We start from the raw sequence: 112012 nt of genomic DNA on the forward strand, positions 1-112012 counted from the left end.
GCGCCAGCGTGCCGAAGGTCGACGGGAAGGTCGATGTCGAGGCGGTGCTCAACGACCTCGCCGCGAAGGCCGGGCAGCCGCTCAACTGGCGCACCTCAATCGTCGATCTGATGAAGCTGCTCCATCTCGACAGCAGCCTGTCGGCCCGCAAGGAGCTCGCCAAGGAGCTGAACTACACCGGCGACACCGACGACTCGGCCACGATGAACGTGTGGCTGCACAAGCAGGTCATCAAGAAGCTGGAGGAGAACGGCGGCAAGGTGCCGGACGACCTCAAGGATTGATGAGTCCCGGCCCTCTCTCGCCAAGAGGGGGCCCCATCCTCACGACAGGCCGTCGTCCGGCCCGCCCTTCCTGGGGAGACGCCGGACCTCGGCGAGGAGACGCTGCGCATCGGCGACGGCATGTCCGAGCCCGAGGCGCGCCTGCCGCACTCGCGCAGCGAAACCGGTGGCCATCCAGTGCAGCCTCTCGGCCTCGGCGCGCATCTCCGCGGCCGCCAGCATCAGGTCGTCCAGGCGCTCGCAAATCTCGGACAGGCTCATGTCCCGGGACAGGGCGGGCAGGCCGGGGACGGCAGCGGCCTCGGGCAGGCAGACCAGCGGCAGGCGGGGCCAGGCCACCCGCAGGCGCGCGGCGATGCCCGGCAGCTCCGGCGAGGCCGACAGGCCCGGGCTCACCAGCGCCAGATCGACCACCCACCCTCCGGCGATGGCGGCCGGCACCGGATCCAGTTCCGTCCCCACGGCATCGACGATGCCGTAGCCCTTGGCGGCGAGCTGCCCGGCGAGGGGCGGCACCGCCTCGCCGGCATCGCGGAGCATCATCAGGACGGGTTCGCACGGATCACCCATCCCTCCCGGTTAGCATGCCGTCCGTGCCGGCAGTACCGGCCGTTTGGTCCAAACGCGGCTCGAACTTGCCCGGGACTTGGCCGGAGCTTGGCCGGACCTTGGGCCTCACCGCCCGGTACGGACGCGGGTCCAGAGCCGCGTCACCACCCGCTGGGTGCGGTCGTCGTAGGCGGTGTTGGTGAACAGCCGCCGGAAGGTCGCCTCGTCCGGGTAGATGCCGGGATCGGACAGGATCTCGGGGCGGATCAGGGTCTTCGCCGCCAGGTTGCCGCTCGCGTAGGAGACGAAGTTGGTGTTGGCCGCCGCCACCTCGGGCCGCATCATGAAGTCGATGAAGGCGTGGGCCTCCGCCGCGTGGGCCGCGTCCTTGGGGATCGCGAAGGCATCGAACCACATCAGGGCGCCCTGCTGCGGGATGTAATAGGCGATGTCGACGTCGTTCTTGGCCTCGCGGGCGCGACGGCGGGCCTGCAGGATGTCGCCCGAATAGCCGACCGAGAGGCAGACGTCGCCATTGGCGAGCTGGTTGATGTACTCGGAGGAGTGGAACTTCTGCACCGCGCCGCGGATGCGGAACAGCGCGTCGCCCGCCTTGTCGAGGTCGTCGACCCGGCGCGAATCGGGCTTCAGCCCGAGCGCCTGGAGCACGCTCGGAATGATATCGTCGGGAGAATCCAGCATCGTGACGCCGCAATCCTTGAGCTTGGCGATCAGCTCCGGGCGCAGGACGATGTCCCAGGTGTTGAGCGGCTGGTTGGGCCCCAAGCGCTCGCGCACGAGCGCGGTGTTCACCCCGATGCCGGTGGTGCCCCACATGTAGTCGACGGCGTAGGCGTTGCCCGGATCGTAGGCCGCGAGCCGCGCCGTCACCTCGGGCCAGGCGTGCTTGAGGTTCGGCAGCTTGGCCTTGTCGAGGGGCTGGAAGGCGCCGGCCTTGATCAGGCGCTGCAGGAAGGGCCCCGTCGGCACCACGAGGTCGTAGCCCGAGCGGCCGGCGAGCAGCTTGGTCTCGAGGATCTCGTTGGTGTCGTAGGTGTCGTAGACGACCTTGATGCCGGTCTCGCGCGTGAAGGCGTCGAGCATCTTGGGGTCGATATAATCCGACCAGTTGTAGATGTTGACGACCCGCTCCGGCGCGGCCGCGACTGCTGGCCCCGTCGGGAACCCAGCCGCCAGAGCGAGAAGGCAGGCGGTGGTCGCCCGCAGGAAGCCGCGCCGGAGGAGCCGCATGTCAGGCCTTGACCGCGGCGATGATCGAGATCTCGACCTTGTATTGCGGGCCGGCGAGCTTCGCCTCGACGGTGGCGCGGGCCGGGGTGTGGCCTTCGGCGACCCAGCCGTCCCAGGCACGGTTCATCTCGGCGAAGGTCGACATGTCGGCGAGGTAGATCGTGGCCGAGAGCAGACGGGTCTTGTCGCTGCCGACGGTCGCGAGCAGCGCGTCGATCTGGGCCAGGATGTCCTTGGTCTGCGCCTCGACGCCCTCGTTGTTCGAGACGTTGTCCGCGACCTGGCCGGCGAGGTAGGCGGTGCCGTTATGGACCACCGCCTGGCTCATCCGGGGGCCGGTGTCGAAACGGGTGATGGTCATCGAAACACTCCTCGAGGCGCTGGAATGGCGCTCCGGCGCCTTGTGCCGCCGAACCGAGGGCCACGTAAAGGCCTCGCGCCATCCACAGCGTTCCGAAGCGCGAAGTTCGGCGCAACCATGGCCGGACCTCGTGCGTTTGCCCTGCATCGAAGCGGAGCCGAAGGGCAGACCCCAATGCTTGCGATCCTGTGGACCATCATCATCGGCTTCGTCGCCGGTGTCATCGCCAAGTTCATCATGCCCGGCTCGGCCAACGAGCCGAGCGGCTTCATCATGACCACGCTGCTGGGCATCGTCGGCGCCTTCGTGGCGACGTTCCTGGGTCAGCTCACCGGCTGGTACCCGCCCAACGAGGGCGCGGGCCTGATCGCCTCGGTCGTCGGCGCCGTGATCGTCCTGGCGATCTACGGCTTCATCCAGGGCCGCCGCCGCACCACGGTCCTCTGATATCCGGGAAGCCGGCGGGACACCGCCGGCCATCCTGTACGAGACAAGGCCCGCGCCGGCAGCCCGGTGCGGGCCTTTTTTCGTTCGCACAAAGGCACAAAGGAAAGGGGCGCCGAATCGGCGCCCCCCGGGATCAAATCCGCGCCGGCTCGTGGGAGCCGCTGTTCATCAGCGACTTGGCGGCGCAATGGCCGGTGGCGCCGCGGATCGCCAGGAGCGAGCCGGCGACCAGGGCCGCGAGGCTCAGGAACTTGTTCGGCCGGGGCTGCGCCGCCGCCGCGGCCAGCCCGAGGCCGAGCACGACCGAGATGGCGCGCTCCTTGGTGGTCAGGTTGCGCTCGCCGCCGAACACGTCGTGCATCAGGTCGTTGGCCATGGGGTCTCCGTCAGGGTCGGTCGCGGAAGAATTCCGCTGCGTCGCGGTGCGAACGCGGCCGGAGGCCGGACGTTCCCTGGCGAAAGCTCCGCTCGGCCCTTGCGGCGTATCGCTCAAGCCTGCGGCGCTTCTCTCAGGCCTGCGGCGCTTGTGCGATCAGCCGGTCGTCGATCTCCCGGGCGCGCACGGCCGCCGGCCGGCCGGCGAGGCGGGCGACATAGGCTTCGTAGGCAGGGCGTCGCTCGATGCCGCCGAACTGCATCCCCCACATCAGGTGCGACCCGAGATAGAGATCGGCGGCCGAGAAGCGCCCGCCGGCGAGGTAGTCTCTGCCCGAAACCGCGCCTTCGAGGGCGTCGAGCACCTCCGCCATGCTGCCGTACCCGACCATGCGGCGCCTGTCCTCCGGCACCTCGACGCCGAGCGCCTTGTCGGTCACCGCCGCCTCGACCGGGCCGGCGGCGAAGAACAGCCAGCGGTAATAGGCGCCGCGCTCCGGATCATCGATGGCCGGGGCGAGGCCGGCCTGCGGGAAGGCATCGGCCAGGTAGGCGCAGATCGCCGCCGTCTCGGTCACGGTCACGCCGCGATGCACGAGCGCAGGCACCTTGGCGAGCGGATTGATGGTGCGGTAGGCGGCATCCTTCATCGTCTGCCCGTAGCCGAGGATTTCGGTCCGGTAGGGCGCCCCGACCTCCTCCAGCATCCAACGGACGATGCGCCCGCGGGACATCGGGTGGGTGTAGAAGACGAGATCGTCGCTCATGCGCTGCCTCCCCGGCGGGCGAATCGGCTGCGGCCCGCGGCAGACCTTTAAGCAGGGGCGGAGGCGGACGGGAAGAATGATGGCGGCAGGCGGCTCACAGTCCCAGGAACAGCGCGGCCGGAAAGCCGAACCGATCTGCAAGCGCTCGCGCCTGACGCAGGTTGATCTGGCGCTTCCCGGCCGGGATCTCTGACACGACCGACGGCCCCCCGACCTCCGGCAGATCGGATTGCCCCAACCCGCGCTCCACCATGATCACGCGCAGCACCTCGGCTCCCGTGGCCACCGGAAGCGGGCGATGCTCCTCGTCGTAGGCTTCGATCAGGTCGCCCATACGGGACGCCAGAAGGGCGAGGGGATGATCCTCATCCTCGCCAGCGAAGGGGCCGAGCACCTCGTCCAGTTGCTCGACGAGCCGCTGGTACGCGTCATCCGTCGTCAAATCAGTTGCCCGCCGACCGGGATGCAAGGCACGTCGCAGTATCAACGTGCCTGACGCAGCCTTTCGCAGCGGGCACAAAAAAGCGCGGCCCCGCAGGGCCGCGCTTCCAGGGCATGGCGGCGGAAACCGTCCGGCCCCCGCCGACCGCCTCAGCGATCACTCGCCGCGGGGCTGCCGCTCGCGCGAGCGGTCGGCGTCGCGCTGGGCCTTCAGCTTCTCCGTCAGGTCCTCGCCGGTCTCCTGGTCGACGACCTTCATCGACAGGCGGATCTTGCCGCGATCGTCCTGGCCGAGGAACTTCACCTTCACCTTGTCGCCCTCCTTCACCACGTCGGTGACCTTGGCGACGCGCTGGGCGGCGAGCTCGGAGATGTGGACGAGACCGTCCTTGGCGCCGAAGAAGTTGACGAAGGCGCCGAACTCCATCGTCTTCACGACGGTGCCCTCGTAGATCATGCCGACCTCGGCCTCGGCCACGATCGAGCGGATCCAGTTGTAGGCCGCCTTGATCGCCTTGCCGTCGGCCGAGGCGATCTTGATGATGCCGGTATCCTGGATGTCGATCTTGGCGCCGGTCTTCTCGACGATCTCGCGGATCACCTTGCCGCCGGTGCCGATCACTTCCCGGATCTTGTCGGTCGGAATCTGCATCGTCTCGATGCGCGGCGCATGCTCGCCGAGCTCGGGACGGGCGGCGGTCAGCGCCTTGGACATCTCGCCGAGGATGGTCGCGCGACCGTCCTTGGCCTGGGCGAGCGCCACCCGCATGATCTCCTCGGTGATGCCGGCGATCTTGATGTCCATCTGGAGCGAGGTGATGCCCTCCTCCGTGCCGGCCACCTTGAAGTCCATGTCGCCGAGATGATCCTCGTCGCCGAGGATGTCGGACAGCACCGCGTAGCGCTCACCCTCGAGGATGAGGCCCATGGCGATGCCGGCCACCGGACGGCGCAGGGGCACGCCGGCATCCATCAGCGACAGCGAGGCGCCGCAGACCGAGGCCATCGAGGACGAGCCGTTCGACTCGGTAATCTCCGACACGACGCGGATCGTGTAGGGGAACTCGTGGGCGGCCGGCAGGACCGGGTGCACGGCGCGCCAGGCGAGCTTGCCGTGGCCGATCTCGCGGCGGCCGGGCGAGCCCATGCGGCCGGTCTCGCCCACCGAATAGGGCGGGAAGTTGTAGTGGAGGAGGAACGTCTCCTTGTAGGTGCCCGAGAGCGCGTCGATGAACTGCTCGTCGTCGCCGGTGCCCAGCGTCGCCACCACCAGCGCCTGGGTCTCGCCGCGGGTGAACAGGGCCGAGCCGTGGGTGCGGGGCAGCACGCCGACCTCGGAGACGATCGGGCGGACGGTCTTCACGTCGCGGCCGTCGATCCGGGAGCCGGTGTCGAGGATGTTCCAGCGGACCACCTTCGACTGGGCCTCCTTGAAGGCGGCCTTGATCTTCTCGGCCTCGAAGCGGGCCTCGCCCTCAGGCGGCGCGAGGGCTGCCATCACCTTCGCCTTCACGGCGTCGACGGCGGCGTAGCGCTCCTGCTTGACGGTGTTCTTGTAGGCCTCGCGCAGATCGGCCTCGCCGACCTCGAGCACGGCCTTCTCGACCTCGGAATTATCCGCGGGCTGGAAGTTGCGCGGCTCCTTGGCGGCCTTCTCGGCGAGGCGGATGATCGCCTCGATGACCGGCTGGAAGTGCTTGTGGCCGAACATCACGGCCCCGAGCATCACGTCCTCGGACAGCTCCTTCGCCTCCGACTCCACCATCAGCACGGCGTCCTGGGTGCCGGCGACGACGAGGTCGAGGGTCGAGCCCTCCATTTCCTGGATGGGCGGGTTGAGCTTGTACTGACCGCCGACATAGCCGACGCGGGCAGCCCCGATCGGGCCCATGAACGGCACGCCCGACAGGGTCAGCGCCGCGGAGGCCGCCACCATGGCGAGGATGTCGGGATCGGTCTCGAGGTCGTGCGAGAGCACCGTGACGACGAGCTGGGTGTCGTTGCGCCAGCCCTCGACGAAGAGGGGGCGGATCGGCCGGTCGATCAGGCGGGAGACCAGGGTCTCCTTCTCGGAGGGACGGCCCTCGCGCTTGAAGTAGCCGCCCGGGATGCGGCCGGCGGCGTAGGTGCGCTCCTGGTAGTTCACCGTGAGCGGCAGGAAATCGATGCCGGGCTTCGGCTCCTTCATCGACACCACGGTGGCGAGCACCGAGGTCTCGCCGTAGGTGGCGACCACGGCGCCGTCGGCCTGGCGGGCGACCTTGCCGGTCTCGAGCACGAGCTTGCGCCCGCCCCACAGCAGCTCTTCGCGTTGAACGTCGAACATGTTCGTCATGCCTTCCTGCGGTCCGGGAGGGCGGCGCCAGCGCAAGACGGCGAGGGGCTCATTGAGAGCCACCGGCGATCCTGCCCTGGCGGTCGCGGCCCGCATTCTTCAGTGCGGGTCCCGGATTAAGGGCGGCCGGACCCATTCCGGCCCACCCGGGACGGGGGAGCCTCGAGGCTCACCCGCGAAAACGCGGCCCGGACCGGTGCCCGAACCGCGTGAGGTCCACCTTAGCGGCGGATGCCGAGGCGCTCGATGAGGGCGCGGTAGCGGGCCTCGTCCTTGCGCTTCAGGTAGTCGAGGAGCGACCGGCGCTGCGACACCAGCTTGAGCAGGCCGCGGCGCGAGTGGTTGTCCTTGGTGTGGGTCTTGAAGTGCCCGGTGAGGTTCTGGATCCGCTCGGTGAGGATCGCGACCTGCACTTCCGGCGAGCCGGTGTCGGTCCCGCCGCGGGCATGTTCCTTGATGAGCGCGGTCTTGCGCTCCGCCGTGATCGACATCGCGTGTCCTTTCAGTGCTACGGGTTCACGAGGTGCGCGGGCTCTTGAGGGAGGCCGCCTTCCGCAAGGGCTCGGCCGGGCCGGGATGTCGTCCAGCGCGGTCTGCCAAGGCGAAAAACCTCGCCGTGTGCGGGCGAGGGTGGCGCAGCCTATACACGATCCGTCGCCCCTTGCCACTCCCCTGTGGCCTGCGTGCCATTCTGACCGCGCGCGGTTTCGTCACGCCCATGCCGGCTGCATCCGGGAACGGCCGAGGTCGAACCCGAGATACCCCCACGTAGTTTGCCCGCCATTCTCCACCCCACGAGAGGATGTGCGATGACCACGACCGCGACCGCGGCCAAGAGCGACGAGACCGTGCAGGCGATCTACGTCACGGCCCTGCGCAACACCCACGCCCTGGAGAAGCAGGCGGCGCAGATGATCCAGCGCCAGATCGAGCGCTACGAGCACTATCCCGACCTGACCCAGGCGCTGCGGCTGCACAGGAGCGAGACCGACCAGCAGGTCACCCGCCTCGCCGACCTGCTGCACCGCCACGGCGAGGACCGCTCGCTCCTCAAGGACGTGGTGACCCAGACGGTGGGCAATGTCGCGGCGCTCGTCCACAGCGTGACCGGCGACGAGGTCTTGAAGAACCTCTATACCGACTACTCGGTCGAGACCTACGAGATCGCCGCCTATACCTCGCTGATCACGCTGGCCGAGGAGGCCGGGCACGCCCGCGACATCGAGACCCTGCGCCTGTCTCTCAAGGAGGAGGAGCGGATGGCCGAGGCGGTGTTTGCTCAGATCGTGCCGGTGACGAAGGGGTTCGTCGCCAGGGAAGCCGCGGGCGAGAAGGCGGATCGGTAGGGCGGACGGGGAGGGGTGGCGCGTAGCGCTCCGCCCCTTCGCCCGTCAGTCCCGCTCGAAGGCGCACTCGATCCGGCGGCGGGCTCCCGTCGCCTCAGCGAAACGGCGCAGAGAGGTCGTGGTCGGCGCTGCCTTGCCTGTCTCCCACCGTGCCACCATCGCCTGCGAGGCACCGATGCGCCGGGCGACCTCCGCCTGAGAGAGCGTCGAGGCCTGCCGAGCCCCTCCGCCATGGCGAAGGCCAGTGCCATGGCCGGAGAGACCTCCTCGTAGGAAGCCCGATACCACGGGTCCGCGTGCCAACGCTCGCGGATGCTCTGGAATGGGATTGGCGTCACGGCGTCGGCGCGGGAACTCACGGGATCTCGTCACCGGGGTCGGGCGCACGTCCGGCGCCCGATCGAGGATTGCCAGGGCGGCAGCGACATCGGCCCGCGCTACGCGCTCGCGCATGGTCCGGAACCTGCGCTGCTGATCGACGCCGTCGGTGATGAGGCCGAGGAGCGTCTGATCCAGGGGGTGCCCTCTTCCGTCGCAGCATCCTGTGCCTGCTGCATGACCGTGTCCGGAATCTGGAGGGCGACCGATGCCATGACCGGAGTAGAGACTCGATCGCGGGCGAGCGCAAGTTGAATGACGGACGGCCCCATGGGAACGACGGTCGCCTCATCTTGCACCGTCAGCGGCTATGGACCCCAGATTCTCGTCTTCGACGAGCCCCGTGATGACGTGGAGAGCTGTCGACTTCGGCGCCAGATCGATCGATCCGGTCGTTGCCGAACCTCTACAGCTCCAATTCGACCGTCACCGGCACATGGTCCGACGGCTTCTCCCAGGCCCGGGCATGCCGCGCCACCGTCACCGACTTCACCGTATCGGCGAGGTCCGGCGTGACCCAGATATGGTCGAGTCGCCGTCCCTTGTCGGCCGCCGCCCAGTCGGGGGAACGGTAGCTCCACCACGTATAGATCTTCTCCGGCGGCGGGCGCAGGTGGCGCATCGTGTCGATCCAGCCGGCCTCGCCCCTTAGGGATTCCAGGCGCTCGGTCTCGATCGGGGTGTGGCTGACCACGTCGAGCAGTTGCTTGTGCGACCAGACATCGTGCTCGAGCGGCGCCACGTTGAGGTCGCCGACGAGGATTGCCGGACCCGAGGGGCGCCGGCCGCCCCAGGCGCGCAGCTCGTCCATGAAGGAGAGCTTGTGGGCGAATTTGTCGTTCAGCTTCGCGTCCGGCACGTCGCCGCCGGCCGGGACGTAGAAGTCGTGGATCGCGATGCCGGCCGCAAGGCCCGCCTCCGGTCCGAGCACCGCCGAGATGTGGCGCGCGTCCTGGCGCTCGCAGAAGCTCATCACCTCGCGGGTGACGAGCGGCAGGCGCGAGAGGATCGCGACGCCGTTATACCCTTTTTGCCCGGCGAAGACGACGTGCGGATAGCCGAAGCTCTGCAGCTCCTTCAACGGGAAACGGTCGTCCGGGCATTTGGTCTCCTGGAGGCAGAGCACGTCGGGCTTCGCCTCGTCGAGGAAGCGACGCACGAGGTCGATGCGCAGGCGGACCGAGTTGATGTTCCAGGTGCTGACGGTGAGGCGCAACGGTCGAGGTCTCGAAAGCAGGAGTAAAACCGCAGCGCGTTCAAACGCGCCGGCTGAGCCCGACTGGGCGTCGGCGCTCATGCGCCGGACGCTTCGCCATCGGCCTGTCGATGGCGAAGCGCACTGGGATGGATCAGTTGGGACGGGCCTGCTGCATCTTGGCTTCCAGCTCCTTGTCGACCGCCCGGCCGTAATTGATGACGAACAGCATGCCGTCGACGGCGCGGCCGCGCTGGAGGTTGGAGAGCAGCACGGTGGTCTGGTAGCCCTGCGGGTCGGTGATCCGCCACTGGCTCAAGGTCTTCATCGCGTCGTCGAAGTAGAGCGCGATGCGGGAGGTGCCCCCCAGCGTCGAGCGATCGTCGAGCACGATGCGGATGCCGCCGGGCTCGGCCGCGACGTCGGTGACGGTGAGGTCGCGGGCGAGGTCGATCTTGTCGCGGAGCAGGAATTTCAGCGGTGTCTGCGAGATGAAGTAGAGGTCCTGGGTCGCCAGCTTGCGGTCGCGCACGGCCACCGAGGTGCCGTCGGCGATCACCTCGAGTGTCGAGGGCTGGTCGTAGTCGAAGCGCAGGCGTCCGGGCTTGGCGAGGTAGAGCTTGCCGCCGATCTTGCGCCCGTCGGCGCCGATCTGGATGAAGTTGCCGGTCAGCGTCGAGACGTTGTTGAAATAGGCGTTGGCGCGCTCGATCACCGCGGCCGGATTGGCGGGATCGACAGCGGCCGCGGTGGTGGCGGCGGCGACCTGCTGTGCCGGGCGGCCGGCCTCGGGGGCGGCCGGGACGGCGGCGGTCTCGACCGGCTCGGGCGCAGTGCCCCTGGCCCCGCCGAGGGAAGTCGGCCGGCGCGGCGGAAGCGGCGCCCGGGCGGCGGAGGGTCCGGCCGGTGCCGCCTGGCTCGGGGCGGCGGGCGCCACGTCCGGCTGCACCTCGGGCGCCGGGTCCTTGCGGCCGAACAGACCGTCGAGGAACGACGACACCTGCGCCTGGGCAGGCGCCGCGCTCACCAGGGCGGCGACCGAGAGAGCGGCGCCGAGGGACACCGCGCGGAGCGGGCCGGAGCGGGGACGGCCGGTCATCGGCAGGGTTCTCCGTATGGGCGAAGGCGGGGCAGGCCGGCACGCCGGCCCGGAAGGCTGGCGTGCCGCAGGGGCCGGTCCGGCCATAGAGCCGCCCCCTGTGGCGAATATGCGACGGCGGGGCGGCTCACGCCTCGTCGGCCCCGGGCTGGGACCCCGGCTGCGGCGCGGGCTCGATCAGGATCTCGCGCTTGCCGGCATGGTTGGCGGGGCCGACGATGCCCTCGCGCTCCATCCGCTCCATCAGCGAGGCCGCCCGGTTGTAGCCGATCTGCAATCGACGCTGGATGTAGCTGGTCGACGCCTTCTTGTCGCGCAGCACCACCGCCACCGCTTGGTCGTAGAGGTCGGCGGTCGGGTCGCCGAAGCTGCCCTGGTCCATGACCGGCGTGTCCTGCGCGGCGGCCGCGGCCTCCTCGGCCTCCTCGTCCGCCGTGACGGCGTCGAGGTAGGACGGGCGGCCCTGGCGCTTGAGATGCGCCACGACCTGCTCGACCTCGTCGTCCGAGCAGAACGGGCCGTGGACCCGGGTCGTCCGGCCGCCGCCGGCCATGAACAGCATGTCGCCCTGGCCCAGCAACTGCTCGGCGCCCATCTCGCCCAGGATCGTCCGCGAGTCGATCTTCGAGGTCACCTGGAACGAGATCCGGGTCGGGAAATTCGCCTTGATCGTGCCGGTGATGACATCCACCGACGGGCGCTGCGTCGCCATGATCAGATGCAGGCCGGCGGCGCGGGCCATCTGGGCGAGACGCTGGATCGCGCCCTCGATGTCCTTGCCCGCCACCATCATCAGGTCGGCCATCTCGTCGACCACGATCACGATGTAGGGCAGGGCGGTGAGGTCCATCACCTCGTCCTCGTAGATCGCCTCGCCGGTCTCGCGGTCGAAGCCGGTCTGGACGGTGCGGGTGATCACCTCGCCGCGCGCGCGCGCCTCCGCCACCCGGGCGTTGAAGCCGTCGATGTTGCGAACGCCGAGGCGCGCCATCTTCTTGTAGCGCTCCTCCATCTCGCGCACCGCCCATTTGAGGGCGACGACCGCCTTCTTGGGATCGGTGACGACCGGCGAGAGCAGGTGCGGGATGCCGTCATAGACCGACAGTTCCAGCATCTTGGGATCGACCATGATCAGGCGGCACTCCTCCGGCTTCAGCCGGTAGAGCAGCGACAGGATCATGGTGTTGATCGCGACCGACTTGCCCGAGCCGGTGGTGCCGGCGACCAGCAGGTGGGGCATGCGGGCGAGATCGGCGATGATCGCCTCGCCGCCGATATTCTTGCCGAGGCAGAGCGCGAGCTTCTGCTTGGTCTCGACGAAGGCCGGCGAGGTCAGGAGTTCGCGTAAGTACACCGTCTCGCGCTTGAGGTTCGGCAACTCGATGCCGATCGCGTTGCGGCCCTGCACGACGGCGACGCGGGCGGAGATGGCCGACATCGAGCGGGCGATGTCGTCGGCGAGCGAGATGACGCGGCTCGACTTGGTGCCGGGCGCCGGCTCCATCTCGTAGAGCGTCACCACCGGGCCCGGCCGCACGGCGAGGATCTCGCCGCGCACCCCGAAATCCTGGATCACCTGCTGCAGCTGGATGGCGTTGTCCTCCAGCATCTCGGGATCGAGGTTGCTGCCGTCCGATTCCCGCGGCTCGGCCAGGAGGTCGACCGAGGGCAGTTCGTAGGGCACCTCGACCAGCCGCGAGACCTGGCGCAGCGGGATGGTGGCGACCGGCGCCAGGATGTCGTCCTCGTCGTCCCCGTCATCGTCGGCATCGAGGCCGAGGTCGCAATCGAGGCCGGCCGTGCCGATGACCAGCCCGTGCGGCTCCGCCGGCGACATCTCCGGCAGGGCAGGCGCCCAGGACGGTGCCGGCGCGACCGTCCCCGGCTCGGGGGCCGGGGTGACGGCCTGCTCGGAGACCGGCACCGGCTGCTGCGGGTCGAACGTCGTCGGCTGCGCAGCGACCGGCGCTGATTGCGATGCAACCGGCCCCGGTTGCGCAGCAACCGGCAGGATGATGCGCGGCGGACGCGGCGGGGAGGGCAGGGTCGGCGCGGGCGGCAGCGCGTTGAGGCGACCGGTCGGCACGTAGACGAAGGGCTGCGCCCCCCGCGGCGCGGCGGGAGCGGTGGGTTCTGCTGCAGGCCGATCCCCGACGGGCGCCTGAGGGAGTTCGTACGCCGCCCCGGGCTGCGCGACGGGCTGCGCGTCCGCAGCGATGAACGACCACGGCACCGGCGTGAAGGCCAAGGGCGCGGCGGGAAGAGCGGGCTCCGACGCGACGGCCGGCGCCACCTCCATCGCGGTCTCGACCTTCGCCTCGGCCTCGACGGCGACGGAGGGCGGCATCGGCGCGGCCGGAGGCTCGGGCGCCACCGGAACGGGCAGGAAGGCCGTCTCCGTGAAGGGCACGTAGGTGAGCGCCAGCAGCGGGGCGGGCGCCGGCAGCAGGATCGTCTCGGGCGGCAGGTCGCGAGCAGAGTTCCGCTCCCCGGCGACACCGGCTTCGGCCACCCCGTCCATGGGCGCGATCACCGCCGCGACGGCATCCATCCCAGGCTCGACGGCCGTCTCGGCGACAGGCTCGGGCGGCAAGTCCGCAGAAGGCAAGTCCGCATAAGGCAAGTCCGCATAAGGCAAGTCCGCGAGAGCCAAGCCCATGGCCTGGAAATCCAAGGAAAAATGGAAATCCAGGGAATAGAAGTCCGCGGGAGGCATGCCCACGGGCTGGAAGCCCATGAGCGCCGGGTCGATGGCGGACACGTCGCTGGAGGGCAAATCCGCCGAGGACGTCCCGCCCCGCGGCATCCCGGCCGACAGCGGCGGCCCGGCAGCCTCGGCCGATTCGCCGGCGACGGGCTCGGCCCGTGAAGCGACCGCCTCCGCAGCGACGGCCCCGGCGGGCGAGACTTCGGCGGGCGAGACTTCGGCGGGAGGGACCTCGGCGGCCGGCTCCTCGGCAACAGCCTCCTCCGGGTCCGGAACCGGCCGGTTGTCCTGCTCGGCGGCCGTCGAGAGCGGGTGCGTCCAGTCGTGCTGGAGCAGGCGGTCGAGGGTATAGACCGGGCGCGGCGGCAATGAGCGCAGATGCGAGACGTCGACCGGCACCAGGATGGCGCTGTTCGGCACGTCGAAGATTTGCGGCACCTCGAAGACTTGCGGCACATCGAAGGGTTGCGGCACGTCGACGATCTGGGCCGGCAGGGCCGGCGCCTCGGCGACCGCGACCATCTGCGGAACCGTCACGTCCGGCGTGAGCGGCACCGGTTCGGCCGATGCGGCCTCGGGCGCGACGGCGTCGGGAGCGGCGATCCCGGATTCGGCGGGCGATTCCGTCGCGCAGGCGACCGCGACCGGCGCCTCTTCGGCCGGGGAGTTCGCAGGCTCGGCGAGGTCCGGGACGGTCTCTTGGACGATCGGCGGAACGGTCTCCTGAGCGATGTCCAGGACGACGGCCTCCGCGACCGCCTCCGCCGTCATGGCGGTGGTCTCGGCGGGCCCCGCCATCGCAACGGGCTCGGCGGAGGAGGCCGCCGACTCGACGAGCGAACCGGTCTCGGGCGCGCCATCGCCGGCCACGGCCTCCGCGGGCTCCGGCATGGCGGGCTCCGGCACGGCCTCGGACCTCGCGATCTCCTCCTGCGAATGGCGCAGCAGGTGGTCCGGCGTGCGGGTGAAGCGCACGCCCGGCGGCAGCACGTAGGGCTGGCGCCACAGGGGCACGGCGGCGGCCGCCGCGGCGGCCTCGGCTTCGGCGCGGGCCGCTTCGGCCTCGACCCGGGCGGCCTCGGCGGCCGCGAGCTCGGCTTGCGCACGGGCGGCAGCCTCGGCCTCGGCGGCGCGCAGGGCCTCTTCCTTCTCCCGCAGGACCTGCTCGCGCCGGCGGTGGCGCGCCTGCAGCACGTGGTCGGGCGTGCGGGTGAAGCGCACGCCGGTCTCGGTGGGACGCTGAGGCGAAAGATCCTGCAGCGAGGCTTGCGGCGCCGGACGGGACCGCGGTTCCGGGACCGCGGCGGACGGCTCCGCGTCGCGGCGGCGGGCGCGGGTCAGCACAGCCCGGGCCGGACCGGCCGGGGGAATCGGCATGGTCCAGCCGCCCTCGGGGGTGAGGGCCGGGTCCGGTGCCCAGGTCGAAGCGCGGCGCGGCGCCGAGGCCTCCGGGGCGACCATGACGGCCGGGGGCGCGAAGAGATCGGGCTCGGCCGTGAGGACGGGTTCGATGAGGACGGGGTCGGACGCGCGCGCCCGGGCCGGCTCGACCGGCGGCACGACCGCTTCGGGCCGGAGGGACACGAATTCCTGCTGCAGAGGATCCTGCAGCCGTGGATCCTGCAGTTGGGGCTCTTGCAGCCGGGGATCTTGCAACCTGGGATCTTGCAACCTGGGATCTTGCAGCCTGAGGCCTCGGGAATCCTGCGGCCAGGCCTGCTGGTGCGGCGCCTCTGCAGCACCGGCGAACTCTCCCTCGTGGCGGGCCCGCGGACCGCCATGGACCGCGGCCACCGAAGGGGCCGGGCGGACGGGGGGCGCTTGCCAGGACGACGAGGCCGCATTCGGCATCGGAGCCTGCATCAGCGCCGGATCGGGCGCCCAGCCTTCCGGGACAGCCGTCCGCGCCGGGCGCGGGGCGGGGTGGGCCGCCGGGGCGAACGGGCTCTGGCTCCACGGCTCAGGGAGCGCCGGGGGCATGCCGCCGGGCTCCGGCGCGTCGGGGCGCACCAGGGCGTCGGCCATCCAGCTCGGCGTGGCGCGCCGGCTCAAGGTGTAGTCCCGCTGGGCGGGCGGGGGCGCGGGAGGCGCGAAGCGGCGGGCCAGGAGGGCCCGCAGGCTCATCACCGTCTGGGCGAGGACGCCGAGGGGGCGCTCCCGGCGCTCCGGCGTGCGGAGATGGTCGCGCACCCGCTGGGGCGCACGCGGCGAGGAGTCGGAGAAGGGTGGCCGTCCCGATTGTCTCATGATGCCGAATGACTGTGTGGGCGGCCCGCGGCCGCGTACGTCGCACCAGTTAGGCATGTCATCGTTAACGCCCGATTAGGCACGGGCACCGGTACCGGGCGGCGCGCGGGCGCGTTAAGGAGCAGGGGCAATTCCGGCGAGAAGGGGCTGCCCGCGCGATGTTTCGATCCCTCTACCGGCACGGTTTCGCCCGGGTCGCGGCCTGCGTCGGCCGCAGCCACATCGCCGATCCGGAGGCCAACGCGGCCGAGATCCGGCGCTTGGCCGAACGGTGCGACGCGGACGGCGTCGCGGTGGCGGTGTTTCCGGAACTCTGCCTGTCGGCCTACGCCCTCGAGGACCTGCTGTTGCAGGAGACGCTGCTCGAGCGGGTCGAGGCGGCGCTCCTCTCCCTCGTCGAGGCCAGCCGCGCGCTGATGCCGGTCCTCGTGATCGGCGCGCCGCTTCGCCATCGCAACCGGATCTACAACACCGCCGCGATCGTCCATCGCGGCCGGCTGCTCGGGGTGGTGCCGAAGAGCTACCTGCCGAACTACCGCGAGTTCTACGAGAAGCGCCACTTCGCCTCCGGCGCCGGGGTGACGGGCGAGACGATCCGCCTCGGCGAGACGGAAGCCCCGTTCGGCACCGACCTGCTGTTCCCGGCCGAGGACCTGCCGGGCCTCGTCCTCGGGGTCGAGATCTGCGAGGACATGTGGATCCCGGTGCCGCCCTCTTCGCTCGCGGCACTCGCCGGCGCGACGGTGCTCGCCAACCTCTCGGGCAGCCCGATCACCATCGGGCGGGCCGAGAGCCGCACGCTCCTGTGCCGGTCGGCCTCGGCGCGCTGCCTTGCGGCCTACATCTACGCCGCGGCGGGCCCGGGCGAATCGACCACCGATCTCTCCTGGGACGGCCAGACCGCGATCTACGAGGACGGCGAGGTGCTGGCCGAGGGCGCGCGCTTCCCCGCCGAACCGCAGGTGACGCTCGCCGATATCGACCTCGACCGGCTGCGCCAGGAGCGGGCCCAGATGGGCAGCTTCGAGGACAATGCCAGGGAGGCGCTGCGGACCGCGCCGGCCTATCGCAGGGTGCCGTTCCGGGTGGCACCGCCCGAGGCGGATCTCGGCTTCCACCGCACGGTCGAGCGCTTCCCGTTCGTGCCGGCCGATCCCGCCCGCCTCGCGCAGGATTGCTACGAGGGCTACAACATCCAGGTCGCCGGCCTCGCCCAGCGCCTCCAGGCGATCGGCACGAAGCGGGTGGTGATCGGGATCTCGGGCGGGCTCGACTCGACCCACGCGCTGATCGTGGCGGCCCGTGCCTTCGACCAGCTCGGCCTGCCGCGCTCGGACATCCTTACCTACACGATGCCGGGCTTCGCCACCTCGGACGAGACCAAGGCCAACGCCCACCGGCTGATGGCCTCGCTGGGCACCCGGGCGGCCGAACTCGACATCAGGCCGGCCGCCCGGCAGATGCTCGCCGATATGGGCCACCCGTTCGGGCGCGGCGAGGAGGTCTACGACGTGACCTTCGAGAACGTGCAGGCGGGCTTGCGCACCGATTACTTGTTCCGGCTCGCCAACCAGCACGACGCGATCGTGATCGGCACCGGCGACCTCTCGGAACTGGCGCTCGGCTGGTGCACCTACGGCGTCGGGGACCAGATGTCCCATTACGCGGTCAATGCCGGGGTGCCCAAGACCCTGATCCAGCACCTGATCCGCTGGGTGATCGCCTCGGGGCAGTTCTCCGACGAGGTCGGCCGTACCCTGGAGGCGATCCTGGAGACCGAGATCTCGCCCGAGCTGGTGCCGGCACGGGAGGGCGAGACGATCCAGAGCACCGAATCGAAGATCGGCCCCTACGCGCTCCAGGACTTCAACCTGTTCTACACGCTGCGCTATGGCTATCGGCCCTCGAAGATCGCCTTCCTGTCGCTGATGGCCTGGGAGGATGCCGGGCGCGGGCCCTGGCCGCCCGGATTCCCGGAGGCGAAGCGGGGAGCTTACGCCCTGCCGGAGATCCGGGCCTGGCTGACGGTGTTCCTGCGCCGCTTCTTCGGCTTCAGCCAGTTCAAGCGCTCGGCCCTGCCGAACGGGCCGAAGGTGGCGGCGGGCGGCGCCCTCTCGCCCCGGGGCGACTGGCGCGCACCCTCGGACGGCAATGCCCGGATCTGGCTCGACGAACTGGAGCGCAACGTCCCGAAGGGGTGAGCCAAGAAACCCCAATGAGGTGTAAGCGTCGGTCGGGCCCCGGGGCCACGAAGAGCCCCGCACCGGGAGCCCGACCCCGCATGGCTGCCACACCCACCGAGATCGACGCCCTGCCGAACGGTCCGCCCGACGGGCGCGCGGTGCATGTCTGCGTCGACATGCAGAACCTCTTCGCGCAGGCGACCGCCTGGCACATGCCCTGGATGGATCGGGTGCTGCCGCGGGTCCTGCACCTCGCGAGCGCCGTGCCGGAGCGCACGCTGTTCACCCGCTTCGTCCCGGCGCGCCATCCGGGCGAGGGGCGGGACTGCTGGAAGCGCGACTGGGAGCGCTGGGCCGAGATGACGGTGGAGCGGCTCGGGGAGGAGATGGTCGGGCTGGTGCCGGACCTCGCCGCGATGACGCCCCCGGCCGAGGTCGTCGACAGAGACCGTCTACTCGCCCTGGATGGAGCCGGGCCTCGAGGCCTGCCTGCGGGGGCGACGGGCCGAGACCCTGGTGATCACCGGCGGCGAGACCGATGTCTGCGTGCTCGCCACCGTGCTCGGCGCGGTCGATCGCGGCGACTGCATCGTGCTCGCCACCGATGCTGTCTGCTCCTCCTCCGACGAGACCCACGACGCGATTGATGACGCTCTACCGGCAACGCTTCGGCCAGCAGCTCGAAGTGGCGACGATCGACCAGATCCGGCACAATTGGAATCGATCGCAGTTGCCGGCAGGATGATGCAGCGCAGCATCCGGTGTCCCGCGCGTGTCGGCATTCATTCTCATGTCTTTCCGTGGTTCCCCGTGCGCACGATCTCGTGATCATATCGCTTTCCGGCGGTCAGGACCTAGCGTCATGGCCGAGATTGCGGTGGCACCCGGCGCCACGGGCTGACATAGTCTCGGCCCAATCAGCCGTTAGCGAATGGACGCCATGGCAGCACCTGTGAGCGGAGGCGATCCGATGCGAAGCTACAACCTGTTCTGCCTGAAAGGTCTCGACGGCCTCGTTTGCGCGGTGCCGGAGGATTACGCCGTGCCGGCCTTCGTCACCGAGGCGCGCTGGGCCTTCGGCGGCAAGCTCGACGGCAGCACGCCGGAGCCCACCGGCTTCGACGGCACGGCGGCCGCGACCGCGGTGCGCTTCAACGGCTTCTACCTCTTCCAGAGCATGGCCTCGGCCCAGGGTTGAAGCATCATGTTCCGCGCGACTCGGCGATCACGGCGAACCTTCCTTAAAGGTCTGTGAGGCAGTCTCGCGGGCATCCGAAACCCGCGAGGCCGAACGGGGCTGGCCGCCATGTCCGACATGTCCGAGCTGCGCAGGGAAACCCGCCTGCGGACGTTCCTGAAGGGACGCATCGTCTTCAACAACGGCAATTCCAGCATGGATTGCCTGGTCCGCGACATCTCGGCCTCGGGCGCCCGGCTGATGCTCAGCGAGACCGCGACCCTGCCGAATGGTTTCGACCTCATCATCCCGGCCAAGGACCGCACCCACAAGGCGACCCTGCGCTGGCGCAAGGCCGACAGCATCGGGGTGACCTTCGCGGAAGAACCGGCCCGGCCGACGCCTGCCGGGGCCGAGGTCACCCCGGCGGCGCTGCTCGCCCGCATCCACGAACTGGAGGCCGAGAACGCCACCCTGCGCCGCCTGCTGAAGGAGGCGGAGGTGATGGCGCTGGAGCGCAGCCTCTGACGTACTGCCGCTGTCCCGAACATGACGAAGGGCCGCCCCGTTGCCAGGGCAGCCCTTCCATTGCCGAACCGCGGTCCGACGTGTCGATCTGTCAGGATCTCACCGATCCTGGAGTGTTCGTCGTACGCTCAGGCCGTGAAGCCGGAGGCGACGATCCAGGTCCGGCGCGCAGACGACCGCGGCTGATGACAATGAGACACTGGATCACCTCCTTCCTGTTGTTGCCGATGATCCGAACATAACCATCGCTGAGGATTGTGCAATGCGATCAGGGCGCGGCGAAGGGTCCGCGCCTCCCCACCTTGACTTCGGCCATCATTCGCTCATCTCCCCGGCATGAAGAATCGTGGCTTCCTCAAGCTCGCCAGCGCCATGACCGTGATGACGCTCGGCGGCGTCGGCTACGCGGCGCACAAGCGCAGCCGCAACCCGTATTACCGGGGCCCGGTCAGCGACCATTTCGACGGCGTGCGGTTCTTCTCGCCGGGGCAGCCGCAGGACAAGGGCTTCGGCGAGGTGGCGCGCTGGCAGCTCGGCGGCGGCCGGGAGGCCTGGCCGGCGAGCGTGCCGAGCCCGTTCCCGCAGGACGCGCCGCCTGAGCGGGTCGATGGATTGCGGGTCGTCCATATCGGCCATGCCAGCCTGCTGATCCAGGTCGCGGGCCGCAACATCCTGGTCGATCCGGTCTACGCCAAGCGCGCGAGCCCGGTCGGCTTCACCGGGCCGAAGCGCGCCAACCCGCCGGGCATCGCCTTCACCGCGCTGCCGCCGATCGACGCGGTGCTGATCACCCACAACCACTACGACCATCTCGACGGGCCGATCCTCGCCCGGCTCTGGGCCGAGCACGCCCCGACCTTCGTGGCGCCGCTCGGCAACGACGCGATCCTCCGCACCTACGACGCGACGATTCCCGTCGAGACCCGGGACTGGGGCGGCTCGGTCGATCTCGGCGGGGGACTCGTGGTTCACCTGGTGCCGGCCACACATTGGTCGGCCCGGGGCGTGAACGACCGGCGCATGGCGCTCTGGTGCGCCTTCGTGCTCACCACCCCGCAGGGGGTGCTCTACCATGTCGGCGATACCGGCTACGGCGACGGGGCGATCTTCCGGGACGTGCGCGCGCGCTTCGGCGCGCCGCGGCTCGCCACCCTGCCGATCGGCGCCTACGAGCCGCGCTGGTTCATGCAGCCGCAACACATGAACCCGGAGGAGGCGGTGCGGGTCTTCCAGGAGGTCGGGGCCGAGCAGGCGCTGGGCCACCATTGGGGCACGTTCCGGCTCACCAACGAGGGCCCGGGCGAACCGGCGGAGGCTTTGGGGCGGGCGCTGGCGGCGGCCGAGGTGCCGACGGAGCGGTTCTTGCCACTCAGGCCGGGGCAGGTCTGGGGCGGATAGGATCCGCCCCGGCAGGCTTCAGAGGATGAACCGGCTCAGATCGGCATTCTGCGCCAGGCTCTCGACCCGGTCGCGGACGTAACCCGCATCGATCGTCACCGTCTCGCCGGAGCGGTCGGGGGCCGTGAACGACACGTCGTCGAGCACCCGCTCCAGCACGGTCTGGAGCCGGCGCGCCCCGATATTCTCGACCGAGGAATTCACGTCGACGGCGACCTTGGCGAGCGCGTCGATGGCGTCGTCGGTGAAGTCGATCGTCACGCCCTCCGTCGCCATGAGCGCCACCGCCTGCTTGGTCAGGCTCGCCTCGGTCTCGGTCAGGATGCGGCGGAAATCGTCGACGGTGAGCGGGCTCAGCTCGACGCGGATCGGCAGGCGGCCCTGCAACTCCGGCAGCAGGTCGGAGGGTTTCGAGACGTGGAAGGCGCCGCTGGCGATGAACAGGATGTGGTCGGTCTTCACCGGCCCGTGCTTCGTCGCCACCGTGGTGCCCTCGATGAGCGGCAGGAGGTCGCGCTGCACGCCCTCGCGCGACACGTCGGCACCGGAGCGGCCCTCCCGGGCGCAGATCTTGTCGATCTCGTCGAGGAAGACGATGCCGTTGTCCTGCACGTCGCGAAGCGCCTCCTGCACCACGCTGTCCTGGTCGAGGAGCTTGTCGGATTCCTCGCTGATCAGCGGTGCGTAGGCGTCGCGCACGGTCATCCGCCGCGGCTTGCCTTTCTGGTTGCCGAGCGCCTTGCCGAGCATGTCGCCGAGATTGATCGCCCCCATGGCCGCACCCGGCATGCCCGGGATCTCGAACATCGGCATGCCCTGGGGAGCGCCGGCTGCCAGCTCCAGCTCGACCTCCTTGTCGTCGAGCTCGCCGGCCCTCAGGCGCTTGCGGAAGGCGTCGCGTGTCGCCTGGCTGGCGGTCGGGCCGACCAGCGCGTCGAGCACGCGGTTCTCGGCCGCGGCCTCCGCCTTGGCCTGGACGCCCCGGCGCTTCTCGTCGCGCTTGAGGCCGATGCCGATCTCGACGAGGTCGCGCACGATCTGCTCGACGTCGCGGCCGACATAGCCCACTTCGGTGAACTTCGTCGCCTCGACCTTCAGGAACGGCGCCCCGGCGAGCCGCGCCAGGCGGCGCGAGATCTCGGTCTTGCCGCAGCCGGTCGGGCCGATCATCAGGATGTTCTTCGGCGCCACCTCCTCGCGGAGCGGGCCCTGGAGCTGCTGGCGGCGCCAGCGGTTGCGCAGCGCGATCGCGACCGCGCGTTTCGCGTCGCCCTGGCCGACGATGTAGCGGTCGAGCTCGGAGACGATTTCGCGGGGGGAGAAGGTGGTCATGGGGTACTTCGCGGGGTTCTTCGCGGGAACTCGCAGGCGGGTGAGAGAGGAAGCGGGCCGCGCTCAGGCGGCGTCCAGGCTCTCGATCACCAGGCTGCCATTCGTATAGACGCAGATCTCGGCGGCGATCCGCATGGCGCGGCGCACGATCGCCTCGGCGTCGAGGTCCTGCTCCTCCAGCGCCCGGGCGGCGGCGAGCGCGTAGTTGCCGCCAGACCCGATCGCCATCACGCCGCCCTCGGGCTCCAGCACGTCGCCAGCACCGGAGAGCAGCAGGCTCACATCCTTGTCGGCGACCAGCATCATCGCCTCGAGGCGGCGCAGGTAGCGGTCGGTGCGCCAGTCCTTGGTGAGTTCCACGCAGGCCCGGGTGAGCTGGCCCGGATACTGCTCGAGCTTCGCCTCCAGCCGTTCGAAGAGCGTGAAGGCATCGGCGGTGGCGCCGGCAAAGCCCCCGATCACCGAGCCCTTGGCGAGGCGGCGCACCTTGCGGGCATTGCCCTTGACGATGGTCTGGCCGAGGCTGACCTGCCCGTCACCCCCGATCACCACCCGGCCGCCCTTGCGCACCATCAGGATCGTCGTCGCATGCATGCGGGGGGCGCCCCCCGCGTCGTCGTTGGCCAAGGATGTCTCTCCGGGGCAGGCTGTCGTCGTCGTGCTGCGGCGTAGGTGGGGGCTCGGGGGGCGTTCGTCCAGCGGGGTGGGATGCGGAGCGGAAATTCGGGCGCGGGAGCATCCATGACGCGGGGGCATGCGGGAGAATGAAGCGAACCGATACCCGATCGCTCCCGCCGGACATCCGATGCCTCACGGCGACCCGAAGCACCGCGCGAAACGGTTCAAAGGAGGATTCAAGCTGCTCGCCTCCCTGTTCAACTCATCAGCCATCGCCGTCTTCGGCGCGGCTTTCGTGATTCCGATCACGCAGGGCCGGTACGATGTCTTCGCCGATAGCGGGGGACTTCTCCTCGGCGCGGGCGTATGCCTCCATCTCGCCGGTCAGGCGGCTTTTCGACTCCTCGGGGCAGAGGACTGACAAAAGATGACCACCGCTTACGCATGGCAGATCCTCGGCGTGAGCGCCGCGCTGATCGCCAGCGGTCTGCTCGCCCTCAAGGTCGCGTCGGATCGCTACGACCGCAAGACGCGGGAGATCGAGCAGCGGCAGGCCGCCGGGAAATGAGCATGCTGATCGTGTTCGCCGGCTTGCCCGGGACCGGGAAGACCACCATTTCCCGCGCCGTCGCCAAAGTCCTCGCGGCGACCCATCTGCGCGTCGACGTCATCGAGCAGGCGATCCGGGATGCGGGCGTCCTGGCGGGCCCTGTCGGCGCGTCCGGCTACGCGGTGGCGCAGGCGCTCGCGGGCGCGAATCTCGGCGATGGTCGGGTGGTCGTGGCCGATTGCGTCAATCCGGTCACGGCCAGCCGCGGGGGCTGGCGGGCGGTGGCCGCCCGGGCCGCCGTGCGGTTGATCGAGGTCGAGGTCGTGTGCTCGGATGCGGAGGAGCATCGCCGCCGGGTCGAGGGGCGGCTCTCCGACATTCCCGGCCTCGTCCTGCCCTCGTGGGAGGCAATCCAGCGCCTCGACTACGAGCCGTGGGACCGGTCGCGTCTGGTCATCGACAGCGCAGCCTTATCACCTTCGGAGGCCGTCTCCGCCGTGCTGGGGATCGAGGCGTAGAATCGGCAGGGTCGATCGTTGGACCGGCGCATATCCAGGCACTGCGATTGATCAGCGAGGCGTCGATCATCCTTCAAACATCGACCGATCGAGCTTGCGCCGGCCGTGGAGCACGCGGACGATTTCGATAGCCTCCGCCTCGACACGATAGAGGATCAGATACTGTCCGACCACAAGATGCCGGAGGCCGGGAGCGATCTCCTCGCGCGATACACCCGAATAAGGATGTATCGTGAGTTGATGCTGACGTTGCTCGATCGCGTCGAGCAATCGGTCGGCAGCGCTCGGATCGTCTCCCGCGACGGTCGACCAGATGTCGATCAGATCCTCGGCGGCCCGGCGGGTGCGCCGGACCGTCCTCACCGATCGACCTTCGCAGCCGCCGCCTCCCAGCGCCGTCGTGCCTCGGCCTTGATCTCGGCCATGGTGTCCCACGGACTCGGTCCGCTCTCCAGACCTTCGCGGACCAGTTCGCGCAACTCCTCGGTCGAGTAGCCTTGCGTGTCGTCGCTGCAATCTCGATGCTGCTTCCACAAGCGCACCGCATCCCCGATCGCCTCGCTCGTCGAGGTGTACTCGCCCGCCTCGACGGCCTGGTGCACGGACTCGGCGATCTCGGACGGAAGATCGACGGTGATGGTCTCGATAGCAGCCACCAGAAACCTCGCTGGGAGAGACAGCGCGTCCGCAACGGAACCCGCACGATACGTCACATCACGATTATTATAAGCACCGTTCAGCGGTCCCAGCGAGAGGACGGAACGACGCCAGCTCGCTACACCACCACGGTGATCGCCTCCGCCGCCCGGGTCAGCGCCGTGTAGAGCCAGCGCGCCCGGTGCTCGCGAAACGCGTAGGATTCGTCGAACAGCACCACCTTGTCCCACTGCGATCCCTGCGCCTTGTGGACGGTCAAGGCGTAGCCGTAGGTGAATTCCTCGGTCTCGCGCCGCAGGATCGCCGGCACCTCCTCCTCGCTGCCGGCGATGACCGAGCGCAGGACCCGGATGTCCTGGGGCTTGCGCCGGAGCGCCGGATCGTCCTCCGGCACCACGTCGAGCCGCACGAGGTCGGGGCGGGGGGCGGCGCGCAGGGCCTGGACGGTCCAGGTCGAGCCGTTGAGCAGGCCCTTGGTGCGGTCGTTGCGCAGGCAGACCAGCTTCTCGCCCACCGCCGGCATCGGGTCGACGTGGCCGATCAGCTCGCGGATGCGGCCATTGTAGAGCCGCCGGGTGCGGTTCATGCCGACCAGGACCTGATCGGCGGCGAGCACCGTCGCGGGGTCGATCTCGCGGCGCGGGATCACCCGGCTCTCGCCATAGGCGCCGAAATCGAGCCGTCCGCCCTCCCGCACCGTCATGGCGAGGCGCACGATCGGGTTGTCGGCGGCCTGGCGGTGGACCTCCGTGAGCATCACGTCGGGCTCGGCCTCGGTGAAGAAGCCGCCGCCCTTCACCGGCGGCAGCTGCGCCGGATCGCCCAGCACCAGCACCGGCGTGCCGAAGGAGAGAAGGTCGTTGCCGAGGTCGCCGTCGACCATCGAGCATTCGTCGATGACGACGAGAGCCGCCTTGCTCACCGGCCCGGTGCGGTTGAGGGTGAAGGCCGGCCCGCCCTCGGTATCCTCTCGGGTGCGGTAGATCAGGCTGTGGATGGTGGACGCATCCGGGCAGCCGCGGACGCGCATCACCGAGGCCGCCTTGCCGGTATAGGCGCAGAACAGCACCCCGCCCTCGACATCCTCGGCGAGGCGCTTGGCCAGTGTGGTCTTGCCGGTGCCGGCAAAGCCGAACAGGCGGAAGACCTGCGGGCTGCCGCGCTTCAGCCAGTCCGACACCGCCTTGAGCGCCGCTTCCTGCTGCGAACCGAGACCCGTCACGGCGCCTTCCCCACGGTGCGGCGGGCCTGGAAGGCAGGGGCCGGCGGCGCCTCCTTGCGGCGCAGGATCGCCCGGAACTCGTCGCGGCGCTCGTGAATCGAGGCGATGACGAGGCCCATCGGCACCCCGACATCGACCAGAACGGCCTCCGAGAGCTGGAGCGAAGCCTCGATCGTCTCCGGCACGGCATCGTCGACGCCCATCTCGTAGAGAGCCGTGGCGTGGCGGGCGTCGCGGGCTCGCGCCACGATGGTGAGGTCCGGCCGCTCGGCGCGGGCGGCGGCCACCACCGCCTCGACGGCGCGGGGCTGGTCGAGGGTCACCACGAGCGCGCGGGCGGTGTCGATGCCGCAGCGCCGCAGGAGGTCGGGATTGGCCGAATCGCCGAAATAGACCGGGTTGCCGAGGCGGCGCTGGTCGGAGACCCGGGCGGCATCCATGTCGAGGGCGATGTAGGGCACCTTGTGGCGGGCCAGCATCTCGGCGACGAGCCGGCCGACCCGGCCGTAGCCCGCCACGATCACCCGGCCGGGCTGGCGCTCCGCCGGGGGCGGCTCGGCCCGGGCCCGGCCGAGCGCGGTCCGGTCGATCCGCCTGCCGAGGCGGCGGGCCAAGGCCGCGAGGCCCGGAATCATCACCATCGTGGCGGTGGTGACGACGAGGGCCGCCTGGCCGAGATCCTCGGGCACCAGCCCGGCGGCGAGCGCGCTGCCGACGAGCACGAAGGCGAATTCGCCGCCCGGCCCGAGCAGGAGGGCGGATTCGAGCGCCACGGCGCGAGGCAGGCGCAACGCGGTCCCGATCGCGACGATCACTCCGCCTTTGAGGACGAGGAGCCCGAGGGCGAGGCCGAGGATGGTGAGCGGCGTCTTCATCAGCACCGCCGGGTCGATCCCCATGCCGACCGAGACGAAGAACACCCCGAGAAGCAGGCCCTTGAACGGGTCGATCGTCGCCTCGATCGCCCGGCGATACTCGGTCTCGGCGAGGAGCAAGCCCGCCACGAAGGCGCCGAGCGTCATCGACAGCCCGCTCGCCGCCGCCACGAGCGCGGTGGCCGCGATGACGAGGAGGCAGGCCGCCATGAACAATTCGGGGCTGCGGGTGCGGGCGACGAGCTGGAACAGCGGCCGCAACCCCAGGCGTCCGGCGACCACCAGCAGCCCGAGCGCTACCGCCGCCTGGCCGAGCGCGAGCGCGAGCCCCGTCACCGCGTCGCCGTCCTTGCGGCCGAGCACCGCGATGGCGAACAGGACGGGCGCGACGGCGAGATCCTGGAACAGCAGCACCGCGAAGCTCGCCCGGCCGGCGGGCGTATTGAGCCGCTTCTGCTCGGCGAGCACCGGCAGCACGATGGCGGTGGAGGAGAGCGCCAGCGCCAGCCCGACCAGGATCGCGGCGATCGGCGAGACCTCGAGCGCCATCAGCACCGCTCCGACGAGGAGGCTCGACACCACCACCTGCAGCGAACCAAGGCCGAAGACGAGGCGGCGCAGGATGCGCAGCCGCTCCCAGGACAGCTCGACCCCGATCATGAACATCAGGAACACCACGCCGAGCTCGGCGAGATGCGCGATCTCGGTGCGGTTCGAGATCGTCACGGCGCCGAGCCACGGCACCGTCTCGGTCAGCCGCCCGAGGCCCGACGGCCCGAGGAGCGCGCCCGCCCCGATGAAACCGAGGACCGGGCTGACGCGCAGGCGATGGAACAGCGGCACCACGATCCCGGCGGTGACCAGGAAGAGGATGACCTCCTTGTAGGAGCCGGAGACGGCATGCTCGGTCATCGGGAGCGGCGGGGCCTCGATCTTCGCGGATGAGGGAGCCCCGCCGCGAGAATCGGGCGGGGCTCGGGGCGGCCATCATGCGGAGGGGGCCCGCCGGGGCAAGCCGAAACGGGCCCGAAATGCCGCTTTGGGGCCGCTTTTCAGCCCAGGGTCGCGAGCGCCGCCTCCAGGTCCGCCGCCAGATCCTCCGGATGCTCGATACCGATCGAGACCCGGATCGTCGCGTCGGTGACCCCGAGCCGGTCGCGCACCTCCTTCGGTACCCCCGAATGGGTGGTCGACGCCGGGTGGCTGGCGAGCGATTCGGTGCCGCCTAAGCTCACCGCGAGCTTGAACAGCTGGAGCGCGTTGAGGACCCGGAACGCCTCCGGCTCACCGCCGGCCACGTCGAACGAGAAGGTCGAGCCCGGCGCCGCGCATTGCGCGGCATAGACCCGGGCCGCGCCGGAGCCGGGTTCGAGATGGCCGAGATGATGCAGCCGCGTCACCTTCGGGTGGTCGCGCAAGCGTTCGGCGATGATCTCGCCGTTGCGGTTGGCCTTCTCCATCCGGAGCGTCAGGGTCTCGAGCGAGCGCCCGAGCATCCAGCACGAATGCGGATCAAGCTGGGTGCCGATCGCCGAGCGCAGGAGCCGCACCGGCTTCATCCGGGCCGCCGCGCCGAGCGCCGCCCCGGCGATGAGGTCGGAATGGCCGCCGACATATTTCGTCAGCGAGTAGACCGAGATGTCGGCACCAAGGCGCAGCGGGTGCTGGAAGAGGGGGCCAAGCAGGGTGTTGTCGCAGACCACCACCGGCGCCGACCCACCCTGATTGGTGCCGATCCGGTCGGCGGCCCGGCGCACCAGTTCGAGATCGACCAGGGTGTTCAAGGGGTTCGACGGCGTCTCGACCATCACGACGCTGACGCGCCCACCGCTCTTGCGCGCCATCGCCTCCGCGGCCTCGGCCGCCGCCGTGATGCTGCCCTCGTCGGTGCCGTCCTGGAAACCGACCGCACCGATCTGGAAGCCGGAGAGCGTCTTGGCGATCAGCGTCTCGGTGCCGCCATAGAGCGGCTGGGAATGCAGCACCACGTCGCCGGGCCGGGCATGGGCCAGGATCACCGTGGCGATGGCCGACATGCCGGAGGAAAAGAGAAGCGCGGCCTCCGCCTCCTCGAACACCGCCAGGCGGTCCTCGACGATCTCGCTGTTGGGGTGGTTGAACCGCGAATAGACCAGGCCCGCCGCCTCGCCGGCCGGCGGTTCGCGCCTGCCCGAGACGTAATCGAAGAACGCCTTGCCGTGCTCGGCGGAGGTGAACACGAAGGTCGAAGTGAGGAAGACCGGCGGCTTCACCGCCCCCTCCGACAGGGCGGGATCGTAGCCGTAGCCGAGCATCAGGGTCTCAGGCGCCAGGCGGCGGTTGCCCAAACGGTCCTTGTGGTAGCGGTCGTCCGACATGCGGGGCCTCGCTCCGGTCTGGCGACGCCGTCGCGGCGTCGAATCGGCGCGACGACCGCGCCGCAAGCGAGTTCTAACGCCACTCACGGCGTTTTGCGGTGCGTAAACCGCATCTCGGACGCTGCGCCGCGGCAAGCTCCGCTCGCCCAGGGCGCATTTTCGGCGCAAAACCCGCATAGCGTGAAGGATTGAGATTCCGTGTACGCGGCCGCTCCCGGGCGGCCGGACGAGGAGCCGAGATGGGCCGACAGCCTCCCGATCGGGTGGTGGTGCGCGAGAAGCGCGCCTGGACCGACGAGACCGACGCCTGGAAGCAGGAGCGGGCGATCCGCAAGGGTTACCGCATCCGCTGGGGCTACGTGGCCATCGCCTACCTGGTCGAGGCGCTGGTGATCTGCACCTCGCTCGCGGGGGCATTCTTCTTCGCCGAGACCTATGCCAACCCCAACGACCAGAGCTTCTGGTTCATGCTGCTGGCGCCGATCGTCTACGCGGCGATCGAGCTGTGCCGGGTGCCGCTCGGCATCCTGATCCGGGTCCAGCGCGACTGGCTGATCAAGTCTCTCGCGATCGTCGGCATCGTGATGGCGGCGGGCGTGACCACCAAGTCGGTGTCGCAGCTCGGCGAGATGATGTTCCATCCCCGCCTCGCCGAGGCCTCGAAGGCCCGCACGATCCTGAAGGAAGCCGAGGCCGACCGCGGCACGATCGACAACCGCATCGCCCAGGCCGATGCGAGGGTGGCGCAGTACACGGCGGAAGCCGCTTCGCTCGAGAAGCGCGCCACCGAGGCCTCGGCCCAGCTCGCCGGCCTGCCGGGCCAGCGCTGCGAGCGCCTGTCGGGCACCAACAGCCGCGGCAAGCGCTACAATTACCTTCGCTGCGTCACCGATCCGCGCACCGCCACCATCGCGGGCAGCCTGAAGGGTGCCGCCGACGAGCGGGCGGTGGTGGCCAAGAACCTGGCCGAGGCCCGCGCCGCCCGGGCCCAGCTCGACCGCGCCGCCGCCGACCGCCGGGTGACGGAGGCCGAGGGCGCCTACCGCGACGCAGTGCGGCGCTCGCAGCTGCACTCCTTCACCGCGATGGTCTACGGCGCCGATCCGATCGACGTCACCGACCAGCAGGTCCACGCCTTCCTGCGCATCTTCGTCTTCGCGCCGGCGCTCTGCGCCGCCTTCGCCTCGACGCTCTTGGCGCTCTGCGCCGTGCAGGTGCGCAAGACCTATCGCGACGAGGACGACCTCGACGCGATGATGCACGCGGAGGGCGTGCCGCTGCTCCTCAACCAGATGGCCGAGAGCGCGACCCAGATCCAGGACGCGCAACGGGCGATGCGCGAGGCCGCGGTGGCCTCGGGCGCCGCGATCCCCCTCGACCAGCGCCGCTCGCCGACCGTGCCGCAGGCCGGCACGCCGCCGGCACCGCCGACCCGCGACGACGACCGCATCGAGAGGCCGAGACCGTGAGCTACCTCGCACCGGGCACGCCGGAGAACGTGGCGCTCGCCCAGCACGTCAACGGGCGCCTGCGGGCCGAGGCGCGGATCTCCAATGCCCGCGCCTTCCTGTTCCGGGCGATCGGGCTCGGGGCCTTCCTGGGGCTCGCCGGCGCCGGGCTGGGGGCCGCCTTCTACGGCTACGCGACGATGAACGAGGTCGGCAACGCCTCCGACACGCTCGCCAAGGCGCTGACCCAGGCCCTCGAGACCACGACGCTCAAGACGAGCGGCGAGGTCCGGCTGACCGACAACACCCTCAAGATCGAGGGCGGATTGCCGGCGGCGAAGGGGCGCCCGGACGTGGCCTCGCTCACCGGCAACCAGGGCAAGTCCGAGGCACCCGCCAATGCCGCGGTGCGCACGAGCTTCACGGTGTTCAAGACCGTGCCCTATCTCGACGGCACGATCGTCACCGGCTGGAACTTCAAGGGCGACGAGCAGAAGCCCGAGAAGCAATATTGCTACGTGACTCGGCCCCAGACCTTCGGCGACGGCGCCACCTCGAACCAGACCACCGTGGCGATCGACGGCGAGTTGCTGCCGCAACCGGCGCGCTCCGAGGTGAATTTCGCGGTGATCGCCCGCAGCTGCGTGTGGTTCGATCCGTCGAAGCTGTGAGACCGGCGGGGCTCGCCAGCGCGGCCTGCGCCGCATAGGTTCCGGTCAACAACCCCATAGGACGCGACGCGAGCCCGATGCGATTCACCGGAACCGAGAACTACGTCGCCACCGGCGACCTCACCGTCGCGGTCAACGCCGCCATCACCCTGGAGCGGCCGCTCCTCGTCAAGGGCGAGCCGGGCACCGGCAAGACCGTGCTGGCGGAGGAGATCGCCCGCGGGCTCGGGGCGCCCCTGCTCACCTGGCACATCAAGTCGACCACCAAGGCGCAGCAGGGCCTCTACGAGTACGACGCGGTCTCGCGCCTGCGCGACTCGCAGCTCGGCGACAAGCGGGTGTCGGACATCGCCAACTACATCCGCCGCGGCAAGCTGTGGGAGGCCTTCACCGCGCCCGAGCGGCCGGTGCTCCTGATCGACGAGATCGACAAGGCCGATATCGAGTTCCCGAACGACCTCCTGCTCGAACTCGACCGGATGGAGTTCCACGTCTACGAGACCGGCGAGACCGTGCGGGCGGCGCGCCGCCCGATCGTCATCATCACCTCGAACAACGAGAAGGAACTGCCGGACGCCTTCCTGCGCCGCTGCTTCTTCCACTACATCAAGTTCCCGGACGCCGACACGCTGAAGGCCATCGTCGACGTGCATTATCCGGGCATCAAGCAGCGCCTGGTCGAGGAGGCCCTGCGGGTGTTCTTCGAGGTGCGCGAGGCCCCGGGCCTGAAGAAGAAGCCCTCGACCTCGGAACTGCTCGACTGGCTGAAGTTGCTGATGGCCGAGGATATCGGCCCCGAGCAGTTGCGCGAGCGCGATCCCCGCAAGCTGATCCCACCGCTGCACGGGGCGCTCCTGAAGAACGAGCAGGATGTCGGGCTGTTCGAGAAGCTCGCTTTCCTGAGCCGCCGCGAGGGACGCTAGAGCCATGCGCCGCCTGATCCTCTTCCGCCACGCCAAGTCCGACTGGCCCGAGGGCATGGCCGATGCCGACCGGCCGCTCGCTCCCCGCGGCCGGGAGGCCGCGCCCAAGATGGCGGCCTACCTGGCGGCGGAGGGACTGATCCCGGACCGGGTGCTGGTCTCGCCGGCCCGGCGCACGAGAGAAACCTGGGACCTCGTCAGGCCGGCCCTCGGCGCGGTGCCGGACGAGACCGTGCCGCAGATCTACGAGGCGCCGGTGTCGCGCCTCCTCGACGTCGTGCATTCCATCCCGGACGAGGCCGCGACAGCCCTGATGATCGGCCACAATCCGGGCTTCCAGGACCTCGCCCGGCTGCTCTCCCGGCCGAGCGAGGCACGGCGGGCCCTGACCAAGAAGTACCCCACGGCAGCGGTCACGGTGATCGACCTGGCGGTGGACTCGTGGACCAAGGTCGAGGCCGGGGAGGGGGATGTCGAGCGGTTCGTGACGCCCAAAAGCCTCGGGCACGGCGAGGACGAGTAGGCGAAGGGGCGGTGCCGTCGTCGGTGTGATCGAAACGGGGCCGTTCGGGAAAGGCGCGGGTTTCCCCCTCTCCCCGCGGGCGGGGAGAGGGCCGTGTCACCGTGCAGGTGACGCGGCGAGCGCAGGCGAAGCCGGAGCGAGGGTGAGGGGGTCTCGACGGATGAGGCTCCTCCGGAAACGCCCCCTCACCCTCGCCCTTCGGGCTCCCTGAGCCCCTTCGGAGCTCAGGCCTCTCCCCCGCCCGCGGGGAGAGGAGGAAACCCGCACCACCCGCGTCGGAACGCATCGGCCGACCCATCGCTTGAGACAGGCTTCGCCTCAGCAACGCAAACCGGCCCCCGTGATCCTCACCACCTTCCTCGCCTTGACCCTCGCGGCCGGCCCCGCGACCGATGCGGGCGCCGCCCTGGTCCGGGACGGTGCCGCGCATCTGCGTGACGGGCTCGCCGCCGCCCTGGCGACGCCGGCACGCGAGATGCCGGTCTACCGGTCCGAGGCGCGGGCGGTGTCGAACTGGCGCAGCGAGACGAAGGATGGGCTCCTGCCGCTCTCCCTCGCCTGGACCGCCTGGGCAGCGCCGAACGACCCCGCCTTCGTCGCCCGCTGCGTCAAGCTCAACAATTACTGGTGCATCAAGCGGGCGCGCTGGGACGGCGAGATCGGCGGCGACCAGGAGGGCCATACCGGCTTTGCCACCGCCGGGCAGGGCGCCGATGCGGCGGTGTCGCTGCTGCGGCGCTATTACGGCGAATACGGGCGCCGCTCGGCCCTGGCGATCGTCCGCCGCTGGGCGCCGGCCGAGTGCGGCGCTCCCGTCGCCGCGCGGGCGCTCGCCCCGGCGGGCCGGGCCTCGCCCGCGCGGGCGGCCACGCCGGCGCTCGCAGCCCTGGCGCCTCAGGGCATCGGCCGCACCTTGAGGGCGCGTTTCCTCGCCAGCCACGGCCGCGGCGGTGCCCCGCGGCGGATCGCGCGGGCGCCGCGCCCCGTCGCCGGCAACGCCCTGCGGGTCCAGCCCTGGTCGGCGCTTGCCCGGATGCAGGGGCGGCCGCGCCAGCCGGTCCGCATCGTCAGGGCGGCGCCGCTCCCCACCATCGCCGCCGGCATCGGTGAGACGGCGCGCCCGAGTGCTGCGATCGAGCCGGGACGGGTCCTCGACGGTGGCCGCCTCGCGGCCGAAGCCGCCGCCCTGCCGACGCTCGCCGCGGCCCCGGTCTCTGCCCTGCCACCGGCCTTGCGCCCGCCGGCACCCTTTTGCGGCTCGGACGAGATCCGCATCCAGAACTACGCCGCCCGCATCGCCGGCAGCGTCGGCGTGAAGCCCGGGGACGATCTCGGCCTGTTCACCCCCGACGGCCACGCCACCGAACGGCTCGCCCCGGTGCTGCTGGCGATGTCCTCGGTCGAGCTCGGGGCGTTGCGGGCGAGCCCGGCCCTCGTCGCCGCGGCGATCGCCCGGGCCGAGGCCGAGCGCGCGGCGAGCCGGCAGGCGCAAGCCGCGCCCTAAACCCTTGCGGAAGCCCCGGCGCCGCGCCACCTCCCCGGACGACATGAAGCGAGAGCGTATCGCGTGCCGCCCCTGACCGACCTCGCCGCGCGTGCCGGCTCCCTCGCCAAGTCCGTCACCGAGGCCACGCGCTCGCTCGCCGAGGCCTCGAACGACCTCCTGGTCCAGCCGACCGTGCGGCTCGGCGTCACCGGGCTCGCCCGCTCGGGCAAGACGGTGTTCACCACCGCTCTGGTGCATCAGCTCACCGGCCTGCACCCGCTGCCGGCGCTCCGCGCCTCGCAGGAGGGCCGCCTGCGCCGGGCCCGCCTGGTGCCGCAGCCCGACGACGCGGTGACGCGCTTCCCCTACGAGGACCATTTCGCGGCGCTGACCGAGACGCGGCACTGGCCGCGCTCGACCGACCGGATCAGCCAGCTGCGCCTCGAGATCGATTACGAGCGCAAGAGCGGCTGGCGCACCGGACCGGCGAGCCTGATGGTCGACATCGTCGATTACCCGGGCGAGTGGCTGCTCGACCTCGCGTTGATCGAGCAGACCTACGAGGGCTGGTCGCGCGAGACGATCGCCGCCGCCGAGCGCCCCGGCCGGACCGCAATGGCGGCGCCCTGGCTCGCCTCCCTGCGGACTCTCGACCCGAACCAGCCCCTCGACGAGATCGTGGCCGAGCGGGCGAGCGAGGCGTTCACGCTCTACCTCGCCGCCGTGCGCGCCGGGCCCGAGGCGGTGGCGACGACGCCGCCGGGCCGCTTCCTGATGCCGGGCGACCTCGCCGGCTCACCGGCCCTGACCTTCGCGCCCCTGATCCTGAACGGCCCGGTCGCGCCCGATAGCTTGGGCGGCCTGATGCAGCGCCGCTTCGAGGCCTACAAGCACCGGGTGGTGACACCGTTCTTCCGCGATCATTTCCAGCGCATCGACCGCCAGATCGTGCTGGTCGACGTGCTGGCGGCGGTCGATGCCGGGGCGGCGGCGCTCGCCGAGCTGGAAGAGGCCCTGGACCGGGTTCTGATGAGCCTGCGGGTCGGGCGCAACACCCTGCTGTCGCGCTTCTTCGCGCCGCGGGCCGACAGGATCCTGTTCGCCGCCACCAAGGCCGACCACCTCCACCATACCAGTCACGACCGGCTCGACGCGCTGCTCCGCCTCCTCGTCGCCCGCTCGCTCAGGCGCACGGAGGCCGCGGGCGCCCATGTCAGCACCCAGGCGCTCGCCTCGGTGCGCTCGACCCGCGAGACGGTGGTGCATGACGGGCCGCACGCCTTCCGGGCGGTGGCCGGCACGCCGGAGGCGGGCGAGACCATCGACGGCGAGACCTTCGACGGCGAGACGGAGGCCGCGATCTTCCCCGGCGAGCTGCCCGAGCGGCCCGAGGCCGTGCTCGAAGGCGCGGTGACGCCGGGCTCGCTGCGCTTCCCGCGTTTCCGGCCGCCGCAGGTCTCCCGCGATGCGCTCGGCCGCCCGGGCCGCCTGCCGCAGATCCGCCTCGACCGCGCCCTGAACTTCCTGATCGGCGACCGCCTCGCCTGAGGGTCCTGATGACCAATCCCCCGACCCACAAGCCCCGCGCCTTCCGCCTGCCGCCGGCCGGCACCACCGAGACGCCGGCTGCGCCCCCGCCGCCCGGCACCGAGACGGCGCTCGCCGACGGGGTGCGGGTGGTGGAGGAGCCGTTCGAGATCGTCGAGGCCGCCGACGGCGTCGCCGTGCCGGTGGCGCCGCGCTCGCGTGCACCGTGGGCGACCTTGCTGCTCTCGGCGCTGGGGGGCCTCGCCTCGCTCGGGATCGGGCTTGCGATCGAGCGGCTGATCGCCGACCTGTTTTCCGCCGCGCCCTGGCTCGGCATCCTGGCGCTCGTGCTGCTGGCGGTGGCGGTGGTGGCGCTGGCGGCCATCGTCTGGCGCGAGGTGGCGGGCGTGCTGCGCGAGCGCCGCATCGAGACGTTGCGCGAAGAAGCCCTCGACGCGCTCCGCTCCCGCGACCACAGCGCCGCCAAGGCGGTGGTGCGCCAGCTCTCCGGCCTCTATGCCGAGCGCCCGGCGATGAGCGCGGCCCGCGCCCGGCTCGCCGCCCTCGACGACCAGATCCTCGACGTAGAGGACCGGATCGGCATCGCCGAGGCCGAGTTATTGGCTTCCCTCGACCGCTCGGCCAAGGCCGCCGTGGCGGAGGCGGCCAAGCAGGTTTCGGCGGTGACGGCGCTGAGCCCGCGGGCGATCGTCGATGTCGGGTTCGTGATCTTCGCAGCCGTGCGGCTGCTTCGCCGCATCGCCACCATCTATGGCGGCCGGCCCGGCCTGTTCGGCTTCCTGCGCCTCGCCCGGGCGGCCCTCGCCCATCTCGCCGTCACCGGCAGCGTCGCGGTCGGCGACAGCCTGGTGCAATCGGTGCTGGGTCTCGGCGTCGCCGCGCGGATCTCGGCGAAGCTCGGGGAGGGGGTGCTGAACGGGCTGATGACGGCGCGGTTCGGGCTGGCGGCCCTGGCGGTGTGCCGGCCGCTGCCGTTCACCCGGGAACCGGTGCCGCGGTTGGGGGATGTGGCGGGGGAGTTGCTGCGGGGGAACGGCGAGGAGCGGGACGGCTCACGGTAAAGCGCCGCCCGCACCGCCGCCGATCCGCTCCGCCGCAAACCGCTCCCGCAACCACGCCGCAGCCGGCCCGCACGGCCGCTGCTTGTGCCAGACCAATTCCAGCGCGATCGGCCAATCCCCCTGGTCGAACTGCAGATCTGGCGTGACGAGGTACGGCGCGGTCAGGGAAGCCGCGATGACGTGGTCGGTGACGAAGGCCCAGCCGATCCCGTGCTTGACCATCTCCAGGATCACCCAGTGGCTCTCCACCCACCACACCTCGGCGGCGACCCGCAGGCGGCGTTTCTCGGGGCCGTCGCTGCGGGCGGCCACCAAAATTTGGCGGTGGCGCTTCAATTCCTCCCACTCCACCCGCTCCTTGGCGAGCGGGTGGTCGCGGCCGCAGACGAGCTTGAGCGGCACCCAGCCGATGGTCTGGAAGCCAAGTTCCGTCGGCAGGACCTCCTGGCGCCACATCACGCCGAGATCGGCCGCGCTTGATTGCACCATGCGGCTGACATCCTCCATCAGCGGGAAGAGCAGTTCCAGTTCCACATAAGGGAAGGCCCGGGCAAAGTCGGCGAACAGGGCGCCGAGCGCGTGCTCGGGGTAGAGCTCGTCGATGGCGACGACCAGCCGGCTCTCCACCCGCTGCTCCAGGCTCGTCGCCACGCCGATCAGGTGCTCGCGCCGGTCGAGCACCACCCGCGCCTCCAGGAGCAGCCGTTCCCCCGCCGGCGTCAGGACCGGGTTGCGGCCCGCCCGGCTGAACAGTTCCAGCCCCAGATCCGCCTCGAGATTCGCCACCTGGGTGCTGACGGCCGATTGCGCCTTCCGTAAGACCCGCGCCGCCCCGGAGAACGACCCGGCCTCGGCCGCCGCCACGAAGGCCTGAAGCTGGTCGAAGGAGACAGCCATCCATCTGTTTCCGCGATACGTTCCAACTTGATGCGCGGAGTATCGCAGATAGAACGCGGCGGACCAATCGAAGCGTTCAGAGCCAGACCATGCGCAGCACACGCGACCGGATCCGCCACGCCCTCCTGTTCGAGGCCATCGGCCTCGCGCTCATCATCCCGCTCGGAACCGTGCTGTTCGGGCTGCACGCCTCCCAGATGGGCGTGATCGGCGTCGGCAGCGCCATGGTCGCGACGGGGTGGAACTACGTCTACAATCTCGGCTTCGACCACGCGATGCAGCGACTCGCCGGGCACACGCGCAAGAGCCTTCCCCTGCGGGTGGCCCATGCCGTGCTGTTCGAGGCGGGTCTGCTGGTGATCCTGCTGCCGCCGATCGCCTGGTATCTCGGCATCGGCCTCGTCGAGGCCTTCGTGATGGATATCGCGATCGCGCTGTTCTACGTCGCCTACGCCTTCCTCTTTAATCTGGCCTATGATCGGGCCTTCCCGCTGAAGAGCTGGGGCGAGGTCGCGGCCGAGCCGTCCCGCTGAAGGCCTGTAGGGTCACGCGCCCATGGGCGCGTTACCGGCGGCCATCGGCAGCCCGACGTAATTCTCCGCGAGCGCCGTCTGGGCGGCCTGCGAGCCGCGGATATAGGCGAGTTCCGCCACCTGCATCCGGCGGGCGAACGCGTCCATGTCGGGGAAGCGGTGGGTGAGGCCGGTGAACCACCAGCTGAAGCGCTCGGCCTTCCACACCCGGGCGAGCGCCCGGGCCGAGTAGCCGTCGAGGCCGGACGCATCGCGCTCGCCGTAGCGGAGCGTCAGCGCCTCGGCGAGCATCGCGACGTCGGAGACCGCGAGGTTCATGCCCTTGGCCCCCGTCGGCGGCACGATATGGGCGGCATCGCCCGCCAGGAACAGGCGGCCATAGCGCATTGGCTCGGCGACGAAGCTGCGCAACGGCGCGATGCTCTTCTCGAAGGAGGGACCGCGCACCAGCCCGGCCGACGCCGTGGGGCCCAAGCGGGTCTCGATCTCGTCCCAGAACCGCTCGTCCGACCAATCCTCGATCCGCTCGTCGAGCCCGACCTGGACGTAGTAGCGGCTGCGGGTGGCGGAGCGCATGCTGGCCAGCGCGAAGCCGTTGGCGTGGTTGGCGTAGATCAGTTCGTGATTGACCGGCGGCACCTCGGCCAGGATGCCGAGCCAGCCGAACGGATAGACCCGCTCGTAGACCTTGAGCACGTCGGCCGGGATCGCCGCCCGCCCGACGCCGTGAAAGCCGTCGCAGGCCGCGACGTAGTCGCAGGCGAGGGTCCGAGTCTCGCCGTCCTTCGTGAAGGTGACGCTCGGCCGGTCGCCGGTGAGGCCGTCGAGCCGTAGATCCCCGGCCTCGAACACGATCCGCACGCCGCGGGGCTCGGCGGCGTCGAACAGGTCGCGCATCACCTCCTGCTGGCCGTAGACCGTCACCGCCGAGCCGCGGGTCAGAGCTGCCATGTCGATGCGAAAGATCTCGCCGTCATAGGCGAGGTTGGTGCCGGTATGGACCAGGCCCTCGGCCTTGAGCCGGGCATCGAGGCCGAGCTTTTCCATCAGCGCGACGGTGCCCTGTTCCAGCACGCCGGCCCGCACCCGTCCCTCGACATAGTCGCGGGTGCGCCGCTCCAGCACCACGGCGTCGATCCCGGCGCGGGCCAGCAGATGGGCGAGGAAGAGACCGGCCGGGCCGGCGCCGATGATGGCGACCTGCGTGCGCATTTGGATGTTTCCTTCCATGGCGCCACCGTCTCGGCAGTGGCTGCTCTCTGGCGAAAAGGTGAACCGCGCCAGGCCGGTTGACGATGGACGGGGCGAGGAAAAAGTTGGACTTTTCGTCGACCCCGCCTGTCCCGCCAAGTCATGCCCGCAATGCGTCTCGAACCCGTCCAACCCCCTGCGGTGCCGCATTTCTTCCTCTACGGCGAGGCGCCGCGGGATGCGGATGACCGCTTCCTGCACCTCGAGGCCTTGGACGATCGCAGCCGCCCGAACCGCTGGACCATCCGCCCGCACGTCCATTCGAGCCTTCACCAGCTGCTCCTCATCGCCGAAGGAGCGGGAGAGATGCGGGCCGAGGCCGAGCGGCTGACCTTCACGGCGCCCTGCCTGCTGGTGGTGCCCGCCGGCACCGCCCACGGCTTCCGCTTCGCCGACGGCACGGTGGGAGCGGTGCTGACCCTCTCGGCGCGCTATTTGCGCGACCTGTGCGGGCGCGAGCCGGACTTGGCGGCGCTCTTTACCGGGCCCGCGGGCCTCGCGCTGCCGGAGCCGGCCCCGGTCGAGGAGGCGGTGGCGGAGCTTGCCCGGGAACTGGCCTGGGCGGCGCCGGGCCGGCGCGGCGCCATCGAGGCCCACCTGATGCTGATCCTGGTTGCCGGCCTGCGCCGGCTTGCCGCGACGCGCGAGCCGGCGGCCCCGCCGGGGCCCCAGGCGCTGCTGACCGCGCGCTTCCGCGAAGCGGTCGAGGCGCATCACCGCCGCGAGCGCCCGCTTATCGCTTACGCCGACGATCTCGGGGTGACCGAGGCGCGGCTGCGCGCCGCCTGCCGGGCGGTGACGGGCACGAGCCCCGGCCGGATCATCCGCGAGCGCCGCCTCTTGGAGGCCAAGCGCAGCCTGCTCTATTCCGACCTCGGCATCGCCGAGATCGCCTACGGCCTCGGCTTCACCGACCCGGCCTATTTCTCGCGCTTCTTCGCCAAGGGCACCGGCGAGTGCCCGCGGGCGTTTCGCGACAGGCGCGGCGCGGACAGGGGAGAGACGCGATGACGAGCGGGCACGGACTCACCCGGCAAGGTTTTCTCGGCGCCGCGCTGGCGGCCTCCCTCGGCGGCGGGGCGACCGCGCAAAGCGCCGAGCTGCATCGGCGGCCGATCCCGGCGAGCGGCGAGACCCTGCCGGTGATCGGGCTCGGCACCTGGCGCGGCTTCGATGTCGGGCCGAAACCCGCCGAGCGGGCGCCTTTGCGCGAGGTGGTGGCGACGCTGCTCGCCAGGGGCGGACGGGTGATCGATTCCTCGCCGATGTACGGCCACGCCGAAGGCGTCACCGGCGATCTGGTGGTGCAGGTCGCCCCCCGCGAGCGTCCGTTCCTCGCCACCAAGGTCTGGACCAGCGGCCACGAGGCGGGCATCGCCCAGATGCAGCGCTCGCTCCGGCTCCTGCGCACCGAGCGCCTCGACCTGATGCAGATCCACAACCTGCTCGACTGGCGCACTCACCTGCCGACCCTGCGCGAGTGGAAGGATCGAGGACGGATCCGCTATCTCGGCATCTCGCACTACACCGAGAGCGCCTACGACGCCGTCGAGGCCGTCCTGAAGGCCGAGCGGCTGGACTTCCTGCAAATCAACTACGCCCTGGACGACCGGGCGGCGGAGGAGCGCTTGCTGCCGCTCGCGGCGGACATGGGCGTCGCGGTTCTGGTCAACCGGCCCTTCGGCGGCGGCGGGCTCCTGCGCCGCCTCGCGCATGCCCCGCTGCCGGATTACGCGGCGGAGATCGGCTGCGCCTCCTGGGCCGAGATCCTGCTGAAGTTCGTGGTCTCCCATCCGGCCGTGACCTGCGCGATCCCCGGGACCGCCGATCCCGGCCACATGGCGGCGAACCTGCGCGCCGGCACCGGCCCGCTGCCGGACGAACCTTTGCGCCGGCGCATGGCCGCGACCCTGCCGCTCTGAACCCGGACTGAACGAAAAGAACGGTCAAGTCTCCGATCAGCAAGACGGCGCACAAGCGCGGCCATAATCCAGTCGATCCACGGACAGGCGCGCGGATGCCCGCCATATTGCTGCCGTTCTGCCTGTGTTAATGATGCGCCATCCACATCGCTTCTCGTCCAGCGCGCGACCGCCCGTGTTCGCGCAGCGGGATGTTGCGGTCCGCCGCAATGCTCTGCCACGCCATCAAGAAGCGAGCCGGCCCGTCCCGACGGCCGGTCTCGAACAATCAAGGGGGTCCCATGCTGAAGTCGTCCGTCGCCGCTCTCGTCCTGTGCGCCGCCCTGCCGGCCAGCCTGCATGCGGGGGAGGGGCGGAGCTTCAACGGCACCTGGGCCGTGCAGCTCGTCACCGATTCGGGCATGTGCGACAGCCGCTACAATGTCTCGCTCGCGATCGCCGACGGCGACGTGCGGGTGGCCTCGACGAGCGAGGGCGGCGCGACGGTGAGCGGGCGTATCGGGACGGACGGCCATGTCGGCCTCACCGTCCGCCACGGCTCGACCAGCGGCGCCGCCTCGGGCCGGCTCCAGGCCAATTCCGGCTCCGGCACCTGGAACGTCTCCGCCCTCTGCTCCGGCCGCTGGACCGCGCAGCGCCGCACCGCCCGGGTCGCCCAGGCGGACTAACTGATCGCTGCACGAGGCAGCGATCTCCTACCCATTGGCCTTCGAGCCGGCGCAGAACCGGCTCCAGGCTTGCGCGTGCACGGTGCTGATGATGCCCGACGCCCAGGCCAGGCGGCAATCCGGCATCAGCGGAGCGTTGTGGCTCTCCAGGTGGTAGGTGCCCCGCTGCGAGCCGCGCAGGATCTTCTTCAGGAAGCGGTGCCCCTCCGCCGTCGTCACGGCGGCGTAGCGGTCGAGCAGCCGATCCGGGCTCTCGCCCGCCTCGGCGCAGAGCACCACGTCGTCCGGCTCGTATTTCGGATACATCGACAGGCCGGCGACCCGGAACGCGATGGTGCCGTGCGGCACCGGGAACGGCACCGTGATCCGAAACAGGTCGCCATCCGGCCCGGGCTGCTCGTCCCCGGTCTCGATCAAGCCGCCCGCACTGATCAATCCCTTCACTCCCACGACCTGGCCCACGACCTGACCGCCCTCCGCGAGCGGCTCGGGCGCGTCGTCGTCGCCGAACAAGAGTCCCTTGGCGGAGACCTCAACGCCGTCGCGGCGGAAGCGCGCGGCGTAGCGCTCGGCATCGTCCTGGCCGATGGTCCGGGTGCCCGCTTCATGCGCCCGGTAGGTGCTCTCCGGCCAGGAATTCTGTAGCGCCGCATCCCGCGCCGAGCGGTAGCCGGCGGCGATGCGTGCCTGCCGCAGCCGCTCGCCCTGCACGGCCCGAACCCGGTTCTCTCCCGACTGGATCACCTCAGCGAAATTCCCTGGCACTTGAGGTATTGAGGAAAGTCATTACATCATGTAGCTACTTTGGCCGCAAGGACCATGGCAAGCGGTGTTGTTCGCACCTGCCCTGTCCTGCCACTCTAACCCCGGGGGCAGCCTTGCGCCGTATCCTTCGTTGCGGGAGTCCTCCGATGGTCCACCGATTCTTCGCCCCTCGTCGCGGCCCACCCGACCGCGCGGCCACCCAGCGGCGCAACGCCGGGACGCGAGTGGGCGATCCGGGCTTCTCGTCCCTCGACCGCCTCGGCGGCGAATCGCCGCAAACGGCGATCAGATCGCGGCGGAGCCGGCCCGTCGGGGCCGAAGACGCTCGCGCTGCGCGCCGCGCCGGTGCAGGAGAGGCGCATGAAGGTTGCCCTGATCGTACTCTGGACCCTCGCGGCAGGCGTCGGCCTGTTCCTGATGGTGCGTTCCCGGATCATCCGCACGACCGAGGCGCTGACGCGGGAGGCCGAAAACGGACGGATCACCCTGCCCGACGCGCCGCCGGATCGCCCCGGCGAGACCTGACCGCATCGGCTCACCGGCAGCCGGGGAGGGCGGCGTGAGCGGCAAGACGCGCCGCATCGCCCGCCGCCGCCGGGAGGCCATCGCGCATGGCCGTCCGCCGGCCGACCGGGCCGCCGAGATCCGGCGCCGACGGCGCCGACGGATCCGCCCGGCCCGGATCGTGCTGGCCGCCGACCGGGTCTGGATGGTCGCCGAGACCAGGCCGCGCTGGGCCGCCCGGGCAGCCGGCGACCTGGAGGCCGCGGGCATCGCCACCTTCGAGCCGCGGGAGGAGATCGAGCTGACTTCTTCCTCGGGCCGCCGCCGCACCGCCCGGGTGCCGCTCCTGCACCGCACGCTCTTCGTCGGCCTGCACGACGACCACGACCTCGGGCGGGTCGAGGGCCATCCCGGAATCGCCCGGGTGCTGTTTCGCGACGGCCGGGCCGTGGTCATCGCGCCTTCGGTGCTCCAGGGCTTCGCCGATGCGATCACCGGCCATGGCAGCGGCGAGGGCGACGGCGACGCGGAGGCGGTGAGGGCGGTCCTGTTCGCCCTCGGCGACGGCGTGCGGGTGACGGCCGGGCCGCTCGCGACCCTGCGCGGCACGGTCGAGGAGGTCGATATGGGCCGCCGGCGCTACCGGGTCGCCCTGTCGCTGTTCGGGCGCGAGACCCCGGTAGTGCTCGACGAGGAGCAGATCGAGCGCGAGTGATACGGAGTCCGGAAGATCGCTTCCGGCGACTGTATTGCCGGTCAAGGGCCAATCGGCAGTGCCGCGCTTGGTTTTGGCCGTATGGGGGTCCGATCGTTCACCGGCGCGAGCGCGTCAAGGCGGGCGCTGCGCGCCCTCGCGCTTCGCGCGACAAGGCCTTGACCCGCTCCCACCGGCGAACGCCAAGCTCGGCGAGAGGAGCGATGAAGACATCGCTCCTCTCGCTCGTCACGGATCGGATCCCGCAGGGGACGCGGCGTTCTCCTCCCCCCGACCGGCCTCTCCCTGCTGCAACTTGCTCGCCTCGAACGTCGTGTCGTCGCGCACCAGGGCGTTGGCCAGCACCACCAGGCGTCGGCCCGACGCCACGATCGCCACCTTGGCCGGCTTACCCGCCGTTCGCATCGCCCGGTACGGCTCGCGGAAGGCCGAACAGCTGCGCGCCGCCACCATCCCGGCCATGTAGAAGGCCGTGCGCAGGCAGGGACGCCCACCGGCAATCGCGTGGCGGCCCGGGTGAGCCCCGCTCTGGGTCGGATGAGGCGCCATCCCGGCCAGACTGGCCGCCGCCTTGCGGTCGAGCGTGCCGAGTTCGGGCATGTCGGTGATCACCACGCTGGCGATGCGCGAACCGATCCCGGGGATCGAGGTCAGGATCGCGCGCTTGCGCGCCAGGCCAGGCTCGGCGGCGATGCGTGCCTCGAGAGCGGCCTCGACCTCGGTGCAGGCAGCCGTCAGGGCCTTGATCACCGCCCTGTGGCTGTCGGCGATGGCCGGGTCGAGGGCCTGGGCCAGGCGGGTCTTCTCCATGGCGATCAGCTCGGTGAGCTGGCGGCGCCGGGTCGAGAGAGCCTTGAGGGTGATCTGGTCGGGGGTCGGGGCGGGGCGCAGGTGCTCGCTCATGCGCTGAGCAAAGCGGGCGATGAGGGCGGCGTCCAGCCGGTCTGTCTTGGCGATCAGCCCTTCGGCGGAGCGGAACGCCTTGACCTGGCGCGGATCGGCCAGGGCGACGTCGAGCTCAGCTTTACGCAGGGCGGCGATGAGGGGATAGGCGTAGGGGCCGATCGCCTCCAGGGCGACCGTGCGGATCCCGCGCTGCTTGAGCGTCGAGATCAGCTTGGCGATGCCGGTCTCCGTATTGTCCTGACGCACCGGCTTGGCCGCCGGGAAGAAGCCGAGATCGAGGAAGTGCTTGCCGACATCGATGCCGGCCACGGTGGGGATGGTGGCGCTGTGTGACATGGGTGATCCTGTCCTGTACGCGGACGCCTGCACGAGGCAGGGCCCGATCGACTGTCCGGAGCAGCCATCAGGACATCCGGGATCAGGCCGGAAGGCGATCGTGCGGCCATCGCCGTTGAGCGACAGGGGACGCAGACCGGGAAACCGTGAGACCGCCGGATGCCCTCGCCGTAGCAGCCTACGGCCACACATCAGGTACAGGATTCCGTATCATCAGCCCGCCCGGCGCCTGAGCGAAGCCGGTTTCCGCATCGCGAAGCGATCAATCGGAAAGGGTATGACAGCCCAAAAAAATCGCGCCCCGCCGAAGAGAACATTTGACGAACATCGACGGGGCGAGTACAAGGTTTTCAGGTTATCCGGGTCTGCGGCCTGCCCTTCGAGGGAGGTGGCTGCTCGACTGCCCCGCCACGCGGGGATGTGTCCCCGGACCCGGCCCACGGCATCACCGAGGCGAAGGGCGGCGCGTGTCCGCGGGCCTCCAGCCGCCGGTTGGCCGCCCCGGACCGTGCCGCGCTCCTCATTTCCCGAAGAGGCGACATGGCCAGGAAGCTCTCGGCACGACGAGTCATCGACTGGGCCGGCATCGCGGCGGCCTATCGGGCGGAGCCGGGGGCCGGGCCGGCCATCGCGCGGCGCTTCGGCATCAGCCCGGCGACGCTCCGGCGCCGGGCGCGGGCGGAAGGGTGGGGGCGCGACGCCCCGCCGGAGATCGCTCCCCCGACCGCCATCACCATCGACGAGGCCCTCGGGGGCGAGCCCCTTCCGGGCGACGTCCTGGGCGGCCACCGCATCGTGGTGGCGCAGGGCGCCGCCCTCACCCTGCGGCTCCTCGACGACCTCCGGGCCGCCATCGCGGAGGAAGCCGAGCCCGAGGACGGCCCGGAGGAGAGCGGGCTTGCCCGTGCGGCGGCGCTGCAGAAGCGCGTCGCGGCGTTGCGCGACCTCGCCGCCGCGGCGCGGCTGTGGATCGCCCTCGAGCGGCAGGCGTGGGACCTCGACGGCAAGGCGGACGGCAGGGAAGAGGCCAAGGGGGATGGACACCGTGACGGCACCGCGCCCCCCGACGCCGCCTTCCGCCTCCTCGACGGCGAGCAGCGGGCCCAGCTCCGCTCCATCGCCGAGCGCCTGGCTCAGGGATCCGCCGGCCCTGATCCGAGCGCTCGACCGGCTCGATAGCGAGGAGAGCCTGGCGGGCTTCGTGCGCCGGGCCTGGCCGGTGATCGAGCCGGGGGCCCCCTACATCCATGGCTGGCACATCGACGCGGTCGGCGCCCATCTCGAAGCCGTCACCGCCGGCGAGATCACCCGGCTCCTGATCAACGTGCCGCCCGGCACGATGAAGAGCCTGCTCGCCGGGGTGTTCTGGCCGGCCTGGGAATGGGGGCCGAAGAACCGGCCCAGCTTACGCACCGTCGCGGTCTCGCACACCGAGCGGCTGGCGCTCCGCGACAACCTGCGCACCCGGCGCCTGATCACCTCGCCCTGGTACCGGAGCTTATGGGGCGAGCGGGTGCGGCTCACCCGAGACCAGAACCGTAAAGGCCGCTTCGAGACCACGGCGTCCGGCCTGCGCGAGGCGGTCTCGGCCGGCTCGATCACCGGCTCGCGCGGCGACCGGGTGATCCTCGACGACCCGATCTCGGTCGAGGGCGCCAATTCCGAGCGGGTGCGCGAGGCGGTGGCACGGTGGTTCCTGGAGGCCGTGCCGACCCGCCTCAACGATCCCGTCCGCTCGGCCATCGTGGTCATCATGCAGCGGCTGCACGAGCGCGACCTGTCGGGGGTGATCCTGGCCAAAAGCCTCGGCTACGACCACCTGATGCTGCCGATGGAGTTCGAGCCGGAGCGCGCCTGCGCCACCCGCATCGGCTTTGCCGATCCGCGCCGGGAGGCGGGCGAGCTGCTCTTCCCGGAGCGCTTTCCCCGCTCGGTCGTGGAGCGCGACACGGCCACGATGGGCGAGTACGCGGCGGCCGGCCAGTACCAGCAGCGTCCGGCCCCCCGGGATGGCGGGCTGTTCAAGCGCGGCTGGTTCACCCGGGTAGGGGCCCTGCCCGCCGGCTGCGTCCAGGTGCGGGCCTGGGACCTCGCGGCCAGCGTACCGAAGGCCGGACGCCAGCCCGACTACACCGCAGGCGTCAAGCTCGCGCGAGCGCCCACCGGGCATCTCTACGTCGTCGACGTGCGCCGTGACCGGCTCTCGGCCGGCGGGGTCGAGCGGCTGATCCTGGCGACCGCCGCCGAGGACGGCCCGTCCTGCCGGATCTCGCTGCCGCAGGATCCCGGCCAGGCCGGCAAGGCGCAGGCGCAATACCTCGTAGGGCGCCTCGCCGGCTACGACGCGCGGGCCTCACCGGAGAGCGGCGACAAGGCGACCCGCGCCGCCCCGGTCTCGGCCCAGGCTGAGGCCGGCAACCTGCACCTCGTCGCCGGCCCCTGGAACGAGGCCTTCCTCGACGAACTCTGCTCGTTTCCCAACGGCGCCTTCCTCGACCAGGTCGACGCCCTCTCGCGCGCCTTCTCGGCGCTGGCCCGGCCGGGATACGGCCTGCTCGGAGTCCTGTGATGTGGCTTGCCGACCGCCTCGCCAACCTCGTCTCCGGCCTCGGCGGCCCGCGGGACAAGAGCACGGGCAACCTGCACGTCCACGTGCCCCGGGCCCGCGCCGAGCTCGACGCCGCTTACCGGGACAACTGGCTCGCCCGCAAGGTCGTCGACATCGTGCCCTTCGACATGCTGCGCGAGTGGCGCGCCTGGCAGGCCCCGCCGGAGGTCGCCGCGGCCCTCGCCGCCAGCGAGGAGCGCTTGGGCCTTCAGGACCGCCTGCTGCGGGCCTTGCGCCTCGCCCGCCTGCATGGCGGCGCCGCACTCCTGATCGGCGACGGCGCCCCGGATCCGAGCCTGCCGCTCGAGCCCGACACGGTCGGGCAGGGAGATTTACGCTACCTCCACGTCCTGCCCCGCGGTCGGATTCAGGCCGGCGCTATCGAGCGCGACCCGCTCTCGCCCTGGTTCGGCGAGCCGCAGGTCTACACGCTGGCCGGGGGCCAGGCGGTCCATCCCTCCCGGGTGGTGCGCCTCCTCGGCGCGGCCCTGCCGGACGACATCGTCGGCGACGGCTGGGGCGACAGCGTGCTCCAGGCACTGCTGGAGGCGATCGACCAGGCGACGGCGGCCGCCGCCCACATCGCCGCGATGCTGCCGGAGGCCAAGCAGGACGTGATCTCGGTGCCGGGCCTGTCGCAAGCCCTCTCGACCGAGGACGGCACCGCCGCGCTCACCGAGCGCTTCGCCTACGCGGCCCGGATGAAGGGCCTGTTCGGGATGCTGCTGCTCGAAGGCGATGGCCGCTCGCCGGAGGGCGAGCGCTACCAGCAGAAGCAGCTCGACTTTTCCGGCCTGCCGGAGGTGGGCCGCCTCTTCCTCCAGGTCGCGGCGGGGGCCGCCGACATCCCGGTGACACGGCTGCTCGGCCAGTCGCCCGCCGGCCTCAACGCCACCGGCGAATCCGACATCCGCAACTACCACGACCACGTCGCGGCCCGTCAAAACGTCGAGCTGACGCCGGCGCTTGCCCGCCTCGACCGGCTGCTGATCCGCGACGCCCTCGGCCGCGACGAGCCCCTGCGCTACGCCTGGCGGCCACTCGCCCAGGCGAGCGAGCGCGAGAAGGCGGAGATCGGCCGCCTCAAGGCCGAGACCGCGGCCATGCTCGCCCGCGAGGGCGTGGTGCCGGCGGGCGTCCTCGCCCGCGGCGTCGAGGGCTGGCTCTCCGCCGCCGACCTCTTCCCCGGCATCGCCGCGGCCTTCGAGCGGCCGGCGGGCTGAACTTTCCACTTCATCACCTTTCTTCCGAACGGGCCGACACAGTCACATCGCCGAGAATAGCGCGGGTTCCTCTCCCCGCGGGCGGGGAGAGGGTCGCTTGCACCTTGTCGTGCAAGCGACGAGCGCAGGCGCAGCCGGAGCGAGGGTGAGGGGGTCTCGACGCGTGGGACTCCTCCGGAAACACCCCCTCACCCCCGGCTGACGCCTCGCTGCATCCCCTGAACGGGGACGCAGCCCTCTCCCCGCCCGCGGGGAGAGGAGAGATGCGCACGCCCCGGCATGTGAACTGACGAATCCGCACGGGCGAGGCGCTTCCCACCTCCCAACCCGAGACCCCACCCATGCACCTCTTCGACAGGCTCACCCTCGGCCCCGCGGCCGAGATCGCGGACGCGCGCCCGCTCGGCAACGGCGCCCTGGTGGTGCAGGCCCGCGCGGCGCGGGCCGGCAACGTCCAGGTCTATCGCGGCGACGAGGTCGCCCGGCCGGATCTCGCGCAGGTCCGGATCTACCGCGACCCGGACGAGATCTTCCGGCCCGAATCCTTGCGCAGCTTCGGCCACAAGCCCGTCACCCTCGACCATCCGCCCGAGGCGGTGACGCCGCGGACCTGGCGCGGGGTCGCGCGGGGCCATGTCGGTGACGAGGTGATGCGCGACGGCGAGTTCGTCCGCATCCCGATGCTGCTCGCCGATTCCGCGGCCATCGCGGCGGTGCAGGGCGGGCGGCGCGAGATCTCGGTCGGCTATACCTGCGACCTCGACTGGACCCCCGGCACCGCCCCGGACGGCAGCCCCTACGACGCCCGCCAGACGAAGGTGATCGTCGACCACGTCGCCATCGTGGCGCAGGGGCGCGCCGGCCCGGATTGCCGCATCGGCGATGCCGACCGGCGCCTCGCCGAGGCCGAACGGCGGGCCGAGGCCGCCGAGGCCGCACTGGCCCAGCGCGACGGCGAGGTCGCGGCGCTCCGCGCCCGGGTGCCGGACGAGGCCGCCCTCGATGCGCTCGCGGCCGAGCGCGGCGCCCTGGTCACGCAAGCCCGCCGGATCCTCGGCGATTCCTTCGATCCCGCCGGCCTCACCCCCGACGCGATCCGGCGCGCCGCCGTGGCGCGGGCGCTCGGCGAGGCGGAGGCTGCCGCCCTGAGCCCGGCCGCGATCGAGGGCGCCTTCCGGGTGATCGCCGCCGATCGGCGCCACGCCGTCCCGCGCCCGATCGCCGATCCGCTGCGCGACGCCCTGCGCCGCCCCGGCACCGACGCTCCGACACCCGAGGCGGCCCACGCCGCCATGGTCGAGACACTCCGCAACGCCTGGAAACCCGCAGGAGCCCGCTGATGCCCCCCGTCCAGACCAGCTATCCCGGCCGCCCGGCCGCCGCCTACGAGGGCATGGCCGCCGACCAGAACCCCGCGACCATTCTCAGCCGCACCGTCGAGACCCCGGAGGGGATCGGCTTCGGCCGCGCCGCCTTCCAGGGCACCCGCGACGACGGCATCGCGGCGTCGGGCGCGGTCTTCCGCGGCATCGTGCTCGCCGACCGCAACGCCCGGCCGAACCCGAACGGGACCGACCTCTTCGCCAAGGGCGAGACCGCCCCGGTGATGGTGTCCGGCGCCGTCTGGGTCGTCACGGCCTCGGCCGCGAGCGCCGGCAATCCCGCTTACGTCACGGCCGCCGGCGCGATCACCGCCGCCGCCTCCGGCAACACCCCGATCCCGAACGCCCTGTTCGACACCTCCGCCCCCACCGGCGGCCTCGTCCGCCTGCGCCTGAACTGAAGAGAGGCACGAGCATGACCCGCACCCTCGTCACCGACGCCCCCCGGGCCCTCGCCTTCCTGGTCAGCCAGCAGGCCTTCATCGAGCCGAATGTCTACCGCGCCCAGTACCCGGCGATCCGCTATCCGCGCCTCGTCCCGGTCGACACCGCGGCGCCCGAATGGGTGCCGACCGTGACCTACTTCTCGGTCGACCGGGTCGGCCAGGCGACCTGGGTCCACGGCGCCGCCGCCGACGTGCCGAAGGTCGAGCTCACGCGCCGGCAGCACGAGACCACCGTCGCCATGGCGGGCATCGGCTACGGCTACGACCTGGAGGAGCTCGGCAAGGCCCAGCTGCTGGGCATGACCCTCGACTCCGACAAGGCCGACGCGGCGCGGCTCGCCTCGGAGGAGTTCATCGACCAGGTCGCGCTGTTCGGCGATCCGGCAAAGGGGTTTTCGGGCCTGCTCAACCATCCGGGCGTGACGGTCGGCAGCGCTGCGGCCACCGGCACCAACGGCAGCACCGCCTGGGCCCAGAAAAGCCCGGAGCAGATCCTCGCCGACGTCAACGGCCAGCTCATCGGCATCTTCACCGGGTCGAACACCGTCGAGATGGCCGACACCCTGCTGCTGCCCTACGAGCAGATGCTCGGCATTGGGCTTCGCCGCCTCGACGGCATCAGCCCGCTCACCCTGCTCGACTGGATCCGCCGCCACAACGTCTACACCCTCGAGACCGGCCAGGACCTGACGGTCTACGGCGTGCGGGCGCTCGAGACCGCCGGCACCGGCGGCACCGCCCGCATGGTCGCCTATCGCCGCGACCCGTCCGTGCTGAAGCTGTGGCTGCCGATGCCGTTCCGGTTCTTCCCGGCCTGGCAGACCGGGCCGTGGCGCTTCGAGGTGCCGGGCGCCTTCCGGCTCGGCGGTCTCGACATCCGCCGCCCCGCCGCCTGCCGCTACCTCGACGGCATCTAGGGGGGACGCGAGTATGATGCGGGTGACGAACCACGCCGCCGGCCCCCGGCTGATCTGGCCCAAGGGCGCCCGCGCGCCCCGGCTCCTGGTGCCCGGCGAGAGCGCCGTGCTGACGCTGCCCGAGCGGCCGGACCCGTGCCTCGCCGCCTGGGCGGCGGCAGGCGAGATGCGGGTCGAGGCGGAGCCCGATCCGGACATGCCGGATCCGAAGCCCGAGCGCCGCCGCGGCCGCGAGCGGCCGCCCTCCGGCGGGGAGGCGTGAGATGGCGGACGCGATCACGCCGCAGGCCTTCCGGGCCCGCTTCCCGGCTTTCGCCGGTGTTCCCGAGGCCACCATCGCCGGGGCACTCGCGGAGGCCGGCCCGCGGGTCGGAGCGGCCTGGCCGGCGGCGGATGCCGTCCTCGGGCGGATGCTCCACGCCGCCCATACCCTGACGCTCGACGGGCAGGGCGGTGCGGAAGCCGAACTCGCCCGGGCGGGCGCCCTCGACCTCAGGGCGCTGCGCAGCGGCACGCTCCACCTGGAGCGCCGCGACCCGCCCGCGGATGCCGTTCCGGGCACGCTCGGCCTGACCTCCTACGGGCGGCGCTTCCACGAGGTGATGCGCCGCAACGGCATCGGCGTGGCGGTGGTGTGATGGGTCTCCTCGACGGAATCGGCCGCCATCTCGGCGGCGTCCTCGCCCCCCTCTTCGACGAGGCCGTCCTGCACCGGGCCGGCCCGGACGGCACCGCGGACGAACCCGTCCGGGCCCGGATCGATGGTGCCCGGGAGGCCGGCGAGGAACCCGGCCTGCCGGGCCGCCTGGTGCGGGCCATCGTGCTCACGCCGGGCCTCCCCCCGGACCCGGACGACGAGATCACCCTGGCGGGGGCCCGCCACCGCATCGTCGCGGTGGAGACCGACCCCGCCGGCAGCCACGCCCTCATCCAGGGGAGACCCGTGTGACCCAGAGAGCCGAGACCGGCCCGCTCCGGGCGCAGCTCGCGCGCCTCGCCCGCGCCGGCAGCGCCGCCGCGCGGGCCCGCGCGCGGGAGGCCGCAACCACCCTCGCGGCCGACATCCAGCAAGAACTGCCCTACGGACGCGCCGAGGCGACGGAGACCCCGGCGGGCGCCGCCGTCACGGTCGAGGCACCGGGCCTGACCGCCCGGGAATTCGGGACCGCGACGCGGGCGGCCCGGCCGGTGATCGGCCCGCCGGTCGCGCACCTGGCGGGGAGGGGGTGATGGCCGGACTCGATCTCTCGCCCCAGCTCCTGCGGGCGGTGCGGACACGCCTTCTCGCCGATCCGGCCTTGCGCCCCATGATCGGCGACCGGGTGCGCGAAGTCGCGAGCGCCCGGGAGGAATGGCCGTTCCTGCGGGTCGATCCGCCGGAGGTCGGCCCCTACGAGGCGGAAGGCTGGCGCGGCTGCGCCTGCCGCCTGACCGTCCACGCCTTCCTGCGCGGGGCCCGGGATTTAAAGCCCGTGCAGGAGCTGCTCGCCGCCGTCGCCGCCGCCCTCGACGAGGCGGACCTGACGCTCGCCCGCGGCGAGCTGCTGTGGCTGTCGCACGAGCGCAGCCTGGTGCTGCCGGAACCCCTCGGGCCCGGCTCCTGGCACGGCGTCGCCCGCTTCGGCGCGGTCGCCGCCGAAGCGTTTTGAGCTGGCCTCAAGCGCCGGCGGTCGTCTCTGCGATGCCAGCATCGCCGCTCCCTTGGCTTTCGTTCCGCTAAGCAGAGCTGCACGCGGCAACCCTGCTTAGCTCCTTGTTTTTGCATCATTTTATCGCCGAACCGGATGACCACTTCGGCGAATGATGCTGAGGCGCCCGGGAGCCGCTTCGGGCTCCCGTGCCCGCTCCACGGGGCGCTCTTCGCGCCCGCCACACTGCACCGCCCTCCGAGCGGTTTCAGGAGCAAACCCATGGCCCAGCCCACCACCCTGCCGTTCTCGGCGATCGCCGTGAAGCTCGAGAGCCTGGCGAAGGCCGGCACCTTCGAGGCGCCCTGCGGCCTCACCGAGCGCGCGGCGCAGTTCACGAAGGAGACCAACAGCGCGGTGGTGCCCGACTGCGCCAACGAGGATGCCGCCCCCTTCGTCGACCGGTTCGCGGTGTCGAAGTCGGTCGCGGTCTCCGGCAAGGGCGTGATGGCGCGCCAGAGCCTCGCCCGCTGGCGCGCCGCCTACGAATCCGACGCGCCGGTGCGGGCCCGGGTCGAGGTGAGCGGCGCCGGCAGCGATGGCGGCGGAGCCTGGGAGGGGCTGTTTCACCTCACGAGCTTCGAGGTCGGCGCCGTGCGGGGCGAGCGCTGCACCGTCTCGGTGGCGCTGCAATCGACCGGGGCCGTCGCCTTCACGGCCGCCGCGTGAGGGTGCCATGAGCCGTGACGGCCATATCGACCTCGCCCTCGAGGACGCCACCCACCGCTTCCGCCTCGCCATCGGCGACCTGGAGGCACTCCAGGAGGCGACCGGCGCAGGGCCCTCCGCCCTGCTGCACCGGCTCCATGCCGGACGGCTGTACCGGTTCCGGGACGTGCGCGACGTGCTGCGCCTCGGCCTCATCGGCGGCGGCACCCCGGTGCCGGAGGCCCATGCCATCGCCAAAGGCCTCGACGGGCTGCCCTGCATCCCGCTGATCGCCAAGGCCGCCCTGGTGCTGGCGGCGGCGCTGGAGGGCGCCGAGGACGAGCGGGTCGGCCGCCCGGTCGGGGCCGCTGGCCCGGAGGGGCGGATCGCCTTCGCGGCCTTCTACGGGGCCGCCGCCGCCATGGGCCTGCCTGCCGCCGACTTGCGGGCGATGAGCCTGTGGCAGCTCGCCGCCTACATCGACGGCTTCAACCGCGCCCGCGACCCGGACGCCGCCGACGCCCCGACGCCGCAGGAGGAGGACGCGCTCTGGGCCTGGCTCCAGAGCGCCCCGGATCACGGATCCCCCGCATGACGACCGAGATCGAGCGCCTGGTGGTCTCCCTGGAGGCCAATGTCGAGGCCTATGAGCGCGAGCTCGCCCGGGCCGGGCCGCTCGCCGAGGAGGCGATGGGGCAGGCCGAGCGCGCCGTCGAGGCCGGGGCCGGGCGCATCTCGGCCGCGATGGCGCGGGCCGGGACCGACGTCCGCGACGAGATCGCCCGCATGGCCGCGCCGGAGGCGCTGGGAAAGCTCCAGCGCGCGCTGGAGCAGGCGAGCGCCGTCCCCGCCGGCGACGGCACCGCCCTGCGGCGGGTCGACGACGCGGTCGGCAGTCTGACCGCCCGGCTCGCCGAGGCTGCTTTTGCCTCCCGCGAGGCGGTGGCGGGGTTCGAGGCGGTGGCGGGCGCGGTCGGGAGTATCGCGGACAAGGTCCCGGCCGCCGCCGACCTCGTCGCCGATCTCGGCAAACGGGTGAAAGCGGCATCGAGCGATGGCGCGGCGATCCGCGCCCGGATCAGTGATGCCTTCGCAATCAGCGACGCCGCGCCCCGCGGCAGCCTCGCCGGAACCGAAGCGGCCGCCCCGGTCCGACCCGGACCCGGACCCGCGCGGACGCCGGCCCGGTCCTCGTCCACGCCCGCCAAGGCCACGGAGCTGGAGGACGACGCCTTTCGCGACGAGGTCGCGCGCCTCACCCGGCGCACCGGCCTTTTGAAGATCGAGGCCGATGCGGTCGGCCGGGAGGAGGGCGCCGCCGCGAAGGCCGAGGCGGCGTTCCGCCTGCTGGAGGCGGCCAAGAAAGCCGACCTCGCGGTGACGCCGGCACTCCGCGAGGAGGTCGACAAGGTGGCGGAGGCCTACGGCGCCGCGACCGCGCAGGTGGAGCGGGCCGAGGCGGCGCAGCGCGCCGCGCAATCCGCCTCGCGGGAACTCGGCTCGGCGCTCGCCGACAGCTTCAAGAGCGCGATCCTGCACGGCGAGCGCCTGACCACGGTCGTGGCCCGGCTCGCCACCACGCTCGCGAGCCGGGGCCTCGACCGGGCCTTCGACGGCCTGTTCGGCCGCGGCAGCCCCGGCGCCGACCTGATCGGCGACGCCCTCGGCTCGCTCGGACTGACCCAGAACCCGACCGGCCGCGCCGCCGGCGGTCCCGTCACCCCGGGCGTCGCCTACACGGTGGGCGAGAGCGGCCGCGAGACCTTCGTACCGCTCCAGCCCGGTCGCATCCTGCCGGCGGCGCACGGCGTCGCGGCATCGGCACCGGCGCCCAGCGTCCAGGTCTCGGTCTCGATCGCCGCCGCGGACGCCCCGAGCTTCCACCGCTCGGAAGCGCAGGTCAGCGCCGCCCTGGCCCGGGCGGTGCAGCGCGGCCTGAGGGGCCTGTGAGAATTCGCCCGTGGCCGGGCCTTGCGAGCATCGGGAGCGCGAAGAACCATGCCCAGCCCCTTTCACGAGGTGCGCTTCCCCCTTGCGCTCTCCTACGGCTCCCGCGGCGGGCCGGAGCGGCGCACCGAGATCGTCACCCTCGGCTCCGGCGACGAGGAGCGGAACGGCCTCTGGCGCCATTCCCGCCGCCGCTACGATGCGGGGCCGGCCCTGCGCCGGGCCGAGGACGTCGCCCTGCTGATCGCCTTCTTCGAGGAAAGGCGCGGGCCGCTTTACGGCTTCCGCTGGCGCGACACCTTCGACCATGCCTCCGCGCCCCCGGGCCGGGACCCTGCGCCGACCGACCAGGTCCTCGGAACCGGCGACGGGACGACGCGGGTGTTCCAGCTCGCCAAGACCTATGGCGGCGCCTTCGCGCCCTACGCCCGGCCGATCACCAAACCGGTCGCCGGCTCGGTCGCGGTCGCGGTCGGCGGCGTGGCGCTCGCAAGCACCGCCTTCGCGCTCGACGCCGCCAGCGGCCGCATCACGCTCGCGGCCGCGCCCGGCCTCGGCGCCGTGGTGACGGCGGGCTTCACCTTCGACGTGCCGGTGCGCTTCGCCACCGACCGCATCGAGATCGACCACCAGGCCCTGCGCGCCGGAGTGGTCGCCGACATCCCGATCATCGAGATTCGCCGATGAAGACCCTGCCGCCCGGCCTCGCCGCCAGCCTCGCGAGCGGGGTCACCACCCTGTGCCAGTGCTGGATCGTCACCCGCACCGACGGGTTGCGCCTCGGCTTCACCGACCACGACGAGGACCTGACCGTCGACGGCGTGACCTGCTCGGCCGAGAGCGGCGCCACCGGCACCGCGCTCGAACAGGGGACGGGGCTCAGCCCCGACTCCCTCGAGATCGTCGGCGCCCTCACCAGCGGGCGCCTGGCCGAATCCGAACTCGCCCGCGGCCTGTTCGACGGCGCCGCGGTCGCGGTCTGGCGGGTCGACTGGGCGAGCCCGGCCGACCGGGTGCTGGTCCTCTCCGGCACGATCGGCGAGGTCTCGCGGGGGCCCACCGCCTTCACGGCGGAGGTGCGGGGCCTCGCGGACCGGCTCAACCAGCCCCGCGGCCGGCTCTACCAACGCTCCTGCGACGCGCTCTTCGGCGATGCCCGCTGCCGGGTCGACGCCGCCGCCCCGGCGATGCGCGGCAGCGGCACGGTCGCGACGGTGCGCAGCGCCCGCAGCCTGATCGCCTCCGGGCTTTCCGCCTATGCGAGCCGCTGGTTCGAGGCCGGAAGGCTGGTCTGGATCTCCGGGGCCAATGCCGGCGCGGTCGTCGAGGTGCGGGCCCATGCCCGCCTCGGCCCGCTGGCGGCTCTCGACCTGTGGGAGCCGATGCCGGCCCCGCCCGACCCCGGCGACGCGTTCCAGGTCGTCGCCGGCTGCGACAAGTCCCTGGCGAACTGCCGGGACAAGTTCGCGAACGTCCTCAACTTCCGCGGCTTCCCGGATTTGCCGGGCAACGACTACGCCGTGGCCTACGCCGTCCAGGGAGCCGACAATGATGGAGGCCGCCTCGGCTGACACCCGCGCGCGCATCGTCGCGCTGGCGCGGACGTGGCTCGGCACGCCCTACCACCACCAGGCTTCCTTGCGGGGGGCGGGCTGCGACTGCCTCGGCCTCTTGCGCGGCGTCTATGCCGAACTCACCGGCGCCGAACCGGAGGTGCCGCCGCCCTACACCCCGAGCTGGGCCGAGGATCTGGATCGGGAGACCCTGCGGGACGCCGCCCACCGCCACCTCGTGGCGCTCGATCCGACCGCGGCCGGGGCCGGCGACGTGCTGCTGTTTCGCTGGCGCGACCGTCTCCCGGCCAAGCATTGCGGGATCCTCTCGGGGACCTCCCACATGATCCACGCCTATGACGGCCACGCCGTCGTCGAGACCTGGATCCCGCCGGCCTGGTCCCGGCGCATCGCCTACGCCTTCCGTTTCCCCGAACCCTCGCCCGACATCCTGCCCGAGACCTTGCCGGAGCCCCAGCGATGAGCACGCTCGTCCTCTCGGCCGTCGGCCACGCGGCCGGTTCGGCCCTCGGCGGCCCGATCGGCGGCGCGATCGGCCAGGCGCTGGGGGCGGCCGGCGGCAGCGCCCTCGACCGGGCGATGTTCGGCGCACGGCCAAGGACGCCGGTCCATCTCGGCCCGCGCCTGTCGGACCTCCACGTCACGGCCTCGACCGAAGGCGCCGCCATCGCGCGCGTCTTCGGCCGCGTCCGCATCGGCGGCCAGATCATCTGGGCGACCAAGCTCAAGGAAGTGCAGACGGTCGAGAAGGTCAAATCCTCCGGCGGCAAGGGCGGCGGAGGTCAGAAGGCCTTCAACGTCACGTATTCCTACAGCGTCAGCGTGGCGATCGCCCTGTGCGAAGGCCCGATCGTCGCCGTGGGCCAGGTCTGGGCCGACGGCAAGCCGATCGCGCTGTCCGCCTACGGCACCCGGATCCATCTCGGCGACGAGGCGCAGGGGCCGGACCCGAAAATCTCGGCGATCGAGGGCGCCGCCAGCGCCCCGGCCTATCGGGGGCTCGCCTACATCGTGTTCGAGGATCTGCCGCTCGCCGCCTTCGGCAACCGGGTCCCGGTCATCACGGCGGAAGTGATCCGGCGCGCGCCCAACGCCTCCGGTCGGCCGCGCCTCGAGGAGCTGGTGACCGCAGTCACGATGATCCCGAGCATGGGCGAATTCACCTACGCCACCGTGCCGGTCAACGCCTCGACCTTCGGCGGGATCGAAGGACAGAACACGGTGTCCGGCGGGGTCGACGCGCTCAAGGCGCTGGATCAGCTCGCGGTCGAGGCGCCTTCCTGCCGGCACGTCTCCCTCGTGGTCGCCTGGCACGGCACCGACCTGCGGCTGTCGGCCTGCCGCATCGTCCCGAAGGCCGAGACGGCATCGAAGACCACCAAGCCGGAATGGCTCGCCGGCGGGATCGACCGGGCGGGGGCTTCCATCGTCAGCGGCGGCGCCTCCGGAGTGCCGCTCCTCGGCGGCGCGCCCTCCGACCTGTCGGTGGTGCAGCTCATCGGGGCGCTCAAGGAGCGGGGCTACGCCGTCACGCTCTACCCGTTCGTGATGATGGATATCCCGGCCGGCAACGGCCTGCCCGATCCCTATGGCGGGGCGGAACAAGCCGCCTTCCCCTGGCGCGGGCGGGTGACCTGCCATCCGGCCCCCGGCCGGCCCGGCACCGTCGACAAGACCGCCGCCGCAGCCGACCAGGTCGCGGCGTTCTTCGGCACCGTGGCGCCGTCGGACCTGGCGTGGAACGGCAAGACGGTCATCAGCGCCAAGGCGGAATTCTCCTTCCGCCGCTTCATCCTGCATTGCGCGCGCCTGGCCGAGGCCGCGGGCGGGGTCGATACCTTCCTGATCGGCTCGGAGATGATCGGGCTCACCACCGTGCGGTCGGGCGCCTCGACTTATCCAGCGGTGGCGCAGCTCGTAAGCCTCGCAGCCGACGCGCGCGCGATCCTGGGGAGCGCCACGAAGCTCGGCTACTCGGCCGACTGGACGGAATACGCGAACCATCGTCCGGCCGATGGCTCAAGCGATGTCTATTTCCATCTGGACCCGCTGTGGTCGAACCCGAATATCGACTTCGTCGGGATCGACAATTACATGCCGCTCGCCGATTGGCGCGACGGGTTCGACCATCTCGACGCCAAGGGCAGCACGTTCACATCGGGCGCGCCCTCGCCCTATGATCCGGGATACCTCGCCGGCAACGTCGCCGCCGGCGAGCTGTTCGACTGGTACTATCCGACGCCGGCCGATCGCGATGCACAGAACCGGGTGTCGATCACTGACACCGCTTACGGTGAGCACTGGGTCTTCCGCATCAAGGATTTGCGCGCCTGGTGGTCGAACCCGCATCGCGACAGGCCGGGCGGGGTGCGCCAGGCCTCCGCAACGGGGTGGGTGCCGGAAGCTAAGCCGGTCCGTTTCATCGAACTCGGCTGCGCCGCGATCGACAAGGGCATGAACCAACCGAACGTCTTCGTGGACCCGAAGTCGTCGGAAAGCTTCCTGCCCTACTACTCGAACGGACGGCGCGATCCGGCGGCGCAACGGGCCTACCTGGAAGCCACCTTGGCTTACTGGCAGGGCGGGAGCGGCAATCCGGTCTCGTCCGTCTATGGCGGCCGGATGGTCGATCCGGAACGGCTGTTCGTCTGGACGTGGGACGCCCGGCCCTATCCGGACTTCCCGCGCCAATCCTCCGTCTGGAGCGACGGGCCGAACTACCGGCTGGGCCATTGGATCAACGGGCGCCTCGGCCTGGCACCGATCGCCGACGTGGTGGCCGAGCTGTGCGGCGGCCTCGCTGTGCCGATCGATGTCGGCCAGCTCTACGGCCTGGTGGAGGGCTACGCCGTCACCGAAGTGCAGACGCCACGGGCCTCGCTCGAACCGCTGCGGACGTGCTTCTTTTTCGACGCGGCGGAGTCGGCCGGGCGGATGGTCTTCGCGCCGCTCGCCCGGGCGCCGGCGGCGCAGCTCACCGCCGACGACCTGGTGGCGCGGGAGGGCAGCGCGGGCGACTACCGGCGCACGCGGGGCGAGGAGACGGCGCTGCCGGGGGTGGTGGCGCTGACCTACATCGATCCGCAGCGGGGCTACCAGTCGGCATCGGTCGAGGCGCGGCGCACCAACGGCCGGGCCAACGCGGTGCAGCGGGTGGCGGTGCCGCTCTGCCTGGACGAGGGCGCGGCGCGGGGCATCGCACAGGCGTTGCTCTATCAGGGCGTGGTCGAGCGGGAGCAAGTCGGGGCCACCCTGCCGCCGTCCTGCCTGGCGCTCGATGCCGGCGATGTCGTCACCCTGTCACTGGCCGGGAGCGGCGCCGATTACCGGCTGACCCGCCTCGGCCTGGAAGGGGGCCGGCCGGCGAGCGGCATCCGCACGGACCTGGCGGTGTTCGCCTACCGGGACGGCACCGCGACGCCGCGGCCGGCCGAGCCGCCGGTGACGGTCGGGGTTGCGCTGTTCCACTTCCTCGACCTGCCGCTCCTGCGCTCGAACGCGGTGGCGCATGCGCCCTACCTCGCCGCCTACACGGCGCCGTGGTCGCCGGTGGCGGTCCTGCGCTCGACCGCCGGCGGGGCCTTCGCGGACGACGCGACGGTGGGCGCCCGGTCGATCATCGGGCGGCTGACGGCCGACCTCTACCCGGGCCCGTGCGCCCGGTGGGACCGGGTGAACAGCGTCTACGTGGAGGTGCCGCGCGGGGTCGAGCTGACCTCCGCCCCTGAGATCGACGTGCTCAACGGGGCCAACGTGGCGGCCCTGCTGACGCCGTCCGGGGAATGGGAGGTGCTGCAATGGGCGCAGGCCAGCTTGCTCGCGCCCGGCCGCTATCGGCTGTCCACGCTCCTGCGCGGCCAGCTCGGGACGGACTTCGCCTCAGGTAGCCCGACCCCGGCCGGCGCCCCGTTCGTGGTGCTCACCGATGCCCTGGTGCAGTCCGGGATGCCCCTGTCCCTGCGCACCCTGCCGCTCGCCTGGCGCTGGGGACCGCTCGGCCGGCCGTCCGACGATCCGAGCTTCACCGGCGCCATCCTGGCGTTCCGGGGCGTGGGCCTGCGCCCCTACGCGCCGGCACAGGCCCGGATGAAGCGGGCGGAGTCGGGCGACCTGGTCCTGTCGTGGGTTCGGCGCACCCGGATCGACGGCGACCCGTGGGAACAGGTCGAGGTGCCGTTGGCCGAGGAAACTGAGGCCTATGCCCTCGACGTGCTCTCCGGTCCCTCTGCGGGCTCCACCGTCCTCCGCTCGTTCGACCTGTCGGCGCCCTCCGTCACCTACACCGCCGCCCACCAGGCGGCCGATTTCGGCGGGCCGGTCACCAGCCTGTCCGTCGCCATCCACCAAGTCTCGGCAACCTACGGCCGCGGCGCGGCCCTGAGGGCGACCCTGTATGCCTGACGCAGCAACCGCCAACCTCGCCCTGCCGCTCCTGCAAGCGGCGCAGGCGCAGAAGCACGTCACCCACAACGAGGCGCTCGTCGCCCTCGACACGCTGGTGCAGCTCGCGGTCCTCGACAAGGATCTGACCGCGCCGCCCGCCAGCCCGGCCGAGGGCGACCGCTACCTGATCGCTGCTGCCTCCCCCACGGGCGCGTGGTCGGGCTGGGCCGGCCGGGTGGTGCGCTACCAGGACGGGGCGTGGCGCTCCTTCGTGCCGCGTCCCGGCTGGCTCGCCTTCGTGGCGGACGAAGCCGACCTCTACACCTACACCGGCGCGGCCTGGGCCTCGTTCCGCTCGACCCTGACGGCGTTGCAGAACCTGACGAGGCTGGGCCTCGGCACCACCGCCGATGCGCAGAACCCCTTCGCCGCCAAGCTGAACAAGGCGCTCTGGACGGCGCTCACCACCGGCGAGGGCGGGACAGGGGACCTGCGCTACACCCTGAACAAGCAAGCGGCCGGCAACACCCTGTCGCTGCTGTTCCAGTCCGGCTTTTCCGGCCGGGCCGAGATCGGCTTGACCGGCGACGACGACCTTCGCCTGAAGGTCTCGGCCGATGGCGGCACCTGGCGCGAGGCCCTGCGGGTCGACCGCGCGACCGGCGGCCTCGATCTCACGGCGGCGGAGGCCTCGACGCCGATCGCCGCGACGGTCGACCTCGGCGGGCTCGGGGCGTTGCGGGTGGTGCTCACCGGCACCGGCACGGTCACGGGCTTCGGCACCGGCCCGAACAGGGTGCGGTTGCTGCGCTTCACCGGCGCGGCGACGCTGACGCACAATGCGGCGAGCCTGGTCCTGCCGGGGGGCGCCAGCCTCGTCACCGCCGCCGGCGACACGGCGCTGGCGGTCTCGGATGCGTCGGGCAACTGGCGCGTGGTCGATTACGTCCGCGCCTCCGGCAAGCCGCTCGTCGGCCCGGTGGCGGCCGACATCATGGATGCGGGCGCGACCGGCCGGGCGGTGCTGGCGGCAGCCGATACCGGTGCGGCGTCCGTCGCGCTCGGTCTCGGGCTGCCGTTCCGCAACCGCCTGCGCAATGCCGGGTTCACGGTCAACCAGCGGGCCGTGTCCGGCACGGTGACGCTGGCGGCGAATGCCTACGGCCATGACGGCTTCAAGGCGGGCGGGAACGGCTGCACCTACACCTTCGCGCGCTCGGCCGGCGTGACGACGCTGACCATCTGGGCCGGGACGCTCGTCCAGGTGATCGAGGGCGCGCTCTACATGACGGAGGGCGGCACCTACACCGCGTCATGGCTCGGCACGGCGCAAGCGAGGGTCAACGGCGGCGCCTATGCGGCCTCGCCGATCGTGGCGACCGGGCTCGCTGCCGACGCCAACCTGACCGTGGAGTGGGGCACCGGGACGCTCGCCCAACCGCAGGTCGAGCCGGGCAAAAGCCGCACGGTGTTCGAGCGGCGTGACGACGAAATGTATCGCTGCCTGCGGTATTACCTCAGTTCGTACGACGGGGTCGCGCCCGGGACGCCGAATGCTGCGGCTGCCTTTTCAAATTTCTATCCGTCACAGTCACAGTGGGCGACCATCTTCACTGTCTTGCTTCCGGGTGGGATGCGGGTTTCGCCAAGTGTGACGCTTTACAGCCCCAAGAGCGGCGCAGCCGGATACGCCTACGCCAACAATCTCGATACTGACGTGCGCGTCCTTTCGGGTGGTTCGAGGATAGCTTTGAACGCGTATCTCTACGATCAAACCCAATACGGGGTACTGGTCAACATGACGGCGAGCGCCGAGCTATGATCTATCATCTGATCCGCACCCCGATCGGCGATGTCGTGCGGCGCGAGGACGGCGCCGAAATCCCCGACGACCCGGCCAACCTCGACCGGCAGGCCTTCGAGGCGTGGCGGGCGAGCGGGAACGTGCCCGCGGTGACGGCCGCCCCCGCCGCCCTGATGCCGGCTGCCATCTCGGATCGGCAGTTCTTCCAGGCGCTCGCGCTCGCCGGCGCGATCACGCCCGATGCGGCGCTGGCGGCGGTGATGACCGGCCAGCTCCCGGCGCCGATCGCCGCGGCGGTGGAGGCCCTGCCAGCCGTGGAGCAGTTCGCCGCCCGGATGCTCCTGTCGGGGGCGACGGCGTTCGAGCGCGGCCACCCGATGGTGGCGCAGCTCGGCGCGGCGCTCGGCTACGATGCGGCGGCGCTCGACGCGCTGTGGCGCGCGGCCGCCGCCCTCTGATCGCGGTCGGACGTCCGGGCCACCCGACGGGAGCATTCTCCGACGACGGAGATACCGGCTCTTCGCAGAAAATTCTTCAAAAACAATGACTTGTAGCAGCGCCCGATTGCCGTGCGATCGGGTGCTGCTCCATCGCGCCGCACATCCTGCACAACCTGGAGAGACGGTCATGGCCGCGACGACGTTCGAGCGGGGGCTGATCCTCGTCCTGACACACGAGGGGGGATGGTCGGACGATCCGGCCGACCCGGGAGGGGCGACGAACCTCGGCGTCACGATCGGCACGCTGAGCCTCTGGCTCGGCCGGCCGGCGACGAAGGCAGAGGTGCGGGCGCTGACACCGGCCTCCGTGGCTCCGCTCTACCGGCGCCGGTTCTGGGACGCGATCCAGGGCGACGCCCTACCGGCGGGGCTCGATTACGCGCTGTTCGACTTCGCGGTGAACAGCGGGCCGCGGCGGGCCGTGATCGGGCTGCAACGTGCCCTCGGTCTCGCCGATGACGGGCGGCTCGGGCCGGTGACTCTGGCGGCACTCGCGGGCCGGGACGTGCCGATGCTGATCGATGCCTTGGGCGACGGGCGGCTGGCGTTCCTGCGGGCGCTCTCGACCTGGCCGCGCTTCGGCCGCGGCTGGGCTCGACGGGTCGAGGAGGTGCGGGCCGCCGCCCTCGCGTTCCACACCGCTCCGTACCGGCCCGCTGCGCGGATCACCTGCCCCGCCTGCGGCACGCCCGTCGCAGTCTGACGCGGACATCCCGGCCTTCACCAGGAGCATCTCATGAACCCGGAACAACTCACCGCGCTGCTGCGCACCCTGCTGCAGTTCGGCGGCGGCATCGCCGTCGGGCGCGGCTGGATCGACGCCGACACCGCCACCACGTTGACCGGCGCGCTTGTCACGCTCATCGTCACGATCTGGGGCCTCTACGCCCGGCGCAACACCGGCCTCGTCGCCGCCGCCGCCGCGGTGCCGACCGTCAAGGCGATCCTGGCCGACCCGGCGACCGCGCAGGCGGTCCCGAGCCCGAAGGTTCAGCCGCCGGAATAGAGCTCGCCCCGAAGACGGGTAGGGCCGCCACGAGGCAGGAAGGCCTCGCGGCAGCCCCCCGGGCCCGCGAGATCAGCCCAGCACCACCACCTGCGCGCCCACCGGCACCCGGGCGTAGAGGTCGATCGCGTCCTGGTTGATCATCCGGATGCAGCCCGAGGAGACGCTGCGGCCGATGCTCTCCGGCTCGGTGGTGCCGTGGATGCGGTAGAGCGTGTCCTTGTTGTTCTGCCACAGGTAGAGGGCGCGGGCGCCGAGCGGGTTGCGCGGGCCGCCGGGCACGCCGAGCCCGCTCTGCAGCTTGGAGACGCTGCGGGCCAAAGCCGGCTGGCGGGCGATCATCTCCTTGGGCGGGTACCAGTCCGGCCAGGCCTGCTTGGAGTTGACGGTGGCGACCCCGTTCCAGGCGAAGCCCTGGCGGCCGACGCCGACGCCGTAGCGGCGGGCCCGGCCGCCCTCTTGGACCAGGTAGAGGTGGCGTGCCCGCGGATCGACCACGATGGTGCCGGGCGCGTAGCGGCCGCCATAGGCGACCTCCTGGCGCAGGAAGGACGGGTTGGCCTTCCGCCAACGGAAGGCCGGGATCGGGAACGGCTCGGTGTCGAGCGCCGCATAGGCGCGGGCATAGTCGATCGGTCCGTCATCGACCACGACCGTGGCGCCCGGATCGACCGCGCCCGGCTGCGGCGGCGCCACCTCGCGCCGGCCGCCCCAGAACGAGTCCTCCTCCGGCGCCGCGGCGGGAGCGGGCTCGCCGCGGTAATACGGGTCCTGCTGGGCCTGGCCGCGCGTGTCGTAGAACGTGCCGTCATCGGCCGGGACCGGATCGCGGGAGCGCCGGCGCCGGACGGGGGCGAAATCCTGGTCCGTCCAGGCGAGGGCGGGGCGGGACCACGCGCTCGCCAGCAGGGTCGAGGCGAGACCGGCGGCCGTGCCGGCAACCAGGAAGCGGCGGTTCTTGTCGGTCATGGGAGGTCTTGGGATCGTGCAGACAGGAACGAGACGCCGGATGGCGCAGTGCAGCAACAGCTAGGGCATTTCCCCGCCGAGGGGAAACCGCCGCTTACGAAAAAACCGTCGGGACCAACGGGCTAGTACGATATCCGGGCGGGTGTGGCCCCGGCGCCGCCAAGGCCGGCCACCACCGGCGCGGCGCAGTCTGATCCGATCAATCGCGTGCGATACTTTTTCTATTTCGTATCGCGACTGTCGAAAACTGTCGTGACGCATATCCTCTGTGGTTGACGCCAGCGGACTTACGTGTCCTCTTGAGCCGGTCACTTCGATCTGGTGCGCCATGACCAACGAAGACCCCACCCGATCGCTCGACCTGATCGAGCTCGCCGCCGACGTCGTGTCGGCTTATGTGGCGAACAACTCCGTTCCGGCTGCGGACGTGCCGGGACTGATCGCGGCCGTGCATACCTCGCTGAGCCAGCTCGGCGCGGCCCCCGCGCCGGAGCCCGAACGGGCGACGCCGCCGGTGCCGATCCGCCGGACGGTCACGCCCGACCACATCATCAGCCTCGAGGACGGCAAGCCCTACAAGACGCTCAAGCGCCACCTCGCCGGGCGCGGCCTCACGCCGGAAGCCTACCGCCAGAAATGGGGGCTGCCGCCGGACTATCCGATGGTCGCCGCCAACTACGCCGCCCAGCGCTCCGAGCTCGCCAAGAGTTCCGGTCTCGGCCAGAGCCGGCGGGGCCGCGGGCGCGGGGCGGCCATGCGGACCGCGGCCGATCCGGTGGTCTCCGGGCCGGCACCGGAGACGCCCAAGCGCTGACATGCATCCGCGATGAGCGGGAGCCGACAGGCGCGCTCATCGTGCATTCAGGTCGTTAGTCCTTTCCTGGTGGGGCAGGGCGGTCCTCGCGGCCGCCCCTCACTCAAGGAGAGATCCCACGATGATGCACGTCAAGGGGCTCGGGATGGCCGCCCTCGTCGCGGGTGGCCTGATCGGTAGCTTGGGTCTTGCATCGACCGCGCAGGCCGCCCCGATCGGCCTCGGCGCGGCGGGCACGCTCGCGCCGGAGACGGGCGTGACGCGAGTGGCAGGCGGCTGCGGGCCGGGCTTCGTCCCGAACCGCTTCGGCTATTGCCGTCCGTTCTACGGGCCTCGGCCGGTCTACGGCCCGCGCTACGGCTATTACGGCCCGCGGCCGTACTGGCGGCGGCCCTATTACGGCCCGCGCCGCTTCTATTACGGCTACTGATCCGGATCGCATGACCGAGACAGGCGCCCGACCGGCCGGTCGGGCGCCTTTTTTCGTCCGGGCCAAAACATCCCGCAAGAAGTCCGGAAGGCTATCCCGCCCGCGCCGCGGGCTTGCGCCCGAACGGATCGAACTCGATCACCGGGGCCTTGCGGCCGTGGAGCGCCGGCAGAACCCGCTCGCCGAAGGCGTCGATGAAGGCCGCCTGGTTGCCGCCGACCTGATGCAGGTCGATGCTGTCGAAGCCCAGCGCCGCGCAAGCCGCGATGCGCTCGGTCAGGGCCGGCAGGTCGTGGGAGATCAGCACCGCCTCGTGCATGTCCTCGGGCCGCAGGAACCGGGCGGCGGCCTCGAAATCGGCCGGGCGGGGCAGCTCCCAGGCGACCGAGGCGGGCAGGGCGTTGAAGCGCCACTCGGCGTGGGCCTGGTGCAGGGCCTCGGCCGGATCGGGGGCGTAGCTGAGATCCATCTTGAGGAAGACCGGCTTGTCGGCGCCGCCATTCTCCCGGAAGGCGTCGACGATCGGCCCCAGGGTCTCGGGGCTCGTCCCGACGGTGAGAAGCCCGTCGGCCCAGGTGCCGAGCCAGGCAGCGGTCTCGACGCTGGTGGCTGCACCCACGAGGCGGGTCGGAGTCTCGGGCAGCGACCACACCCTGGCGTCGACCGCCGTCAGGCGCCCGCGCTGGGTCACGGTCTCGCCGGCAAGCAGCGCCCTCATGATCTCGGCGCCCTCGCGCAGACGGGCATTGCGCTCGGCCTTGTCGGGCCACGGCCCGCCGGTGGCGCGCTCGTTCATCGCCTGACCGCTGCCGAGCGCCACCCAGGGCACCCGGCCGGGAAACATCTGCCCGAGGGTCGCCACGGCCTGCGCCAGCACCACCGGATGGTAGCGCCACCCCCCCGGCACCGAGATGATCCCGAAGGTCAGCCGCTCGGTCGCCTGGAGCGCGGCACCGAGCCAGGCCCAGGCGAAGCCGGATTCGCCCTGGCTCGCCGACCAGGGCTGGAGATGGTCGGAGGAGAAGGCCCCGTCGAAGCCGGCCTGCTCGGCCCGCTGGGCCAGCGCGAGCAGCGCCCGGGGCGGGCATTGCTCGTGGGAGATGTGGTAGCTGTACAGGGTCATCGCGGGGCTCCCGGCCCGGGGAATGCCCGAGCCCGGGCGGTCGTTCCGGGCCGGCGCGGTTGCGCCGCGGGCCCGGCCCCTCGCTACATCCCCACCGCGACCTTGCGGCTGTTGCCCCGCTGGAGGTTGCGGTAGCGCGCCAGCGCCCAGAGGGGGAAGAACTTCGCGTAGCCGTGATAGCGCAGGTAGAACACCCGCGGGAAGCCGGTCCCGGTGTAGAACTCCTCGCCCCACAGCCCGTCGGCTCCTTGCGTGCGGGCGAGATAATTGACGCCGCGGGCCACCGCCGGGTGATCGGCCTCGCCCGCCGCCATCAGGGCGATCAGCGCCCAGGCGGTCTGCGAGGCGGTGCTGCCGGCCCGCTCGTAGCCGCGATATTCGAGCTTGTAGCTCGCCGCGTCCTCGCCCCAGCCGCCATCCGGGTTCTGGATCGCGACCAGCCACTCCACCGCCTTGCGGACCGGCGCGGAGGCCGGGTCGTGTCCGGCGGCGTTCAGCGCGCAGAGCGCCGACCAGGTGCCGTAGATGTAGTTCATGCCCCAGCGGCCGTACCAGCTGCCGTCCTCCTCCTGGTCGGCCAGCAGGTAGTCGACGGCGCGGGCGAGGGCGGGGCTCGTCTCCTTGGTCTCGCCGAGCTGCGCCAGCATCGAGATGCAGCGGGCAGTGACGTCGGCGGTCGGCGGGTCGAGCAGCGCGCCGTGGTCCGAGAACGGGATGTAGTTGAGGTAGTGATAGGTGTTGTCGGCATCGAAGGCGGCAAAGCCGCCGTCGCGGCTCTGCAGGCCCTCGATCCACTCCCGGGCGCGGGCGATCGACTGGGTGTAGTCCGAGCCGCCCTCGCCGGGACCGAGGCGGGTCTGCGCCCGGTCCATCGCCATCGCCACCACGGCGGTGTCGTCGAGGTCGGGGTAATGGGCATTGTTGTACTGGAACGCCCAGCCGCCCGGGCGCACGTCCGGCTTGCGGGCGGCCCAGTCGCCCTTGATGTCGAGCACCTGGAGGGGCTTGAGCCATTCGAGGGCGGCGCGGGCCTGGCGCTCGTTCTCCGGCCCGCCAGCCTCCATCAGCGCGTGGGCGGCGAGCGCCGTGTCCCAGACCGGCGACAGGCAGGGCTGGACGTAGGCCTCGTGCTCCTTGACGGTGACGAGCTTCTCCACCGCCGAGCGCGCGGTGACGACCAGCGGGTGGTCCTCCGGGTAGCCGAGCGCCTCGTACATCAGCACCGAATTGGCGATGGCGGGGTAGATGGCGCCGAGCCCATCCTCGCCGTTCAGCCGCTCGCTGACGAAGGCCACCGCCTTGTCGAGGGCGCGGGCCCGGGGCTTCTTCGGGAAGAACGGCTCGACCACCCGCAGGATGTCGTCGATGACCGCGAAGACCGGACGCCACGGCGAGGATTCCTGGGCGCCGGAGGGCCAGCGCCGGATCCGCTCCGGATCCTGGGTGAACAGCTCGCGCACGCCGATCCCGCGCGGGTTCTTGGCCCGGGGCTTCTTCACCTGGAGCACGAAGAGCGGCACCATCACGGTACGGGCCCAGTACGACACCTTGTCGAGGTGGAACGGGAACCACCGCGGCAGCAGCATCACCTCGACCGGCATGACCGGCACGGCGCTCCACGGCACCTCGCCGTAGAGGGCGAGGAGGGTGCGGGTGAAGACGTTGGCATGCGCCGCGCCGCCGCGCTGGAGGATCGCCTCGCGGGCCCGGCGCATGTGCGGCGCGTCGATCGGGTCACCGATCATCTTCAGGGCGAAATACGCCTTGACGGACGCGCTCATGTCGAACGCCCCCTCGTGGACCAGGGCCCAGCCGTGATGCAGCGGGCTCTGCGTCCGGCGCAGGTAGACGGCGATCTTCTCCTCCAGCTCCCGCGGCGGGATCGACGCACGGAAGTGGTGGTAGAGGATGTACTCGGACGGGATGGTGGCGTCCGCCTCGAGCTCGAAGCACCAATGCCCGTCGGCATGCGCCAGCTGCGTCAGCGCCCGGGACGCGGCCGAGACCCGCCGCTCGACCTCGTCGAGGGTGATGTCCTGCGTGCTCTTGCGTTGCAGCGTCTCGACCTTGCCCACGGTGTCTCTGCCTTCCTCTGGTGAGGGCGGCTCCGCCCCGCCGCCCATGATGCCATCCCGGTATATTTTCGCAGTGCACAAAACGCCGCGCACGCTCACGCTGTTCCCGAAACCGGGCCCTGGCGTCAAGCGGCTCCACGCAACGCAGCGTTGCTACGGTTACTGACCATTACCTGCGCCGCCGTCGCCCCGGACCGGATCGCGCCCTCGATGGTCGAGGGCAGCCCGGTCGCGGTCCAGTCTCCGGCGAGCGCCAAGTTCTCGATCTGCGTGCGCGCCCCCGGCCGGCGCGCCGCTTCTGCCGGCGTTGCCGCGAAGGTGGCGCGCTTCTCCTTGACGATCTGCCAGCGCGGCAGGGGCTCGCCGGCGTAGCCAGAGAGCCGCGAAACCTCGTCCCAGATCGTGCGGGCAAGCTCCTCGCGCGGCACGTCGAGCAGGCGGTCGGCGCCGCTGATCGTCACCGAGAGCCGGTCGGGATAGGAGAACAGCCACTCGGTCACGCCGCCGACGACGCCGAGGAGCAGCGGCGCCCCGGGCTTCGGGGGAACCGCGAAATGCGCGTTGACGATCGAGCGGTGGCTCTGCGGCGTCTCCAAACCCGGCATCAGGTCGGCGGCGACCCAGGGCGGCAGGGCCAGCACCGCCGCGTCGTCGGGCCCGAGTTCCTCGGCGCCATCCGTGAACTCGAGCCGGGTCAGGCGCCCGTTCTCGATCCCGAGCGCCCGCAGGCGCCGACTGAGACGCACCTCCGCGCCGGCCTTCGCCAGGGCTGCCAGAGCCGGATCGACGAAGGCCGCCGACAGGCCCTCGACGGCAACGAGCGGCCGGCAGGCCCGGCCGCCGGCCCCCAGGGTCTCGCGCAGGATGGTGGCGGCAAGCCCCGCATCGCTCTCCTGCGGCTCGGTGTTGAGGGCCGCGAGCAGCACCGGACGCCACAGCCGGTCCCACAGCAGTCCTTCGCATGCCATGCTCTCGCCGATCGTGGCCGAGCGCGTCGCTCCGCGGAAGATGCCGAGGGGGGCGAGATAGTCGCGGGCGCGGCTGCCCGGCACCCGCCGGCGGGCATCGAGCACCCACCAGGGCAGGCGCCCGGCATTCGGCCGCAGGGTCCAGCGCTCGCCGGTGGCGAGGTCGGCGAAGGCGAAGGCGGCCTCGTCAGGCCCGGCGAGCACACCCTCGGGGGCGCCGGCGAGCGTCAGGAAGTCGAGGGCGTCGCGGTTGCCCGACAGCAGCAGGTGGTTGCCGTTGTCGATCGTCAGCCCGAGGGTCGGATCGAAATAGGAGCGGCAGCGCCCGCCGGCCTGCTTGGCCGCCTCGTGCACCACGACGCGCTGGCCGGCCTTGGCCAGCCGCAGGGCCGCCGAAAGGCCGGCAAGGCCGGCGCCGAGAACATGGACTGTGCCCATCAGACGATCGCGTGACGCAGGAGAACGCCGATCAGCGCGAGCTTGCCGGGCTTGACCCGCACGCGGGGCGCCGCCCAGCCGCGCTTGCGCAGGCCGACGAGGATCAGGTGATACGCCGCGCCCATGATCCGGGGCGCCTTGGTGGCCCGGCGCGATTCGCGGTTCATGATCGCCCAGGAGGCGTCGTAATGCGCTTGCGCCTCGTCGAGGAGCCGCGCGCAGACCTCTCCGAGGCGCGGATGCGCCAAGGCGCTCTCGGGCGTCGGGTGCGACAGGCCGATCGCCGCCAGCGGCTCGGCCGGCAGGTAGAGCCGGCCGCGCTCGGCATCCTCGTCGATGTCGCGCAGGATGTTGGTGAGTTGCAGCGCCCGGCCGAGATGGTGGGCGAGCCTGATGCCGGGCTCCTCGGGAAGGCCGAAGATCCGCACCGAGAGCCGGCCGACGGCGCTGGCGACGCGGTCGCAATAGAGGTCGAGGGTGGCCGAATCGGGGGCGACGATGTCGGCCTCGGCATCCATCGCCATGCCGTCGATCACCGCCTGGAAGTCCTCGCGCTTGAGTCCGAATTGGCGCACCGGGCCGACGAGGGCCTGTGTCCGCGGCACCGGGCGGCCGGCATAGAGGGCGTCGATATCGGCGCGCCAGCGGTCGAGCTCGGCCGCGCGGACCTCGCGGGCACCGCCATCGTCGGCCACGTCGTCGACGGCGCGGCAGAAGGCATAGACCGCGTACATCGCGTCGCGCTGCTCGGCCGGCAGCAGCCGCATGGCGGTGTAGAACGACGAGCCGGCAGCCGGCAGGGCCGGGGCCTCGGCGGACGCCTCGGCCTGGGCTGGGGTCTGGGAGGCGAGGGCGGTCACGAACGGGCTCCCCGCAGGGCCGGATGGAGATGGCGGCGGAACGGCCGCCGGGCGAGCGTGGTGGCGGCGGCGCCGAGCGCGGTGAGCGCGAAGGCGGCCTTGCCGTGATGGACCTTCTCGCTCAGCGGATCGCGCACCAGCAGACCGCGGGCGAGCAGCACCGCGAGGCGGTGGATCGCCGCGATCTCCATGGCGAGCCGGGTGTCGTCGATGAGATCCGGCAGGGGCCGGCCCTCCTCGAGGAGATCGAGGCAGCGTTGCGCCAGGTCCTTGATCACGGCGCGGAGCGCCGGGGTGGCGCGCTCACCGGCCAGATCCTCGATCCGGGCGCCGTGCTTCTCCAGGGTCTCCCGCGGCAGGTAGACCCGGTCGACGTTGCGAAAATCCTTGCCGCAATCCTGGAGGTGGTTGATCACCTGGAGAGCGGTGCAGATCGCGTCCGAGGTCGGCCAGGTGCGACCCGGATCCTCGCCGTGCACGTCGAGGACGAAGCGGCCGACCGGGACGGCCGAGTAGCGGCAGTAATGCGCCAGCTCGTCCCAGGTCTCGTAGCGCGTCTTGTGGGCGTCCATCCGGAACGCGTCGAGCAGTTCGAGTGCGTGGCGCGGCGGCAGACCGCGCTCGGCGAGCGAGCGGCGCAAGGGCGCGGCTTCCGGATCGTCGGGGCCCTCAGCCGTCAGCGCGTCGGCGAGACGATCGAGGAGCGTGATCTTCTGCTCGGGCGACAGACCCGCATTGTCGGCGACATCGTCACCGGCGCGGACGTAATAGTAGAAATCCAGGATCGGGCCGCGGTGGCGCGGATGGATCAGGTGCGAGGCGACCGGAAAGTTCTCGTCGCGGTGCCCCTTGCCGGAGCGCGCCTCGGTGACGGTGGTCATCGGATGTATCCCGCCTGACGGAACCAGGCGACGGCGTCCGACAGGCCGTCGCGGTAGGGCCGGGCCGCGTAGCCGAGTTCGGCCCGCGCCTTGGCGTCGGAGAAGAACATCCGGTAGCGCGACATCCGGATGCCGTCGATCGTGGCGAGCGGCGCCTTGCCGGTGATCCGGGCGGCGAGTTCGGACACGAAGGCGACGGGATAGACCGCCGCCCGCGGCAGCCGCACGGTCGGGGGCTTTCGCCCGACGAGGCCGGCGATGTCGGCGAGCATGCGCGACAACAGCACGTCCTCTCCCCCTAAGATGTACCGCTCGCCAATGCGGCCCTTGTGCAGGGCGAGGAGATGGCCCTTCGCTACGTCGTCGACATGGACGAGGTTGAGGCCGGTATCGACGAAGGCCGGCATCTTGCCGTTCGCCGCCTCGACGATGATCCGCCCGGTCGGGGTCGGCTTGACGTCGCGGGGGCCGATCGGGGTCGAGGGATTGACGATCACCGCCGGCAGGCCCTCGCGGGCCACCATCTCCTCGACCACCCGCTCGGCCACCACCTTGCTGCGCTTGTAGGCGCCGATGGCGGTCTCCGGTGTCAGCGGCCGGGTCTCGTCGGCCGGGGTGCCGTCGTCGTGCGGCTTGATGGTGGCGACGCTCGACGTATAGACGACCCGCTCGACACCAGCCTCGAGCGCCGCCCGCATCAGGGCCCGGGTGCCGTCGCGGTTGGTGCGCACGATCTCGTCCGGGTCCGGCGCCCAGAGCCGGTAATCCGCCGCCGCATGGACGAGGTAGCGCATGCCGCGCATGCCGGCCGCCGCCGCCTCGGGGTCGCGCATGTCGCCCTCGACGATCTCGACGTCGGGCCAAGTCAGGTTGGTGCGCGGACTCGTGGCGCGCACCAGCACCCGCACCGGGAAGCCGGCGGCGCGGAACACGTCCACGAGCGCCGGGCCGAGGAAGCCGCTGGCGCCGGTGATCAGCACCGGGCCGGGCTCGAATCCGGACGTGGATGCGCTGCTGTGCTGGGCCTCGTTCATGCGTTCCTTCTCGGCGGCTCGGGCGGTGGGCCCGCTCGTCCGACAATGACATCAATTCGGACATCAATTCGGGAAGCCGGGCCGCTTCTGCCAGCCCGGCGCCATGCCCGCAAGGCATGCGCGACCGATCGCGGATGGGCGTGCCGCCCGCGCATCAGCGACCTGCCACCGGGATGAACCCGTCGGTGCGATCTCTCAGGCGAGGCGCAGGCGCCCCCCGCGTTCGGCCGCCGTTTCGCGCGCCGGCAGCGCAGCCTCGACGACCTTGACGATCGAGGCCGCATCGAGCCCGGCCTCGGCATACATCCGCTCCGGCGAGTCGTGGTCCTGGTAGCTGTCCGGCAAGGTCAGCGTCCGCACCCGCACCTTGCCGTCGTCGAGCGCCCCGCGCGACGACAAGAGGTGCAGCACCATCGCACCGAACCCGCCGACAGACCCCTCCTCCAGCGTCACCAGAACCTCGTGGCTCGCCGCCAGATCCAGGATCAGCGCCTCGTCGAGCGGCTTGGCAAACCGCGCATCCGCCACCGTCACGGCGATGCCGGCCGCCTCCAGGCGTTCGGCCGCCTTCAGCGCCTCCGCCAGACGCGTGCCGAGGCTGAGCAAGGCCACCCGCGCGCCCTCGGGACGGCGGATCACCCGGCCCTTGCCGATCTCCAGAACCTCGCCCCGCTCGGGAAGCTCGACGCCGACGCCCTCGCCGCGCGGATAGCGGAACGCGATCGGCCCCGTATCATGCGCGTGCGCGGTCGCCACCATGTGCACCAGCTCGGCCTCGTCGGCCGCCGCCATCACCGTCATGTTCGGCAGGCAGCAGAGATACGCCAGGTCGAAGGCGCCGGCATGGGTCGCCCCGTCCGCCCCCACCAGGCCGGCCCGGTCGAGGGCGAAGCGCACCGGCAGGTTCTGCAACGCCACGTCGTGGACGAGCTGGTCGTAGCCGCGCTGCAGGAAGGTCGAGTAGATCGCGCAGAACGGCTTGAACCCCTCCGTCGCCAGGCCGCCCGCGAAGGTCACCGCGTGCTGCTCGGCGATGCCGACGTCGAAGGTCCGCTCCGGATGCACCTTGGCGAACAGGTCGACGCCGGTGCCCGACGGCATCGCGGCGGTGATCGCCACCACCTTGTCGTCGATGTCGGCCGCCTTGATCAGGCTCTCGCCGAACACCCGCGTATAGGCCGGCGCGTTGGGCTTGGCCTTGGTCTGCTTGCCCGACACGACGTCGAACTTCACCACCGCGTGGCCGCGATCGGCGGCGGCCTCGGCGGGTGCGTAGCCCTTGCCCTTCTGGGTCACGACGTGGACCAGCACCGGGCCGTCCGGCGCGTCGCGCACGTTCTTGAGCACGGGGAGCAGGTGGTCGAGGTTGTGGCCGTCGATCGGCCCGACATAGTGGAAGCCGAGCTCCTCGAACATCGTGCCGCCGCCGGCGAGCATGCCGCGGGCATATTCCTCGGCGCGGGCGGCGGTGTCGTAGAGGGCCTTCGGCAGCAGGCGGCCGAACTGCTTGGCGGTGTCGCGGAGCGAGCGGTAGGTGTCGCCCGAGACGAGCTTGGCGAGGTAGGACGACATCGCGCCGACGGGGGGCGCGATCGACATGTCGTTGTCGTTGAGGATGACGATCAGGCGGCTTTTGAGGGCGCCGGCATTGTTCATCGCCTCGTAGGCCATGCCGGCCGAGATCGAGCCGTCGCCGATCACCGCCACCACGTTGCGGCGCGGCGGCGTCTCGCCGCGGGCTCGTGCCGCGGCGTCCGAGAGGTCGCGGCCGATCGCCATGCCCAAGCCGGCGGAGATCGAGGTGGAGGAGTGCGCCGCGCCGAAGGGATCGTAGGGGCTCTCGGAGCGCTTGGTGAAGCCCGACAGGCCGCCGCCCTGGCGCAGCGTGCGGATGCGGTCGCGGCGGCCGGTGAGGATCTTGTGGGGATAGGCCTGGTGGCCGACATCCCAGATGATGCGGTCGTCGGGGGTGTTGAAGACGTAGTGGAGGGCGACGGTGAGCTCGATGACGCCGAGGCCCGCGCCGAGATGGCCGCCGGTGACCGAGACGGCATCGATGGTCTCGGCGCGCAGCTCGGCGGCGAGCTGCGTCAGGTCGCTCTCGGGCAGCTGGCGCAGGTCCGCAGGAATGCGGACGCGGTCGAGGAGGGGAAGGACCAGATCGGACACGTCGTGACACTCGCTCATTCGGGGGCGGATCCCGCGCGGCGGCACGCCGGGGATCCTCGCAGATGGCGGCCGTTATACCGCAAGCGGCCGATCGCGCCATCGGCCGCGCGCTGACGCGCCGGTTGCGGTTGTGCGCGACGTAGCAACTCCGAAGAACATTCTGAACTCACGGTGAATTCCAACCCCGAGGCGACACCTGCGCGGGGATGCCCTAGAATGTGCGAGAGACGGCGCGATTGGGCCAATACGCACTCCCCTCGGAGGTCAGATGGGACGGTCGATACCGGTACGCTGGCTCGTCCTCGGCGTTCTGCTGACGGCGCAGAGCCTCCTGCCGGGCCTGTCGGGAGACGCGCGGGCTGTGCCGCTCTATCCGGCGCTCGATCCCGCCTGGCTGCCGCACCTGCCTCGTTGCACGCGGTCCGACCGCACCTGCGACACCGTCTCGCGGCGCCGGGTTCCGGTGTGCACCTGGCGGGTGCGCCCGACGCCCGAGGGCCTGCGCCGGGTCCGGATCTGCGCGTGACGAGCATCGCTCCGCTCCGCTCGCGGGTGTCGCCGGCCGGCCGCGCCCTCCTGCTGCTCCTGGTGGTCTCGGCCGCCCCGGCGCTGGCGCGGAACTGCCCGGAGCATTTCGCCGGCGGCACGCCCCCGGTCCTCACCAATCCGCGGCTGTCCGCCGACACCACGCTCCTATGCTACCAGGCCTTCGCGGTCCTCTATTCGGGCCTGTCGCGCACGCCGCTCTACGCCGCCGAGCACCTCACCGCCGCGCGGGTCGAGGCCGCCCGCCGGATCGACCGGGTCGATGCCTTCCACGAGGAGGACAGGCTGCCGGAGGCGGTGCGCTCGGACCTCGCGGATTACGCCGGCAGCGGCTGGGACCGGGGCCACATGGCGCCTTCCGGCGACATGCCGAGCCCGAGCACGCAAGCCGAATCCTTCACCCTCGCCAACATCGTGCCGCAGGACCCGGACCTCAACCGCCGGCTCTGGGCCGGGATCGAGAGCAGCGTGCGGGCGCTGGCGATCGAGCGCGGCGACCTCTTCGTCGTCACCGGACCGCTGTTCGAGGGCACGAGCGTGCAGTCGCTGCGCGGCCGGGTGCTGATCCCGACCCGCCTGTTCAAGGCGGTCTACGACGCCAATCGCGGCGAGGCGGGAGTCTACCTCGCCCGCAACGCCGCCCCGGGCGAGACCTGGGAGGCGATCTCCCTCGACCAGCTCGCAGGCCTCGGCGGCATCGTCGCCTTCCCGGACCTGCCGGATTCGGTCCGCCGCCGCATCATGAGACTGCCCGAGCCGCGGCGCGACGAATATGCCGGCGGCCCGCGCAGCCGCCGCGAGCCGAGCATCCTCGACTGGCTCGCCGCCGAGCTGCGCCGCGCCGCCCGCCGCGCCTGGCGCGACTTCCTCCGCTCGCTGTTCTGACGAGCCCCGCCCAACCCATACGAGCCTCCCATGCCCGCGCACGCGAAGCCCGCCTTCACCCCCTTCGCCGACGATGCCGCCGTCCAGACCCTCGGCGGCCTGACGCTCGAGAACGGCACGGCGCGGATCGCGCTGCACGGCTCCCTCGACCTTGCCCGCGACCGGGAGAGCCTGGAGCGGGCGAGGGCGCTGGCCGAGACCCTGGCGGCGATCGTAGCGGCCCTGGAGGGCGAGACCGATCTCCCCGAGCGGGCCGAGGAGGTCCGGGTGGCGACGACGGAGGTCAGGAACCCGTTCGGGTGAGGGCGTCCCCGGGCCGCCTTGCACCCCCCCGACGGCCCTGGTAAGCGCGGGAGCACTCCCAATTCCGACGCGCGGCCGCCCGCGCCGGCGCCCGTCGGGCAGGATCGTCGCCAGGATTTCCGACAAGCCTGGACCATCCGCCCGCCCCGCCCCGCATCCGGCCGGACCCGCGCGCAAGACACTCCGAAAGGACCGGCCCATGGCCCGTGAATTCATCTACCACATGCGGGGTCTGACCAAGACCTATTCCAGCGGCAAGAAGGTGCTCGACAACGTGCACCTGTCCTTCTACCCGGACGCCAAGATCGGCGTGCTCGGCGTCAACGGCGCCGGCAAGTCGACGCTCCTGCGCATCATGGCGGGCATCGACACCGAGTTCTCCGGCGACGGCTTCGTGGCCGAGGGCGCGCGGGTCGGCTACCTGCCGCAGGAGCCGCAGCTCGATCCGGACAAGACGGTCCGCGAGAACGTGATGGAGGGCGTCGCCGAATCCCAGGCGACCCTCGATCGCTACAACGAGCTCGCGATGAACTATTCCGAGGAGACGGCGGACGAGATGACCCGTCTCCAGGACGAGATCGAGGCCAAGGGCCTGTGGGATCTCGATTCCAAGGTCGACCAGGCGATGGACGCCCTGCGCTGTCCGGGCGACGACGTGGCCGTGGCCACCCTGTCGGGCGGCGAGCGCCGCCGCGTCGCCCTCTGCCGCCTGCTGCTGTGGCAGCCGGAACTGCTGCTCCTCGACGAGCCGACCAACCACCTCGACGCCGAGACCGTCGGCTGGCTCGAAGGCCACCTGCGCAATTACCCGGGCGCGATCCTGATCGTCACCCACGACCGCTACTTCCTCGACAACGTCACGAGCTGGATCCTCGAGCTCGATCGCGGCCGGGGCATCCCCTACGAGGGCAACTACTCATCCTGGCTGGTTCAGAAGCAGAAGCGCCTCGCCCAGGAGGGCCGCGAGGAGGAGTCGCGCCAGCGCACCATCGAGCGTGAGCAGGAATGGGTCTCGGCCTCGCCGAAGGCCCGGCAGGCCAAGTCCAAGGCCCGTATCTCCCGCTACGAAGAACTCGTCGCCAAGTCGCAGGAGAAGGGGCCCTCGACCGCCCAGATCGTCATCCCGATCGCCGAGCGGCTCGGCAACAACGTCATCGAGTTCGACCACCTGGAGAAGGCCTTCGGCGACCGGCTGCTGATCGACGACCTGTCGTTCAAGCTGCCGCCGGGCGGCATCGTCGGCGTGATCGGCCCGAACGGCGCCGGCAAGACCACGCTGTTCCGGATGATCAACGGCCTGGAGACCCCCGACAAGGGCGAGATCCGCATCGGCGAGAGCGTCAAGCTCGGCTATGTCGACCAGTCCCGCGACGCGCTCAAGCCCGACGCGACGGTCTGGCAGGAGATCTCGGGGGGCAACGACATCCTGTATCTCGGCAAGCGCGAGATCAACAGCAGAGCCTATTGCGGCGCCTTCAACTTCAAGGGCTCGGACCAGCAGAAGAAGGTCGGCGTCCTGTCGGGCGGCGAGCGCAACCGCGTCCACCTCGCCAAGATCCTGAAGAGCGGCGCCAACGTGCTGCTCCTCGACGAGCCGACCAACGACCTCGACGTCGACACCCTGCGCGCGCTCGAAGAGGCGCTGGAGGATTACGCCGGCTGCGCGGTGATCATCAGCCACGATCGCTGGTTCCTCGACCGGATCGCGACCCACATCCTCGCCTTCGAGGGCGACAGCCACGTCGAGTGGTTCGAGGGCAACTTCGCCGATTACGAGGCGGACAAGAAGCGCCGCCTGGGCGTCGATTCCACCATCCCGCACCGGATCAAGTACAAGAAGTTCAGCCGCTGAACGAAACCCGGGGGCGGCGTTTCCGCCGCCCCGTCATCGACACGAAGAGAAACGGGCCCCGCGGGGCCCGTTTTCGTTTCCGGGATGGGCCGGGACCGCTCGATCGCCGCCTATTTGGCCACCTGGTAGAGCGAGGCACCGGCCGAGACCGGCGCGGTGACGGTGGAGAACACGCTCAGCACCTTCTGCACCTCGGTGAAGGGGGCGTTCGAGACGTAGACGAGGTCGCGGTTGCGCATCCGGAAGGCCTGGGAGACGAACAGGCTGTTGGGATCGCGCATGTTGATCCGGTAGACCACCGGCACGAAGTTCGAGGACAGGAGCGGGCTGCCCGGACGCAGGCGGCGCACCACCGAGGCCGGCTCGAACCGGAACACGAACACGCCGGCCGGATCGGCCTGGAAGTCGCGCAGCCCCCCGGACTTGGCGAGCGCCTGGGCCAGCGTGATGCCCTCGGCCGAGAACGGGATCTCGTAATTCGCCCCCGTGGCCCCGACCGCCAGGAAGGTCTGGGGGTCGCGCACCAGGGTCAGCGTGTCGCCCGGGCGCAGGAAGATGTTTTCGCGCGGGTTCGAGACGACCGCGGTGAGCGGCACCGTCGCCGTGGCCGAGCCGCGCGAGAGACGCACGAAGGTCTCGTTCACCGGCGCCGAGACGCCGCCCGCCGTGGCGATGACGTCGAGCAGCCGGTCGCCCTTCTCGGTCAGCGGCACGCGGCCGCCGCCGAGGCTGGAGGCCGGGCCACCGCGGGCCGCCGCCAGGCGGGCCCCGCCGCCCGTGGACGCCGCCTCGCCCAGAACCGTGACGCTGGTGCTGAGCGGCGAGTTCACCGTGATGAGCACCTGCGGCTGGATCGCCTTGCCGGCGAGATCCTGCTCGATCTGCGCCTGTACGTCGGCCGCGCGCTTGCCCGCGACCTTGATGCGGCCGGCATAGGGCACAGAGATCGTGCCGTCGCGGGCGACGATCTGCTCGGGGATGCTGGAGGATTTCGAGCCGGTGGACATGCCCCCGATCATGGGGCCGGAGAACAGGCCGCCGCTACCGGCCTCCCAGATCGTCACCGTGATCCCGTCGCCGACGCCGATCACCGGCTGCACCGAGGGGCGGCGGTCGCCGAAGGAGGCGAGCAGGCTGTCGAGGGGTCTGCCGCGCAGGGCCTCGACCACCGCGGCGTCGACGTCGACGATCTCGTAGCGGGCGAGCAGTCCCTGGTCGGTCGCCACGTCGGCACCCTCCACGACCGCGCTCGCCGTCGGACCGGCCGCGGGCAGGAAGCTGCTGCATCCTCCGATGAGGCAAGCAGCCGCCAGGACCGCTGGCATACCGACGCGCACCATGCACCACCCTCCGAAACCACCCGGGCCGTCCGCGACGGCCCTGCCGGTCTTCCCGCTCCATCGATGCCGGCGCGCCGGCATCCGTCCCGTTCGATCGTCCGCGCGCTCGCGGCCGTATTCGGCCACGCTTCGCCGCTTCTCCCTACCATCCCGGGATGCGGGGAGCGATGAGCGCGGCGCTCCGCATGCACAAGCGGCGCCGGTGTTGCACGGCGCCCACGCCCGAGAGCCCGAACATCCGGCAACTCGGCCGCGAATGCGTCGCGAGCGTGGCGGCGGGGGTCCCACTGTGGCACGGACGCAACGCAGCCTGGGGATGGCGTGTGAATCGCGGGAATAAGTCCCGGCCCGTCCACGTTCCTGCCCAGATCGTCGGCCTTATGGCGGTACTCGTCCGCCGGACGACCGCGACGGAACCCGCAGCAGCCTGCGACGATGGCACTGCGATTTTCCATGAGTGTTGCAGGCTCGCCATTGTCCACACCGGGTCTGGCGATACTGTCCGCGTCGTCAGCGGCTCGCGCGCGAGGTTGCGCGCCCCGAATGTCCGTCCGGGCAAGCTGGCAGCAGCGTGCTCGGGCCTTCGCCGTCTTAAGGGCTCCACCGGCAGGCCGCACGCGGTCGCCGGATCCCGCCCAGAGCCGAGGTGTGCCCGTGAGAGCTGATCCCGCGCGAAACGTCGAACCGAGCCGCCGAGACACCCATCACGGAGACACGCGCCATCAGGACGCCCGCCAGGAAGCCCGCACTGGCGGGCGTCAGGTCTTCCTGTTCCTCCAGGGCCCGATCACGCCGTTCTTCGCCCGGGTCGCCGATGCGCTGGAGGCGCGGGGTCACCGCTGCCTGCGGGTGAATCTCTGCTTTGGCGACTGGATGTTCTGGCGCCGGGCCAACGGCGTCAATTTCCGCGGCACCCGCGAGACCTGGCCGGCCTTCATCGCCGATCTGATCGACCGCGAGGGCGTGACCGACCTGATGCTGCTCGGCGAGCAGCGCTACTACCACAAGGTCGCGGTCGCCGCCGCCAAGGCCCGCGGCCTGAACGTCACGGTGACGGATTTCGGCTACTTGCGTCCGGACTGGATCACGCTGGAGCGCGACGGCATGTCGGGCGACAGCTGCTTCCCGAAGGATCCGGAGGCCGTGCTGGCGCTGGCCGCCCAGGCGCCCGAGCCCGACCTGGTGCCGCGCTACCGCGACAGCTTCTGGCTCCAGGCGGTGTGGGACATGGCCTACCACCTGATGAGCAACTGGCTCTGGTGGCTCTATCCCGGCTACAAGTCGCATCAGGTGCATCACAACGCCCTGATCTATCTCGGCACCGCCCTGCACATGGTGCGCGCCAAGCGCACCGGTCCGCGGGTCGACGCCTTGGTGCGCCGCCTGCGCGAGGCCGGCACGACCTATTACGTGCTGCCGCTGCAGATGGAGAACGACTTCCAGCTGCGCGCCTACTCGCCGTTCTTCGACCTGAAGACGCCGATCCACGCGGTGATCCGATCCTTCGCCGAGCACGCACCGGCCGGGTCGCGCCTGCTCGTGAAGATCCACCCCCTCGATCCGGGCATCCGCAACTGGGCGCGCATCGTGCGGCGCTCGGCGGAGAAGTGGGGCGTCACCGACCGAGTCGACTTCGCCGATGGCGGCGACCTCGGCAAGATGCTGGACGGCTGCCGCGGCGTCGTCACGGTCAACAGCACCGTCGGCCTGTGGTCGATGCGCGCCAACAAGCCGACCATGACGCTGGGTGCTGCGATCTACGACATCCAGGGCCTGACCTATCAGGGGGCGCTGGAGACGTTCTGGACGAAGGCCGAGCCGCCCCGGCGCGACCTCTGGGACGCCTTCATCAAGGCGATCGTTGCCAACATCCAGATCCGCGGCGTCTACTACAAGGGCGAGGGCATGGCGGCGGCGGTGGAGGCGACGGCTTCGCGCCTCGACCTCACGCAGGGCGCCTGGCTCGAGGTCCGCTCCCGGGCCCGCAGCGCCAATGATGCCGGCGACGAGATGCCGGGCATCGAGGCACTGCAGAACGCCTGAGCCCATCGAAGATCCACGAGATGGACGACAGAACGGGGCCGGCGACGGCCCCGTTTTCGTTTCCAGGGTCCGATCAACGGCCTGCGTCGACGAGACGCCGGCGCGCCGGACGTCTCCCCACGAGATTTACCCCCGCCGCAGCACGCGGCGCCAGACCACCGACCAGACCTGCTTGAGGACGGCCTCCGGGGTCAGGGCGCGGCGCGCCAGCTCCGGGTCGCCCTCGGCGAGGCGCTGCACCAGCACCTCGGGCGGGCAGGGCAGACCGGTGCGCGGATCGACGTAGCGCGGATAGAGGATCAGCGCGGCGGCCACCAGCTCGTCGAGCGTCAGGCGGCGGGTACGGCGGGGACAGCCCGGATCGTCGGTCAGGCCCCAACCGGCATAGAAGGGCAGGCCGTGGGTCGTCACGGCCTTGCCGCGCAGCAGTGCCTCGAAGCCGATGAGCGAGGTCACGACCTCGACCCGGTCCGCCGCCTCGATGGCGTCGATCGCCGAGACGTCGCGCAGGACCACGTCGGCATGGGCGGCGAGCTCGTCCGGCGGCACCCAGCCGGGACGAAGGCCCGCCTCGACGTCGGGATGCGGCTTGAAGGCGATCACCGCATCGGGGTTGCGCTCGCGGGCCAGCCGCAGGAGCGCGGCATTGCCCGAGACGGTCGCACCGCCGAGGCGGATCGAGGCATCGTTCTCGACCTGGCCGGCGACCAGCACCACCGGGCCCGGCCGCGGCATCTTCGGCATCGCGGCGCTGCCGACATTGTACTTGCTCACCCGCGCGGCGACCACCGCCTCGCGCAAAGCGGCCGCTCGCGCGAGGAGATCATCCGAGAACGTCCCGGTCTCGAGCAGGCGCTCGAGGTCGCTCGGCCCCGTGGCGTCGTAGTAGACGCCGGTGGCATCGAGGACGTGCGAGGCGCCCGGCCGCAGGGCGACTCCGAGGCCGATCGAGCGCAGGAAGCCGTCCTCCATCCGCAGGAGCGGCACGTCCGCGGTACGGCAGGCGGTCTCGAGGCCGGCCGGCATCCGGCTGGCCCAGGTCACGACGCGCCGGACCTCCGACAGCTCGGCCGGCGTCACGGGGGCGTCGCCGCGGCGGACGACCGGGCGATGGCCCGGCGCCGACAGGGTTCTGGTGATCCAGTCCCGCTTCCAGGCCGAGAAGCCGACGCAGAGGGTCGGCACCGCATTCTCGCGCCAGCGCGACGCGACGAGGTCGAGGGTCGCGACGGCGTCCTCGAACCGGGCCGGCGCCCCGGTATAGGGGTCGAAATAACGCGAGCAGACGAGGTAGGCGGCGGCGAAGACCTCGTCCGGCCGGCGCCGGCGGGTGCGCCGGGGCAGGTGCAGCCGGTCGTCGGTGAAGCCCCAGCCGGCATAGAAGGGCAGGCCGAAGCAAGTCACCGGCGTGCCGGCGAGCGCCGCCTCGAAGCCGGCATGGGCCGAGACGACGTAGACGCGGTCGCCCCCCTCGGCCACCGACCAGGCGGTGACGGGGTCGCCCACCAGGCGCGCGCCGGCCGCTTCCGCCGCCGCCGCATCGATATGGCCGCGCCGGCCCACGGGAGCGCCGGGATCCATCACCACCAGGCGCTCGGCCTCCGGCGCGTCGGCGGCGGCCGCCGCCAGCATCGCCGTGAAGGCGCTGGCACCGGCGAGGCCGAAGCCGACCGTCGGGTCGCCGGCCGCCTGGTCGACGATCACCACGCGCCGGGGAGCCCCCGGCATCCGCGCCGGCAGGTCGCGGCGGCGCGGGTCGTTGTCGAGGCTGAGCCGTGCCTCGCGCAGGCGCGCGATGCCGGCCCGGGCGCGGGCCATGAGCTCGTCCGATTCCCAGCCGCCTTCCTCGAGCATCACTTCGAGCTCGCTCGGCGCCGTGGCATCGTAATGGATGCCGAGCCCGTCGATGATGTAGCTCATGGACCGGTCGGGCCGGGGGTCGCCGAGTCGCAGGAAGCCCTCGTCCCACCGGTCGCTCAGGCGCACCCGCCGCGAGGTCGGCTCGCTGCCCAGGCGGCGCGAGCGCCGCGGACCGGGCCCCTCCGACTCCGACGGCATCCGGGGCCACAACCGCTTCAGCTTGCCGCGATCCATCCGCCTCTCACTCACTGCGGACCGTGCCCGCCCAGCCCTGCCCGCCCAGGCGATGCAACCCGGAGCAGGCGCCGTTCCACATCGCTCCGGCCCCGTCAAGCACGCGCCCTGCGTGCGAGAGACCGGGCCTCGATGGGTGGGGCCCTGTCCTGCACTGGTTTTCGTTAAAGTCGATCTGATTTTCCGGTCACGCAGCTCACGGATTTTTTCGCGCTCGACGAGGGCCGCCGTGCTACAGGCGCGGGCCGTGCCGCCGCGTGATCGATCCCCGGAGACCCGTCCTTGCCCGTCATCCTGATCACCGGCGCCTCGAGCGGCATCGGCGCGGCGCTGGCGCAGCATTACGCCGCCCCCGGCACCACCCTGGTGCTGAACGCACGGGGCGCGGAGCGCCTGGAGGCGGTGGCCGATCTCTGCCGCCGCAAGGGCGCCGCGGTCGAGACCCGGCCCCTCGACGTGCGCGACCGGGAGGGGGTGCGGGCCTGGATCGGCGATGTGGCCGGGCGCCTCGGCCTCGATCTCGTCATCGCCAATGCGGGGGTCAATGGCGGCCATCCGGAGGGCGGGCTGGAGACTGAGGAGACCGCCTTCCTGGTCCTCGACGTCAACCTGATGGGCGCCCTCAACGTGGCGCTGCCGGCGGTCGCCCTCATGGCCGCGCGGGGCCAGGGCCAGATCGCCCTGATCTCCTCGCTCGCGGCCTACGCGCCGCTGCCCGACGCGCCCGCCTATAGCGGCACCAAGGCGGCGCTCCTCGCCCACGGCTTGGCGCTGCGCGAGAAGCTGGCGCCGCAGGGCGTGCGGATGAACGTGGTCTGCCCCGGCTACGTGAAGACAGCCATGGGCGCCGATTACGAGGGCTGGCGCCCGCTCGAGATGAGCGCCGAGGCGGCGGCCAGGCGCATCGCCAGGGGGTTGGCCCGCGACGAGGCGGTGGTCGCCTTCCCGGGCCTGCTCGCCGCGGCGGCGCGGGGCGCCGCCTTGATCCCGGAATCCTGGCGCCGCCTCGGCATGCGCGGCTTCAGCTTCCGGATGAGCGAGCGCCAGCAGCGCTGACCCTGACGGTTATGGAGACGTGAAGTCCGGTGCGGATCGCCCTGTTCACCCTCGAAGCCCTGCCCAATGCCCGGGCGGTGCGCCGCTTCGTCGCCGACAACGCCGCGCGGATCGCCTTCGTCGGCCTGTCCGACCCCGAGCGACCGAGCACCGGCGGGCTCACCGGCCAGGTGCGGCGCCACCTGATGCGCTCCGGGCCCGGCTTCCTGCCTTACCTGGCGGTGAATTTCGGCCTGCCCGACCTCGTCCGGGGGCTCGCTCCCGCAACGCAGGCGCTGTCGGGCAGCCGCGACGTGCCGGAGGCGACGCCGCTGCGCACCCTGTGCCGGCGCCTCGGCCTGCCGCACGCCACCATCACCGACGTGAACGGACCGGCGACGACCGGGCTCTTGCGGGAGCACGGGGCCGACCTGATCCTGTCGTTCCATTTCGACCAGATCTTCGACGCCGCGACCCTGGCGGCGGCCCCGAAGGGCGGGCTCAACGTCCATCCCTCGCTGCTGCCGCGCCACCGCGGCCCGGTGCCGACGCTGCACGCGTTGCTGGAGGACAGGCCGGATTTCGGCGTCACGGTGCACCGGCTGGCCCCGGCGATCGATGCCGGCGGGATCCTGGCGCAGGCGCCGGTGACTTTGCCCGAGGGCGTCACCGCCTCGCGGGCGGCGATCCTGCTGCACGAGGCCGGGCGGCCGCTGCTGGAGGGCGTGCTGGCCGAGGCCGAGCGGGCGGGTGCATTGCCGGAAGGGCGGAGCGTCCCGGTCCTGCCCTATTGCGGCTTCCCGACGCCGGCGCAGCTGCGCGACTTGAAGCGGCGGGGGAGGAGACTCGTCGATGCGGGGGATTTGAGAGAGGCCTTGAGCCTGTCGCTCAAGCCGTAGGAATTTTCTCGGGACTTACGTCCCAGCATTCGTCCCGCCCATGACTTCATCCGGTGGAAGAGAGAAGACCGCAGCCTTCATCACCCCGGGTTCTGCTACGCATCCCCGGGGCGACATGACGGCCCTCTCACGCCCGCCGCGACATCAGCCGCTCGACCAGCGACCCGCCCTGATTCAGCTCGTCGAGCTCGTCCGCCAGCACCGTCACGGTCTCGCGGATCTGCTCGGGGCTATGCTCCGAGGTGATGAAGAAGCGGAGGCGCGACGAGCGCTCCGGCACCGCCGGATGGATGATCGGCTGCACGTTGATGCCGCGCTTGAACAGCCGGTCGGACAGGGTCACCGCCTTCAGCGAATCGCCGAGGATCACCGGCACCACGGCGAGGCCGAGGCTGGTGCCGGTATCGAGGCCGCGCTCGCGGGCGGTGGCGAGGAAGAGCGCGCCGTTGCGGCGCAGTCGCGCCACCCGCTCGGGCTCCCGTCGCATCAGCGCCAGCGAGGCGGTGGCGGCAGCGGCGAGCGGCGGCGACAGGCCGACCGAGTAGACGAAGCCGCCGGCGGTGCACTTCAGAAGCTCGATCAGAGCGCCGGCCCCCGCGACGTAGCCGCCGCAGGAGGACAGCGTCTTCGAGAGCGTGCCCATCCAGATGTCGACGCTGCCGGGAGGCACGTCGCAATGCTCGTGCAGGCCGTGGCCATCCTTCCCCAGCACGCCGAGACCGTGGGCGTCGTCGACCATCAGCCAGGCGCCGTAGCGCTCCTTGAGGGCGACGAATCCGGCGAGGTCGGGGGCGTCCCCGTCCATGCTGTAGAGGCCCTCGATCACGATCAGCGCCCGGCGATGCTCGTGGCGCGTGGCGTGCAGCAGCGATTCCAGCGCCTGGAGGTCGTTATGGGCGAAGCTGCGGCGCTGGGCGCCCGACAGCTGCGCGCCGGTGACCACCGAATTGTGGATCAGGGCGTCGTGGTAGATCACGTCGCCAGGCTCCAGCAGGGCCGCGATGGTCGCCACGTTGGTGGCGTGCCCGCTCACCATCACCACGCAGGCCTCGGTGCCGTAATGCGCGGCGATCGCCTTCTCGAGGACGAGATGGCCCGGGCGCTCGCCGGCGACGATCCGGCTCGCCGAGGCCGAGGTGCCGTACTCGGCGAGCGCGCTTTGCGCCGCCGCGTTCACCTCCGGATGGCCGTTGAGACCGAGGTAGTCGTAGGACGAGAAATTGGTGAAGGTCCGCCCCTCGATCCGCGTCGTCGCGCCGGCCTTGGCGTCGTGGACGCGGAAGAACGGGTTGCCGAGGCCGATCAGGTCGGCTGCCGAGCGCTGGAGCTTCAGCTCCTTGTAGGCCGGCAGGCTGTCGAAGCTCTGGGCCTGGGCCAGAGCCGGCTTGGGCGCCGGCCGGACCGGGGCGGGGCGGGAGGGAGCCTTGCCGAGGCGGGCGGCGACGAAGCCCGCCAGGGCCTCGCGCCCGCCCGCGCCGTGGGAGGATCCGCTGCTCATTGGGTGATGACCTTGATGTCCTGGCTGTTCTTCTCGACCAGCGCCTGGAGGGATTGCAGCGCCTCGGCATCGGCCGACTCGACCCCGCCGTGGCGCTGCGACAGGCTGACCACCGCCGCCGCGCTCTCGTCGACCGGGGCCGCCACCGACTGGATCAGGGTGTCGGCGAGTTCGGTCACGGTCTGGCCGCTCGACACACCGGAGGGCGGCGCGTCGAGGCCGAAGCGCTCCTGCAGACTCGCGCCGAGCTCGACGCCCATCAGCGAGTCGAGGCCGATCTCCGAGAGCTGGCGCACGCGGCTGATGTCGTCCTTCGGCAGGCGCAGGATGCGGGCGATGTCCTCCACGATGGCATCCGCCACGGTCTTGCGGACGTCGTCGAGGTCGTGGGCGCGGAGCAAGCCGGCGATGCTGATCGCGACCTGGCCGCCGGCCTCCGCCTGCTGCTCCGAGCCGAGGCTGGCGTAGCTGGGCGAGCGCAGGGTGGCGAGGCGCTCGCGGGCCTTGCCCCAGTGCATCGCCGCGATGGCGATCACCGCGTCGTCGGGCGCCGTGCCCTGCACGCCCAGCGCCTCGGCCATCAGGTCGAGGGACTTGCGGGCATCGACCGGGGTCACCCCGACGCGGCCGGCGAGGGTCTCCATCACCGCCTTGTTGCGGGCGAGCACCCCGACATCGCCGATGGCGCCCCAGGCCACCGCCAGGGCCGGCAGGCCGAGGCGGCGGCGCTGGCGGGCCAGACCCTCCATGAAGCCGTTGGCGGCGACGTAGGAGCCCTGGCCCGGATTGCCGATGAAGGTCGTGGCCGAGGAGAACAGCACGAAGTAGTCGAGCGCCCGGTCGCGGGTCAGCGCGTCGAGATGGCCGGCGCCGATCACCTTGGGGGCGATCACCGCCTCCAGCGCCGCCGGATCGAGGTTCGCAATCAGGCCGTCCTGCAGCACCATCGCGCCGTGGATGATGCCGGCAAGCTTCACGCCCTTGGCTTCCACCCGCTCCAGCAGGCGCTGGACCGAGGCGCGGTCGGTGATGTCGCAGGATTCCACCTGGACGGCGACGCCGCGGGCCTTGAGCTCGGCGATGGTCGAGAGCGCCGGTTCGCCGGTCGGCGCCTTGCGGCCGACGAGGGCGATGTGGCGCGCACCACGCTCGGCGAGCCAGCGCGCCGCCTCGATGCCGAAGCCTCCTAAGCCCCCGGTGACGAGGTGGACGCGGTCGGGCGCCACCACGAAGGGCTTCGTCGTCTCGGCCAGGATCGTGCCGGCCTTCGGCGGCGCGATCACGATCTTCCCGATGTGACCCGATTGTTGCATCAGCCGGAACGCGTCCGACACCTCTTCCGCGGCGAAGGGCTGATAGGGCAGCGCCTTCAGGCTGCCGTCGGTGAACAGAGCCATCACCTCGCGGAACAGCCGCTTGCCCTCGTCGGGCTGGAACTGGAGCAGCTGGTCGAGGTCGACGCCGAAATAGGACAGGTTCCGACGGAATGGCCGCAGGCCGATATGGGTGTTGGCGACGTAGTCGCGCTTGCCCAGTTCGACGAAGCGCCCGAAGGGCTTCAACGCATTGAGGCTGCGCTCCATCGCCTCGCCGAACAGGCTGTTGAGCACCACGTCGACACCGTCGCCGGTGATGCGGCGGATGTCGTCGACGAAGGCGAGCGAGCGGGAATCGAGCACATGCTCGGCGCCGAGCGCCTTGACGAGCGCACGCTTCTCGTTCGAGCCCGCGGTGGCGATGACCCGGGCGCCGCGCATCCGGGCGATCTGGAGTGCCGCGAGGCCGACGCCGCCGGCGCCGCCATGGACCAGCACCCACTCGCCGGCCTTGAGGCGGGCGAGCGTCACGAGGCCGTAGAAGGCGGTGAGGAAGGCCACCGGCGTGGTGGCGGCGGCCTCGGAGGACAGCCCCTGGGGTGCTGCCGCCACGACCATCTCGGGCACCACGATGTGGGTCGAGAAGCCCGACTGGGCGAAGGCCACCACCCGGTCGCCGGGCTTGAAGGCGGTCACGCCCGCACCCACCGCGGCGACGCGGCCGGCGCATTCGAGGCCGAGCCGCGGGCCGGCAAAGCCGTCCTCGAGGATTTCCTCGGGCAGCATCGACAGGGCCCAGAGCACGTCGCGGAAGTTGAGGCCGGTGGCCTCGACCGCGATCTCGATCTGGCCGGGACCGGGCGCGACGCGCTCGGCCGGGCCCCAATGCATCTCGTTGAGGCCGCCCGTGGTGCTGCGTTCGAGCCGCGCGGCCGGGGCCGCCGGACCGGAGCGCCGGGCGGAGCGCGCGCCTTGCGAGAAGCGCACCACGCGGGTGGCGTCGTCGTCGACCACGATCTCGGTCTCGGGCGTGCCGGACAGGATCAGGTCGCGCAGGCGCTCGGCGGCGCGCTTCGAGGAGATCGCCGTCGACAGGTCGATGCGGCGCACGTCGAGGGAGGCCACTTCGTTGGCAAGCGTCCGGGTGAAGGCCCAGATGCCGGCCTCGACGCCGCAGGCGAGCCCGCCGCGGTCGCGGGTGGCGCCGGGGCAGACGACCCAGAGCCGGGTCGGACGTGTGCCGAGATGCTCGACGCAGCGCTTGAGCCCGAGGCAACGCTCGCGCAGCCGCTCGGCCGGCTCGCCGCCGCGGTTGAAGGCACCGGCGAGATAGACCACCGTGTCGGGCGTCTCGCGCTCCAGCTCGCGCAAGGAGGCCTCGGAATCGAGGATGATCGAGACGTGGACCCCGCTCGCCACGAGCAGCGTGGCGAGCGACGACGCGGTCTCGGCCGCGAACTCGTCCTCCGAGCCGATGACGAAGGCGAAGGTCTGGCCGGCCGCCGCCTTCGGCCGCGGCGGGGCTTCCGCCAGCAGCAGGAGATCGTTGCCGTTGCGGGTGACGGCGCGGTCCGCCGCGACCTTGACGAGGCCGACGGCGCTCAAGGAGCGCTGCCAGCCCGCCACGTCGTCGAGGCGGCCGACCGGCACGTCGCCGTGGGACTCGAACCAGCCGGCATCGAGGCCGAACACCATGTCGCGGAACAGCGAGGCGCCGGGCTCGACCGCCGCGAACAGGCCGCCGGCCGCGAGGCTCGACGCCAGGGGACTGAGGAGGTCGCGGGAGGCGCGGTGGAGCACGTCGCTCGCCAGTACCGCGTCGAAGGCGGCGTGGCCGAGGGCCGCCGGATCCTCGACGATCGTGACGCCGGCGGGCAGGGCGAGGCGGGCGCGCTCGGCGAGACGCCGGTCGGCCTCGAACACCGTCAGGCGCGCCTCGTTGAGGCCGGCGAAGGTCGCGACCTGGGCCGAGAGCGGGCCGAACCCGACCTGGAGCAGGCGGAGCGCCCGGTCGCGGGGCAGCGACGCGACGCTGTCGTCAAGGAGCCGCATCACCGTGTCGGCCGAGGCCCGGACGGTGGCGCCGCGCAACGAGAAGGCGTCGAGCGCCGCCTGCGGCAGGGACGGCGCGTCGGCGAGGGAGCCGGCCAGCACCCGCGAGACCACGGCGCCGAGATCGGCGCAGAGCAGGAGTTCCGCCGACAGCTCCGGATGATCCGCCGCGATCCAGCGCATGATCTCGTCGGGCTCGGGCAGCGTCACGTCGGCGCGTAGGCGCCAGCGCCCGTCGCCCGCGGCATCGGCGAGACCGCTGACCTCCAGCGCCAGGAGCTGGTTGACGAGCCAGGGGCGAAGCGCCGCCGGCAGCCGGCGCGAGGCCGCGACGTCGACGACGCTGCCGACCGCGAGGCCGCGGGCGAGCCGGTCGGCGAGCGAGGTCGCCCAGCCTTCGAGCAGCATGTGACCGGCGCCGAGTGCCGCCTCGCCGGTGGCGGTGACCGAACCGGCCTGGCGACGGACCAGGGCCGCGACGGCCGGCTGCGGCTCCAGCGCGATCGCCGTCGGCTCGGTGGCGAGTTCGGTGAACTGGCGGATCGCGAAGGCGTCGAGGTCGTTGCCGCCCTTCATCCGCAGGGCCTGGAACCGGCCCTCGCGCAGTGTGGCGATCACCTCGCCGGCCTCGTCCACCAGGGTGAAGTCGGCCAGGATGCTGCGCTCGTTGCAGCGCCGGGTGCGGATCACCGCCCGGGCGATCGCCGCGCCGGGACGCACGAGCCGTATCTCGCCGAAGCGGATCGGCACGTAGGCCCGGCTCGCCGCCTCGCCGAGAAGGTCGGCGAAGAGCAGGATCAGGCCGTGGAAGCAGGAATCCAGGCGCGCCGGCACCACGCCGTAGCGGGCATGGGCCTCGGCGGGCACGAGATCGGAGACGATGGTGGCATCGTCGAGCCGGGCCGAGCGGGCGACCTGGCGGAAGGACGGGCCGAAGCCGAGGCCGGAGGCCTTGGCGCGGGCATAGAGCGCCTCGCCGTCGACCGTGGTCTCGGAGGGCAGGGCGGCCATGTCGCGGCCGGTCAGGCGCGGCGGCAGCGGCGTCTCGCCCTCGACCAGCTTGGCGACGGCGTGGAGCTGCCAGGGCGCCTGGCTCAGGCGCGGCCGGGACAGGATCTGCACCAGGTTGGCGCCGGGCGAGAAGCGGCACAGCACCTCGCGCACCGCCTCCTCGGCGAAGACCATCGGCTGCTGGATCTCGAGATCCGCCAGCGTCACGCTCTCCGAGCGCACGATCTCGCGGCCGACCGCCAAAGCCATCTCGGCGAAGCCCGCACCGGGCAGGATCGCCTGGCCGTCGATGCGGTGGTCGTCGAGTTCCGGCACCGTCGCGACGTCGAGATGGGCGAGCCATTCCAGCCCGTCCGGCCCCTGGCGGGCGCCGATCAGCGGATGGTAGGGCCGGGCGCTCGCCGGGTTCACCGCCTCGGTGGTCTCAGGCAGGCGGAAGACCTTGCGCTGCCAGGGGTAGTGCGGCAGCGCCACGCTGCCCGCCGGATCGGCGCCGAAGGCGACCGCCTCGTCGATCGCGGCACCGGCGGCGAGCGCCGCCGCCAGCGCGCGGCGGAACGGGTCGGCCTCCAGGGTCTTCTTCGGCAACACGCCGACGGTGGCGCCGTCGAGGCCGAGCGGCTCGAGGCAGTCGCCGATATGCGGCAGCAGGGTCGGGCGCGGGCCGACCTCGACGAAAATCCGGGCACCGGCTTGCGCCGCGGCCTGGACCGCCGCGCTGAACCGCACCGGCTCGCGGATGTTGCGCCACCAGTAGCCGGCGTCGAAGGCGGTGCCGTCGAGCACGTCGCCGGTCACCGTCGAGGCGAGCGGCACGGTGCCGGCGGAGGGCTTGAGCCCGGCGAGGTCGCGCCGCAGCGGCGCCTCGATCGGGTCCATCAGCCGGCCGTGGAAGGCGTAGTCGAGGTCGAGCTTTCGGCCGCGGCGGCGCTTGCGCGCCAGCGCCTTCATGGCGGCGTCGATCGCCGCCACGGGACCCGCCACCGTCACGGCCTTCGGGCTGTTATAGGCGGCGATATCCAGTTCGGGGTAATCGGCGAGGAAGGTCTGCACCTCCTCGACGGGGGCGAGCAGCACCGCCATGGTGCCGAGCCCGCGGGTCGCCTCCTGGTGCTTCGAGCGGTAGAAGATGACCTTCACCGCCTGTTCGAGCGTCAGGATGCCGGCGGCCTCCGCCGCGCCGATCTCGCCGACCGAGTGGCCGACGATCGCGGTCGGCGTCAGGCCGACGGCCTTGAGCGCCGCGGTGGAGGCGGCCTCGATCGCGAAGATCAGCGGCTGCGACACGCTGGTCAGCGCGAGGCGCTTCTCCAGGTCGTCGGCGAAGAGCGCGTCCTTCAGCGACCAGCCGGCGAGCGGCTTGAACAGCGCATCGGCCTCGTCGAAGCGGGCGCGGAAGACCGGGTTGAGGGCATAGGCGTCCCGGCCCATCCCGGCCCACTGGCTGCCGTTGCCCGAATACACGAAGGCGACGCCGCCGGCACGCTCGACCGCATTGGCGACGACCGCCGCGGGACTCTCCTCACCCTCGGCGATGGCCCGCAGGGCCTCGGTCACGGCTTCCGCATCGAGGTCGCGCAGCGGGATCGCGGCGCGGACCGGCAGGCGCTCGCGGCGATGCGCCGCCGCCGCCGCGACGCGGGCGATCTCGGCCGCATCCGCGCCGTCGAGGCGGGTCGCGTAATCCTGGGCGAGGTCGGCGAGCGCCGCCTTGGTCTGGGCCGAGACCAGCAGCACCTCCGGTGCCGGCTGCGCCGAGGCCGCGGCGACCGCGACCGGCGCCGGGTCGGTCAGGATGACGTGGGCGTTTGTGCCGCCGAAGCCGAACGAGTTGACGCCGGCAAAGCGCGCCTGGCCGGTACGGGGCAGGGGCAGCAGCGTACGGTTGACCGCGAGGTTCAGCTCGTCGAACGGGATCGCCGGGTTGAGCTCGGCGCTGTGCAGCGAGGGCGGCAGCAGGTCGTGCTCCAGCGCCAGGCTGGCCTTGAGCAGGCCGGCGAGGCCGGAGACCGGCTCGGTATGGCCGATATTGGTCTTGATCGAGCCGATCGGCAGGGGCGTCGCGCGGCCGCGGCCGAGCTTGCCGCCGATGGCGCCGGCCTCGATCGGGTCGCCGACGGGAGTGCCGGTGCCGTGCGCCTCCATGAAGGTGATCGCGTCGAGGGCGACCCCGGCCTCGCGGTAGATCTCCTCCAGCAGGGCTCCTTGTGCGTAGCCCGACGGCAGGGAAATGCCGGTGGTGCGCCCGTCCGAATTGACCTTCGAGGCGGCGATCACGCCGCGCACCGTCGACCCGTTGCGGGCGGCGGCGGCGGCTGATTGCAGCACCAGGACGACGCCGCCTTCGGCGCGCACGTAGCCGTCGGCGCTGGCCGAGAAGGCCTGGCACAGGCCGGTGCGCGACAGCATCGAGGCGTTGGAGAACGACACGAAGTTGAACGGGCTGACCAGCAGGTTGACGCCCGCCACCACCGCCGTGTCGATCCGCCCCGAGGCGATCGCCGCGACCGCGGCGTCCAGCGCGACGAGGGACGACGAGCAGGCGGTGTCGAGGGTGAAGCTCGGCCCCTTCAGGTCGAAGATGTAGGAGATGCGGTTCGACAGGATCGACAGCGTGTTGCCGGTCGCCGCGTAGGCGTCGCCCGAGGCGGTGTCGAGCACGCGCAGGTTGCCGTAATCGAGCGAGGACGCGCCCACGAACACGCCGATCGGGCTGCCGGCCACCGCCGACGGCCGCAGGCCCGCGCTCTCCAGGGCTTCCCAGGTCAGTTCCAGCAGCAGGCGCTGCTGCGGGTCCATCTGCTCGGCCTCGCGAGGGGAGATGCCGAACACGGACGGGTCGAACGACCACGGATCGTCGATGACGCCCGCAGCCCAGGTGTAGCTCTTGCCGCGCTCCTGCGCCCGGGGGTGGCCCATGCGCTCCAGGGACCACCGGTCCTCCGGGATGCGCGAGACGGCGCACCGTCCCTCGATGAGCATCTGCCAGAGGCTGTCGACGCCGGAGGCGCCCGGAAGCCGGCAGGCCCGACCGATGATCGCGATGTCAGGACGCTGTGTCACGTTCGATTCGCTACACGCTCATTTACGGAGGACCGGACGCGGCGGCGCCGCACCCGGGCATTCAACCCAACCCATAGTATGAGGGCCGCGCCGCGCCAACCCCGGAACGGCGCGGGCCATCCCGAAGAAGCAAGACTTGGTCCAAGTGTGACATCCCTTCATCAGTCAAAGTCCTGCCGCACGACCAGGCACAAAGCCCTTACACGCGACACAACACTGTCATTGAGAAGATTTGCCAGACCCCGCACACCATCCGATCGAGCTTGACGCGACCCGGGCCGGACCGGGGCGCGCCAGATGCGTTAGACCCGATGAATCGGGTCGCATTGGGGCAGACCGGCGCGGGCACCGCCCGCGCTCGAGCACGGCCCGATCGCGTCGCAATCGGGCCGTGCTCCAGGTCTTTGATTTTTCCGCATTTTCCGCGACGAACCGGTCTCCGCGCCGTCGGACAATGCTCCAGCGGTTGCGGTCAGAATGCCTTGAAGGTGATGATGGTGCGGGTATCCTGGATATCCGCGATGGTCTGCACATGCTCGGCCACGAAATGCCCGATATCCACCCCGTCATCGACGTGGAACTTGGCCAGGACGTCGTAATGACCAGCGGTGGAATAGATCTCGGAAGCGATCTCGCGATCGGCCAGAGCGCTAGCCACGGTATAGGTCTTGCCCAGGCGGCACTTGATCTCGACGAAGAAGGTCTGCATCGGCGGGCTCCCGGCGATCGGTGGAACGGGTATCGGAAAAACTCTCGACGGCGTAGCACGCCGTCTGATGACCGCGACGGAAACGCTGCGCCATCCCGGGCTCAACTCGCAGGTCAGGGCCGGCCGACGCTGGCATAGGTGAAGCCGTGCCGGCGGGCATCCTCGGGCCGATAGACGTTGCGCAGGTCGACCAGCACCGGCTCGGCCATTGCGCCGTGCAAGCGCTTGAGATCGAGGGCCCGGAACGCGTCCCATTCGGTCACGATCACGAGAGCGTGCGCCCCGGCCGCGCAGGCGTAAGGATCGGCGGCGTACTCGACCTCGGCCAGCAGCGGGCGGGACTGCTCCACGCCCTCCGGGTCGTAGGCCACGATCCTGGCGCCGGCATCCTGCAGGCCGGTGATGATCGACAGGGACGGCGCCTCGCGCATGTCGTCGGTGTTCGGCTTGAAGGTGAGGCCGAGCACCGCGATCCGCTTTCCCCGCACCGATCCGCCGCAAGCCGCCACGACCTTGCGGGCCATGGCGCGCTTGCGGCTGTCGTTGACCGCCACCACCGTCTCGACGAGCCGCACCGGGCTGCCTGCATCCTGCGCGGTCTTGACCAGTGCCAGCGTGTCCTTCGGGAAGCACGAGCCGCCGTAGCCGGGACCGGCATGCAGGAACTTGCGGCCGATGCGGTTGTCGAGCCCGATGCCGCGGGCGACCTCCTGCACGTCGGCGCCGACCTGCTCGCAGAGATCCGCGATCTCGTTGATGAAGGTGATCTTGGTGGCGAGGAAGGCGTTGGCCGCGTACTTGGTCAGCTCGGCGGTGCGCCGGCTCGTCACCAGGATCGGCGCATGGTTGAGGTAGAGCGGGCGGTAGAGCTCGCTCACCACCGCCGCGGCGTTCGGGTCGTCGGCGCCGATGACGATACGGTCGGGGCGCTTGAAATCGGAGATCGCCGCGCCCTCGCGCAGGAATTCCGGGTTCGAGGCGACCGCGATGGCGATGTCCGGCCGGGCCTCGCGGACGATGCGCTCGACCTCGTCGCCGGTGCCGACCGGCACGGTGGACTTGGTGACGACGACGGTCGGCCCGGTCACGGCGGCCGCGATGTCGCGGGCGGCCTGGTAGACGTAAGTCAGGTCGGCGAAGCCGTCGCCGCGGCGCGACGGTGTGCCGACGGCGATGAACACCGCGTCGGCCCCGGCGACCGCCTGGGCGAGGTTCGTGGTGAAGGTCAGGCGCTCCTGCCGCACGTTCTCGGCGACGAGCGCGTCGAGGCCGGGCTCGTAGATCGGGATGCGGCCGTCCTTGAGGGCGGTAATCTTCTCCGGCGCGGTGTCGACGCACACGACCGTATGGCCGAAATCCGCGAAGCACGCCCCCGAGACCAGGCCGACATAGCCCGCTCCCACCATCGCAACGCGCATCTCACGTCCTCCCGGCAGCCGCGCGGCCCGGCGCCCGCGGGCACCGCTGTAGCGTTGCAGTGCAAAACGAGCAACGGCCGGGCGGTCACCAGAGCCGGAACAGCGCCTTCGCCCGGGCGAGGTTGGGGTTATAATAGGGGTCGTTGCGCAGTTCGGGCCCCCAGCGCTCGGTCATGGTGGCGACCTCGGCCTCGAAGCGGGCGCGCTTCTCGGGCGTGTCCTCCTTGCCGCGGCTCTTCGATTCGTGGTGCGTCAGGGCGGCGTGCGGCGTCCAGATCACGCGGTAGCCGGCCTTGCGCACCCGCAGGCACAGATCGATGTCGTTGAAGGCCACGGCGAGGCGCTCGGCATCGAAGCGGCCGACCGCCTCGAACACCTCCCGCCGCATCATCAGGCAGGCGCCGGTCACCGCCGAGACCTCCTGGGCGATCACCATGCGGCCGAAATAGCCCGGATCGTCGGGCCCGATATCCGGGTGGCTGTGGCCGGCCACGCCACCCACGCCCAGGACCACGCCGCCATGCTGGAGGGTCCCGTCCGGATAGGACAGCTTGGCGCCGACCGCGCCGACCCCGGCCTCGACCGCGATCGAGGCCATCTCGGTCATCCAGCCCGGTTCGCGCACCTCGATGTCGTTGTTGAGGAACAGGAGCAGCGGCCCGCTCGCAACTGCGGCGCCGTCGTTCGACAGCCCCGAGAAGTTGAACGGGCCGGGGCGCGCCAGGACCCGCACCCGCCCGTCGGTCGCGGCCTTCCGGAGCAGCGCCGTGGCCGAGGGCTCGGTGCTGCCGTTGTCGACCACCACGACCTCGATGTCGGGATAATCGGTCTTCGTCAGCAACCCGTCGAGGACCACGCGCAGCAACTCGGCCCGGTCCTTCGTCGGGATCACCACCGAGACGCGGGGGGCCGGATCGGGGAGCGCCCGCACCAGCCGGTTGAAGCCGAGCGGGCCGCGCTCGACCCGGTGCGGCCAGCCGCGCCGCGCCACCAGCTCCTCCAGCGCCCGCAGCCGCGCCGCCTCGGCCCGGGCGAGGAACGCATCCGAGAAGGTGCCGGAACCGATCGCGGTGCGCCAATGATAGAGGATCACCGGCAGGTGGCGCACCCGGGCAGGATCGAGCCGGTCGCTCAGGCGCAGGAGCAGGTCGTGGTCCTGGCTGCCCTCGAAGCCGGGGCGCAAGGCCCCCACCGCCTCGACCAGGCTGCGGCGCACCACCGTCAGGTGGTTGAGGTAGTTCTGGCCGTAGAGGAGCTCGGGGTTCCAGTCGCCCTTGAAGTGGGGCTCGAAGCGCCGCCCCTCGGCGTCGATCTTGTCCTCGTCGCTGTAGATCAGGTCGAGGTCCGGCTCGCGCCGGATCGCCTTCGCCACTTCGTAGAGGGCGTGGGCCGGCAGCACGTCGTCGTGGTCCATGAAGGCGACGTAGGCGCCCCGCGCCAGCCCCAGCGCCGTGTTGGTGGCGGCCGCGATGTGGCCGTTCTCGGGCCGGCGCTCGACCCGGATGCGGGGATCCTCGGCCGCCGCCCGGGCGAGCAGGCGCGGCACCGCCGGATCGGTCGAGGCGTCGTCGGCGATGCACAATTCCCAATGCGGGTAGAGCTGCGCGCGGACCGAGCGCAGAGCCTCCTCCAGCACCTTGGGCCCCGGATTGTAGACCGGCATCACCACCGAGATCAGCGGCACGTCGCGCCACTGCGCCACTTCGGCGGCGATCCGGACGCGGTCGGCCTCGCTCAACGTGTCGAAGTGGCGGACCCAGGTGTCGTAACCCGTGAGTCCCGGCGGCACGAGGGCGCGGGCGAGGCGGTGCTGCGAGCGCACCCTCTTGCCGACCGCGCGCCAGAACAGCGCCTGACCGGTGAGGACGGGCCGGCGCAGGGCCGCCCGGCCGACCAGCGCGAGGCGGCTCCTCACCGTGACGGTGAACTCGGCGATGCTCAAAGCCGCCTCGCCGAGCATCGGCGTCAGCGTCAGGGCGGTGGTGCCGGCGGGCAGCCGCCCGAGCCAGGTGAAACGCCCGTGGCCGAAGGCGCGCTCGGACAGGCTGGTGGCTTCCGGCCCCTCCGGCCCGTCGACGACGGCCGTCAGTTCGACCCGGCTGAAGGCGCCATGGTTCTCGTCCTTGAAGGCGATCGACACCCAGCGCCCGCCGATCCCGAGATCCGCCACGTCGAGGCTCAAGCCCTCGGCGCCGAACTCGAGCTTGAGGCGGGAAAAGTCCCGCGCGACCATGCGCCCGCGCCCGAGACGGAGAGCGGCGCGCAAGGGATGAGGGGGCACGGAAGGGGAAGGGGTCTGGGCTGTCACCTGTCCTCGCGCCTCTGGCCGCCACCCGGGCGGCAGCGCCATCATCACCAATGAAATCAATTGGTTAGATCGATCCGTATGGCGGCCCGTGTAGCAGGGGGGCGGCGTGGCTGGCAAGAGTCCATCCCCGCGCCTGCCGGGAGCACGGGATCGCCGGATGTCCGACCGGGCGACCGGATCGCGTGTCGGGCCGGACTCGCGCGCCTCCTGTCGAGACCGCGCCTCTCCCGCTGCCTCGACACAGGCCTCGTTCCCTACCGCCGGACCGTCGTGCTACACGCTGGGTTCTCACACGAGGATATCCGCGGTGGAGATGACGGAACCTCGTCTGGCCTCCCGGGGCGAATCAGATCGAAATTTGGCGAAGCTCGGCTATCGGTTCGGCACGACATTCAGTGGTTTTTCCCGACATCTGAAATTTTTGGAGGCGAAGAATGAAAATTGCATTTTTGGGAATTGTCAGCTCGCCGCCGTATCACATTACATAAGTATTGTTTGCGAAAATTGCGAATCGATCCATGCTAGCGACAACGTAAGAAATGGAGACTTTCTAGGAGCAGGAGAAATTTATAAACATCTGCAATCATCCGATATCATTGCTTGTCAGCATCTGGATGAGACGCATGGGCTGTTGTCGACACACCAACTAAGATCAAATTTTCCGCAGAAACCAATCATTACCGCACCTTATATATTCATCTCCGGCATAACCATCATTGGTTACGCGCCGATGTCTCCCAAATTTTCATATGGAGAAATTTACGGGCACGAAGAAATTGCAAAAATTCTCGATCGAACCGAGAGCGCAGCGGCCGTCATCGCAGAAATCGAGAACGGAAACGATCTTGGAAGCGTCGGTCGATTTCACGACTGTATCGACCAGCTGATAGTGAAAGAAAAATCCCTCGACGTGACCATCTCCGGCCTGATGCGCGAGTCGTATCAGGCTGAATTTCTTATGATAACGCACAATCACCCAACAAACTTTATGTTTGTAAATATAATAGAGCAGATTTTAAAAATCATCGGCACTCCGCACGATGATCGCCGTCTCCAATCTTTGGTAAAAATCGATAATCAGCTGATATATACGGGAGCACCCTACATTCCTCAAGACATCCATCGCCTCGGTATCTAATTCGGGTTTCATACAGACTGGAAAGAGAAGATTTCCCACCTCGTCGACATGATGATTCGCTCCCGTCACGGAGACGATGTTGCACCTTCCATCTTCGGAGGGATCCGTCTCCCGGATGCCGTCTCCGTCTAGACGCGCATTGAGGCGGCATCGACGGGTTGCGCCTGAGGCCTGCGGGGAACGCCATTCGATGACGCTCACCCTTCGAGACAAGGGCAGATGATCGGCCGGATGCGGCCCTGCCGGCGCCACGTCCCCTCGTGGCGCCACAGGCGGCCGGCGCACCGGAGCACCGAGTCGATCGACGCGAGATCGGTGACCATGAGGTCGAAATCGGGGTCGAGGGAGCCCTCGGCGACCTGGGGCGACCAGCACCCGGCCGCGCCGACGGCGCGGCGCCAGCTCGTCACCAGCCTGGCCTTGGCGGCGGAGGGCAGGGTGGCGGAGAGGATCACGGTGGTGCCGCCGCCGGCGGCGTGGACGGTGACGAGTTCGGCGCTCACATAGGCGTCGTAGGCATGGGCCTCGTCGACGATCAGCACCTTGCCGGCGAGGTCGGCGAGGCGGACCGTGCCGTAGCGGTTCGGCAGCACGGCCGGCACCACCTGGTCGATGGTGCCGATTCCGAGATTCGGCGAGCGGCGCTCTCCGGCGAGCCAGGCCTTGGCGACGGCGCCCGACTCCGACTCCTGGCCCCGGATTCGGACTCCGCAAACCCCTCGGCGGCGGCGCGGAAGCGCGGGTGCAGGTCGGCGCGGACGTGGGCCAGGGCGAGGGACGGGCGCGCCTTCGGCGTAGAGGCCCCCGGCGAGGGGCATGATCCGGTCGACCTTGGCGTTGGCGGTCGCGGTGGTGGGCAGGGCCAGGTAGAGGCCGTCGGCCCGGCCGGCGGCGAGGAGGCGATGGGCGAGCATCAGGGCCGCCCCGGTCTGGCCGCGCCCGGTCACGTCCTCGATCAGGGTCAGGAGCGGCCCGTCCGGCAAGAACACGCTCTCGAACACGCTCTCGGCCCAGGTCTGGATCGCAGTCGGTGCGTAGGGCAGGCGCGTCAGTGCCGCAAAGGTGCGGCGCGGGCCGGGACGCGCCGGGACCAGGCCGGCCGCGCGCAAAGCCGCCTCGGCCCGGCTGCAGACCTCGTCCCAATAGGCGGGGAGGTGGGCCTCCGGCGCGGCGCAGGGAAACCAGGCCGGGTTGGAGCCGATCCAATCGGCGAGCGGCCAGCTCGCCCTTTGGGCGGCCGGGTTCCGGGTGTGGGACGTTCCGGCGCCGGCAACAGCGCCTCCACGGCCACCCAGTAGGCGAGAGCGGCCTCGGCGGAAGCCGGCGGGTAAGTGGGGGCGCCAGTCCTCCGGCTGCCAGATCTCCGGGATCGTCACCGGGCGGCCGTGATGCCCGAGGATCGGCTGCAGCAGGCAGCAGGCCCGCCGCCGGATGGCCGGGATCGATGAGGCGCGGTGACGGCGGCGGCCGGTGCGTGGGGAAGAACGCCGGCACCTTGGCCTGGAACGCGACCGAGACCTTGCCGATGTCGCGCAAGGCTTGCAGGTGCAGCCACCAGGCGTCGAAGGCCGGAACCTCGAGCCCGAGCCCCGCCGCCAGGGCCCGGGCCGCCCGGGGCCGCGCCCGCAACAGCGCCCGGCGGGCGACGGCCATGTCGGGGCCGTGGGCCCGGGCCGGGTGAACGGCATGCGAGAGCCGGCAATGGAAAACTGCGTTGCCGCAGGAACCCGCTTGTCACCCGCCGCAACTGCCTCTATACGCCCTCTCACACCGGAGCCGCCAAACGCGGCGCCGAGGGCGCGTAGCTCAGCGGGAGAGCACTACGTTGACATCGTAGGGGTCACAGGTTCGATCCCTGTCGCGCCCACCATTGCCACTCCGGAATGTCAGGGTTTTCCCTCGGAGCGGCGCCGGACCGAATGGTCCGGAGTGTCTATATAATGCCAGATGGCGCCTCGGTTTCGAAGGTTGCCGGAACAGGTCCCGAGGCGATTGCGTCATGCGTCGCCAAGCCGGTTGATGGGCGCGTAGCTCAGCGGGAGAGCACTACGTTGACATCGTAGGGGTCACAGGTTCGATCCCTGTCGCGCCCACCATCATCCCCCTTCTCCTTCGCCAGATTCGGATGCCCCCCATGACCGATCAGGATGTGGGCGTCGCCTTCGCCACCCTGGCCACCGCGCTCGCGGTCGCGCTGCACAAGCAGGGCGTCGCCGACGGCGAAAAGCTGCTGGCCGAGACCGTCGGCACCCTCGAAGCCGTGCTGCAGGACGATGATCCGGACACGGCACGGGCGATCCTTTCGGCTTGCGCCCGCTCGCTGCGCGCGGCCGTGGGCTGACGGCCCGCGGTCACGCCGAGCACTCACCCGCTCCCGCCCGTCCATCCGCCTCGTCGGCGGGGCTCCCGCGCCCTGCATCCGCGCCGAGGCCGACGTGAGACTTACGTCGGCCGGCATGGATGCGGGACGCTGCCGGAGCGATCGTCGAACGCCTCGCTCTCACACGGACCGGGCCGGCTGCCGACAAGGCATGCGGCGAGGCCGCGCATCGCACCGCTCCACGCCGGTCAACAAGACTCGGGGCGAGCCAAGGACGGCACTGTCCTCCGGCCCGGAACCTCAAGGACCGCTCACTCCCGGCGACCGCTCATCCAAGGAATATATTCATATCCAGCGAGCGTCCGTCGACCATGTCGAACCGCCGACCCCGGACGGCACGGCGATCCTCGTGGCCGCGTCCGACGACGGAGGGAACCACGACCCCGGCGTAAGGCACAATCGTCCGGTCCGCGCTGCGGCGCCCATCACATGACGGGCAGCCACCATTGCAAGACCCGCCCGTGACGGCCGCACGCAAGAAAAAACCCGCCAAGTCATCGACTTGACGGGCAAAACGGTTGGCTGGGGGACGTGGATTCGAACCACGACTAACGGAGTCAGAGTCCGCTGTTCTACCGTTAAACTATCCCCCATCGAGGTATTGAGCGCCGTGGACCAGAGGAGAGCTCCGTCTGTCCAGGGTGGCGCGTCACCGCCTCGGGTGCGGTGCTGATAGGCTGGTTCGCCGAACCGGTCAAGGCCTTCTTGCAGGGCGATCGCGAAAGGGTGGAGGACGCAGGGTCGGATGCCAGCCGTGGGGGATCAGACCATGCCGGGGCGATTGCCGGAAAGGTTTCGGCGCGCCGGCGCCCGGCCGTGCCGGTCTCCTTGTCAGGACGGGAAGGCTGATGTGGGGCGGAGGCGGTGCAACAGGCCGGCCGTGCGGCACGTGACTCGCGGTGCAACCGGCGACGGCAGGGAGAAGACCGGTCGGACGAAACCACACCTCGCCCGCGATACACAGGTTTTCCTTGAAGATCGCATGGTTGCACTTGATGGCGGCGCGCTTTGTCCGATATGCCTGGACGACTCGGAACGAACCGGGTTGCTCAGATCGGGATGGAACCTCGTGTCGGACGTCAACCTGGAGCAGCAGTCTGAGTTCGTCGGCCTCGCGGCCGACATCGTCTCGTCCTATGTCGCGAACAACAATCTTCAGGCAGCGGAATTGCCGGCACTGATCGCGTCGGTGCACGCCTCGCTGGCGGCGCTCGGCCAGCCGGCAGCGCCGGCGGTCGAGGAGATAAGGGCGACCCCGGCGCAAATCCGCAAGTCGGTCACGCCCGACCACCTGATCAGTTTCCTGGACGGCAAGTCCTACCGCTCGCTCAAGCGCCATCTCACGTCGCAGGGCCTGACGCCGGCGGATTACCGGCAGAAATTCGGCCTGCCGCACGATTACCCGATGGTCGCGGCGAGCTACGCCGCCCAGCGCTCGGCCCTGGCCAAGAGCCTCGGCCTCGGGCAGCGCCGGCGGGACGCCGCAGTGCCTCAGGAAGCGGCCGAGGCGCCGCCCCCCGCCTTGCCCGAGGCCCCGGAGGAGAAGCCCGCCCCGCGCCGCCGCGCGCGCAAAGCTGCGGCCGAGTAGGATGGAACTGGTCAATCCCTGGCGGCATGCGCGCGGACGCCGCCGGCCGTCGCGCGAGCAGGTGCTGCTGCTCCTGACCGGAGCGGCGATCGCGGCGCTCGGCATCGCGCTGGCCGGCGGCGACTGGCTGGGGCCATGGCTCGGATGAAGCCCGACCTGTGCGCGGCGGGCCTCGCGCTCGTCCTCGCGGCCGTCCCTGCCGCGGCGGTTCCGGCGGCCGCCCCCGCGGACAAGCCGGTCTCCGCGGCGGCGGCGATCCGGGCCTGTACCGGCAAGGATCTGCCGGAATACCGGAAGGGCGCGTGCCTGGAGGAGGCCGTCACGACGCTGCGCGGGCGGCTCGGGACCCTGGTGGAGCGCAAGCTCGCCACGATCGCGGCGGTCGCCACACGGGCGCCGAGCCCCGGCAGCCTCGCCGGCCGCGAGGATGCGGAGAACTGGCGCAAGGCCTTTCTCGCCGCGCAAGGCGCCTGGGAGGAGTATGCCCGGCGCCACTGCGACAGTCTCTACGATTTCGACTATCATGGCGGCTCGGCGGCGGGACAGCTCGCCTCGTCGTGCAAGATCCGGCTCCTCGCGGCACGGATCGACGAGTTGCGGGAATGATACCGTGAGTCAGCGAAGGAAGCGCCGGGAGGGCCGATGAGCGCGCCGCTCACGTTCGAGGACGACGTCGAGGCGCGCCTGGGTGCCCTTGAGTTGATCGTCGCCGCCCTCCTGCGCGAGCGGGCGGAGCGGGACCCGCACGCGCGGGATGCCGTGCTGGCGGCGCTGCGGCGCGAAGCCCAGGTCCCGGCCCCGCCGACTCCGAAGACGGAGGCCGCCCTGGCCAAGGCCCTGGCGCTCGCAGAGATCATCCTGGCGCCCTGACGGGTGCAACGAAGTGCTTCGCAGAAAGGCCGATCCCGGCCCGGATGCGGCGGCCGGGGATCTTCCCCCGGATGCTGGCCGGGCCCATGCGCCCGGCCTCCTCATGACGCGGAGAGGCCGCGTCCCGCGTCAGTAGCCGTAACCGTACGAGACGCAGGTCCCGTAGACGTCGTCGAAATAGGCATAGGGACCGCAGCCGCCGTAAGTGCCGCCATAGCCGCCGTAGCCGCCATCATATCCGACGCTGGACAGGCCGTAGCCGAGCCCGAGGCCGAGGCCGACCCCGGCGAGGCCGTATCCGAGGCCGCGCCCGTAGCCCCCGCGATAACCGTAGCCGCCATAGCCACCCCGATAGGCGCCGAAGCCGGCGCTACGGTACCCGCCATAGCCGCCCCGGTACCCGCCGACACCGACGCCGCGATAGCCTCCGCCGAGGCCCGCCCCCCGGAAGCCGCCGCCGAAACCGCCGCCTCGGAACCCGGCCCCGCCGAGGCCGCCGCCATGGAAGCCACCACCGTGGAAGCCGCCCCCACCGAAACCGCCGCCCCGGAAGCCGCCGCCCCCGAAGCCGCGGGCATCGGCCCCGGCCGTGGACAGGGCGAGGGCACCGGCAGCGAGCGCGGATGCGAGAACGAGATGCCTCATGGCACCATCTCCTGATTGCGAAGGAAGAGTTTCCTCAGGGTCGAACAACGCCGGCGAACAGGGGCGGTTCGGAGCCGGTGGAGCCTGCGCGCATCGCTCGCGGCTTCGTGACATGGCCGTTTCGACCTGAACGGCACGCAGGCGCGACGGGGACGGCCCGCCGGTACGGCCACCTCGGGCATCTTCCGACGAAGCGGACACCGGTTCGGCGTAGACAATGTTGCAAGATTAACGGCCTGGAGCAGCGCTCGATTGCAGTGCGATCGAGCGCTGCTCCCGTCACGTCGCCGGCGGCCGTCCCGGACGGGACCGGCCGCGACGATCCCCTCACGCGCGATGCGTCACCCGCGGCGCGGCCAGGACCGGCCAGGGATAGGCCGCCTCGTAAGCGCGAGAGGCCGAGAGCACCCGGGCATCGGCGCCCATCGGGCCGACGATCTGCAAGCCGACCGGCAGCCCGGTCTCCGTCGGCCCGCAAGGCACGGTCGCGGCCGGCTGGCCGGTGAGGTTGAAGGGGTAGGAGAACGGCGTCCAGTTCAGCCAGTCGTCGCCGAAGCGTCCGTCGGGCGGCGTCAGGTTGCCGGCCGTGAAGGCGGGGGTGGCGAGCGACGGCGTCAGGAGCAGGTCGTAGCTCCGGTGGAACCGCGCCATGGCGGTGAACAGCGCGCCGCGGGCGTTGAGGGCGGCGACGAAGTCGGGCGCCGCGATCTCGCGCCCGCGCTCGGCCGCAGCCCTCAGGGCCGGCTCGACGAGGCCGCGTTTCTCCTCCGGGATCGCCCGCAGCACGCACCAGGCGCCGACGAGCCAGATCCCGTTCAGGGTCTCGACCGGATCGGAGAAGCCCGGATCGGCCTCTTCCACGATCGCGCCGAGGTCGGCGAAGCGCTTGGCCGCCGCCTCGGTCAGACGGGCCACCTCGGGATCGACGGTGGCGGCAAAGCCGAGTCGGGGGCTCCAGGCGACGCGCAGGCCGCGCACCCCGTCCTCCAGGCCGGCGAGATAGTCCGGCGGCTCGGCAAGCGACGCCGCCATGTCGCGGGAATCGGGCCGGGCGATCGCCTGCATCATCAGGGCGGAATCGCGCACGCCCCGGGTCATCGGGCCGAGATGCGCCACCGGCCCGAAGGGCGAGGGTGGGAAGGCCGGCACCCGGCCGAAGCTGGGCTTGAGCCCGTAGATGCCGCAGAAGGCGGCCGGGATGCGGATCGAGCCCGCCCCGTCGGTGCCGATATGGAGGAGGCCGAGATTGAGCGCCGCCGCGGCCGCGGCCCCGGCCGAGGAGCCGCCGGTGGTGGTCCGCGTATCCCAGGGGTTGCGGGTCGAGCCGGTATGGGTCGAGTCGCCGAGGCCCTTCCAGCCGAATTCCGGCATCGTGGTCTTGGCGAGCGGGATGGCACCAGCCTCCAGCAGCCGGTCGACGATCGGGGCGTTCTCGGCGGCGGGCGTGTCGGTGGTGGTGAGCGAGCCGCGGCGCATCGGGTGACCGGCCCAGGCGATGTTGTCCTTCACCGTGAAGGTGATGCCGTCGAGGGGGCCGAGCGGCTCACCACGCGCCCAGCGCGCCTCGGAGGCGGCGGCCGCTTCCATCGCGCGATCGCGGTCGACCAGCACGAAGGCGTCGAGGTCCGGGCCGAACCGGTCGATGCGCGCGAGCGCATCGGCCACCGCCTCGCGGGGCGAGAGGGTGCGGTCGCGGTAGGCGGCCGATGTCGCGGTGCCGTCGAGGTCGCGGATCTCGGTCATGCTCTCTCCCTCATCGACTCATACGGTTTCCGGATTGATCGCTTCGCGATGTGGAAACCGGCTTCGCTCAGGCGCCGCGCGGGCTGGTGATACGGCGTCCGGAAGGAATCTTCCGGACGCCGTATCACCCGGCCGGATAGGTGCGCCCCTTCCAGGTGGCGACCCCGGCCCGGGCCGGGCGCAGGAGCGCGTTCCATTGCAAGGCCAGCGCCAACGCCACGGTGAAGGGATGGAGCGGGATCGTCCAGGGGTCTTCGCGGGTGGCGAGCGTGATCGCCGCCCGCGTGAACAGGGAGAGGGCGAGGGCTGCCCCGGCGACGGGCAGGCTGCCGGCACCGAGGAGCGCGGCGACGACGAGGACCAGGGGCAGGACGTGACCGCCCCCTAACAGCAGCGTCCAGACCGGCAGGGCGCGGGGCGTCGCCAGGCCCTCATGGGCGTTCTTCGAGAAGCCGGCCCAGCATTGGCGGAAATCCGTGTACATCCGGCAGGTCGCGAGGTCGGCGGCCGCCACGAGGTCGGTGGCGAGGCCGGCTTGGCGGAAGATCCGGGGCAGGCGCACGCCGTCATGCAGGCTCGCTCGGATCGCCCCATGGCCGCCGACCCGGCGATAGGCGTCCGCCTCCACCAGCACCAGCTGGCCGCAGGCGGCACCGAGGGCGGGATCGCGCAGCGTGCGCATCAGCGGGATCGGCAGGTAGCCGAGCAGCAGGAAGTTGATCATCGGCACGGTCAGGCGCTCGCCGAGGGAGCCGGTGACCTGCCGGGGCACGCCGCTGACCAGAGCCGCGCCGGCCGCCGCGGCCGCCCTCGCCAGGGACGCGGCGCCGTGGGGGCTGAGCCGCACGTCGGCATCGATGAACAGCAGGTGGCGCCCGGTCGCGGCTTGCCCGAGGACGTGGCAGGCGTGGTTCTTGCCGGTCCAGCCCGAGGGGAGGGGCGGCACCTGGACCAAGCGCAGGCGGGGGTCGCGGGCAGCGACCTCCTCGACGATCGTTGCCGTCCCGTCGGTCGAATGATCGTCGGCGACGATGACCTCGATCGGCACGCCGGTGCTGGCCAAGGCCGCCGCCAGGGTCGGGCCGATATTGCCGGCCTCGTTGCGGGCCGGGATCAGGATAGACACCGGGCCGCCGGGCGCGGGCATCCCGGGCTTCCCGCCGGACTTCCGACCGGGCGTCTTGCGCAGGGCCAGCAGGTTGGCGAGCGCGAGCATGGCCGGCAGCAGCGCCAGGGCCAGCGCGAGGAGCGTCAGCACGGTCACGGCGCCCGGCCCGCGCGGTGACCGGCGACGAAGCGGCGCCCGGTGAGCGCCGCCGTCAGCCGGTGCCACAAGTCGTAGACGCCGCCGACCCCGCGCTGCCCGTCGAGCAGGGAGGTGAAGCGGGCGGGATCGCGGCTGCGCACGTCGGCACCGAGACGGTCGAGGGTCGCGGTCAGGTCGGCCTCCAGGCGGGCGAGGCGGTCCGGGCGGGGCAGGGCGAGGAGGTCGCGGGCCGCGATCCCCGGCCCGAAGGCGGCGCAGGCCTCCGCCCCGCGCTCCTCCCAGAAGGCGTAATCGAGGGCGAGCGGCACGAACAGGGCGTCGGGCGCCAATTCGGCCAGCCGCGCGACGCCGGGGCGCAGGCCGAGGGGCCGCTCGCGCACGTCGCTGAAGCGGCCTTGCGCGGTGATCCACATCACCCGGCCCGGCCGGGCGAGGATGTTTCGCGAGGCGGCCATGAACGACGCGGCACCGCGGGGCGACTCGAGGTCGACCCCGAAGGCGCCCATGCGGGAGAAGATGCGGTAGCGGGCGAGCATCGCGGCGTCGAACGGCGCGTAGCTCTCGGCTGCGGGGAAGAAGCGCTGCGCGAGCAGGATGATGACGGCGGCGTCCCACCAGGCCGGGTGGTTGCAGTAGACCACCACCGGGCCGGCCTGCGGCGCGGCCGGGGGCTGGCCCCACTGCGCCAGCCGGAGCGCGTTGAGGTGGCGCCTCACGTAGCGGGCGAAATACACGCCCATGAAGCGCCAGATGGCTGGGGAGCGGGCC

The 112012-nt window shown here is 71.3% G+C and carries 103 protein-coding genes, 3 tRNA genes and 2 pseudogenes (1 of these 108 cut by a window edge); 63 read left to right on the forward strand and 45 right to left on the reverse strand.

The annotated features are described in order from the left end of the window. On the forward strand, positions 1-284 hold the 3' portion of the coding sequence (locus tag AC3AOF_RS21470) for a DUF3597 domain-containing protein (protein ID WP_236988961.1). 139 nt of this gene lie to the left of the window's left edge; 284 of the gene's 423 nt are visible here — the last part of the coding sequence; its start codon lies off the left edge, out of view; it ends in the stop codon at positions 282-284. 39 nt (positions 285-323) lie between these two features. Here the strand turns inward: AC3AOF_RS21470 and AC3AOF_RS21475 are convergent, their stop codons facing one another. From AC3AOF_RS21475 to AC3AOF_RS21485, 3 genes are all read right to left on the reverse strand, one after another. Continuing rightward, complete coding sequence (locus AC3AOF_RS21475) at positions 324-827, reverse strand: hypothetical protein (RefSeq protein ID WP_488346445.1); 504 nt, start codon at positions 825-827, stop codon at positions 324-326. A 132-nt stretch (positions 828-959) separates the two neighbouring features. After that, a complete protein-coding gene (locus AC3AOF_RS21480) occupies positions 960-2084 on the reverse strand; it encodes a polyamine ABC transporter substrate-binding protein (protein ID WP_236988959.1) in 1125 nt (374 codons plus the stop codon). A 1-nt stretch (position 2085) separates the two neighbouring features. Further along, positions 2086-2445, reverse strand: coding sequence for a RidA family protein (locus AC3AOF_RS21485; RefSeq protein ID WP_236988958.1), 360 nt, complete (start codon positions 2443-2445; stop codon positions 2086-2088). A 174-nt stretch (positions 2446-2619) separates the two neighbouring features. On the opposite strand from AC3AOF_RS21485, the gene AC3AOF_RS21490 reads away from it, so the two are divergent. Next, on the forward strand, positions 2620-2892 hold the full coding sequence (locus AC3AOF_RS21490) for a GlsB/YeaQ/YmgE family stress response membrane protein (protein WP_236988957.1): 273 nt from the start codon (positions 2620-2622) through the stop codon (positions 2890-2892). 133 nt (positions 2893-3025) lie between these two features. Here AC3AOF_RS21490 and AC3AOF_RS21495 read toward each other — a convergent pair whose 3' ends face one another. From AC3AOF_RS21495 to rpsO, 5 genes are all read right to left on the reverse strand, one after another. Beyond that, positions 3026-3268 carry a YgaP-like transmembrane domain gene (locus tag AC3AOF_RS21495; protein WP_236988956.1) on the reverse strand — a complete coding sequence of 81 codons (243 nt, stop codon included), beginning with the start codon at positions 3266-3268 and terminating at the stop codon, positions 3026-3028. A gap of 133 nt (positions 3269-3401) precedes the next feature. Beyond that, a complete protein-coding gene (locus AC3AOF_RS21500; protein ID WP_236988955.1) occupies positions 3402-4034 on the reverse strand; it encodes a glutathione S-transferase family protein in 633 nt (210 codons plus the stop codon). 94 nt (positions 4035-4128) lie between these two features. Next, a complete protein-coding gene (locus tag AC3AOF_RS21505) occupies positions 4129-4476 on the reverse strand; it encodes a helix-turn-helix domain-containing protein (protein ID WP_488346446.1) in 348 nt (115 codons plus the stop codon). A gap of 156 nt (positions 4477-4632) precedes the next feature. Continuing rightward, positions 4633-6801 (reverse strand): polyribonucleotide nucleotidyltransferase, encoded by a 2169-nt coding sequence (gene pnp, locus AC3AOF_RS21510; protein WP_236988953.1) that lies wholly within the window; start codon positions 6799-6801, stop codon positions 4633-4635. Positions 6802-7031: 230 nt separating this feature from the next. Continuing rightward, on the reverse strand, positions 7032-7301 hold the full coding sequence (rpsO, locus tag AC3AOF_RS21515) for a 30S ribosomal protein S15 (protein WP_048427462.1): 270 nt from the start codon (positions 7299-7301) through the stop codon (positions 7032-7034). Positions 7302-7619: 318 nt separating this feature from the next. Between rpsO and AC3AOF_RS21520 the strand changes: the two genes are divergently transcribed. Continuing rightward, complete coding sequence (locus tag AC3AOF_RS21520; protein WP_236988952.1) at positions 7620-8156, forward strand: DUF892 family protein; 537 nt, start codon at positions 7620-7622, stop codon at positions 8154-8156. A gap of 45 nt (positions 8157-8201) precedes the next feature. On the opposite strand, the gene AC3AOF_RS21525 is transcribed toward AC3AOF_RS21520, so the two are convergent. The 4 genes from AC3AOF_RS21525 to AC3AOF_RS21540 all read right to left on the reverse strand — a co-directional run bounded on the left by AC3AOF_RS21525 (position 8202) and on the right by AC3AOF_RS21540 (position 13502). Then, positions 8202-8609 (reverse strand): helix-turn-helix domain-containing protein, encoded by a 408-nt coding sequence (locus AC3AOF_RS21525; protein ID WP_442919242.1) that lies wholly within the window; start codon positions 8607-8609, stop codon positions 8202-8204. Between the two features lie 331 nt (positions 8610-8940). Beyond that, positions 8941-9750: an exodeoxyribonuclease III gene (gene xth / locus AC3AOF_RS21530; protein WP_236988951.1), complete on the reverse strand. Its 810-nt coding sequence runs from the start codon at positions 9748-9750 to the stop codon at positions 8941-8943. 133 nt (positions 9751-9883) lie between these two features. Then, positions 9884-10828 carry an outer-membrane lipoprotein carrier protein LolA gene (locus AC3AOF_RS21535; RefSeq protein WP_236988950.1) on the reverse strand — a complete coding sequence of 315 codons (945 nt, stop codon included), beginning with the start codon at positions 10826-10828 and terminating at the stop codon, positions 9884-9886. A gap of 127 nt (positions 10829-10955) precedes the next feature. Continuing rightward, positions 10956-13502, reverse strand: a complete 2547-nt coding sequence (locus tag AC3AOF_RS21540) for a DNA translocase FtsK (RefSeq protein WP_488349032.1) — start codon at positions 13500-13502, stop codon at positions 10956-10958. Between the two features lie 2438 nt (positions 13503-15940). Between AC3AOF_RS21540 and AC3AOF_RS21545 the strand changes: the two genes are divergently transcribed. The 5 genes and pseudogenes from AC3AOF_RS21545 to AC3AOF_RS21565 all read left to right on the forward strand — a co-directional run bounded on the left by AC3AOF_RS21545 (position 15941) and on the right by AC3AOF_RS21565 (position 21068). Next, positions 15941-17983 carry an NAD(+) synthase gene (locus AC3AOF_RS21545; RefSeq protein ID WP_236988949.1) on the forward strand — a complete coding sequence of 681 codons (2043 nt, stop codon included), beginning with the start codon at positions 15941-15943 and terminating at the stop codon, positions 17981-17983. A 158-nt stretch (positions 17984-18141) separates the two neighbouring features. Continuing rightward, a pseudogene (locus AC3AOF_RS21550) lies at positions 18142-18710 on the forward strand (cysteine hydrolase family protein). Between the two features lie 225 nt (positions 18711-18935). Beyond that, complete coding sequence (locus AC3AOF_RS21555; protein WP_236988948.1) at positions 18936-19163, forward strand: hypothetical protein; 228 nt, start codon at positions 18936-18938, stop codon at positions 19161-19163. A gap of 117 nt (positions 19164-19280) precedes the next feature. Then, positions 19281-19670: a PilZ domain-containing protein gene (locus AC3AOF_RS21560; RefSeq protein ID WP_236992702.1), complete on the forward strand. Its 390-nt coding sequence runs from the start codon at positions 19281-19283 to the stop codon at positions 19668-19670. 336 nt (positions 19671-20006) lie between these two features. Continuing rightward, positions 20007-21068 (forward strand): MBL fold metallo-hydrolase, encoded by a 1062-nt coding sequence (locus tag AC3AOF_RS21565; protein ID WP_236988947.1) that lies wholly within the window; start codon positions 20007-20009, stop codon positions 21066-21068. A gap of 18 nt (positions 21069-21086) precedes the next feature. Here the strand turns inward: AC3AOF_RS21565 and hslU are convergent, their stop codons facing one another. Beyond that, positions 21087-22400, reverse strand: coding sequence for an ATP-dependent protease ATPase subunit HslU (gene hslU, locus AC3AOF_RS21570; RefSeq protein WP_236988946.1), 1314 nt, complete (start codon positions 22398-22400; stop codon positions 21087-21089). A 63-nt stretch (positions 22401-22463) separates the two neighbouring features. Further along, positions 22464-22994, reverse strand: coding sequence for an ATP-dependent protease subunit HslV (hslV, locus tag AC3AOF_RS21575; RefSeq protein ID WP_048431164.1), 531 nt, complete (start codon positions 22992-22994; stop codon positions 22464-22466). A gap of 211 nt (positions 22995-23205) precedes the next feature. Between hslV and AC3AOF_RS21580 the strand changes: the two genes are divergently transcribed. Genes AC3AOF_RS21580 through AC3AOF_RS21590 form a run of 3 tightly spaced genes read left to right on the forward strand, consistent with a single transcriptional unit; the run spans position 23206 to position 24086 of the window. After that, positions 23206-23439: a hypothetical protein gene (locus AC3AOF_RS21580; RefSeq protein ID WP_488346447.1), complete on the forward strand. Its 234-nt coding sequence runs from the start codon at positions 23206-23208 to the stop codon at positions 23437-23439. A 6-nt stretch (positions 23440-23445) separates the two neighbouring features. Then, positions 23446-23586 carry a hypothetical protein gene (locus tag AC3AOF_RS21585; protein ID WP_488346448.1) on the forward strand — a complete coding sequence of 47 codons (141 nt, stop codon included), beginning with the start codon at positions 23446-23448 and terminating at the stop codon, positions 23584-23586. Between the two features lie 2 nt (positions 23587-23588). Beyond that, positions 23589-24086: a P-loop nucleotide/nucleoside kinase family protein gene (locus tag AC3AOF_RS21590; RefSeq protein WP_488346449.1), complete on the forward strand. Its 498-nt coding sequence runs from the start codon at positions 23589-23591 to the stop codon at positions 24084-24086. Positions 24087-24152: 66 nt separating this feature from the next. On the opposite strand, the gene AC3AOF_RS21595 is transcribed toward AC3AOF_RS21590, so the two are convergent. From AC3AOF_RS21595 to AC3AOF_RS21615, 5 genes are all read right to left on the reverse strand, one after another. After that, a complete protein-coding gene (locus tag AC3AOF_RS21595; protein WP_488346450.1) occupies positions 24153-24449 on the reverse strand; it encodes a type II toxin-antitoxin system RelE/ParE family toxin in 297 nt (98 codons plus the stop codon). Continuing rightward, the gene (locus AC3AOF_RS21600; RefSeq protein WP_488346451.1) at positions 24446-24742 is read right to left on the reverse strand and encodes a ribbon-helix-helix domain-containing protein; all 297 of its coding nucleotides are present in this window, start codon (positions 24740-24742) and stop codon (positions 24446-24448) included. Before AC3AOF_RS21600 ends, AC3AOF_RS21595 begins: the two co-directional genes overlap by 4 nt. A 119-nt stretch (positions 24743-24861) precedes the next feature. Continuing rightward, a complete protein-coding gene (locus AC3AOF_RS21605) occupies positions 24862-25965 on the reverse strand; it encodes an ATP-dependent DNA helicase (RefSeq protein WP_488346452.1) in 1104 nt (367 codons plus the stop codon). Next, complete coding sequence (locus tag AC3AOF_RS21610) at positions 25962-27752, reverse strand: cation:proton antiporter domain-containing protein (RefSeq protein ID WP_488346453.1); 1791 nt, start codon at positions 27750-27752, stop codon at positions 25962-25964. Before AC3AOF_RS21610 ends, AC3AOF_RS21605 begins: the two co-directional genes overlap by 4 nt. 140 nt (positions 27753-27892) lie before the next feature. Continuing rightward, positions 27893-29197 carry a cystathionine gamma-synthase family protein gene (locus tag AC3AOF_RS21615; protein ID WP_236988939.1) on the reverse strand — a complete coding sequence of 435 codons (1305 nt, stop codon included), beginning with the start codon at positions 29195-29197 and terminating at the stop codon, positions 27893-27895. A gap of 239 nt (positions 29198-29436) precedes the next feature. Between AC3AOF_RS21615 and AC3AOF_RS21620 the strand changes: the two genes are divergently transcribed. The 7 genes from AC3AOF_RS21620 to AC3AOF_RS21650 all read left to right on the forward strand — a co-directional run bounded on the left by AC3AOF_RS21620 (position 29437) and on the right by AC3AOF_RS21650 (position 36857). Continuing rightward, positions 29437-30666, forward strand: a complete 1230-nt coding sequence (locus AC3AOF_RS21620; protein WP_236988938.1) for an ATPase — start codon at positions 29437-29439, stop codon at positions 30664-30666. Beyond that, complete coding sequence (locus AC3AOF_RS21625) at positions 30663-31316, forward strand: hypothetical protein (RefSeq protein WP_236988937.1); 654 nt, start codon at positions 30663-30665, stop codon at positions 31314-31316. Before AC3AOF_RS21620 ends, AC3AOF_RS21625 begins: the two co-directional genes overlap by 4 nt. A 77-nt stretch (positions 31317-31393) precedes the next feature. After that, positions 31394-32239 carry an AAA family ATPase gene (locus AC3AOF_RS21630; protein WP_236988936.1) on the forward strand — a complete coding sequence of 282 codons (846 nt, stop codon included), beginning with the start codon at positions 31394-31396 and terminating at the stop codon, positions 32237-32239. 4 nt (positions 32240-32243) lie between these two features. Then, the gene (locus AC3AOF_RS21635; protein ID WP_236988935.1) at positions 32244-32762 is read left to right on the forward strand and encodes a SixA phosphatase family protein; all 519 of its coding nucleotides are present in this window, start codon (positions 32244-32246) and stop codon (positions 32760-32762) included. A 340-nt stretch (positions 32763-33102) separates the two neighbouring features. Beyond that, positions 33103-34266 carry a hypothetical protein gene (locus tag AC3AOF_RS21640; RefSeq protein ID WP_236988934.1) on the forward strand — a complete coding sequence of 388 codons (1164 nt, stop codon included), beginning with the start codon at positions 33103-33105 and terminating at the stop codon, positions 34264-34266. A 63-nt stretch (positions 34267-34329) separates the two neighbouring features. Continuing rightward, positions 34330-35796 (forward strand): YcjX family GTP-binding protein, encoded by a 1467-nt coding sequence (locus tag AC3AOF_RS21645; RefSeq protein ID WP_236988933.1) that lies wholly within the window; start codon positions 34330-34332, stop codon positions 35794-35796. A gap of 8 nt (positions 35797-35804) precedes the next feature. Next, positions 35805-36857, forward strand: a complete 1053-nt coding sequence (locus tag AC3AOF_RS21650; protein ID WP_236988932.1) for a TIGR01620 family protein — start codon at positions 35805-35807, stop codon at positions 36855-36857. On the opposite strand, the gene AC3AOF_RS21655 is transcribed toward AC3AOF_RS21650, so the two are convergent. Continuing rightward, a complete protein-coding gene (locus AC3AOF_RS21655; protein WP_488346454.1) occupies positions 36849-37754 on the reverse strand; it encodes a LysR family transcriptional regulator in 906 nt (301 codons plus the stop codon). The genes AC3AOF_RS21650 and AC3AOF_RS21655 overlap by 9 nt on opposite strands. An 89-nt stretch (positions 37755-37843) precedes the next feature. Here AC3AOF_RS21655 and AC3AOF_RS21660 point away from each other — a divergent pair, with 89 nt between their 5' ends. After that, entirely contained in the window at positions 37844-38287 is a 444-nt protein-coding gene (locus tag AC3AOF_RS21660) for a PACE efflux transporter (RefSeq protein ID WP_236988930.1), read from the forward strand. A 12-nt stretch (positions 38288-38299) separates the two neighbouring features. On the opposite strand, the gene pobA is transcribed toward AC3AOF_RS21660, so the two are convergent. Then, positions 38300-39499: a 4-hydroxybenzoate 3-monooxygenase gene (gene pobA / locus AC3AOF_RS21665; protein WP_236988929.1), complete on the reverse strand. Its 1200-nt coding sequence runs from the start codon at positions 39497-39499 to the stop codon at positions 38300-38302. A gap of 150 nt (positions 39500-39649) precedes the next feature. Between pobA and AC3AOF_RS21670 the strand changes: the two genes are divergently transcribed. The 3 genes from AC3AOF_RS21670 to AC3AOF_RS21680 all read left to right on the forward strand — a co-directional run bounded on the left by AC3AOF_RS21670 (position 39650) and on the right by AC3AOF_RS21680 (position 42128). Then, positions 39650-40549, forward strand: coding sequence for a helix-turn-helix domain-containing protein (locus AC3AOF_RS21670; RefSeq protein WP_236988928.1), 900 nt, complete (start codon positions 39650-39652; stop codon positions 40547-40549). Beyond that, positions 40546-41460 carry an aldo/keto reductase gene (locus AC3AOF_RS21675; protein ID WP_488346455.1) on the forward strand — a complete coding sequence of 305 codons (915 nt, stop codon included), beginning with the start codon at positions 40546-40548 and terminating at the stop codon, positions 41458-41460. The genes AC3AOF_RS21670 and AC3AOF_RS21675 overlap by 4 nt, the downstream gene beginning before the upstream one ends. Before the next feature lie 281 nt (positions 41461-41741). Then, a complete protein-coding gene (locus AC3AOF_RS21680) occupies positions 41742-42128 on the forward strand; it encodes a hypothetical protein (RefSeq protein ID WP_236988926.1) in 387 nt (128 codons plus the stop codon). Between the two features lie 27 nt (positions 42129-42155). Here the strand turns inward: AC3AOF_RS21680 and AC3AOF_RS21685 are convergent, their stop codons facing one another. Continuing rightward, positions 42156-42872, reverse strand: coding sequence for a LexA family transcriptional regulator (locus AC3AOF_RS21685; RefSeq protein WP_236988925.1), 717 nt, complete (start codon positions 42870-42872; stop codon positions 42156-42158). Between the two features lie 381 nt (positions 42873-43253). Between AC3AOF_RS21685 and AC3AOF_RS21690 the strand changes: the two genes are divergently transcribed. Further along, positions 43254-43418, forward strand: coding sequence for a hypothetical protein (locus AC3AOF_RS21690; protein WP_488346456.1), 165 nt, complete (start codon positions 43254-43256; stop codon positions 43416-43418). Between the two features lie 34 nt (positions 43419-43452). Then, positions 43453-44112 (forward strand): transcription termination/antitermination protein NusG, encoded by a 660-nt coding sequence (gene nusG / locus AC3AOF_RS21695; protein ID WP_488346457.1) that lies wholly within the window; start codon positions 43453-43455, stop codon positions 44110-44112. A 228-nt stretch (positions 44113-44340) separates the two neighbouring features. Here the strand turns inward: nusG and AC3AOF_RS21700 are convergent, their stop codons facing one another. After that, positions 44341-45354, reverse strand: coding sequence for an IS110 family RNA-guided transposase (locus tag AC3AOF_RS21700; RefSeq protein ID WP_488346458.1), 1014 nt, complete (start codon positions 45352-45354; stop codon positions 44341-44343). A gap of 540 nt (positions 45355-45894) precedes the next feature. Here AC3AOF_RS21700 and AC3AOF_RS21705 point away from each other — a divergent pair. The 22 genes from AC3AOF_RS21705 to AC3AOF_RS21810 all read left to right on the forward strand — a co-directional run bounded on the left by AC3AOF_RS21705 (position 45895) and on the right by AC3AOF_RS21810 (position 65480). Further along, entirely contained in the window at positions 45895-46533 is a 639-nt protein-coding gene (locus tag AC3AOF_RS21705) for a hypothetical protein (protein ID WP_236988922.1), read from the forward strand. 22 nt (positions 46534-46555) lie between these two features. After that, entirely contained in the window at positions 46556-47923 is a 1368-nt protein-coding gene (gene terL / locus AC3AOF_RS21710) for a phage terminase large subunit (RefSeq protein ID WP_488346459.1), read from the forward strand. Then, entirely contained in the window at positions 47923-49185 is a 1263-nt protein-coding gene (locus AC3AOF_RS21715; RefSeq protein ID WP_488346460.1) for a DUF1073 domain-containing protein, read from the forward strand. The genes terL and AC3AOF_RS21715 overlap by 1 nt, the downstream gene beginning before the upstream one ends. A 341-nt stretch (positions 49186-49526) precedes the next feature. Continuing rightward, complete coding sequence (locus tag AC3AOF_RS21720) at positions 49527-50525, forward strand: DUF2213 domain-containing protein (protein ID WP_488346461.1); 999 nt, start codon at positions 49527-49529, stop codon at positions 50523-50525. After that, positions 50525-50968 carry a structural cement protein Gp24 gene (locus tag AC3AOF_RS21725; RefSeq protein WP_236988918.1) on the forward strand — a complete coding sequence of 148 codons (444 nt, stop codon included), beginning with the start codon at positions 50525-50527 and terminating at the stop codon, positions 50966-50968. The genes AC3AOF_RS21720 and AC3AOF_RS21725 overlap by 1 nt, the downstream gene beginning before the upstream one ends. 14 nt (positions 50969-50982) lie before the next feature. Beyond that, complete coding sequence (locus AC3AOF_RS21730; protein WP_236988917.1) at positions 50983-51930, forward strand: DUF2184 domain-containing protein; 948 nt, start codon at positions 50983-50985, stop codon at positions 51928-51930. A 13-nt stretch (positions 51931-51943) separates the two neighbouring features. Further along, positions 51944-52192 (forward strand): hypothetical protein, encoded by a 249-nt coding sequence (locus AC3AOF_RS21735; RefSeq protein WP_236988916.1) that lies wholly within the window; start codon positions 51944-51946, stop codon positions 52190-52192. 1 nt (position 52193) lies between these two features. Next, positions 52194-52568 carry a DUF4054 domain-containing protein gene (locus tag AC3AOF_RS21740; protein WP_488346462.1) on the forward strand — a complete coding sequence of 125 codons (375 nt, stop codon included), beginning with the start codon at positions 52194-52196 and terminating at the stop codon, positions 52566-52568. After that, on the forward strand, positions 52568-52879 hold the full coding sequence (locus tag AC3AOF_RS21745) for a hypothetical protein (RefSeq protein ID WP_236988914.1): 312 nt from the start codon (positions 52568-52570) through the stop codon (positions 52877-52879). Before AC3AOF_RS21740 ends, AC3AOF_RS21745 begins: the two co-directional genes overlap by 1 nt. Further along, positions 52876-53160 (forward strand): hypothetical protein, encoded by a 285-nt coding sequence (locus AC3AOF_RS21750; protein WP_488346463.1) that lies wholly within the window; start codon positions 52876-52878, stop codon positions 53158-53160. The genes AC3AOF_RS21745 and AC3AOF_RS21750 overlap by 4 nt, the downstream gene beginning before the upstream one ends. Beyond that, the gene (locus tag AC3AOF_RS21755; protein ID WP_236988912.1) at positions 53160-53579 is read left to right on the forward strand and encodes a DUF3168 domain-containing protein; all 420 of its coding nucleotides are present in this window, start codon (positions 53160-53162) and stop codon (positions 53577-53579) included. Before AC3AOF_RS21750 ends, AC3AOF_RS21755 begins: the two co-directional genes overlap by 1 nt. 261 nt (positions 53580-53840) lie before the next feature. Further along, on the forward strand, positions 53841-54287 hold the full coding sequence (locus AC3AOF_RS21760) for a phage tail tube protein (RefSeq protein ID WP_236988911.1): 447 nt from the start codon (positions 53841-53843) through the stop codon (positions 54285-54287). Positions 54288-54294: 7 nt separating this feature from the next. Then, a complete protein-coding gene (locus AC3AOF_RS21765) occupies positions 54295-54861 on the forward strand; it encodes a gene transfer agent family protein (protein ID WP_236988910.1) in 567 nt (188 codons plus the stop codon). Further along, the gene (locus AC3AOF_RS21770) at positions 54858-56216 is read left to right on the forward strand and encodes a phage tail tape measure family protein (protein WP_488346464.1); all 1359 of its coding nucleotides are present in this window, start codon (positions 54858-54860) and stop codon (positions 56214-56216) included. Before AC3AOF_RS21765 ends, AC3AOF_RS21770 begins: the two co-directional genes overlap by 4 nt. A gap of 48 nt (positions 56217-56264) precedes the next feature. Continuing rightward, positions 56265-56900 (forward strand): DUF2460 domain-containing protein, encoded by a 636-nt coding sequence (locus AC3AOF_RS21775; RefSeq protein WP_236988908.1) that lies wholly within the window; start codon positions 56265-56267, stop codon positions 56898-56900. Next, positions 56897-57784: a DUF2163 domain-containing protein gene (locus AC3AOF_RS21780; protein ID WP_488346465.1), complete on the forward strand. Its 888-nt coding sequence runs from the start codon at positions 56897-56899 to the stop codon at positions 57782-57784. The genes AC3AOF_RS21775 and AC3AOF_RS21780 overlap by 4 nt, the downstream gene beginning before the upstream one ends. Continuing rightward, the gene (locus tag AC3AOF_RS21785; protein ID WP_488346466.1) at positions 57762-58250 is read left to right on the forward strand and encodes an NlpC/P60 family protein; all 489 of its coding nucleotides are present in this window, start codon (positions 57762-57764) and stop codon (positions 58248-58250) included. Before AC3AOF_RS21780 ends, AC3AOF_RS21785 begins: the two co-directional genes overlap by 23 nt. Then, on the forward strand, positions 58247-62188 hold the full coding sequence (locus AC3AOF_RS21790) for a baseplate multidomain protein megatron (RefSeq protein ID WP_488346467.1): 3942 nt from the start codon (positions 58247-58249) through the stop codon (positions 62186-62188). Before AC3AOF_RS21785 ends, AC3AOF_RS21790 begins: the two co-directional genes overlap by 4 nt. Then, positions 62181-63992, forward strand: coding sequence for a DUF2793 domain-containing protein (locus tag AC3AOF_RS21795; protein WP_488346468.1), 1812 nt, complete (start codon positions 62181-62183; stop codon positions 63990-63992). Before AC3AOF_RS21790 ends, AC3AOF_RS21795 begins: the two co-directional genes overlap by 8 nt. Next, on the forward strand, positions 63989-64432 hold the full coding sequence (locus AC3AOF_RS21800) for a hypothetical protein (RefSeq protein WP_488346469.1): 444 nt from the start codon (positions 63989-63991) through the stop codon (positions 64430-64432). The genes AC3AOF_RS21795 and AC3AOF_RS21800 overlap by 4 nt, the downstream gene beginning before the upstream one ends. Positions 64433-64601: 169 nt before the next feature. Further along, positions 64602-65177, forward strand: coding sequence for a glycoside hydrolase family 108 protein (locus AC3AOF_RS21805; RefSeq protein WP_488346470.1), 576 nt, complete (start codon positions 64602-64604; stop codon positions 65175-65177). 33 nt (positions 65178-65210) lie between these two features. After that, positions 65211-65480, forward strand: coding sequence for a Pam3-gp28 family putative phage holin (locus AC3AOF_RS21810; protein ID WP_236988902.1), 270 nt, complete (start codon positions 65211-65213; stop codon positions 65478-65480). Positions 65481-65552: 72 nt separating this feature from the next. Here AC3AOF_RS21810 and AC3AOF_RS21815 read toward each other — a convergent pair whose 3' ends face one another. Beyond that, positions 65553-66449, reverse strand: a complete 897-nt coding sequence (locus AC3AOF_RS21815; RefSeq protein WP_236988901.1) for a L,D-transpeptidase — start codon at positions 66447-66449, stop codon at positions 65553-65555. 328 nt (positions 66450-66777) lie between these two features. Here AC3AOF_RS21815 and AC3AOF_RS21820 point away from each other — a divergent pair, with 328 nt between their 5' ends. Further along, positions 66778-67263 (forward strand): Ros/MucR family transcriptional regulator, encoded by a 486-nt coding sequence (locus tag AC3AOF_RS21820; RefSeq protein WP_236988900.1) that lies wholly within the window; start codon positions 66778-66780, stop codon positions 67261-67263. A 121-nt stretch (positions 67264-67384) separates the two neighbouring features. Continuing rightward, complete coding sequence (locus tag AC3AOF_RS21825) at positions 67385-67693, forward strand: GCG_CRPN prefix-to-repeats domain-containing protein (RefSeq protein WP_488346471.1); 309 nt, start codon at positions 67385-67387, stop codon at positions 67691-67693. Positions 67694-67784: 91 nt separating this feature from the next. On the opposite strand, the gene AC3AOF_RS21830 is transcribed toward AC3AOF_RS21825, so the two are convergent. The 7 genes from AC3AOF_RS21830 to dxs all read right to left on the reverse strand — a co-directional run bounded on the left by AC3AOF_RS21830 (position 67785) and on the right by dxs (position 77241). Then, positions 67785-68816 carry a TIGR03885 family FMN-dependent LLM class oxidoreductase gene (locus AC3AOF_RS21830; RefSeq protein WP_236988898.1) on the reverse strand — a complete coding sequence of 344 codons (1032 nt, stop codon included), beginning with the start codon at positions 68814-68816 and terminating at the stop codon, positions 67785-67787. Between the two features lie 83 nt (positions 68817-68899). Then, on the reverse strand, positions 68900-70939 hold the full coding sequence (shc, locus tag AC3AOF_RS21835; RefSeq protein WP_488346472.1) for a squalene--hopene cyclase: 2040 nt from the start codon (positions 70937-70939) through the stop codon (positions 68900-68902). Positions 70940-71016: 77 nt separating this feature from the next. Then, positions 71017-72300 carry a hydroxysqualene dehydroxylase HpnE gene (gene hpnE, locus AC3AOF_RS21840; protein ID WP_236992699.1) on the reverse strand — a complete coding sequence of 428 codons (1284 nt, stop codon included), beginning with the start codon at positions 72298-72300 and terminating at the stop codon, positions 71017-71019. Next, positions 72297-73157, reverse strand: coding sequence for a presqualene diphosphate synthase HpnD (hpnD, locus tag AC3AOF_RS21845; RefSeq protein ID WP_488346473.1), 861 nt, complete (start codon positions 73155-73157; stop codon positions 72297-72299). The genes hpnE and hpnD overlap by 4 nt, the downstream gene beginning before the upstream one ends. Next, positions 73154-74038, reverse strand: a complete 885-nt coding sequence (gene hpnC / locus AC3AOF_RS21850) for a squalene synthase HpnC (protein ID WP_236988895.1) — start codon at positions 74036-74038, stop codon at positions 73154-73156. Before hpnC ends, hpnD begins: the two co-directional genes overlap by 4 nt. Then, positions 74035-75072 carry a hopanoid-associated sugar epimerase gene (gene hpnA / locus AC3AOF_RS21855; protein ID WP_236988894.1) on the reverse strand — a complete coding sequence of 346 codons (1038 nt, stop codon included), beginning with the start codon at positions 75070-75072 and terminating at the stop codon, positions 74035-74037. The genes hpnC and hpnA overlap by 4 nt, the downstream gene beginning before the upstream one ends. 195 nt (positions 75073-75267) lie before the next feature. Continuing rightward, on the reverse strand, positions 75268-77241 hold the full coding sequence (gene dxs, locus AC3AOF_RS21860; RefSeq protein WP_488346474.1) for a 1-deoxy-D-xylulose-5-phosphate synthase: 1974 nt from the start codon (positions 77239-77241) through the stop codon (positions 75268-75270). Between the two features lie 268 nt (positions 77242-77509). On the opposite strand from dxs, the gene AC3AOF_RS21865 reads away from it, so the two are divergent. The 4 genes from AC3AOF_RS21865 to ettA all read left to right on the forward strand — a co-directional run bounded on the left by AC3AOF_RS21865 (position 77510) and on the right by ettA (position 80827). Further along, positions 77510-77767, forward strand: a complete 258-nt coding sequence (locus AC3AOF_RS21865) for a hypothetical protein (RefSeq protein WP_236988892.1) — start codon at positions 77510-77512, stop codon at positions 77765-77767. Further along, complete coding sequence (locus AC3AOF_RS21870) at positions 77764-78672, forward strand: DNA/RNA non-specific endonuclease (RefSeq protein WP_488346475.1); 909 nt, start codon at positions 77764-77766, stop codon at positions 78670-78672. Before AC3AOF_RS21865 ends, AC3AOF_RS21870 begins: the two co-directional genes overlap by 4 nt. 30 nt (positions 78673-78702) lie before the next feature. Continuing rightward, complete coding sequence (locus tag AC3AOF_RS21875) at positions 78703-78975, forward strand: hypothetical protein (protein ID WP_488346476.1); 273 nt, start codon at positions 78703-78705, stop codon at positions 78973-78975. Positions 78976-79174: 199 nt separating this feature from the next. Beyond that, a complete protein-coding gene (ettA, locus tag AC3AOF_RS21880; RefSeq protein WP_488346477.1) occupies positions 79175-80827 on the forward strand; it encodes an energy-dependent translational throttle protein EttA in 1653 nt (550 codons plus the stop codon). Between the two features lie 110 nt (positions 80828-80937). On the opposite strand, the gene AC3AOF_RS21885 is transcribed toward ettA, so the two are convergent. Then, a complete protein-coding gene (locus AC3AOF_RS21885; protein WP_236988888.1) occupies positions 80938-82167 on the reverse strand; it encodes a polysaccharide biosynthesis/export family protein in 1230 nt (409 codons plus the stop codon). Positions 82168-82821: 654 nt separating this feature from the next. Here AC3AOF_RS21885 and AC3AOF_RS21890 point away from each other — a divergent pair. Continuing rightward, complete coding sequence (locus AC3AOF_RS21890) at positions 82822-84210, forward strand: capsule polysaccharide biogenesis protein (RefSeq protein WP_236988887.1); 1389 nt, start codon at positions 82822-82824, stop codon at positions 84208-84210. Positions 84211-84336: 126 nt separating this feature from the next. Here AC3AOF_RS21890 and AC3AOF_RS21895 read toward each other — a convergent pair whose 3' ends face one another. Further along, a complete protein-coding gene (locus AC3AOF_RS21895; protein WP_488346478.1) occupies positions 84337-86304 on the reverse strand; it encodes a capsule polysaccharide biogenesis protein in 1968 nt (655 codons plus the stop codon). 282 nt (positions 86305-86586) lie between these two features. Between AC3AOF_RS21895 and AC3AOF_RS21900 the strand changes: the two genes are divergently transcribed. Beyond that, a complete protein-coding gene (locus AC3AOF_RS21900) occupies positions 86587-87360 on the forward strand; it encodes an SDR family NAD(P)-dependent oxidoreductase (RefSeq protein ID WP_488346479.1) in 774 nt (257 codons plus the stop codon). 29 nt (positions 87361-87389) lie between these two features. After that, the gene (locus AC3AOF_RS21905) at positions 87390-88238 is read left to right on the forward strand and encodes a formyltransferase family protein (protein WP_488346480.1); all 849 of its coding nucleotides are present in this window, start codon (positions 87390-87392) and stop codon (positions 88236-88238) included. A 127-nt stretch (positions 88239-88365) separates the two neighbouring features. On the opposite strand, the gene AC3AOF_RS21910 is transcribed toward AC3AOF_RS21905, so the two are convergent. The 5 genes from AC3AOF_RS21910 to AC3AOF_RS21930 form a co-directional block, all read right to left on the reverse strand. Beyond that, positions 88366-89736 carry an aminotransferase class I/II-fold pyridoxal phosphate-dependent enzyme gene (locus tag AC3AOF_RS21910; protein ID WP_236988883.1) on the reverse strand — a complete coding sequence of 457 codons (1371 nt, stop codon included), beginning with the start codon at positions 89734-89736 and terminating at the stop codon, positions 88366-88368. Beyond that, positions 89733-97178 carry an SDR family NAD(P)-dependent oxidoreductase gene (locus tag AC3AOF_RS21915; protein WP_488346481.1) on the reverse strand — a complete coding sequence of 2482 codons (7446 nt, stop codon included), beginning with the start codon at positions 97176-97178 and terminating at the stop codon, positions 89733-89735. The genes AC3AOF_RS21910 and AC3AOF_RS21915 overlap by 4 nt, the downstream gene beginning before the upstream one ends. A 472-nt stretch (positions 97179-97650) precedes the next feature. Further along, on the reverse strand, positions 97651-97887 hold the full coding sequence (locus tag AC3AOF_RS21920) for an Lrp/AsnC ligand binding domain-containing protein (RefSeq protein ID WP_048426071.1): 237 nt from the start codon (positions 97885-97887) through the stop codon (positions 97651-97653). A gap of 113 nt (positions 97888-98000) precedes the next feature. Then, a complete protein-coding gene (locus tag AC3AOF_RS21925) occupies positions 98001-99305 on the reverse strand; it encodes a UDP-glucose dehydrogenase family protein (RefSeq protein WP_488346482.1) in 1305 nt (434 codons plus the stop codon). An 85-nt stretch (positions 99306-99390) separates the two neighbouring features. Then, positions 99391-101538, reverse strand: coding sequence for a glycosyltransferase family 2 protein (locus AC3AOF_RS21930; RefSeq protein ID WP_236992698.1), 2148 nt, complete (start codon positions 101536-101538; stop codon positions 99391-99393). 181 nt (positions 101539-101719) lie between these two features. Between AC3AOF_RS21930 and AC3AOF_RS21935 the strand changes: the two genes are divergently transcribed. After that, positions 101720-102751: a WcbI family polysaccharide biosynthesis putative acetyltransferase gene (locus AC3AOF_RS21935; RefSeq protein ID WP_488346483.1), complete on the forward strand. Its 1032-nt coding sequence runs from the start codon at positions 101720-101722 to the stop codon at positions 102749-102751. A 197-nt stretch (positions 102752-102948) separates the two neighbouring features. Here the strand turns inward: AC3AOF_RS21935 and AC3AOF_RS21940 are convergent, their stop codons facing one another. Both AC3AOF_RS21940 and AC3AOF_RS21945 read right to left on the reverse strand, forming a co-directional pair. Next, complete coding sequence (locus AC3AOF_RS21940; protein WP_488346484.1) at positions 102949-104127, reverse strand: hypothetical protein; 1179 nt, start codon at positions 104125-104127, stop codon at positions 102949-102951. Between the two features lie 151 nt (positions 104128-104278). Then, a pseudogene (locus AC3AOF_RS21945) lies at positions 104279-104404 on the reverse strand (hypothetical protein); the annotation flags it as partial. 142 nt (positions 104405-104546) lie between these two features. On the opposite strand from AC3AOF_RS21945, the gene AC3AOF_RS21950 reads away from it, so the two are divergent. The 3 genes from AC3AOF_RS21950 (at position 104547) to AC3AOF_RS21960 (ending at position 105092) form a co-directional block, all read left to right on the forward strand. Beyond that, positions 104547-104621: transfer RNA gene (locus tag AC3AOF_RS21950), tRNA-Val, on the forward strand. 151 nt (positions 104622-104772) lie between these two features. Beyond that, positions 104773-104847 (forward strand) — tRNA-Val (locus AC3AOF_RS21955). Positions 104848-104885: 38 nt separating this feature from the next. After that, positions 104886-105092 carry a hypothetical protein gene (locus tag AC3AOF_RS21960; RefSeq protein ID WP_236988877.1) on the forward strand — a complete coding sequence of 69 codons (207 nt, stop codon included), beginning with the start codon at positions 104886-104888 and terminating at the stop codon, positions 105090-105092. 558 nt (positions 105093-105650) lie between these two features. On the opposite strand, the gene AC3AOF_RS21965 is transcribed toward AC3AOF_RS21960, so the two are convergent. Next, a tRNA-Gln gene (locus AC3AOF_RS21965) sits at positions 105651-105724 on the reverse strand. A 476-nt stretch (positions 105725-106200) separates the two neighbouring features. Between AC3AOF_RS21965 and AC3AOF_RS21970 the strand changes: the two genes are divergently transcribed. Genes AC3AOF_RS21970 through AC3AOF_RS21985 form a run of 4 tightly spaced genes read left to right on the forward strand, consistent with a single transcriptional unit; the run spans position 106201 to position 107589 of the window. Further along, positions 106201-106719, forward strand: a complete 519-nt coding sequence (locus AC3AOF_RS21970) for a Ros/MucR family transcriptional regulator (protein WP_236988876.1) — start codon at positions 106201-106203, stop codon at positions 106717-106719. Position 106720: 1 nt separating this feature from the next. Further along, positions 106721-106867, forward strand: coding sequence for a hypothetical protein (locus AC3AOF_RS21975; RefSeq protein ID WP_236988875.1), 147 nt, complete (start codon positions 106721-106723; stop codon positions 106865-106867). Then, entirely contained in the window at positions 106855-107325 is a 471-nt protein-coding gene (locus AC3AOF_RS21980) for a lysozyme inhibitor LprI family protein (protein WP_236988874.1), read from the forward strand. Before AC3AOF_RS21975 ends, AC3AOF_RS21980 begins: the two co-directional genes overlap by 13 nt. Before the next feature lie 36 nt (positions 107326-107361). Next, on the forward strand, positions 107362-107589 hold the full coding sequence (locus AC3AOF_RS21985; protein WP_236988873.1) for a hypothetical protein: 228 nt from the start codon (positions 107362-107364) through the stop codon (positions 107587-107589). A gap of 129 nt (positions 107590-107718) precedes the next feature. Here the strand turns inward: AC3AOF_RS21985 and AC3AOF_RS21990 are convergent, their stop codons facing one another. From AC3AOF_RS21990 to AC3AOF_RS22005, 4 genes are all read right to left on the reverse strand, one after another. Then, the gene (locus AC3AOF_RS21990; protein ID WP_236988872.1) at positions 107719-108234 is read right to left on the reverse strand and encodes a hypothetical protein; all 516 of its coding nucleotides are present in this window, start codon (positions 108232-108234) and stop codon (positions 107719-107721) included. Positions 108235-108561: 327 nt separating this feature from the next. After that, entirely contained in the window at positions 108562-109977 is a 1416-nt protein-coding gene (locus AC3AOF_RS21995) for an amidase (RefSeq protein WP_488346485.1), read from the reverse strand. Between the two features lie 124 nt (positions 109978-110101). Continuing rightward, positions 110102-111193, reverse strand: coding sequence for a glycosyltransferase family 2 protein (locus tag AC3AOF_RS22000; RefSeq protein ID WP_488349033.1), 1092 nt, complete (start codon positions 111191-111193; stop codon positions 110102-110104). A gap of 44 nt (positions 111194-111237) precedes the next feature. After that, the gene (locus tag AC3AOF_RS22005) at positions 111238-111984 is read right to left on the reverse strand and encodes a lysophospholipid acyltransferase family protein (RefSeq protein ID WP_488349034.1); all 747 of its coding nucleotides are present in this window, start codon (positions 111982-111984) and stop codon (positions 111238-111240) included. Positions 111985-112012: the final 28 nt, after the last annotated feature.

It is taken from the genome of Methylobacterium sp. 142-1Y, from assembly GCF_057747795.1.

Excerpts from the sequence above, each read along its gene's own strand:
- AC3AOF_RS21475 (WP_488346445.1), bottom strand. The coding sequence starts at position 827 with ATGATGCTCCGCGATGCCGGCGAGGCGGTGCCGCCCCTCGCCGGGCAG.
- AC3AOF_RS21480 (WP_236988959.1), bottom strand. The coding sequence starts at position 2,084 with ATGCGGCTCCTCCGGCGCGGCTTCCTGCGGGCGACCACCGCCTGCCTT.
- AC3AOF_RS21485 (WP_236988958.1), bottom strand. The coding sequence starts at position 2,445 with ATGACCATCACCCGTTTCGACACCGGCCCCCGGATGAGCCAGGCGGTG.
- AC3AOF_RS21490 (WP_236988957.1), top strand. The coding sequence starts at position 2,620 with ATGCTTGCGATCCTGTGGACCATCATCATCGGCTTCGTCGCCGGTGTC.
- AC3AOF_RS21495 (WP_236988956.1), bottom strand. The coding sequence starts at position 3,268 with ATGGCCAACGACCTGATGCACGACGTGTTCGGCGGCGAGCGCAACCTG.
- AC3AOF_RS21500 (WP_236988955.1), bottom strand. The coding sequence starts at position 4,034 with ATGAGCGACGATCTCGTCTTCTACACCCACCCGATGTCCCGCGGGCGC.
- pnp (WP_236988953.1), bottom strand. The coding sequence starts at position 6,801 with ATGTTCGACGTTCAACGCGAAGAGCTGCTGTGGGGCGGGCGCAAGCTC.
- rpsO (WP_048427462.1), bottom strand. The coding sequence starts at position 7,301 with ATGTCGATCACGGCGGAGCGCAAGACCGCGCTCATCAAGGAACATGCC.
- AC3AOF_RS21520 (WP_236988952.1), top strand. The coding sequence starts at position 7,620 with ATGACCACGACCGCGACCGCGGCCAAGAGCGACGAGACCGTGCAGGCG.
- AC3AOF_RS21525 (WP_442919242.1), bottom strand. The coding sequence starts at position 8,609 with ATGCGCGAGCGCGTAGCGCGGGCCGATGTCGCTGCCGCCCTGGCAATC.
- AC3AOF_RS21535 (WP_236988950.1), bottom strand. The coding sequence starts at position 10,828 with ATGACCGGCCGTCCCCGCTCCGGCCCGCTCCGCGCGGTGTCCCTCGGC.
- AC3AOF_RS21545 (WP_236988949.1), top strand. The coding sequence starts at position 15,941 with ATGTTTCGATCCCTCTACCGGCACGGTTTCGCCCGGGTCGCGGCCTGC.
- AC3AOF_RS21555 (WP_236988948.1), top strand. The coding sequence starts at position 18,936 with ATGCGAAGCTACAACCTGTTCTGCCTGAAAGGTCTCGACGGCCTCGTT.
- AC3AOF_RS21560 (WP_236992702.1), top strand. The coding sequence starts at position 19,281 with ATGTCCGAGCTGCGCAGGGAAACCCGCCTGCGGACGTTCCTGAAGGGA.
- AC3AOF_RS21565 (WP_236988947.1), top strand. The coding sequence starts at position 20,007 with ATGAAGAATCGTGGCTTCCTCAAGCTCGCCAGCGCCATGACCGTGATG.
- hslU (WP_236988946.1), bottom strand. The coding sequence starts at position 22,400 with ATGACCACCTTCTCCCCCCGCGAAATCGTCTCCGAGCTCGACCGCTAC.
- hslV (WP_048431164.1), bottom strand. The coding sequence starts at position 22,994 with ATGCATGCGACGACGATCCTGATGGTGCGCAAGGGCGGCCGGGTGGTG.
- AC3AOF_RS21580 (WP_488346447.1), top strand. The coding sequence starts at position 23,206 with ATGCCTCACGGCGACCCGAAGCACCGCGCGAAACGGTTCAAAGGAGGA.
- AC3AOF_RS21585 (WP_488346448.1), top strand. The coding sequence starts at position 23,446 with ATGACCACCGCTTACGCATGGCAGATCCTCGGCGTGAGCGCCGCGCTG.
- AC3AOF_RS21590 (WP_488346449.1), top strand. The coding sequence starts at position 23,589 with ATGCTGATCGTGTTCGCCGGCTTGCCCGGGACCGGGAAGACCACCATT.
- AC3AOF_RS21610 (WP_488346453.1), bottom strand. The coding sequence starts at position 27,752 with ATGACCGAGCATGCCGTCTCCGGCTCCTACAAGGAGGTCATCCTCTTC.
- AC3AOF_RS21615 (WP_236988939.1), bottom strand. The coding sequence starts at position 29,197 with ATGTCGGACGACCGCTACCACAAGGACCGTTTGGGCAACCGCCGCCTG.
- AC3AOF_RS21620 (WP_236988938.1), top strand. The coding sequence starts at position 29,437 with ATGGGCCGACAGCCTCCCGATCGGGTGGTGGTGCGCGAGAAGCGCGCC.
- AC3AOF_RS21630 (WP_236988936.1), top strand. The coding sequence starts at position 31,394 with ATGCGATTCACCGGAACCGAGAACTACGTCGCCACCGGCGACCTCACC.
- AC3AOF_RS21635 (WP_236988935.1), top strand. The coding sequence starts at position 32,244 with ATGCGCCGCCTGATCCTCTTCCGCCACGCCAAGTCCGACTGGCCCGAG.
- AC3AOF_RS21650 (WP_236988932.1), top strand. The coding sequence starts at position 35,805 with ATGACCAATCCCCCGACCCACAAGCCCCGCGCCTTCCGCCTGCCGCCG.
- AC3AOF_RS21655 (WP_488346454.1), bottom strand. The coding sequence starts at position 37,754 with ATGGCTGTCTCCTTCGACCAGCTTCAGGCCTTCGTGGCGGCGGCCGAG.
- AC3AOF_RS21660 (WP_236988930.1), top strand. The coding sequence starts at position 37,844 with ATGCGCAGCACACGCGACCGGATCCGCCACGCCCTCCTGTTCGAGGCC.
- pobA (WP_236988929.1), bottom strand. The coding sequence starts at position 39,499 with ATGCGCACGCAGGTCGCCATCATCGGCGCCGGCCCGGCCGGTCTCTTC.
- AC3AOF_RS21670 (WP_236988928.1), top strand. The coding sequence starts at position 39,650 with ATGCGTCTCGAACCCGTCCAACCCCCTGCGGTGCCGCATTTCTTCCTC.
- AC3AOF_RS21675 (WP_488346455.1), top strand. The coding sequence starts at position 40,546 with ATGACGAGCGGGCACGGACTCACCCGGCAAGGTTTTCTCGGCGCCGCG.
- AC3AOF_RS21680 (WP_236988926.1), top strand. The coding sequence starts at position 41,742 with ATGCTGAAGTCGTCCGTCGCCGCTCTCGTCCTGTGCGCCGCCCTGCCG.
- AC3AOF_RS21690 (WP_488346456.1), top strand. The coding sequence starts at position 43,254 with ATGAAGGTTGCCCTGATCGTACTCTGGACCCTCGCGGCAGGCGTCGGC.
- AC3AOF_RS21700 (WP_488346458.1), bottom strand. The coding sequence starts at position 45,354 with ATGTCACACAGCGCCACCATCCCCACCGTGGCCGGCATCGATGTCGGC.
- AC3AOF_RS21705 (WP_236988922.1), top strand. The coding sequence starts at position 45,895 with ATGGCCAGGAAGCTCTCGGCACGACGAGTCATCGACTGGGCCGGCATC.
- AC3AOF_RS21715 (WP_488346460.1), top strand. The coding sequence starts at position 47,923 with ATGTGGCTTGCCGACCGCCTCGCCAACCTCGTCTCCGGCCTCGGCGGC.
- AC3AOF_RS21720 (WP_488346461.1), top strand. The coding sequence starts at position 49,527 with ATGCACCTCTTCGACAGGCTCACCCTCGGCCCCGCGGCCGAGATCGCG.
- AC3AOF_RS21725 (WP_236988918.1), top strand. The coding sequence starts at position 50,525 with ATGCCCCCCGTCCAGACCAGCTATCCCGGCCGCCCGGCCGCCGCCTAC.
- AC3AOF_RS21730 (WP_236988917.1), top strand. The coding sequence starts at position 50,983 with ATGACCCGCACCCTCGTCACCGACGCCCCCCGGGCCCTCGCCTTCCTG.
- AC3AOF_RS21735 (WP_236988916.1), top strand. The coding sequence starts at position 51,944 with ATGATGCGGGTGACGAACCACGCCGCCGGCCCCCGGCTGATCTGGCCC.
- AC3AOF_RS21740 (WP_488346462.1), top strand. The coding sequence starts at position 52,194 with ATGGCGGACGCGATCACGCCGCAGGCCTTCCGGGCCCGCTTCCCGGCT.
- AC3AOF_RS21745 (WP_236988914.1), top strand. The coding sequence starts at position 52,568 with ATGGGTCTCCTCGACGGAATCGGCCGCCATCTCGGCGGCGTCCTCGCC.
- AC3AOF_RS21755 (WP_236988912.1), top strand. The coding sequence starts at position 53,160 with ATGGCCGGACTCGATCTCTCGCCCCAGCTCCTGCGGGCGGTGCGGACA.
- AC3AOF_RS21760 (WP_236988911.1), top strand. The coding sequence starts at position 53,841 with ATGGCCCAGCCCACCACCCTGCCGTTCTCGGCGATCGCCGTGAAGCTC.
- AC3AOF_RS21765 (WP_236988910.1), top strand. The coding sequence starts at position 54,295 with ATGAGCCGTGACGGCCATATCGACCTCGCCCTCGAGGACGCCACCCAC.
- AC3AOF_RS21770 (WP_488346464.1), top strand. The coding sequence starts at position 54,858 with ATGACGACCGAGATCGAGCGCCTGGTGGTCTCCCTGGAGGCCAATGTC.
- AC3AOF_RS21775 (WP_236988908.1), top strand. The coding sequence starts at position 56,265 with ATGCCCAGCCCCTTTCACGAGGTGCGCTTCCCCCTTGCGCTCTCCTAC.
- AC3AOF_RS21780 (WP_488346465.1), top strand. The coding sequence starts at position 56,897 with ATGAAGACCCTGCCGCCCGGCCTCGCCGCCAGCCTCGCGAGCGGGGTC.
- AC3AOF_RS21785 (WP_488346466.1), top strand. The coding sequence starts at position 57,762 with ATGATGGAGGCCGCCTCGGCTGACACCCGCGCGCGCATCGTCGCGCTG.
- AC3AOF_RS21790 (WP_488346467.1), top strand. The coding sequence starts at position 58,247 with ATGAGCACGCTCGTCCTCTCGGCCGTCGGCCACGCGGCCGGTTCGGCC.
- AC3AOF_RS21795 (WP_488346468.1), top strand. The coding sequence starts at position 62,181 with ATGCCTGACGCAGCAACCGCCAACCTCGCCCTGCCGCTCCTGCAAGCG.
- AC3AOF_RS21800 (WP_488346469.1), top strand. The coding sequence starts at position 63,989 with ATGATCTATCATCTGATCCGCACCCCGATCGGCGATGTCGTGCGGCGC.
- AC3AOF_RS21805 (WP_488346470.1), top strand. The coding sequence starts at position 64,602 with ATGGCCGCGACGACGTTCGAGCGGGGGCTGATCCTCGTCCTGACACAC.
- AC3AOF_RS21810 (WP_236988902.1), top strand. The coding sequence starts at position 65,211 with ATGAACCCGGAACAACTCACCGCGCTGCTGCGCACCCTGCTGCAGTTC.
- AC3AOF_RS21815 (WP_236988901.1), bottom strand. The coding sequence starts at position 66,449 with ATGACCGACAAGAACCGCCGCTTCCTGGTTGCCGGCACGGCCGCCGGT.
- AC3AOF_RS21820 (WP_236988900.1), top strand. The coding sequence starts at position 66,778 with ATGACCAACGAAGACCCCACCCGATCGCTCGACCTGATCGAGCTCGCC.
- AC3AOF_RS21825 (WP_488346471.1), top strand. The coding sequence starts at position 67,385 with ATGATGCACGTCAAGGGGCTCGGGATGGCCGCCCTCGTCGCGGGTGGC.
- AC3AOF_RS21830 (WP_236988898.1), bottom strand. The coding sequence starts at position 68,816 with ATGACCCTGTACAGCTACCACATCTCCCACGAGCAATGCCCGCCCCGG.
- shc (WP_488346472.1), bottom strand. The coding sequence starts at position 70,939 with ATGGGCGGCGGGGCGGAGCCGCCCTCACCAGAGGAAGGCAGAGACACC.
- hpnC (WP_236988895.1), bottom strand. The coding sequence starts at position 74,038 with ATGACCACCGTCACCGAGGCGCGCTCCGGCAAGGGGCACCGCGACGAG.
- hpnA (WP_236988894.1), bottom strand. The coding sequence starts at position 75,072 with ATGAACGAGGCCCAGCACAGCAGCGCATCCACGTCCGGATTCGAGCCC.
- AC3AOF_RS21865 (WP_236988892.1), top strand. The coding sequence starts at position 77,510 with ATGGGACGGTCGATACCGGTACGCTGGCTCGTCCTCGGCGTTCTGCTG.
- AC3AOF_RS21875 (WP_488346476.1), top strand. The coding sequence starts at position 78,703 with ATGCCCGCGCACGCGAAGCCCGCCTTCACCCCCTTCGCCGACGATGCC.
- ettA (WP_488346477.1), top strand. The coding sequence starts at position 79,175 with ATGGCCCGTGAATTCATCTACCACATGCGGGGTCTGACCAAGACCTAT.
- AC3AOF_RS21885 (WP_236988888.1), bottom strand. The coding sequence starts at position 82,167 with ATGGTGCGCGTCGGTATGCCAGCGGTCCTGGCGGCTGCTTGCCTCATC.
- AC3AOF_RS21895 (WP_488346478.1), bottom strand. The coding sequence starts at position 86,304 with ATGGATCGCGGCAAGCTGAAGCGGTTGTGGCCCCGGATGCCGTCGGAG.
- AC3AOF_RS21910 (WP_236988883.1), bottom strand. The coding sequence starts at position 89,736 with ATGAGCAGCGGATCCTCCCACGGCGCGGGCGGGCGCGAGGCCCTGGCG.
- AC3AOF_RS21920 (WP_048426071.1), bottom strand. The coding sequence starts at position 97,887 with ATGCAGACCTTCTTCGTCGAGATCAAGTGCCGCCTGGGCAAGACCTAT.
- AC3AOF_RS21925 (WP_488346482.1), bottom strand. The coding sequence starts at position 99,305 with ATGCGCGTTGCGATGGTGGGAGCGGGCTATGTCGGCCTGGTCTCGGGG.
- AC3AOF_RS21930 (WP_236992698.1), bottom strand. The coding sequence starts at position 101,538 with ATGGTCGCGCGGGACTTTTCCCGCCTCAAGCTCGAGTTCGGCGCCGAG.
- AC3AOF_RS21960 (WP_236988877.1), top strand. The coding sequence starts at position 104,886 with ATGACCGATCAGGATGTGGGCGTCGCCTTCGCCACCCTGGCCACCGCG.
- AC3AOF_RS21975 (WP_236988875.1), top strand. The coding sequence starts at position 106,721 with ATGGAACTGGTCAATCCCTGGCGGCATGCGCGCGGACGCCGCCGGCCG.
- AC3AOF_RS21980 (WP_236988874.1), top strand. The coding sequence starts at position 106,855 with ATGGCTCGGATGAAGCCCGACCTGTGCGCGGCGGGCCTCGCGCTCGTC.
- AC3AOF_RS21985 (WP_236988873.1), top strand. The coding sequence starts at position 107,362 with ATGAGCGCGCCGCTCACGTTCGAGGACGACGTCGAGGCGCGCCTGGGT.
- AC3AOF_RS21990 (WP_236988872.1), bottom strand. The coding sequence starts at position 108,234 with ATGAGGCATCTCGTTCTCGCATCCGCGCTCGCTGCCGGTGCCCTCGCC.
- AC3AOF_RS21995 (WP_488346485.1), bottom strand. The coding sequence starts at position 109,977 with ATGACCGAGATCCGCGACCTCGACGGCACCGCGACATCGGCCGCCTAC.
- AC3AOF_RS22000 (WP_488349033.1), bottom strand. The coding sequence starts at position 111,193 with ATGCTCGCGCTCGCCAACCTGCTGGCCCTGCGCAAGACGCCCGGTCGG.
- AC3AOF_RS22005 (WP_488349034.1), bottom strand. The coding sequence starts at position 111,984 with ATGGGCGTGTATTTCGCCCGCTACGTGAGGCGCCACCTCAACGCGCTC.